85 protein-coding genes and 1 riboswitch (2 of these 86 running past the window's edge) are annotated in these 115,343 nt (G+C 38.0%); of the genes, 53 read left to right on the top strand and 32 right to left on the bottom strand.

The window, feature by feature from the left end; all coding sequences use genetic code 11:
- From DK866_RS02055 to DK866_RS02040, 4 genes are all read right to left on the bottom strand, one after another.
- Window positions 1-758, bottom strand: partial view of a tagatose bisphosphate family class II aldolase gene (locus tag DK866_RS02055; protein WP_109407522.1) — the 5' portion only. Its footprint begins 97 nt before the window's first position; 758 of the gene's 855 nt are visible here — the first part of the coding sequence; its start codon is at window positions 756-758; its stop codon lies beyond the left edge, outside the window.
- 114 nt (window positions 759-872) lie between these two features.
- Window positions 873-2,348 (bottom strand): DUF2264 domain-containing protein, encoded by a 1,476-nt coding sequence (locus tag DK866_RS02050; protein ID WP_109407521.1) that lies wholly within the window; start codon window positions 2,346-2,348, stop codon window positions 873-875.
- 54 nt (window positions 2,349-2,402) lie between these two features.
- On the bottom strand, window positions 2,403-4,013 hold the full coding sequence (locus DK866_RS02045) for a sulfatase family protein (RefSeq protein WP_109407520.1): 1,611 nt from the start codon (window positions 4,011-4,013) through the stop codon (window positions 2,403-2,405).
- Window positions 4,014-4,051: 38 nt separating this feature from the next.
- Window positions 4,052-5,287 carry an anaerobic sulfatase maturase gene (locus DK866_RS02040; protein ID WP_109407519.1) on the bottom strand — a complete coding sequence of 412 codons (1,236 nt, stop codon included), beginning with the start codon at window positions 5,285-5,287 and terminating at the stop codon, window positions 4,052-4,054.
- A 535-nt stretch (window positions 5,288-5,822) separates the two neighbouring features.
- Between DK866_RS02040 and agaR the strand changes: the two genes are divergently transcribed.
- The 11 genes from agaR to DK866_RS01985 all read left to right on the top strand — a co-directional run bounded on the left by agaR (window position 5,823) and on the right by DK866_RS01985 (window position 15,841).
- Window positions 5,823-6,602: a transcriptional repressor AgaR gene (gene agaR, locus DK866_RS02035; protein WP_036912386.1), complete on the top strand. Its 780-nt coding sequence runs from the start codon at window positions 5,823-5,825 to the stop codon at window positions 6,600-6,602.
- A 53-nt stretch (window positions 6,603-6,655) separates the two neighbouring features.
- Window positions 6,656-7,936, top strand: coding sequence for a tagatose-bisphosphate aldolase subunit KbaZ (gene kbaZ / locus DK866_RS02030; RefSeq protein WP_109407518.1), 1,281 nt, complete (start codon window positions 6,656-6,658; stop codon window positions 7,934-7,936).
- Window positions 7,937-7,948: 12 nt separating this feature from the next.
- The gene (locus DK866_RS02025; protein ID WP_109407517.1) at window positions 7,949-9,139 is read left to right on the top strand and encodes an SIS domain-containing protein; all 1,191 of its coding nucleotides are present in this window, start codon (window positions 7,949-7,951) and stop codon (window positions 9,137-9,139) included.
- A 24-nt stretch (window positions 9,140-9,163) separates the two neighbouring features.
- On the top strand, window positions 9,164-9,658 hold the full coding sequence (gene agaV / locus DK866_RS02020; RefSeq protein WP_072069319.1) for a PTS N-acetylgalactosamine transporter subunit IIB: 495 nt from the start codon (window positions 9,164-9,166) through the stop codon (window positions 9,656-9,658).
- A gap of 48 nt (window positions 9,659-9,706) precedes the next feature.
- A complete protein-coding gene (agaW, locus tag DK866_RS02015; protein ID WP_069367637.1) occupies window positions 9,707-10,474 on the top strand; it encodes a PTS N-acetylgalactosamine transporter subunit IIC in 768 nt (255 codons plus the stop codon).
- Window positions 10,464-11,354 carry a PTS system mannose/fructose/sorbose family transporter subunit IID gene (locus tag DK866_RS02010; RefSeq protein WP_072069318.1) on the top strand — a complete coding sequence of 297 codons (891 nt, stop codon included), beginning with the start codon at window positions 10,464-10,466 and terminating at the stop codon, window positions 11,352-11,354. The genes agaW and DK866_RS02010 overlap by 11 nt, the downstream gene beginning before the upstream one ends.
- A gap of 99 nt (window positions 11,355-11,453) precedes the next feature.
- Complete coding sequence (gene agaF, locus DK866_RS02005) at window positions 11,454-11,888, top strand: PTS galactosamine/N-acetylgalactosamine transporter subunit IIA (protein ID WP_109407516.1); 435 nt, start codon at window positions 11,454-11,456, stop codon at window positions 11,886-11,888.
- Window positions 11,885-13,054: an N-acetylglucosamine-6-phosphate deacetylase gene (gene nagA, locus DK866_RS02000; RefSeq protein WP_109407515.1), complete on the top strand. Its 1,170-nt coding sequence runs from the start codon at window positions 11,885-11,887 to the stop codon at window positions 13,052-13,054. The genes agaF and nagA overlap by 4 nt, the downstream gene beginning before the upstream one ends.
- Before the next feature lie 42 nt (window positions 13,055-13,096).
- Window positions 13,097-13,927: a 5-dehydro-4-deoxy-D-glucuronate isomerase gene (gene kduI, locus DK866_RS01995; protein ID WP_109407514.1), complete on the top strand. Its 831-nt coding sequence runs from the start codon at window positions 13,097-13,099 to the stop codon at window positions 13,925-13,927.
- A 79-nt stretch (window positions 13,928-14,006) separates the two neighbouring features.
- The gene (gene kduD, locus DK866_RS01990; RefSeq protein WP_109407513.1) at window positions 14,007-14,762 is read left to right on the top strand and encodes a 2-dehydro-3-deoxy-D-gluconate 5-dehydrogenase KduD; all 756 of its coding nucleotides are present in this window, start codon (window positions 14,007-14,009) and stop codon (window positions 14,760-14,762) included.
- Window positions 14,763-14,779: 17 nt separating this feature from the next.
- Complete coding sequence (locus DK866_RS01985; protein WP_109407512.1) at window positions 14,780-15,841, top strand: glycoside hydrolase family 88/105 protein; 1,062 nt, start codon at window positions 14,780-14,782, stop codon at window positions 15,839-15,841.
- 1,706 nt (window positions 15,842-17,547) lie between these two features.
- On the opposite strand, the gene DK866_RS01980 is transcribed toward DK866_RS01985, so the two are convergent.
- From DK866_RS01980 to DK866_RS01945, 8 genes are all read right to left on the bottom strand, one after another.
- A complete protein-coding gene (locus DK866_RS01980) occupies window positions 17,548-20,598 on the bottom strand; it encodes a chondroitinase family polysaccharide lyase (RefSeq protein ID WP_109407511.1) in 3,051 nt (1,016 codons plus the stop codon).
- Between the two features lie 54 nt (window positions 20,599-20,652).
- Window positions 20,653-23,718 (bottom strand): chondroitinase family polysaccharide lyase, encoded by a 3,066-nt coding sequence (locus tag DK866_RS01975; protein ID WP_109407510.1) that lies wholly within the window; start codon window positions 23,716-23,718, stop codon window positions 20,653-20,655.
- 12 nt (window positions 23,719-23,730) lie between these two features.
- Window positions 23,731-25,896, bottom strand: coding sequence for an autotransporter outer membrane beta-barrel domain-containing protein (locus DK866_RS01970; RefSeq protein ID WP_109407509.1), 2,166 nt, complete (start codon window positions 25,894-25,896; stop codon window positions 23,731-23,733).
- Between the two features lie 36 nt (window positions 25,897-25,932).
- Window positions 25,933-26,817, bottom strand: a complete 885-nt coding sequence (locus tag DK866_RS01965; protein WP_109407508.1) for an OmpG porin family protein — start codon at window positions 26,815-26,817, stop codon at window positions 25,933-25,935.
- Between the two features lie 145 nt (window positions 26,818-26,962).
- Window positions 26,963-28,522 (bottom strand): sulfatase-like hydrolase/transferase, encoded by a 1,560-nt coding sequence (locus DK866_RS01960; RefSeq protein WP_109407507.1) that lies wholly within the window; start codon window positions 28,520-28,522, stop codon window positions 26,963-26,965.
- Between the two features lie 326 nt (window positions 28,523-28,848).
- Window positions 28,849-29,340 (bottom strand): N-acetyltransferase, encoded by a 492-nt coding sequence (locus DK866_RS01955; protein WP_109407506.1) that lies wholly within the window; start codon window positions 29,338-29,340, stop codon window positions 28,849-28,851.
- Between the two features lie 238 nt (window positions 29,341-29,578).
- The gene (locus tag DK866_RS01950; protein WP_109407505.1) at window positions 29,579-30,328 is read right to left on the bottom strand and encodes a hemagglutinin; all 750 of its coding nucleotides are present in this window, start codon (window positions 30,326-30,328) and stop codon (window positions 29,579-29,581) included.
- Between the two features lie 208 nt (window positions 30,329-30,536).
- The gene (locus DK866_RS01945; protein ID WP_109407504.1) at window positions 30,537-31,364 is read right to left on the bottom strand and encodes a MurR/RpiR family transcriptional regulator; all 828 of its coding nucleotides are present in this window, start codon (window positions 31,362-31,364) and stop codon (window positions 30,537-30,539) included.
- A 494-nt stretch (window positions 31,365-31,858) separates the two neighbouring features.
- Here DK866_RS01945 and DK866_RS01940 point away from each other — a divergent pair, with 494 nt between their 5' ends.
- The 6 genes from DK866_RS01940 (at window position 31,859) to tehB (ending at window position 36,997) form a co-directional block, all read left to right on the top strand.
- Entirely contained in the window at window positions 31,859-32,059 is a 201-nt protein-coding gene (locus DK866_RS01940) for a hypothetical protein (RefSeq protein ID WP_109407503.1), read from the top strand.
- A gap of 320 nt (window positions 32,060-32,379) precedes the next feature.
- Window positions 32,380-32,934 carry a cytochrome b gene (locus DK866_RS01935; RefSeq protein WP_109407502.1) on the top strand — a complete coding sequence of 185 codons (555 nt, stop codon included), beginning with the start codon at window positions 32,380-32,382 and terminating at the stop codon, window positions 32,932-32,934.
- Between the two features lie 33 nt (window positions 32,935-32,967).
- Window positions 32,968-33,546, top strand: a complete 579-nt coding sequence (locus DK866_RS01930) for a YceI family protein (RefSeq protein ID WP_109407501.1) — start codon at window positions 32,968-32,970, stop codon at window positions 33,544-33,546.
- Window positions 33,547-33,783: 237 nt separating this feature from the next.
- Window positions 33,784-34,869 carry a linear amide C-N hydrolase gene (locus tag DK866_RS01925; protein WP_109407500.1) on the top strand — a complete coding sequence of 362 codons (1,086 nt, stop codon included), beginning with the start codon at window positions 33,784-33,786 and terminating at the stop codon, window positions 34,867-34,869.
- 79 nt (window positions 34,870-34,948) lie between these two features.
- Window positions 34,949-36,064: an NAD-binding protein gene (locus DK866_RS01920; protein ID WP_244179637.1), complete on the top strand. Its 1,116-nt coding sequence runs from the start codon at window positions 34,949-34,951 to the stop codon at window positions 36,062-36,064.
- 78 nt (window positions 36,065-36,142) lie between these two features.
- The gene (tehB, locus tag DK866_RS01915; protein ID WP_109407498.1) at window positions 36,143-36,997 is read left to right on the top strand and encodes an SAM-dependent methyltransferase TehB; all 855 of its coding nucleotides are present in this window, start codon (window positions 36,143-36,145) and stop codon (window positions 36,995-36,997) included.
- Between the two features lie 69 nt (window positions 36,998-37,066).
- Here the strand turns inward: tehB and clcA are convergent, their stop codons facing one another.
- The gene (gene clcA, locus DK866_RS01910; RefSeq protein ID WP_109407497.1) at window positions 37,067-38,488 is read right to left on the bottom strand and encodes a H(+)/Cl(-) exchange transporter ClcA; all 1,422 of its coding nucleotides are present in this window, start codon (window positions 38,486-38,488) and stop codon (window positions 37,067-37,069) included.
- Window positions 38,489-38,684: 196 nt separating this feature from the next.
- Here clcA and DK866_RS01905 point away from each other — a divergent pair, with 196 nt between their 5' ends.
- Entirely contained in the window at window positions 38,685-40,091 is a 1,407-nt protein-coding gene (locus tag DK866_RS01905; protein ID WP_109407496.1) for an alanine/glycine:cation symporter family protein, read from the top strand.
- Between the two features lie 186 nt (window positions 40,092-40,277).
- Here the strand turns inward: DK866_RS01905 and DK866_RS01900 are convergent, their stop codons facing one another.
- Window positions 40,278-41,759: an aldehyde dehydrogenase family protein gene (locus DK866_RS01900; RefSeq protein WP_109407495.1), complete on the bottom strand. Its 1,482-nt coding sequence runs from the start codon at window positions 41,757-41,759 to the stop codon at window positions 40,278-40,280.
- A 492-nt stretch (window positions 41,760-42,251) separates the two neighbouring features.
- Between DK866_RS01900 and hcp the strand changes: the two genes are divergently transcribed.
- From hcp to mgtE, 4 genes are all read left to right on the top strand, one after another.
- Window positions 42,252-43,904, top strand: coding sequence for a hydroxylamine reductase (hcp, locus tag DK866_RS01895; protein WP_072069297.1), 1,653 nt, complete (start codon window positions 42,252-42,254; stop codon window positions 43,902-43,904).
- A 57-nt stretch (window positions 43,905-43,961) separates the two neighbouring features.
- Window positions 43,962-44,966, top strand: a complete 1,005-nt coding sequence (gene hcr, locus DK866_RS01890) for an NADH oxidoreductase (RefSeq protein ID WP_109407494.1) — start codon at window positions 43,962-43,964, stop codon at window positions 44,964-44,966.
- A 271-nt stretch (window positions 44,967-45,237) separates the two neighbouring features.
- Window positions 45,238-45,573, top strand: a complete 336-nt coding sequence (locus DK866_RS01885) for a DUF6694 family lipoprotein (RefSeq protein ID WP_109407493.1) — start codon at window positions 45,238-45,240, stop codon at window positions 45,571-45,573.
- Window positions 45,574-45,789: 216 nt separating this feature from the next.
- A riboswitch (M-box (ykoK) riboswitch) is annotated at window positions 45,790-45,961 on the top strand.
- Between the two features lie 76 nt (window positions 45,962-46,037).
- Window positions 46,038-47,111 (top strand): magnesium transporter, encoded by a 1,074-nt coding sequence (gene mgtE / locus DK866_RS01880; protein ID WP_109407492.1) that lies wholly within the window; start codon window positions 46,038-46,040, stop codon window positions 47,109-47,111.
- Window positions 47,112-47,181: 70 nt separating this feature from the next.
- On the opposite strand, the gene DK866_RS01875 is transcribed toward mgtE, so the two are convergent.
- Complete coding sequence (locus tag DK866_RS01875) at window positions 47,182-47,697, bottom strand: SprT family zinc-dependent metalloprotease (RefSeq protein WP_162556966.1); 516 nt, start codon at window positions 47,695-47,697, stop codon at window positions 47,182-47,184.
- Between the two features lie 105 nt (window positions 47,698-47,802).
- Here DK866_RS01875 and DK866_RS01870 point away from each other — a divergent pair, with 105 nt between their 5' ends.
- From DK866_RS01870 to DK866_RS01860, 3 genes are read left to right on the top strand one after another with little or no spacing between them, the layout of a single operon-like run.
- Complete coding sequence (locus DK866_RS01870; protein ID WP_036912417.1) at window positions 47,803-48,126, top strand: ArsR/SmtB family transcription factor; 324 nt, start codon at window positions 47,803-47,805, stop codon at window positions 48,124-48,126.
- Between the two features lie 3 nt (window positions 48,127-48,129).
- On the top strand, window positions 48,130-48,564 hold the full coding sequence (locus DK866_RS01865) for a YeeE/YedE family protein (RefSeq protein ID WP_109407490.1): 435 nt from the start codon (window positions 48,130-48,132) through the stop codon (window positions 48,562-48,564).
- Between the two features lie 4 nt (window positions 48,565-48,568).
- Window positions 48,569-48,982 carry a DUF6691 family protein gene (locus tag DK866_RS01860; RefSeq protein ID WP_109407489.1) on the top strand — a complete coding sequence of 138 codons (414 nt, stop codon included), beginning with the start codon at window positions 48,569-48,571 and terminating at the stop codon, window positions 48,980-48,982.
- 81 nt (window positions 48,983-49,063) lie between these two features.
- Here DK866_RS01860 and bcsC read toward each other — a convergent pair whose 3' ends face one another.
- From bcsC to bcsR, 5 genes are read right to left on the bottom strand one after another with little or no spacing between them, the layout of a single operon-like run.
- The gene (gene bcsC / locus DK866_RS01855; RefSeq protein ID WP_109407488.1) at window positions 49,064-52,372 is read right to left on the bottom strand and encodes a cellulose synthase complex outer membrane protein BcsC; all 3,309 of its coding nucleotides are present in this window, start codon (window positions 52,370-52,372) and stop codon (window positions 49,064-49,066) included.
- Between the two features lie 4 nt (window positions 52,373-52,376).
- Entirely contained in the window at window positions 52,377-54,698 is a 2,322-nt protein-coding gene (gene bcsB / locus DK866_RS01850) for a cellulose biosynthesis cyclic di-GMP-binding regulatory protein BcsB (RefSeq protein WP_109407487.1), read from the bottom strand.
- Window positions 54,699-54,757: 59 nt separating this feature from the next.
- On the bottom strand, window positions 54,758-57,343 hold the full coding sequence (gene bcsA, locus DK866_RS01845) for a UDP-forming cellulose synthase catalytic subunit (protein ID WP_109407486.1): 2,586 nt from the start codon (window positions 57,341-57,343) through the stop codon (window positions 54,758-54,760).
- The gene (locus tag DK866_RS01840) at window positions 57,343-58,080 is read right to left on the bottom strand and encodes a cellulose synthase operon protein YhjQ/BcsQ (RefSeq protein ID WP_109407485.1); all 738 of its coding nucleotides are present in this window, start codon (window positions 58,078-58,080) and stop codon (window positions 57,343-57,345) included. The genes bcsA and DK866_RS01840 overlap by 1 nt, the downstream gene beginning before the upstream one ends.
- Before the next feature lie 8 nt (window positions 58,081-58,088).
- The gene (bcsR, locus tag DK866_RS01835; protein WP_109407484.1) at window positions 58,089-58,280 is read right to left on the bottom strand and encodes a cellulose biosynthesis protein BcsR; all 192 of its coding nucleotides are present in this window, start codon (window positions 58,278-58,280) and stop codon (window positions 58,089-58,091) included.
- 861 nt (window positions 58,281-59,141) lie between these two features.
- Between bcsR and bcsG the strand changes: the two genes are divergently transcribed.
- Window positions 59,142-60,896: a cellulose biosynthesis protein BcsG gene (bcsG, locus tag DK866_RS01830; RefSeq protein ID WP_109407483.1), complete on the top strand. Its 1,755-nt coding sequence runs from the start codon at window positions 59,142-59,144 to the stop codon at window positions 60,894-60,896.
- Between the two features lie 181 nt (window positions 60,897-61,077).
- On the opposite strand, the gene metK is transcribed toward bcsG, so the two are convergent.
- Window positions 61,078-62,232 carry a methionine adenosyltransferase gene (metK, locus tag DK866_RS01825; protein WP_109407482.1) on the bottom strand — a complete coding sequence of 385 codons (1,155 nt, stop codon included), beginning with the start codon at window positions 62,230-62,232 and terminating at the stop codon, window positions 61,078-61,080.
- Between the two features lie 690 nt (window positions 62,233-62,922).
- Here metK and speA point away from each other — a divergent pair.
- The 3 genes from speA (at window position 62,923) to DK866_RS01810 (ending at window position 66,973) form a co-directional block, all read left to right on the top strand.
- A complete protein-coding gene (gene speA / locus DK866_RS01820; RefSeq protein ID WP_109407481.1) occupies window positions 62,923-64,830 on the top strand; it encodes a biosynthetic arginine decarboxylase in 1,908 nt (635 codons plus the stop codon).
- A gap of 103 nt (window positions 64,831-64,933) precedes the next feature.
- Window positions 64,934-65,854, top strand: a complete 921-nt coding sequence (gene speB, locus DK866_RS01815) for an agmatinase (RefSeq protein ID WP_109407480.1) — start codon at window positions 64,934-64,936, stop codon at window positions 65,852-65,854.
- Window positions 65,855-66,193: 339 nt separating this feature from the next.
- The gene (locus tag DK866_RS01810; RefSeq protein WP_109401529.1) at window positions 66,194-66,973 is read left to right on the top strand and encodes an acetoin reductase; all 780 of its coding nucleotides are present in this window, start codon (window positions 66,194-66,196) and stop codon (window positions 66,971-66,973) included.
- A gap of 88 nt (window positions 66,974-67,061) precedes the next feature.
- Here DK866_RS01810 and mutH read toward each other — a convergent pair whose 3' ends face one another.
- The 6 genes from mutH to leuA all read right to left on the bottom strand — a co-directional run bounded on the left by mutH (window position 67,062) and on the right by leuA (window position 74,999).
- Complete coding sequence (mutH, locus tag DK866_RS01805; protein ID WP_109407479.1) at window positions 67,062-67,739, bottom strand: DNA mismatch repair endonuclease MutH; 678 nt, start codon at window positions 67,737-67,739, stop codon at window positions 67,062-67,064.
- A gap of 633 nt (window positions 67,740-68,372) precedes the next feature.
- On the bottom strand, window positions 68,373-70,043 hold the full coding sequence (gene sgrR, locus DK866_RS01800) for an HTH-type transcriptional regulator SgrR (protein WP_109407478.1): 1,671 nt from the start codon (window positions 70,041-70,043) through the stop codon (window positions 68,373-68,375).
- Between the two features lie 277 nt (window positions 70,044-70,320).
- A complete protein-coding gene (gene leuD / locus DK866_RS01795; RefSeq protein ID WP_109407477.1) occupies window positions 70,321-70,926 on the bottom strand; it encodes a 3-isopropylmalate dehydratase small subunit in 606 nt (201 codons plus the stop codon).
- Between the two features lie 8 nt (window positions 70,927-70,934).
- Window positions 70,935-72,344 carry a 3-isopropylmalate dehydratase large subunit gene (leuC, locus tag DK866_RS01790; RefSeq protein WP_109407476.1) on the bottom strand — a complete coding sequence of 470 codons (1,410 nt, stop codon included), beginning with the start codon at window positions 72,342-72,344 and terminating at the stop codon, window positions 70,935-70,937.
- 1 nt (window position 72,345) lies between these two features.
- Window positions 72,346-73,437, bottom strand: a complete 1,092-nt coding sequence (gene leuB / locus DK866_RS01785) for a 3-isopropylmalate dehydrogenase (RefSeq protein ID WP_109407475.1) — start codon at window positions 73,435-73,437, stop codon at window positions 72,346-72,348.
- A gap of 2 nt (window positions 73,438-73,439) precedes the next feature.
- A complete protein-coding gene (gene leuA, locus DK866_RS01780; RefSeq protein ID WP_109407474.1) occupies window positions 73,440-74,999 on the bottom strand; it encodes a 2-isopropylmalate synthase in 1,560 nt (519 codons plus the stop codon).
- 869 nt (window positions 75,000-75,868) lie between these two features.
- Between leuA and leuO the strand changes: the two genes are divergently transcribed.
- The 19 genes from leuO (at window position 75,869) to lpxC (ending at window position 98,310) form a co-directional block, all read left to right on the top strand.
- Window positions 75,869-76,813, top strand: coding sequence for a transcriptional regulator LeuO (gene leuO, locus DK866_RS01770; RefSeq protein ID WP_109407473.1), 945 nt, complete (start codon window positions 75,869-75,871; stop codon window positions 76,811-76,813).
- Between the two features lie 519 nt (window positions 76,814-77,332).
- The gene (locus DK866_RS01765; RefSeq protein WP_109407472.1) at window positions 77,333-79,138 is read left to right on the top strand and encodes an AMP-dependent synthetase/ligase; all 1,806 of its coding nucleotides are present in this window, start codon (window positions 77,333-77,335) and stop codon (window positions 79,136-79,138) included.
- 222 nt (window positions 79,139-79,360) lie between these two features.
- A complete protein-coding gene (cra, locus tag DK866_RS01760; RefSeq protein ID WP_072069275.1) occupies window positions 79,361-80,368 on the top strand; it encodes a catabolite repressor/activator in 1,008 nt (335 codons plus the stop codon).
- A gap of 684 nt (window positions 80,369-81,052) precedes the next feature.
- On the top strand, window positions 81,053-81,511 hold the full coding sequence (gene mraZ / locus DK866_RS01755; protein ID WP_072069274.1) for a division/cell wall cluster transcriptional repressor MraZ: 459 nt from the start codon (window positions 81,053-81,055) through the stop codon (window positions 81,509-81,511).
- A 3-nt stretch (window positions 81,512-81,514) separates the two neighbouring features.
- Window positions 81,515-82,462 carry a 16S rRNA (cytosine(1402)-N(4))-methyltransferase RsmH gene (gene rsmH, locus DK866_RS01750; protein ID WP_109407471.1) on the top strand — a complete coding sequence of 316 codons (948 nt, stop codon included), beginning with the start codon at window positions 81,515-81,517 and terminating at the stop codon, window positions 82,460-82,462.
- Window positions 82,463-82,780 (top strand): cell division protein FtsL, encoded by a 318-nt coding sequence (gene ftsL / locus DK866_RS01745; protein ID WP_082151795.1) that lies wholly within the window; start codon window positions 82,463-82,465, stop codon window positions 82,778-82,780.
- An 11-nt stretch (window positions 82,781-82,791) separates the two neighbouring features.
- Entirely contained in the window at window positions 82,792-84,588 is a 1,797-nt protein-coding gene (gene ftsI / locus DK866_RS01740) for a peptidoglycan glycosyltransferase FtsI (RefSeq protein WP_109407470.1), read from the top strand.
- Window positions 84,575-86,062, top strand: coding sequence for a UDP-N-acetylmuramoyl-L-alanyl-D-glutamate--2,6-diaminopimelate ligase (gene murE / locus DK866_RS01735; protein WP_109407469.1), 1,488 nt, complete (start codon window positions 84,575-84,577; stop codon window positions 86,060-86,062). The genes ftsI and murE overlap by 14 nt, the downstream gene beginning before the upstream one ends.
- Entirely contained in the window at window positions 86,059-87,441 is a 1,383-nt protein-coding gene (gene murF, locus DK866_RS01730) for a UDP-N-acetylmuramoyl-tripeptide--D-alanyl-D-alanine ligase (RefSeq protein WP_109407468.1), read from the top strand. The genes murE and murF overlap by 4 nt, the downstream gene beginning before the upstream one ends.
- Window positions 87,435-88,517: a phospho-N-acetylmuramoyl-pentapeptide-transferase gene (mraY, locus tag DK866_RS01725; protein WP_023581493.1), complete on the top strand. Its 1,083-nt coding sequence runs from the start codon at window positions 87,435-87,437 to the stop codon at window positions 88,515-88,517. Before murF ends, mraY begins: the two co-directional genes overlap by 7 nt.
- A gap of 1 nt (window position 88,518) precedes the next feature.
- On the top strand, window positions 88,519-89,829 hold the full coding sequence (murD, locus tag DK866_RS01720; protein WP_109407467.1) for a UDP-N-acetylmuramoyl-L-alanine--D-glutamate ligase: 1,311 nt from the start codon (window positions 88,519-88,521) through the stop codon (window positions 89,827-89,829).
- Window positions 89,829-91,022: a cell division protein FtsW gene (gene ftsW / locus DK866_RS01715; RefSeq protein WP_109407466.1), complete on the top strand. Its 1,194-nt coding sequence runs from the start codon at window positions 89,829-89,831 to the stop codon at window positions 91,020-91,022. Before murD ends, ftsW begins: the two co-directional genes overlap by 1 nt.
- Window positions 91,019-92,101: an undecaprenyldiphospho-muramoylpentapeptide beta-N-acetylglucosaminyltransferase gene (murG, locus tag DK866_RS01710; RefSeq protein WP_109407465.1), complete on the top strand. Its 1,083-nt coding sequence runs from the start codon at window positions 91,019-91,021 to the stop codon at window positions 92,099-92,101. Before ftsW ends, murG begins: the two co-directional genes overlap by 4 nt.
- 41 nt (window positions 92,102-92,142) lie before the next feature.
- A complete protein-coding gene (murC, locus tag DK866_RS01705) occupies window positions 92,143-93,606 on the top strand; it encodes a UDP-N-acetylmuramate--L-alanine ligase (RefSeq protein WP_072069267.1) in 1,464 nt (487 codons plus the stop codon).
- A gap of 5 nt (window positions 93,607-93,611) precedes the next feature.
- Window positions 93,612-93,968: a hypothetical protein gene (locus DK866_RS01700; protein ID WP_109407464.1), complete on the top strand. Its 357-nt coding sequence runs from the start codon at window positions 93,612-93,614 to the stop codon at window positions 93,966-93,968.
- Between the two features lies 1 nt (window position 93,969).
- On the top strand, window positions 93,970-94,755 hold the full coding sequence (ftsQ, locus tag DK866_RS01695; RefSeq protein WP_036934971.1) for a cell division protein FtsQ: 786 nt from the start codon (window positions 93,970-93,972) through the stop codon (window positions 94,753-94,755).
- Window positions 94,756-94,800: 45 nt separating this feature from the next.
- Entirely contained in the window at window positions 94,801-96,057 is a 1,257-nt protein-coding gene (gene ftsA / locus DK866_RS01690) for a cell division protein FtsA (protein ID WP_006533748.1), read from the top strand.
- 70 nt (window positions 96,058-96,127) lie between these two features.
- On the top strand, window positions 96,128-97,294 hold the full coding sequence (gene ftsZ, locus DK866_RS01685) for a cell division protein FtsZ (RefSeq protein WP_072069264.1): 1,167 nt from the start codon (window positions 96,128-96,130) through the stop codon (window positions 97,292-97,294).
- Window positions 97,295-97,392: 98 nt separating this feature from the next.
- Window positions 97,393-98,310 carry a UDP-3-O-acyl-N-acetylglucosamine deacetylase gene (gene lpxC, locus DK866_RS01680; protein WP_109407555.1) on the top strand — a complete coding sequence of 306 codons (918 nt, stop codon included), beginning with the start codon at window positions 97,393-97,395 and terminating at the stop codon, window positions 98,308-98,310.
- A gap of 34 nt (window positions 98,311-98,344) precedes the next feature.
- Here the strand turns inward: lpxC and DK866_RS01675 are convergent, their stop codons facing one another.
- Window positions 98,345-98,860, bottom strand: coding sequence for a DUF721 domain-containing protein (locus tag DK866_RS01675; RefSeq protein ID WP_109407463.1), 516 nt, complete (start codon window positions 98,858-98,860; stop codon window positions 98,345-98,347).
- Between the two features lie 45 nt (window positions 98,861-98,905).
- Between DK866_RS01675 and secM the strand changes: the two genes are divergently transcribed.
- The gene (secM, locus tag DK866_RS01670) at window positions 98,906-99,433 is read left to right on the top strand and encodes a secA translation cis-regulator SecM (RefSeq protein WP_109407462.1); all 528 of its coding nucleotides are present in this window, start codon (window positions 98,906-98,908) and stop codon (window positions 99,431-99,433) included.
- Between the two features lie 99 nt (window positions 99,434-99,532).
- The gene (gene secA / locus DK866_RS01665; RefSeq protein WP_109407461.1) at window positions 99,533-102,241 is read left to right on the top strand and encodes a preprotein translocase subunit SecA; all 2,709 of its coding nucleotides are present in this window, start codon (window positions 99,533-99,535) and stop codon (window positions 102,239-102,241) included.
- Window positions 102,242-102,334: 93 nt separating this feature from the next.
- On the opposite strand, the gene cueR is transcribed toward secA, so the two are convergent.
- The 4 genes from cueR to DK866_RS01645 all read right to left on the bottom strand — a co-directional run bounded on the left by cueR (window position 102,335) and on the right by DK866_RS01645 (window position 112,126).
- Window positions 102,335-102,784 carry a Cu(I)-responsive transcriptional regulator gene (gene cueR, locus DK866_RS01660; protein WP_109407460.1) on the bottom strand — a complete coding sequence of 150 codons (450 nt, stop codon included), beginning with the start codon at window positions 102,782-102,784 and terminating at the stop codon, window positions 102,335-102,337.
- 108 nt (window positions 102,785-102,892) lie between these two features.
- Window positions 102,893-105,382, bottom strand: coding sequence for a heavy metal translocating P-type ATPase (locus DK866_RS01655; RefSeq protein WP_109407459.1), 2,490 nt, complete (start codon window positions 105,380-105,382; stop codon window positions 102,893-102,895).
- A gap of 291 nt (window positions 105,383-105,673) precedes the next feature.
- A complete protein-coding gene (gene hpmA / locus DK866_RS01650) occupies window positions 105,674-110,407 on the bottom strand; it encodes a calcium-independent hemolysin HpmA (protein ID WP_109407458.1) in 4,734 nt (1,577 codons plus the stop codon).
- Window positions 110,408-110,440: 33 nt separating this feature from the next.
- Window positions 110,441-112,126, bottom strand: coding sequence for a ShlB/FhaC/HecB family hemolysin secretion/activation protein (locus DK866_RS01645; protein ID WP_109407457.1), 1,686 nt, complete (start codon window positions 112,124-112,126; stop codon window positions 110,441-110,443).
- Between the two features lie 827 nt (window positions 112,127-112,953).
- Here DK866_RS01645 and tnaC point away from each other — a divergent pair.
- The 3 genes from tnaC to DK866_RS01630 all read left to right on the top strand — a co-directional run.
- Entirely contained in the window at window positions 112,954-113,058 is a 105-nt protein-coding gene (gene tnaC / locus DK866_RS20300) for a tryptophanase leader peptide (protein ID WP_071788547.1), read from the top strand.
- A 114-nt stretch (window positions 113,059-113,172) separates the two neighbouring features.
- On the top strand, window positions 113,173-114,576 hold the full coding sequence (locus DK866_RS01635; protein WP_109407456.1) for a tryptophanase: 1,404 nt from the start codon (window positions 113,173-113,175) through the stop codon (window positions 114,574-114,576).
- Window positions 114,577-114,648: 72 nt separating this feature from the next.
- A protein-coding gene (locus DK866_RS01630; RefSeq protein ID WP_109407455.1) for an aromatic amino acid transporter crosses the window boundary here: on the top strand, window positions 114,649-115,343 show its 5' portion. The gene runs 556 nt beyond the window's last position; 695 of the gene's 1,251 nt are visible here — the first part of the coding sequence; it begins with the start codon at window positions 114,649-114,651; the stop codon falls past the right edge of the window.

Here is a 115,343-nt window from a genome sequence, read left to right as displayed (position 1 = left end):
GCATCAGGATTATCTAAAAAGTACTGCTTAATCGCGTTGGAGAAAGCAATTTTTAGTTCGGTTGCAACATTGACCTTGCAAATACCTAAATCAATACAATGGCGCACATCCGCATCAGGAATACCCGATGCACCATGAAGAACTAACGGAATATCAGTTTTTTGGCGAATAATGTCTAAACGTTCAAAATCAAGATGAGGCTCATGTTTATACATGCCATGTGCTGTACCGATTGCAACGGCTAATGAATCAATGCCAGTTGCTTTAATAAATTGTACTGCTGAATCAGGATCGGTGAATAGGGCATCTTTAGCATCAACGATAAGATCATCTTCCTGTCCACCAAGACGACCTAATTCAGCCTCTACAGTGCAATCCCAATGATGGCAGAAATTAACAACTTCTTTGACGATACGAATGTTTTCTTCAAACTGAAAATGAGAGGCATCGATCATGGCTGATCGCACACCTGAAGTGACTTTATGGCAAATATCAGGAATATCTTCATGGTGATCTAAATGTAGTGCAACAGGAATTCGGTATTGCTCTGCGGCTTGTTGACAAATAGAGATCAAATAATCACTACCTGCATAAGCAAACGTACTTGGTGTACCAGCTAGAATGACGGGAGATGCCATTTCAGCAGCCGTCTCCATCACAACTTGGATAGTTTCCAAGTTGTGAATATTAAAAGCAGGCACAGCATAATTTTCACGCTGTGCTTTATTGAGCATATTACGAGTAGAAACCAGATACATGTTTGCCTCTCATCTTTCGTTTAATTACGAATTATAATAAACGAAAGAAATAGAAAGGTAAAAGATCTAAATCACATTTTTATTCCCTTCGCACTGAAAGCAAATGAAAGGTAGTTAGAAAAAATGTGCCATTTTTGAACTATAACTGGTGATCCCTTTGCGTAATAAGTTATTTTTAGGTCGTCTTGACTGTCCTATTACGGTTTCAGTGACTTTTTGTGCTAAGGTCTGTTTTTCTAAACGGCGAGTTAGTGGGGTTTGCTGAGTTGTATAATCTTCACAAAAAATGACAGTTACCTCTTGTGTTGCTTTCACTCCAGTTACTAAAGCTTGGATAGATGGAATTTCGAAACGAAAGTTATCTTTTTCGATAGGTAAAGGAAGTGAAGGCGTTTGCCATAAATTGATACGATCAGCACAATAGAGCGCGATAATCACAGCACGTAATGACCAAAAACTACTGGCTGGCCCACTGTAGTTATCGACCAAACGAGGATCGTGAGTAAATAAGCCTTGAGTTGGTGCGCCATTTTTTAATGCACCTTGAGAAATAAAATAACGTAAGCTACTTTCAAAGGCGCGTTTTGCCTCACCTACTTTGACTGAAGGGCAATGCAAATCGACGCCTGCTAATAATGGCGCAGAAACCGCAAGGCGATAGCAGGCACTTCGACCAAAGAAAGGAATACCTTTGGGAGTCATAAAATAAAGGTAGTGCTGATTAAAGGTGTTAAGTGATTGAGTAATAAATGTCGAATCAAATTGAGGGTCGATTTGCGCTAACCAATACAGTGAATAGTAAAAACCCCACGCATTGTAGTAATCATAATTACCTTTTGCGCCATCACGAAACCATCCATCACCAACATAAAACTCTTTTAATCGTTCATAACGCCAATGGGCAATCGTGTCTTTTCCTGTGAGTGCTTTAATCACAAATTGGACGGTAAGAGGGAAGAAATGCCAATTATTATCAACAATCTCACAGTGATTAACTTGTTCGAACCAAGCAATAATTTGTTGTTGTATTGCAGGTGTTAATGTATCCCAAACCCATTCACGGCTTATCCAAAGTGTGAGCGCTAAATCAGATGCTTCACAAATTCGTTGATCGTAATTTTCAAGTTTCCCCCAATATCCTTTATGAAGTGGATCAGTACCATGAATAAAACTTTGTTTGATCATTAATGGTAAATTAAATGCTTGCTGATTTAATCCCATCAACGTACTTTTTTTGCTGCTAACTATCCATGCAGCCAATAAAGGAAGAACTCGACTTACTCCTTCAAGGGCATCTGTCCTGGCAGTTTGTTGTCCTGGACTTCCAGGATAATAAGCATGGGAGTAACCCCAGACTTGATAATGGTGAAAAGCCTGAGTGACATACTGTGTCAACATTTCGCATAAAGAGAATAGTGATTGGTTTTCATCATTAAAAAAATGAGTGATTGTTTTATCATAGCGACGATAAGCCGATTTTCTGACTAATCGTCGAATGATATTTTCCTTAAATAAGCGTTGGTAGATTTCTACGCTTGGGTGCTCATAAGGGAGTTTTGGACGTGCTGAAGATGCAATTTTAATAGCCATTTTCGTATCTCAGAAAAAAGACGCATCCTTGCGAAACAAAACGGAGGTTGAATATTAAGGTTTTGCAGAATCCACTAATATTTGATAGTGATCTTGCCCCCAAAGAACGGGCTTTGGCTTATCTTTGATCCACTGGTAATACGCATTTTTTAGCTCTGTAACTTTTTGTGGATTTTGTTTGGCAAGATCAATTGATTCGGACGGATCGTTTTTATCGTTAAAAAGTTGAGGCTGATTTTTTCCATCATCATAAAAATAGAGTGCCCATTCACCGTCGCGTACAGCCCAAGCACCTTTAGAGAGTTTTTCTAAATTAGGATTTGTAGGCGGTGTTTTACGTTGATAGGTTATCCATTGGTGATATCCATGCCAAAATTCTTGGTTTTCTTCGCTGTAATGTTTAGTGCCAGGACCGGCCCAATAAAGATAATTGTGAGGGGATTTTGTTGTTTCACCTTTGAGTAAAGGCATGATGTTTTTCCCTTCAACATTTAGATTGTCAGGAATAGTAATACCTGCTGTTTGTAGCGCAGTCGGTAAAATATCAAGTGCGGAGATCATCTCATCACTTTTTGTACCAGCAGGAATAGTGCCGGGTCGATAGGCAATGAAAGGTACTCTGACCCCACCATTAAACATTTCTCCTTTAAAGCCTCTATCCATTGCATTCATTGGCATTGGTGATTCATTAACTGCACCATTGTCGGATAAGAAAAAGATAAGTGTATTTTCTAATTCACCATTTGCTTTTAATTTTGCAAGAATTTGACCAATACCTTCATCGGCTGCATTTAATGCTGCAAAGTATTTATCTGCTTCAACATTACCAGTATCAAATTTCTCCATATATTTCGCAGGTGAGGCTTGCTCTAACGGAATATGAGGAACGCTATAGGAGAGATTAATAAAGAATGGTTTATCTTTATGTTCATCAATAAATTTTAAGGTCTCATCCGTTAATAAATGTGTGGTATAGCCCGGAGCAGGAACATTGACGCCATTACGCCAAAATGCAGGCGAATTCCATAAAGCCACACCCGATGCGTAATAGCTGAAGTCATAATCAAAACCTCGTTCATGAGGTGCGTAACCCACTTCTGGTGTTGAGATCATGTTGTCGTGATAATCGCGAGTTTGTTTACTTTCATTAATTTTCGGTTTGCGGATCACTTTTGCATTGTGCCATTTTCCAATGCTGGCTGTGGCATAGCCATTTTCTTGGAAAAGTGAAGGCAATAGTTTGATATCTTTGGGAATACCTAAAATGGCATCATCATTACTGTAAGTACCAAAGCTTGCAGGAGAACGCCCCGTAAAAATACCTGCTCGAGAAGGGCCACAAACAGGATGGGCAACAAATGCATTGGTCATTTTGGCACCATTTGTAGCCATTTGACTGACATTTGGCATTGCAATGCGTGCAGCCTCAACCATCTTATTGATATCGCCTTCATAACGTGGCGGTGTCGGTCTTTGTGCTAATTCATCAACATTTAAGGTATCCAGTACAAAATCAAGCTGTCCTGTTCCTAAATCATCCATCACTATCAGTAAAATATTCGGCTTTTCAGGTGTACCACCTGCATTGGTAGTGATTGGGATGCTTAAACATGATGTGGCAATCAGCCCAGCGAGTAAGCTTTTTTTAACAGAAGGTAAGATCACGGATTGTCTCCAGAATACACAAGATAAAATAAAAAGAGTTACTTTAAGTAGTTTTTTTTCATCGCAGGAAGTGCATCACTAGCAAGGCCTCCGCGCGAAATAGCTTGTTGCATTAATTGCATGCCTATCGCGGTATGGTGAAATATTTTTTTATAAGAGCGACATAGGTAGTTATGGCGATGTTTTTCACCTTCAATAGCAATAATGCGATGTTTAGGGCAACCGCCGTAACATAAGCTTTGCACTTCACACTGTTTGCAAAGGCTAGTTTGTTTATCATATTTATTTTGGCCAAAGCGCTGTTGCTGTTTTGATGTGGCTAAATGAGCAAGACTATTTTGATGAATATTGCCCAAATTATTGGCGGGATAGACATAGTGATCGCAAGAGTAAACATCACCATTGGCTTCAATGATCAATGCCTGACCACAGGTTTTAGATTGAATACAGGTTGATGCGGGATATCCCATCCATGTGCCTAATAAACTATCAAATAAGCGGATATATATTTTCCCGATATCGCCTTGCCGTACCCATTCATCAAATACTTCAGCCATAAATTGCCCATAGCCTTCAGCCGGAACAGAAAATGGTGCTAATTGTGCATTAGGGCCCGGCGCATAATGTCCTCCGTGAGTATGAGGAAAGCGTCTATCGACTTCGACAATGGGAATAAATTGAAAGAAAGTGGAACCTAATTCTTTTAAGGCTTGATAAGTTTCTTTTCCTTTATTCCAGTTTTGGTCATTAACGACAGTGAGTGTGTTAAATTCGACGCCATATTCATTGAGTAACTTAATTGCACGTTTTACTCGTTCAAAAGTAGGGCTTCCATTGACTGAAATACGATATTTATCGTGAACAGCTTCAATACCATCAATTGAAACGCCTAATAGAAAGTGATTATCAGCAAAGAATTGTGCCCATTGGCGATTAATAGCAATTGCATTGGTTTGTACACTATTTGTAATTGTCTTGCCGTTAGCAAATTGCTTTTGGTATTTGACAACTTGCTCAAAGAAAGCCAATCCTGCAAGCGTTGGCTCTCCACCTTGCCAAGAGAAATCAACCTGATCTCCACCGTGTGACTGAATATAGTCTTTAATATAACGACGAAGTACACCATCTGGCATCACGGTATGGCCTGTCTCTTTTTTTTCATCTTGAAAAATATTTTCTTTTTCCAGATAAAAGCAGTATTCACACTTAATATTACAGTGGTAGCTTGTAGGTTTTGCCATCATATGAAAATAAGCAGGTTGATTTAATGCCATTAGTCATTTCCTGAGTTTCTTTTTTATCCTGTTACATTACGTAAAATTTATCAAAACAAAAGAGATTAAAATCACAAATACGAAACAACGAAAGTAAATGAAAGATTTTTTCGAAAGATAAATACTGTTTTTTTCGATAAAAATACTTTCGATTCGATACTATTTCATATTCTATTGACTATTTGAGCTATTTAGTTTGATTTGTTTTTCGAAAATAAATGAATGCATTGAAGTTTTAATCTTTATTTTGTGAGATAAGGCGAAATTAAATCTATATTATTGTGTTTTACCTAGCTGTATGTGGTGTAATCATAAGTATAGTGTTGCGTTATATCATTTTATTTATTGGAAACTGATGGCCTGAAGGCTATCATTGAAATGACACGAAAATAATCGTAAGCATTCGATAATGAATCGAAACTTTGTGAAAGAGATCAAAAGTTTTGTTTTTTTGCATTGTCGGTTAAAATTGGCGTAGTAAACTACATTCGAAACCAATCGAAAGAAAGTCTTTTGGTTTCGTAAGGAGACGAAAGTGAAAGCGGCAGTTGAGAGGCGTATGGAAATCCTCGATATGGTAAACCAGCAAGGTAAAGCCAGAGTCGAAGATCTCGCTGAATTATTTAAAGTCTCAAGTGTCACTATCCGCAGCGATCTAAGTTTTCTTGAAAAAAATGGTTATATCGTTCGCTCTCATGGTGCAGCAATTCCTAACACAGGATTTATTGCCGAATTGAGTATCCACGAAAAACGTGGACAAAATGCGGGCATAAAAACATTAATCGGGAAAGCAGCCGCAACGCTGATAAAGGATGGAGACACCGTCATTCTTGACTCGGGGACAACTACTCGCGAAATCGCGACACATTTAAAGTCGCGCGAAAATGTAGTGGTCATGACTAACGGTCTGGATGTCGCAATGGAGTTAGCAAATACCTCAGGTGTGGAAGTATTAATGACCGGTGGTGTATTGCGAAAAAGTGCGTTGTCTTTTTCAGGCTCACAAGCTGAAAATAGCCTTAGAAATTACCGTTTTGATAAGGTTTTTCTAGGTGTTGACGGATTCGATTTACGTGTTGGTATTACTACACACAATGAACAGGAAGCTAGTCTTAACCGTTTAATGTGTGATATCTCAGAAACGATTATTGCGGTTGCCGATTCTACGAAATTCAGTAAACGCAGCTGTCATATGATCAGAGAGTTTGGTGATATTGATATATTAGTGACCGATTCTGGTATCCCTGAAGAATATATTCAGGAACTGAAAGATCACAAAATCGAAGTGATTATCGTCGACGATAAGGCATCGTAATTTGCTAACTCCATTAGCAACACCGCCGGTGTTGATTATGGAGTTAGTATTTAATGCATCCTTTAGAAAAGATTGTTCAGCAACACAAATCAGGCAAACAGAATGGTATTTATTCTGTTTGTTCTGCCCATCCTTTAGTAATAGAAGCAGCTCTATTACAAGCGCTGGATAATGATTCCTTTTTGCTAATTGAAGCCACCTCTAATCAGGTTGATCAGTTTGGTGGTTATACGGGAATGACTCCCGCTGACTTTTACCAATATGTTATTGAACAGGCTAAAGATGTCGGCTTTCCTATCGAGAAGCTTATTCTTGGTGGCGACCATTTAGGGCCTAATCGTTGGCAACATCTAAACGCTGAAGAAGCGATGGCGAATGCAGATGTGTTGATTGCACATTATGTTGCAGCTGGTTTCAAAAAAATTCACCTTGATTGCAGTATGTCTTGTGCTGACGATCCCGTTCCTTTAACCGATGAAATTGTGGCATTGCGTGCAGCACGCCTTGCTGTTATTGCAGAAAATACAGCAAAAGAGACTTTTGGCTCTAGTGATATTGTTTATGTTGTTGGCACAGAAGTGCCTGTCCCTGGCGGTGCCGCTGAAGAGCTTGATACGGTTGAAGTGACTTCACCTGATGCTGCGCGTAAAACCTTAGAATGTCATCGTCAAGCTTTTCAACATGCTGGTGTCGGTGATTGTTGGGAACGTGTTATTGGTTTGGTGGTTCAACCGGGAGTCGAGTTTGATCATACAGGTATCATCGACTACCAACCAGAAGAAGCACAAGCATTAAGCCAAGTCGTAAATGATTATTCTCACCTTGTTTTCGAAGCTCACTCAACGGACTATCAAACCAAAGAGGCTTATAAACAATTAGTTCACGATCATTTTGCAATTTTAAAAGTTGGGCCTGCACTAACGTTTGCTATGCGTGAAGGTTTATACGCACTTTGTGCCATTGAAGAGACTTTATTTCCGCAAGAACAGTGCTCTAAATTGCGTGAAAAGATGGAACAACTGATGTGCCGTGAGCCTGGATTTTGGCAAAAATATTATCACGGTGATGAGCGTCAACAAGCCTTTGCTCGAGTGTATAGTTTTAGTGATCGTATTCGCTATTACTGGCCTGATGCTGAAATTAATGCCGCTATAGATACGCTAATGGATAACTTATCCGTTAAACCAATTCCACTGCCGTTACTGAGTCAATATCTGCCTTATCAATTTACCCAATTTAGAGAGGGCATGATTGACGGCTCCCCTGAATCTTTTGTTATTGCGAAAATTCGTGATGTGTTATCGGTGTATGCCGATGCCTGCTATGTCCATTAATTGAGGGAAACCATGGAATATTTAAGCTATCAGACCGCTAAATTAGAGCAACTGAATGCATTTTGGACTGCGAAAGAAATTGAGCAACAACCAGAATGTTGGAAGAAAACATGGCAATTAGTAAAAGAGAAACGTGCTGATATTGAAGCCTTTTTAGATAAAGCGCTCGCAGCGCCTCATGCGCGAATTATTTTAACAGGTGCTGGTACGTCTGCATTTGCTGGAAAAGCATTAGCCCCTATTTTAAGTGGCCATACAAAACGTCGAGTAGATGCGATTGCAACAACCGATTTAGTGGCTGATCCACAAGAATATTTAGCAGAAGACATCCCAACGTTATTAATTTCTTTTGCGCGTTCAGGGAATAGCCCTGAAAGTGTGGCAGCGTTAGATGTTGCGACTGAGTGTCTATCTCAGTGTCATCACTTAGTACTGACATGTAATGCAAATGGCAAGCTTTATCAGTATTGCCAAAATAACAGTAGAGCATTGGCATTGTTGATGCCTGAAGAATCCAATGACCGTTCTTTAGCAATGACTTCTAGCTTTTCATCCATGATGATGGCTGCAGTGACTATCTTTTTAGGAGATAACGTCTTTAGTGATTCTATTGCACCTTTTTTTAGTCACTATAAAGCACAGTTTAATAAAGCGAATCAAATTATTCGGGATAAATACGCGGGTAAGTTTAAACGGGTTATTTATCTAGGAAGTGGTGGATTGCAAGGTTTAGCGCAAGAAGCTGCGTTGAAAATGTTAGAGCTTACAGCGGGTAAAGTGGTTGCGAGCTTTGATACTCCATTAGGTTTTCGACATGGGCCTAAGTCTATCGTAAATAAAGAAACTTTAGTGGTGATGTTTTTCTCTAATGATCCTTATACACGTCAATATGAGACTGACTTATTACGAGAGGTTATTCACGATAATGCATCAGGCAAGGTGATCGCGATCACCGCACGAAATGATAAAGCTTTTTCGCCTGAGAGTTTTGTTTATATTCCTGCGTTAGAGAACTGTTCTGATGTGGCGCTATTGTTCCCTTACTTGATGTTGGCGCAATCATTCGCATTTCACAGTTCCATTGCACTAGGGAATACGCCTGATAACCCGTCTCCAACAGGAGAAATCAATCGTGTTGTACAAGGCGTCACTATTTATCCGTTCTCATACAAAAAAGACGACACACAGTCTGCTTTAAATTAATAAAATATAATAAGAGAGCTAATCATGAACACACCGAATATTGTCTGGACCCGCATTGATGAACGTTTACTCCATGGTCAAATCCGCATTACATGGGGAAAACATACAGAAGCAAACCTGATTTTAGTGGCTAATGATGACGCAGCAGAAGGCCCAAACGCCGCATTCATGCAAGCTGGAATGAAAGCATCAGCAGGTGGTGAATATGCTGTTCGCTTCTTCTCTATTCAAAAAACCATTGATGTTATTAGCAAAGCATCACCTCGTCAGAAAATTTTTGTGTTGTGTAATAACCCGAAAGATGTTGCCCGTTTAGTGGAAGGTGGCGTGCCCATTACTCACTGCAATGTTGGCAATATGCATTTTCATGAAGGGAAACGCCAAATTGCAAAAACAGTATCCGTTGATGAAACCGATATTGATGCATTTAAACGCCTTGTTGCAAATGGGGTAACTTGCACAATTCAAAACACTCCCGATCAGACACCTGTTGATGTATTAACACTCGCATCTGCTTGATAAATTTCTGAATAAAAAAACCTGCATTAGCAGGTTTGAGGATTATTTATGATTTTTGAAGCTTCTTTAGTGGCTTTATGGGCCTTCTTTTGCGGTATAGATAAGTATGACGTTGCATTAAATATCCATCGTCCATTAATTACAGGGCCTGTTGTCGGGCTGATTATGGGCGATATGCAGGTTGGATTGATTGCAGGGGCAACATTAGAACTTGCTTGGTTAGGACTTGTTCCTAACGCTGGTGCTCAGCCACCAGATGTAACATTAGGCACTATTGCTGCGGTTGCTTTTGCAGTAATGACAAATCAATCACCTGAAGTTGCTATGGGTATTGGTATGCCAATTGCGGTGTTAATGCAAATGTTGGTGATTGGCTTCTTTGCAATGACTGCGTTCACTATGGGAAAAGCCGATAGATACGCAGAAAGAGCCGATGCTGGTGGTGTGTCACGGCTACTGATTATCACGATTATAGTACGTTCATTACTCTACGCATTAGTTGCCTTCGTAACGGTCTATTTCGGTGAACATGCGGCCCAGTGGATTGATGATAATACCCCGAAAGTGTTGCTTGAAGGTCTAGGTATTGGCGCGAAGATGGTTCCGGCTATTGGTTTCGCAATGTTGTTGAAAATCATGTGGTCAAAAGAAGTTGCTGGTGTGTTCTTCATTGGTTTCGTGATGACAACCTATTTAAAACTCCCAATTATGGCGGTCGCTATTTTAGGCGCATCAGCCGCTGCACTCTACTTCTTCTTTAGCGGTAATAACAAAAATACAAGTCAGCAAAATGAGGATTTCGAAGATGGTATCTGATAACAGCACTGCATTGAAAACACAAGATAAACCAGAAACGGGTTCTTTGATTGATGGCATTGATGAGTACCAAGATACTACGGTCAGAAAAGTTATCACTAAAGGTGATCTTTGGAAGTGTGCGTTCCGAGGGTTATTTATGGAAGGTAACTTTAACTTTGAACGTATGCAAGGCGGTGGATTTGCCTTCTCAATTATTCCGGCACTAAAGAAGATCCACGGGAATAATAAACGCGATTATGCAACATCACTGAAAAACCATCTGCAATTTTTTAATGCCAGTCCTAAGCTGTTTACCTTTTTATTAGGTACAGCTGTTGCAATGGAAGAAAACAAAGAAAAACCATCAACTGTTAACGTGATGAAAGTAGCAGGAATGGGGCCAACAGGGGGCATTGGTGACGCTATCGATCATATGACCTTAATGCCACTTACATTAGCATTGGGCGCATCTATTGCAATGGAAGGCTCGATTGCGGGACCTTTTGTTTTCTTCTTTTTATATCAAATTGTGCACTTTTTAGTGTATTTCGGGCTGATGTTTATGGGTTATCGCGCGGGAACTGCTGCGATGGTCAATATGAGTGATGCCACTGAAAAACTGGCTAAAGCCGCCAATATTATGGGGATCTTTGTCATTGGGGCGCTCTCCGCGACCTTTATCAAGGTGCAAACCACCGCCTCGTTAGAGCTGGGAGGAAAGGTGGTCGAATTGCAAAGCGCGCTCTTTGACAAAATCATGCCGAATTTACTGCCTCTGTGCTTAGTTTTCCTGATGTACAAAATGGTAAAAAGCACCGGCTTTTGGGGAAAACCTCCGGTATTGATTTTCTCAACTCTTGCATTTGGTGTTGTCGGCCACGTATTAGGATTCTTATAACAGAGAGCCTTTACCACCGTCGTTATCGTCAATCGAAATACATTATTAACTTGCTATAAACGGGCAGGAGAGTCTTCTGCTGCCCGCAAGGAGTCACTCATGATAGGTCTTATTGTTTCAGGACATCTTAATTTTGCTTCAGGTATGGCATCAGCCGTAAAAGCGATTGCTGGCGAGCAAGAAGATATCGCATTTATCGATTTTGTTGAGTCAATTTCTCCTGATGAACTTGAAGAAAAAATGCGTGAAGCGATTAACTCAATGTCATGTCAGCAATATCTATTCTTAACAGATTTACCCGGTGGAACCCCTTGTAATAGGGCAATGGCCATTATGATGCAGAACCCTGCTGTTGAAGTGTTAGCGGGTGTGAATCTACCAATGATTGTTAATGCGGCCTTTGAACGAGAAGGATGTTCAACGTCAGAGTTAGTGCAAACGTTACGCGAAATAGGTCAAGACAGTATTCAAGATATTCGTGAGCAATTGGCTCAAATAGACAGCAATGATACTGATGAAGAAGACGGCTTATGAGTCAGCGATACGCCATTTTGGCAGATAGAACGTTTACGCCTGAAGGAATTCGTTATCTCTGTTATGTCTGTGTTAGGGGCGATGTCATTGAATCGATCACCTCGCAAGCACCAACAGATTGCCCCATTATTCGCCTAAAAGGGAAATCATTATTACCCGGTTTTGTGGATATCCATATTCATGGTCGTGAAGGTGCAGATGTCATGGATGCGACTGAACAAGGGTTGCAAACCATTGCTGATGCTTTAGTGAAAACAGGCGTTGTAGCGTGGGTTGGTACAACAGTTACTGCGCCTATAGATGATATTCGCCTCGCATTATCACAAGTACGTGAGTTTTTATCAAAGCCACAAACGTCCGGTGCGTTGTTGCTTGGGAGTTTTTTAGAAGGGCCTTATTTTACCGAACGCCATCGAGGCTCTCACCCAGTGAAATATCTAAAAGCACCAACAATATCAGAGTTAGAAACACTGCTTGAAAGTGCAGGTGACACATTATTGCGTGTCGCTGTTGCGCCAGAAGCACAAGGTTCAATAGAAGCGATTGATTGGTTGGTCAATCGAGGTATTAAACCATGTGTGGCGCATACAGCGGCAACTTACGAGCAAACTTCAGATGCTTTTTTACATGGAGCTGATTGTGGTGTGCATTTGTATAACGGTATGACGGGACTTCATCACCGTGAGCCAGGATGTTGTGGTGCCGTGTTATATCACGATGTATTAGCAGAATTGATTGCCGATGGCATTCACGTTCATCCCGTGATGATGCAATTAGCGTATCGCATGAAAGGTTACCAACAACTCGCGTTAATTACAGATTGCATGCGTGCAGGTGGGTTGCCTGATGGTGATTATACGTTGGGTGCTCAAACAGTGAATGTTACTCAAGGCCAGGCCAAAACAGCAGATGGCTCTTTGGCTGGGAGTACCTGTAGCTTAGATAGTGCATTGCGAAATATGGTGCAACTTGCGCACATACCTGAGTGGGAAGCTGTACAAATGGCGACTGCGATCCCAGCTGAGTATCTCGGTATCGGCGACAAATTGGGTTATATCAAAGTAGGGCAACAAGCCAGCTTTGCTGTGGTGGATGAGTGTTTTCATCTCACCGATACATTCATCAGAGGAAATCATATTTACTCTGTATCCGGGGAAAATGTATAGCTTTTCAGTTATGCACCCATCAGTAAAAATGAGGTATTTATAATGGAAATTCGTCAGCCAATTCATAGTGAACATGCTAAAAGGCTTGATACAGAAGGACTTCGCAAGGAGTTCCTGATAGAGAACCTATTCTGTGAAGGGGAAATGAATCTCACTTATAGCCATATAGATCGTATTATTGTTGGCGGTATTGTTCCTACAACACAGCCTTTAGCATTAATGGCGGGTAAAGCCTTAGGCGTTGATTTCTTTTTAGAAAGACGTGAGTTAGGTGCCATTAATATTGGTGGCGCTGGTAAAGTGGTTGTTGATGGAGAAGTGTTTGATATTGGTCCTCGTGAAGCCATTTATATTGGAATGGGGGCTAAAAGTGTTGAGTTTATGAGTGATAATATGGAAACTCCAGCTCGTTTTTATATGAACTGTGCGCCAGCTCATCATACTTATCCAACACGCAAAATAACGCAGCAACAAGCATCACCAGAAAAAATTGGTAATGCAGAAAATTGTAATGTTCGTACTATTTATAAATTCTTACACCCTTCAGTTCTGCCAACGTGCCAATTATCCATGGGGATGACGGTTCTTGAACCAGGTAGTTTATGGAATACCATGCCTTGCCATACTCATGAGCGTCGCATGGAAGTGTATCTCTATTTTGATATGAAAGATGATAACGTGGTGTTCCATTATATGGGAGAACCAACGGAAACTCGTCATTTGGTTGTTCGCAATGAACAAGCCGTCATCAGCCCTAGCTGGTCAATTCACTCAGGTGTAGGCTCTGCATCTTATACCTTTATTTGGGGAATGGTTGGTGAAAATCAAGTCTTCCACGATATGGATCATGTGGCAATGAAAGATCTGAAATAACCACAAATAGTTACATTTTCTTCTTACCCTACTTATAAAAAAGGTGTGGCAATAAAGCCACACCTGAGAGGTTACTGCTATGAATTTATTCGATTTAAATGGCAAGATTGCTATTGTCACTGGTTGTAATACAGGTTTAGGCCAAGGTATGGCTATTGGTTTAGCCAAAGCGGGCGCAGATATTGTGGGGGTGGGCATTCAAGATGCGCCTGAAACTCGTCAGCAAGTGGAAGCATTAGGTCGTCGTTTTCATTACATTACACAAAATTTAATGAAACAAGATGGGTTACAAGCGCTGGTGGATGAAGCTGTTTCTGTTATGGGACGTATTGATATTTTGGTGAATAATGCAGGGATTATTCGTCGAGAAGACCTTTTAGAATTTAGTGAAAAAGATTGGGATGATGTGATTGATATTAATCAGAAAACATTGTTTTTTTTATCTCAAAAAGTAGCTCGCCAATTTGTAAAACAAGGTGACGGTGGAAAGATAATTAATATTGCTTCTATGCTCTCTTATCAAGGAGGTATTCGAGTACCTTCCTACACAGCAAGTAAATCTGCAGTCATGGGATTAACCCGTGCATTGGCAACGGAATTATCTCAATACAATATTAATGTCAATGCAATTGCTCCTGGTTATATGGCAACAGATAACACTGCAGCCCTACGTGCTGATGATGCACGTAATGCGGCTATTTTAGAGAGAATTCCGTTAGGGCGCTGGGGTGTTCCCGAAGATGTTGCAGGTCCTGCTATTTTCTTAGCGTCTAAAGCCAGTGATTATGTTAATGGATACACCATTGCGGTTGATGGTGGTTGGTTAGCTCGTTAATTTCATGGAGAAATAGGATGGAACACGCTAATACAGATACTTTGCAAAGAGAGCTTGTATTAAAAAACATGAAGCGAGTGTATCGTTATCAATCGGCTAATCAAGTTCGCAGTGTTCGTCGCCGTAGTGGTAAAACCCGTTTTATTAAAGATACCGACTGGGAACGTGGTGTTTTATGGAGTTGTGTAAGTGCAGCATGGCAGGCAACACAAGATGAAGAGTATCTCAATGGTGTGTTGAATTACACTTTACATACTGGGTTTAGAACAGGCCCCAACGCACGTTTTGCAGATGATCATGTTTGTGCACAAGCTTATCTGGCTATTAGCCCGCTTTTTGAACAACCTGAAGTAATTGAACCAACAATCAAAGCATTTGATATTATGCTTAATGAGCCAAAGCCTGGCCGTGAAGATTGGTGGTGGTGCGATGCACTCTTTATGGCGCCCCCAGGATTTGCTGCATTAGCTGAAATTACCAATGAGCGACGTTATTTAGATTATATGCACACAGCTTATTGGGATGCGATTGACCATTTACGTGATCCTGAAACAGGGCTTATCTTCCGTGATCATCGCTATATTCCTGATGGTCAAGGTAATGAATTACGCGAAGCTAACGGTGAAAAAGTATTTTGGAGCCGTGGTATCGGTTGGGTCTTAGCTTCGATACCGCGTATTTTAAAATATATGCCTGATGATTATCATGATCGTGAGCGTTATATTGCACTGTTTAAAGAATTAACGACATCCATCCTAGATTATCAACATGAAGATGGTTTTTGGCGAACAAGTTTACTCGATCCTGATAATTTTCCTGCACCAGAAAGTTCAGCAACAGCGCTATTTTGTTATGGATTAGCATGGGGAATTAATCAGGAAGTATTAGAGAAAGATGTGTATTTTCCTGCATTAAATAGAGCATGGTCAGCATTACAAACCTGTATTCATGACAATGGCATGATAGGTTGGGTTCAACTTCCGGCATTTAACCCTCGTGAAGTGAAGTTTGAACATAATATGGATTATGGTGCTGGTGCTTATTTATTGGCAGGAAGTGAAGTTTTAAATCTTTTGTAAAATTGCTAGCGCTTTGATATTGACGCTTTGTTGTTTTTCTTGCGCTTCACATGCCTTCCGCGCAATATTTTCCTATCTAGGATGCCGACCAAAAAATAAGGTCGGCTTTTTTATTTTTAATATAATAAGAGGTAACGCTGATCTGTTACCTCTTATTATAAATTTGGGTGCTGAGATAAACACACAATAATTGACGAAGGAAACTGTGGGGGATCGCTCCCCCACAAGATTAATATAAAGTGAAATCTATATTAACCTGAATAATTAAATATCCATTGTTTGGTATGCGTAAATAAGATATTTACGCTCTAATAATACATGACTTGGTAATATCATTGTCACGATCACTAGTCCGATTAAAGAATATTTTTTCATTTCCTCTTGCACTCCGTTAAAAATGGAGGCAAAATCAAATTGTGTATGTTTGAGTCCGCCTCGGTTAATATAAATATATTTTCCGGGGCTTTTCTCTTTCTGGTGCTTGCGATATGCTTGAACCAGATTGATCCAAGCACCCGCACAGAGAATAACAAATTATTTAAATGAGACAACACATTTATTATTAATAATAAAGTTATCGATTTCTTCTGGCTGTTTTAAATAGATAATTAATTCGCTAACTGGTGTGGTTAATAGAGTAAGAGGTAACAATAATCTGTTACCTCTTATTCTAAATTTGGGTGCTGAGATAAACACACAATAATTGAAGACGGAAACTGTGGGGGAATGCTCCCCCACAAGATTAATATAAAGTGAAAGCTATATTAACCTGAATAATTAAATATCCATTGTTTGGTATGAGTAAATAAGATATTTACGCTCTAATAATACATGACTTGGTAATATCATTGTCACGATCACTAGTCCGATTAAAGAATATTTTTTCATTTCCTCTTGCACTCCGATAAAAATGGAGGCAGAATCAAATTGTTGGTGTTTGAGTCCGCCTCGGTGAATATATAAATATATTTTCCGGGGCTTTTCTCTTTCTGGTGCTTGCGATATGCTTGAACCAGATTGATCCAAGCACCCGCGCAGAGAATAACAAATTATTTAAATGAGACAACACATTTATTATTAATAATAAATTTATCGATTTGTTTTTGCTATTTTAAATAATTAATTGATTCGTTAACTGGTGTGGTTAATAGAGTAAGAGGTAACAATAATCTGTTACCTCTTATTCTAAAATTGGGTGCTGAGATAAACACACAATAATTGAAGACGGAAACTGTGGGGGAATGCTCCCCCACAAGATTAATATAAAGTAAAAGCTATATTAACCTGAATAATTAAATATCCATTATTTGGTATGAGTAAATAAGATATTTACGCTCTAATAATACGTGAGTTGGTAATATCATCGTCACGATCACTAGTCCGATTAAAGAATATTTTTTCATTTCCTCTTGCACTCCGATAAAAATGGAGGCAGAATCAAATTGTCTGTTTTTGAGTCCGCCTCGGTTAATATGAATATATTATCCGGGGCTTTTCTCTTTCTGGTGCTTGCGATATGCTTGAACCAGATTGATCCAAGCACCCGCGCAGAGAATAATAAATTATTTAAATGAGACAACACATTTATTATTAATAATAAAGTTATCGATTTCTTCTGGTTATTTTAAATAACTAATTAATTCGTTAATATCTTTTAATAATAAAAGAGTCTCGATGTTTCATATCGAGACTCTTTAGTTTAAATTTTATGAATTATACTTAACTAGATTAATAACAATAGGTGATGCCTGTATTGTTGTTGTCGAAATAAGAGTGTTGTTATTGTGATGCTTAATAATAACACCGGCTTGAGGTGTTGCTAATTTCCATATTCCTTTTACGGTAATAGTGCTGTTTATTGGTTGAGATTCTGCTGTAAGCCAATCTCGAGAATAAACACTGACCTCAATTTGATCACCTTTATCATCAATTTGATCTTTTTCTATACCTTGATATAAATTTAAATCAGGGTTAACAATACTTAATGTTAATTGCTGATTTTGTGTTTTAGCCATGACCATAACCGGTGCATCACTGGATAATAATGTTGCATTCGCTGAATCTAACTGGGTGGCTTCAAAAAAAGCATATCCCTCCTCTTGGGTTAATTTATCTTTTACCGCATGAAGTTGATTATTATGTTGTAATACTGTGTATTCGGGGGATTTATTATCTTGAGATTCAATCGCTATCGCATACTCATAAGTTGCATTACTAGGCGCGTTACCATGAGAAATAACGGCTGTTGCAAATAATTGTTCTGTTGGTTCTGAATTTCTGTCATCAAGCGAATGTTGTTTTTGATAACTAAATTTTACAGTTTGTCCTTTTGTGAGCTTATATAAGTTTCCAGCAGGATCAATTAAAGTATCTGCATTATTTAAGGTTAATTGAGTATCTAATTGATTCACCTTTTTACCATTAATTATCACTGACTGTAATTTAGGAACGGCAAACTGGAATAGCGTTGTTTCGGTTGTATGTTGTTTATCGTTATTTTCAATACCAGAGCCTAAAGCGATAACTCTATTATCAAATAAGAAATAGGATTTATTAGCTCTTAAGCTTTGTTGTTGATATTTACTGTGACCATGTAATTTCATGGCAAACATACTGTTATTATTAAGTGTATTTGCACCAGAGTAACTTTCTGTTGAAAGCAACATTTCTTCAATACCGGCAGCAGGTAATTGACTAAGTTTTGCTTCAAGTTCGTTATAGGGAAGATGAATAGTTGTTGTACCTGGATATCTATTCCAATCCCATCCAGCATGACTAAACCCTGATTGAGTTAAATCAGCTGGAATAATTTCTAATTGTCCATATTGTAAATAACGACCATAACGGTTGTTATTTTCATAGCTTTCATTACCAACAAGATAACGGCTAAAACCACGCGCTATGGCGAGCCAGCTTTGTTGCGGTGATTGAGTCGATGCTCTTCGTTGTATTGCCATTGATGCATAATTCATTGCCCATGCACCAACCGGTTCACTTTCAGCTTTAATATCTTCAAAATGCGTTTTGTTGTCTAATTTTGCATAAGCGGCGGATAATGTGGTATCTAACTTTTGTTTACCATCTGGTGTTCCTGCTAATGCCATCCATTTAAATGGAGCGATCCCTATTTTATGCAATCCTGTTGGGTGACGACCACTTAATACCACAGGAATTTGTGCCTCTTTGGTGTAGATCCGCATTTTTAACAAAACATCTTTTAAACGTTCATGTGCTGAAGTAGTTAAGCGAAAAGGTGAATCACTTAACGCATAAATACTGGGCGCTAAACCACCAAATGCGTCTTTCGCATAAGCAGGGTAATGTTGTGAATGATGAAAAATAGAACCGTCAGATTTGAAACCGCCAGCAACACCTTTTGAGCTTAGTATCGTTTTACTTAACCAATTTTGCAGTTGTGCTAAGGCTTGTTGACGTTGCTGATAATCAGGTAGCATCAATAAACTTTTTATCATCCATTGCAATTGAGTATTGAGAATATCGACATTTGCATCAACGATTTCATTATCTTTTTCAAAAATTCGTCCTGTAGCGTTGTACCACATCATGGCCTGTTGAGTGGGCGCTAGAAGGTTATTTTTTGCGAGAATATGACGGCCAATAAACCATGCGTCAAAAAGTTCTCTGGTTTGATAACCAACATGAGTAATAATTTGATAACCACTACCACGTGTAAAACCTTGTTCGAGAACGTAACGAGTGCCTAATAAATAACGATCTTCTAATTTTTGCCTATCAGTCGTTGATAATGAATTACTACGCAAATAAATAGCAGTTTGAAGAAGCGTTTTACCTACATCTCTTAGCATATTGGTATCAAGTAATGCTTTTTTAGTCTCCTCACTAAATACACCTTCGACTTTCATAAAATTCTGTCGGTTAGGGTGATCAAGTGCTCTTCCTGTTATTGATCCATCAGTGTGTTGCGTTAATCCTAATTTTTCCCAAAGTGCTAAATTTTTATTGAGCATGTCAGAGGTGATTTTTTTATCACTATCAATTCCCTGATAATGCTCAAAACGCTGATAAATCGAAGTCATTTCTATTTGATCATCGCGAAATTCAGTATCGAAGTTTAAAGTAGGGTAATGAGCTTGAAACATTTGATCGTACATCAATAACGCACTCCAGTTTTTACTAACCATCGTGTTTACTGCGTTATTTACATAAGGTGTTTGATAGTCAGGAACTGCCCAACGATTGTCTAACGGTACGCTCATCATTATTTGATCAAAAAAGAGTGTTCCGGCTTGGTTTGGGGCGGTGATCACCAATTGTTCAAATTGACCTGTTGCAGAGCCTTGCATATCACGAAAAGGAACAGCAATACCTCGCCATCCCGTAAAATTAAGTTCAGCATTAAAACTTAGTGCAATTTTATTATTTTGTTTAAATGCGAACGTTAATGGGAAAGATTGAGGTTTTTCATTATAAATCCACATCATAAAAGTGAGTGGAGTTGCTGTATTTTTATCATCTTGGTAATTAACAATATTATTTAGCGTTAATGTTGCTTGTGGTTGATATTGCCATTTTAGTGATTTTTCACCGTCTTTAGCATGCTGTGTGCTTAGCGATAATTGATTATTATTTGAAGTAATAAGAGTATTAGGTAGTTCATTTTCAAAAAGATAAATATCGCCGAAAGTTTCATGAGATAGAGAGGGTAATGCTTGTGCGGGTAATGATAAACAGAGGCTTAATGTAACCGCGTGGGCTAAAGGGTTTTTTATTAGCATAATCAGATTTCCTGCAAATAAAAAAGGAACGCAAGAGCGTTCCTTTTAATTAAATCAAGGGAGTGGTGAGAGTTTGATTTCTTGTGGAATACCAAAGTAGCTGGTAAAAGTCAGTTCAGTGTTATCACCTGAAACACTATATTTTACTTTGCTATTTTTATCAGCAGATTGCCATTTACCATTAATCGTGACATTGATGATGACAGGAGTTGCTGCTTTTTGGCGAGTCATATTTAAATCAGGTGTAACAGCACTGACAATAAGAGTATCTTTTTGTCGATGAGTCATCACAATCGCGGGTTTATCAACTTTTTTGATCCATTTATCTTCAATTGAAGCAGACTGATAAAAGGCATATCCCGTTACATTACTGAGTTTATCGAGAATAATATGAACGTCTTTATCCTTACTAAGAACCTGATATAACCCATTATTTTCACGAAATTTTTGTGCTATTTCTCCCATTCTTTCAGGAGTAGCATCTAAAAAGACCATATACTCATAGTTGGAATCTTTAGGTTGAACACTGTGATCAATCAATGCCGAGCTAAAGTTTCCTTCTGTTGGTTGGCGATTTTTATTTTCAGCCGAAGTCTGGTGTTGACGGCTAATATTTACTTTTTCAGCTTGCGTAATTAAATAGCCATTACCGTTGCTATCAATTAACCAATCACCTTGTTTAAGTGTTGCTTGATAAGGAAAGGTCTCAACTTTTTGTCCATTAACCCAAATGGTATTTAATGTTGGTGTTATAGCATGTTGAAATAAAGTCGTTTCAACATTTTTATTTTTATCACTACTATTTATATTGCTACCAATAAAAATTAAGTGATTATCAACGGCTAATACACTCTTTTTCGCAGTGAAATTAGGATCAAAACGTTCAAGGTTGGTAGGATAAATAAGATCGAATGCCATCATCCCATATTTACCATCAAGGGCAGATGTTCCGCTAAATCCACGCTCGCCACGTTGCATTAATGTATGAGGTTTAGGGCTATCTAACTCTTTAAGAGAAAGATGAATAGTGGTTGCTCCTGGCATCCTATTCCAATCCCAACCTTCTTGCTGATAGCCCTGTGAAAGCTGCGAACCATTACTCACTATTTGAGCGACACCATGACTTTGATAACGACCATAACGGTTATCTTTATTATAAATTTCAGATGACCAAACATTGGTATTATAAGCTTTCAGTGTCACCATTTTATCTTGCCAACGATGAATACCAAAAGCCCCGCCATTAAAGGCATAGAAACCTTGAGGCAACGCTGCTGGTGCAATAGTTTCTCCAAAAATAGCCTTCGATTCATTTTGTGTTTTATCACTTATTGCAAGATAAATAGACGCGAGAGTTTTATCTGGAGACGGTTTTGCAGACATGGCAAGCCAGTAGTAACCTTGAGCGACTGATTTTAACGAAGGTGAGTTAAAAGGGTGCCTTCCAGCAAGAGGTAATCCAACTTCTGGATTACTGTAGATCCACGCTGAAATCATCGCTTTTTTTAGGTTATTCCAACCACTTTCACCTACTGAAAATGGGGTACCACGTAGTAAATAAATAAGTTGAGAGGCATTTTTAAAAGCTGGGAAAGAGTAGCCTGGATAGTTGCCTTCATGTCGCCACGCAGTACCGTCAGGGCGTAAACCATCTTTACCACCCGGCGGTACTTGAGTTAATGCGCCAGTGATGTAATGGCTGAAGGTATTAACTAAGTTGATACGTTTTTGATCATCAGGCTCTAGTAGTAATAAGGCTAAGTGTTGACGAGATAGGGTATTGAAATAGTCTAAGTCGGAGCTATCTGCACCCACTTTCATATCAAAACTACTTTTAAACTCTCGTGAATACCACAACAATGAATCATAAACTTGAGTTTGTAAGTTTGCCTCTTTTAGTGCATCAGACATTAGTAATGTGGAAATATACCACCAACGAGAACTATACCCCCAGTGATGGGTTGTGACTAATGCACTTCCTTTAACAAAGCCTTGATCTAATAAGTGTTTTGTCATTAATAAGTACATCTGCTTTAGTTGAGCTTTTTGTGAGGGATCTTTTTCCAGCACATAAGCCCGACTAATATTAAACATCAATGTTGTGTAATTACCTAAAATGACATAATTATCAAATAGTTGTTTATCTTGAGGGTTGAGATTTTCAGGTTGGTAAATAATAGTTTGTTTGTCTGTGATCAGGTGTCGCCCTTGTATTGTGCCATTCTCTAAAGCGTGAATATTAAGAGCATCAAAATCACTTTTTAACTTACCAATATTTTCTTCTAGTGCGAGATTTGTCTCTTTTTCGCCACCAACAAACTCATTTATCAAACGTTGGCGAATAAGATCAATTGCAGCTAGATTTTCAGGTGTCACCGGTAACTGAGGTTGTACGTTATGAAATTGGATCTCAGGCTCTGATAAGCGTGTTTTAACTTGATAATCAGACCATTGATAGCGAGCATCATCGATAGAAAACATAATGCGATCGATATAGATTTCACCCTGATTTACATTAGAAGGGGCTTTAAATCGAATGCTATCGACATTAGCACCTAAAGAGCGACCAATGCTGTCTTGCGTACCATCAGAAGAGGTATTCATTGCATTTAAGGTCATCTCTCGATTTTCAAGATCGTTATTTAAAGAGATCCCAACAGCACGCCAGCCAGTGAAATTTAATTTTACTTTAAAACCCGCTTGCGCTTCGCTCGTTGAATTCAGCTTCTCTCCAAAATCGATAGTAAGATAGCCATCAATGGGTTTTTCATTATAAAGCCAAAATGATAAAACAGGTGTTGATGCTCGTCCCCATGCTTTAGACGCTTCTTTATCTGTTGGGACAATAAGTTTTTTATGCAAAGTAAAACTACTGCCACCTTTCCATTTCCACAAAAGGGATTGGTTTCCCATAATGCTACGTTTATCAGATAACGTCAGTGTTGAGTTTTTATCTGATGAAAAGTCCTCTAATGGGTTACTTTGCGCAAAGTGATAGATTTCTGACTGCATCAGATTTTTAGGATCAAATGCAGGATTGCTGGTAGCTGCAAGCGCGTTATAAGGGGCTGATAATAACCCCAATGTCATTGCAAGTGCAGTAAAACGAAATATCGGCATTATTTTTTCTCCTTAGAAACGCTGGCTAAAAGTGAAACCAATGCGTCCTTCATTAAATTTGTCATAACGCTGATAGCCCATCGTTGTGCCTAAATTTAATGATTGAGTGATATCGAGATTGGCACCTAATTCCGCACTAATAATGTCACCACCAACAGTATTTCCTTTAATATCAAAGGTATCTCCTCCAGTATTAAAATAAGTCAGACTGTGGCGTTGATTAATATTATTGTCACCTGCGATATCTTTGAAATAACGAAGATTAAGGGATGGGGTTAATTTTCCATAAGCAGTTTGATAGCTATTCCATAAAGCAACAGAGCCGCCTAATTGATTAACAGCATATCGTTGGCCATAAGTACGCATAGATAAGACAGAGCCTGTTTCTTCCCAAGAATCAATATTGAGCCATTGATATTGGTAAGTCAGCATCGGTTTAATATGGATGAAATCAAAATCAAAATGAGTTCCTGCATTAATCTGATAACCTAATTGCACACCAGAATAATCACCTTTTGCTTTGGTATTTCCTTCCCATCCAGTATTACCACCAATATCTCGTTCGCTATCGACAGTGTAATAACCAATATTTAAATTACCGTTTAGGAATAATGTGTCACTATACCAACCGGTGTAAGGCATAAATTCAAAATGGTTAATTTCTTTACTTGCGTTACGTTGTTTGGCGTCAGCCTTTGCGTAGTTATAAGCAAAAGAAACACCAATAAGAGCATCTTGATTAATTTCATAATCAGTACCGATTTGAATACCAGTACGATAAGTGTTGTAACCGTTAATTCCACCTTGATTGCTTTGTGTGCCATAACCATACAGTAAATTGGCCCAACTATTCCAGCCAGCTTCTCTTTCTTCAATTGGCAATTGGTTATCATAGCGTAAATAGCGATGTGCGATATTATTGCGCATATCTTCAACCATGATTAATCCCGCTTGAATATCACTGCCATCAGCAATAGGGGCTAAATCATTTGATAATGCAGCAATATTATTATCGTCATTTCCAGCTGCAACTAATAAACTCAAAGCCTCATCTGAAATTTGACTACGGGTATTATTAAATTCATTTAAAACAGTTGGAATAATAAAACTAGCTGCTGTTAATCCATTTTCATTGACGCCACCACGTTCAGCAGCACTAATAAAGTTATTACCACCTTCATAGCTAATGCCATAACGTGCAACTAATTGATTACCGCTAACACCACCACTAATATTAGGCGGTGTAGTTTCTAACCATGAATCTGTTTTTTCTAATAACGGAGATACATCTGGTGCAATGGCATTGGCGTCAGTAACCGTAATTCCAGCTTCATCTTTAATCGCTGAATTGGAAGAAATCAAAAAAATATCTTTATTTATAATGTTATCGACACTGGTGCCTCTAAAATCTAATTTGGCTTGGCTGCCTTTTTTAAAAGTGACATCACCGTCAACATGAAGAATGGTTTCATCAGTATTGGTATTATCATCAAGACGGAAAATTAACTGGCTATTTTCCTTATTCATGAAATTACCTTCCCAATGAATCGTTTTATCTTTTCCTTGGATAGTTAAATTGCCATGGTTTTCAATTAATGGAACACCTGTGATTTGATATCCATCAAATAAGGCGTTTTGAGCCCCACCTTGATATGCAAAGTTTATTTTAGTATCTGCGTGACCATTTCCTAATATATCGCCGTGGATCTCACCATTTACATCACTTCTAAAACCTGTTTTTAGTGTTCTAAAATCAATGGCTGCGGTTTTTCCACGAATAATGGCACCGTCTCTTACATAAACGCCAGTACCTCGTTTAGGAAAATCGCCTTCAACCAAGATGGCTGTGCCATTTTCACTAGTCACATTAGCGCCATTTAGATTGATATTACTGCTAAAAGAAGCACCTTGATTTATCTTAAGGCCACTTGCGCCATCACCAGTAACAGTAATGTTTTTTGTGATTGCTTGAGCTTTATATTCTGTTGATGAGCCATTAAATACAACACCATCACCTTGAGAAACCGTGACATCTTTATTTATTTGAGCCGTATTACCGTCATTAACATTAACCGTTTCACAGATATTTAAAGTAGGATCACATTCTGTCGCCCATGCTGAACCATAAATAGCTGATAAAATAGCAGCGCTCAAAAATAACAATTTTTTATTTTTCACAATATAACTCCATGAACAATTATATGATTTTAATTATTAGAATGTTGCTCGGAATGAAACTTTGAAATAATCCTGAGTCGATTTACTACCATCATTTTTATTTTCAACTCGTTCATTATAATATTCCGTCATGACACGCCATTGAGGTGATATTTGATAAGCCATTTGTAGGGTATAACGTGTCATATCTTTTTCGATATAAACGCCTTTATTTGTTCTATCTTCTATTTTTCCAAAAATAGATTTACGCATTGATGGAGAAACTATTAATCCTATTGGTGTTGTCCAGTTCACATACATACGTAATTGTTGATTATGGTTTGTTTCTTTTGTGTCGTATTCTTCATGTCGTATTGCTTGCTTACCACCATCAAAATAAGCAACAGTAGTATTAATATTAGGGGTAACAAAATAACGTAGACCAGGTTCAATTTCCCAGCCTAAATAATCCGTATTTGTGACACCATTGCTACGTTTGTCTTCTTTCTTTTGTAAGCCAAATAAAACACTACCTGTTAAAACCCAATCTTTATTAATTGGAAATTGGTAATTGGTTTTTGATTCATAAAAATCAATAGTTAAACGACTGCCGTTATCATAATTAGTGAGATCTTGGCGGATTTTTAAACCTGGTTGTATCCAACCATTGTTTAATTTAAAACGATAACTACCTTGTAAATCATAACGTTGGTAGCGGTTTTTATTATCATGTTCACGTTGGCGAAAGCCAACATCGAAATACCAGTTAGATTTTTCTGGATTAATATTAAAATCAACACGATAACCAGCATAGTTATTGGGTGTGTCGTAATCTGCTGTTTCCCAAGAAAACATGGCGTTGACATTAGCTGCCTGAGAATGAAAAGAAGTTAAACCTAAGCCAAGAAGAGGTAAGAAAAGAGCAATACGAAATTTGTTCATGGTATATATCCAATTCTTTATTCGCTTTTATTAATGTCAATTTTTAGGTGTAGGACGTCTTTCCTTTTATTCTATTAAAAGGATTTTTATATAAGCGAATTGGGTTTATATATAGCGCCATAAAATAATGGCGCAGATATTTTTATTATTTTTCTTTACATGTTGATATTGTTTTATTTAATTTATTGGTTGTTGCCGTAATAAATTCAGAGGCGCGCCAAGAATCTCCTGTTTTTTCCAACCAAGGGGTTAATTCTTCTTTAATTAATTTCTCAATTAAAGGCATATTGTCTTTGGCAATATTTTTCATTTGATAGGGATCATTTACATTGTCATATAAGGTATATTTCAATGGATGACCATCTTGTCTATCGATAACCAGTGTATGAGTTTTGGTTCTGACACCTCGTTTACCAAATGAAGGTTCTCCATAAGGAATAAAAAGATAAAGCTGCGAGTTTGCTGTGTCGCCTTTGCCTGTGACCACTCGGTCTGAAAGATCACTGCCTTCGACAGAATCAGGTATCCATTCGGATAAGCCAAGTAGCCCTAAGATAGTTGGGTAAATATCAGGCGCTGACATTAGTGCGTCATCAGATCCTGGTTTGATTTTACCCGGTAAACGAAACATCATAGGAACACGCATGGATTCTTCATAAGGGTTATTTTTTGTTGCCTGCCCATTTGACCCTAAGCAACTACCATGATCAGAGAAGAAAACAACAAGAGTATTATCTGCAAGGCCTTGTTTTTCTAATTCATCGACGATACGACCAAATTGCTCATCAACACCGTTGACCATTGCCATATATTCTTTGAAATATTGAGGTCCATAGCCTTCTTGGTATTCACTTTCCCATTGTACGTTCGGGCGAGTGTTGAGCTCTTTAGACGTTTTACCTTGATAAGCATCGAGATATTTCTTCGGTACTTGGTCATAAGGCGAATGCGGTGGATTCATTGAAACCACTAATGCAAATGGTTTTGAATTATCCCTAAATTGATTGTTTTCATTTTTGAGGAACTTGATTGCCATGTCAGCTTCATGTTCAGGCCCCCATTGATCAATGTAAATTGGTTTATCACGAGGGGTATCGTTTGCCCAATACATTGGTTTTAAATGTAAATCGTAGGTGCCATAAGAATACCAAAAATCAAAACCATGGCGTCTATCTGGTGCTGCCCATTCATTCCAATAACGACCTTCCATTGGATTGTTGTAACTTTCAATAAATGGTTCGTAAGGTGCGTCAAGGTGCCATTTGCCAATATAGCCAGTGCTGTAATCGAGTGATTTTAAAACGTCAGACCAGCATTTTGCGTAAGGAGATAAATCAATACCTACTTTGCCACCATAATCATGTGCATTTCCTGTAATGCCATTGCGAACAGGGTATTGCCCAGTCATAAACATGCCGCGGAAAGGAGAGCAAAGAGGGTAATTTGAAGCCATTTGTGTCATTACTTTGGCTTGCTTCGCAAATTTATTCAGATTTGGTGTAATTGAGGGATCTTCTCCCATAAACTGTAATGCGTGTGCCCGCATTTCATCAGGAAAAACAATTAATAGATTAGGGGCGTTTTCCGGACGAGATCGCGTGTTAGAGGCTGTGCTTCCTGAATTAGCAATAACAGGGGTAGAAACAGTCATTGCTGCTCCGCTGGCTGCAAGCCCTTTTATAAAAGTTCTGCGGGAAACAGTCATTGCTTCCTCCTATTTTACGTTTACTTTCGAATTGGTGTCTTTTATCTTATTTATACTTTTACATAAGATCAAAAAGTAAGTTAACGAAAGATCAAGAATTGAAAGGGAGATCACAGAATGGTGTCAAATTGTAAGCAATTTGACAGCTAAAATAGGAGTTGGAATATTGTTAAGAATAGATTAACTTTTTATAAAACAATATAATTAATTGATTTTAAATGATATCTGTTGTTTTGTGATGATGGTTGCAAAAATACCTTAAAGTTTCATTTTTTAGCTAGAAAGTTGGATAACAGAAAGTGTAAGTCTTTTTCTTTCGTTTGTTTTCATTGTCCCTTTATGACCCACCAAGATGTTCCTTTAAACTCAATGCTTTTAACTATCTCCATGCCTAACTTTTGGTGAGCTTTTAGAGATCGAATATTATCACCATTAACAAATGCAATAGGATGTCCACCATATAAAGCGCAAATATGTTGGTAAAGATCGCTTAATAGTGATTTTCCTCGATGTGATTTATCAATACAGACTGGACCATAAAACCAATTATTTTGTGTTATCTCTGGAAAGCGTCGATTAATTTCTTGAGCAATAGGCGGAATTGAGCATGATGTGACAGGGAAGCTGAAAACAACCGCAACGATATTTTCTTGATTAAGTGCAACAATAGTATTTGTACTACTTTGATACATTGCCTCAACTTTGTTTTGGGGATATTCACCATATAATCCGCCTTGTTGAGATTCTGAATTTGACTGTAATAATGTTGCCACTGAACTGATATCTTTAGATGTCATTTTTCGAAATATATAATCCATTTTTTATTCCTTTTTATGCTAAATTATAATCTTAGTATATAAAAAATATTTTATAATACAAAAATATATTAATAATTCTAAAGATAAATTTATTAATTTAAGTACGGTTATTTAATTTTGACTATCTAAAAAAATCTCTTTTTGAAAGAAATGTAATAAAAAGCAGTAATAGAATATATTTATTACTGCTTAATTAATAACATGATTTTTATTTTTTATTTATAGAAAATAGGCGTAATTAGAAACCATAGGCTAAACCACCGCCGATAATGATTTCTTGTTCACTATTTATTGACGAATTTAATCTAAATGCAATGTCGTTATTAGGTTTATATTGTATGCCTCCGGCAAAAGCCGTACCAGTTCGATAATTACTAATACCAATTCCCCCACTTAAGGTGTGATGGCTAAGATAAGGAATATTCGTCATTGCAACAGATGAGGCAATACCTGCAAATACTTTCTTTTCTAATGCGATGATTTTTTTATCTAAATTTGCAACCGAGTCTGTGATTTCAGCTTGTCTTTTCCTGTAATATTGATCAAACGTATTAACATGAGTTTTGAGATCATTAATATCTGTACTCATACTTCTTTTTAGCTGATTGATGGCGTTATTTGTTGTTATTCTATTTTTATCTACCATTTTTTTAGTCTGGATAAGATTGACGGCATCTGTATTATTTTTACCATCACTAATATTAACTAATCGAGATGTATGGTTCTTTTCAGTGTTACCAAATGAAACCGTATTTTCTTCTGTGGCTAATGCATTATGACCAATAGCAACAGAGTGTGTATTTTTAGCTTGGCTATTGACACCTATGGCAATTGAACCATTACCTGAAGCATTACTATTATCACCTAATGAAACACCAGGGATGTTAACGATAATAGGTATTTCTTCTTTTCCTTTTGTTGAGTCTACATTTGAATAAGAAAATGAAGGAAATAATATAAAGAATAAAAACAACTTTTTAAATAACATTTAATTTAACCCTTTGAAAGGAATTTTTGGCGTAAATCAATGCTAAATGATTGTTTTTTTCATCACAAATAAAACATTCTGGAATTACTCTTAAAAATAGTTTTAAATAAAATTATATGTTTTTTAATGTATTATTAATTATTTTTAAAATATTTTATTTAATAAAAAACTGCATTTTTATTAAAATGCAGTTTTGGATAAATGTTAACTAATGTTTTTTCCTAAAGGCAAAAGCAACAGAAATCGCTTGTAGCAAACACATTGTTGATGTTTGAGAGCGAAAGGTTTTTATTTGAGCTTCTTTTACCGTTAAACAAACGTCACTCAAACTCGCCAATGGGCTAATGGGACTGTCTGTAACAATAATTTGTTTAGCTTCTTTATATGTTGCCATCTCACACATTTTTTGCATTTCATCTGAGTATGGATGGAAATGAATGCCAAAAAGCACATCCCGATGTGTAATATTTCTCAATTGCTCTTTGTACATTCCTCCTAAGCTGTTTACAAAGACAGTTTCACAAGGAATGTGCGAGAGCGCATGAAAAAAATAACTCGCAGCACTGAATGAGTGATGAAATCCACAAATATAAATTGTTTCAGCATATTCGAGTAATTGTAATGTTTTATTTAACATTTCTCTGTGAGTCTGATTTGCCAATTGTTGCAATGAATGGCTATTTGCTTGTGCAAATTCTTGCAAAATATAGGCAGGCTCATTCAGATTAGGTGGTTCCTCTTTATATTTCTGTTTATAAGTTAAATTTTCATTTTCATTTACCATTTCATTCATCAAGTGATGTTGAAATAATTGTTTCATTTCATTAAAACCATTGAAATGAAACGCATTGGCAAAACGAATTAATGTCGATGGAGGAACATTTGCTTTATCTGCAAGGATTGCAATTGTATCAAATGCCACACTGTTTTTATTATCAAGTAGATAATGTGCAACCTGCTGTAGCCTTTTACTTAATCCATTATAGCGGGAGCGAACTTGTTCCTGTAGTTCATTCAGATTTGTTGCAGTAGACATAGTGCCCTCAATAAAAATACTGCTGTAATTGTAGTGTTTTTTGAGTCGAAATTGAATGTTTTTAGCTAATAGCAATTAAAATGAAATATAGAGTTAATTCAAAGTAAATGAATAAACTAAAGGTAATTATTTGATGTTTAAAACTCTATTTTATTTATTTTTTATTAGTTTTATTATCACTTATCGAAATTAATTTTCTTTATTTGAAATTAAATGAAATTATTATTTCATTTTGTTAAGGTTGGGATAATAACAATATCGTTTCTATTTATTCGATTTTGTTTTATTTAACCTATTTCATTTTATATTATTGTTAATTTAACTTAGAATAATATTTTTTATTATTGATGTTGTTGTAAATTGAAGGTTGAAGTATTTTAATATCTTTGTGCGCAATGATTGATATTTATAATACAACACTTGTTTTATTTGTTAATGATAGTAATTTATCACTATCTTAATTTAAATATACTTATGTTGGTTGAAATTTTTATATGCAAAACGATCATTCGTGGATTAATTTATTAATGCACTATTTTCATGATCACTACTCAGAAATGATGCCTGTTATTTTTTTTGTATGTATTGTAGGTATTATTTTTGGTGTTGTACGTGAAATGCGTTGGTTATCTGTTTTTTTTACTGTACCTTTAATTATCATTGTATTTTGTTTAATTAGTTCTAATTTAGGATAAGTAAATATATAATTGTTATGAAGGCTGAACAATAGTTGTATAAATCTTATTTTTAGGCATTGTTTTTCTCTTATATTTTCTTCTGTTATTGAGTGTTATAAATCAGCAATGTGTTTATTCTATTTTGCCCATAAGCGATGATTTCAACAATACTATTGATTAGATAATCAACTAAGTGACTAATAAGAGCTTGTTACTTATTGATTATTATTGATAAAGATAAGCAAATTATTTGTTGAATTATGGACTAACATTTTATTCCCAATACACTAAACTAGATAACATTATTTTAATGAATTAGAAACTATTGGGTTTTTATTATGCAATGGCGAAATAACACTTCTCGCTACGGGCACTTGTCACTCCTTTTGCATTGGGGGTCAGCACTTACTGTTTACGGTATGTTTGCTTTAGGATTATGGATGGTGACGCTAGGTTATTATGATAGTTGGTATCATTCGGCACCTGAAATACATAAAAGTATCGGTATTCTTTTATTTATTATTCTGATAGTACGTGTGATATGGCGTTGGATATCGCCACCACCAAAAGCATTAGCAAGCTACAGTAAATTTACTCGTATTAGTGCCCATATCGCACACATGCTCTTATATTTAATTTTATTTTCCATTCTCATTAGCGGTTATTTAATTTCCACTGCTGATGGTCAAGCGATATCTGTATTTGAATGGTTCTCTGTGCCCGCTATTTTTACAGGGGAAGCCGAACAAGCAGATTTAGCAGGTGATATTCATCTTTATTTAGCATGGTCAGTTGTTTTGTTATCACTATTACATATGGCTGGTGCCTTAAAACATCATTTTATTGATAAAGATGTAACGTTAAAACGCATGCTAGGAATGCGAACTAAATAATTAAATTTATAAAACAAAATTATGGAGATAGCCATGTTTAAGAAAGCTTTATTGGGTTTAACCGCAGGTGCGTTGTTATTTAATGCGAGCACTGCTTTAGCAGCTGATTATGCTATTGATAAACAAGGTCAGCACGCATTTGTACAGTTTCGTATCCAACATTTAGGCTATAGCTGGTTATATGGCACATTTAAAGATTTTGATGGTACTTTTAGTTATGACAAAGAAGATCCATCAAAAGATAAAGTTGATGTTGTGATCAAAACTGGAAGCTTAGACACAAATCATGCTGAACGTGATAAACATTTACGCAGTGCTGATTTCTTTAATGTGAGCAAATATCCTGAAGCACGATTTGTATCAACCAACGTTACCCGTGAAGGTGAAAACTATGTAGTGGTTGGTGATTTAACATTAAATGGTGTGACTAAGCCAGTATCATTAAATGCAAAATTAATTGGCGAAGGGACTGATCCTTGGAAAGGTTACCGTGCTGGTTTTGAAGCAACAGGTAAAGTAAACCTAAAAGAGTTTAATATTAAATCAGATTTAGGGCCAAAATCACAAGAAGCTGAACTAATTATCTCAGTTGAAGGTGTAAAAAAAGCGTAATTAAATGCTTTCTGTAGGGCAATAAAGCCTCTTATCACCTAGATAATTTATAAACCGATACCTTAGCGTATCGGTTTTTTTATGCGCAATTAAGGTGAGTTGTTTTATACTTAGGCAATAGTTCTTATTTTTTCATACAGTTAATAAAAGTCTATTTATTAGCTAATCTATTTTATGTAAGGATAAAAAAAGAAAAATTTTCGCCATCTCATCCATTCATTTAACGGGAAAGAGTCAATAATGAAAAAATTACGTCATACTTTTTTGGGTACTCTGCTTATTTCTGCTTTTTTTACAGCAGGAGTGTCAGAGGTTGATGCGTGTACTCGGCTTGTCTATTTAGGTGATAATAATCAAGTTATTACAGCTCGTTCCATGGATTGGAAATACGATATTGGAACCAATTTATGGATATTTCCACAAGGTATGCAACGTTCAGGAGAGGCGGGTGATAATTCAATTAAATGGACATCTAAATATGGAAGTGTTGTTGCATCCGGTTATGATATTTCAACAACAGATGGTATGAATGAAAAGGGATTGGTTGCTAATTTATTATGGTTGGCAGAATCAGATTACCCAGCTTATACCAAAGAAAAACCAGCTATTTCGATTTCAGCATGGGCTCAGTATGTGCTAGATAATTTTGCTACCGTAGAAGAAGCCGTGACAGCATTAGAAAGTGAACCTTTTATTGTTTTAACGGATAAAGTGCCAGGACAGGATAGAATGGCAACGTTACATCTTTCTCTTTCGGATGCTACAGGTGATAGTGCCATTATTGAATATATCAACGGCAAACAAGTAATTCATCACAGCAAAGAGTATCAAGTGATGACGAACTCGCCTATTTTTTCAGAGCAGTTAGCATTAAATAGTTATTGGCAACAAATTGGCGGAACCGTGATGTTACCAGGAACAAATCGTGCATCTGATCGTTTTGCCAGAGCTTCTTTTTATGTGAATGCTATTCCTAAGGCTCAATCGAGTAAAAAATCGCTTGCTAGTGTTTTTGGTGTGATCAGAAATGTTTCTGTTCCTTATGGATTAAGTACCGTTGAATCGCCTGAAATCTCATCTACACGCTGGAGAACGGTGGCTGATCATAAGAATCAATTATATTTTTTTGAATCAGCATTATCACCAAATACCTTTTGGGTTAATTTAAAGGAAATTGATTTTTCAAAGGAAAGCGGGAAAGTCATGGTGCTATCATTAGGTGAAGAGCAATCAATCATTTATTCAGCTAATGCAACAAGCCATTTTAAACCAGCAGAGCCTTTTAAATTTCAAGGATTAGATAATATTCCTTTAAATAACTAGTCGAGTATTCACGATACCTAATATGAAATTATCCGTAATACTAAATGTGATAGAGACATCTAAAGTGACAAGAAAGATGATGTCTTTATTACTTATCTTAAATGGTATATTTATCATTTATTCAATTTTGTTGTCCCGTGGTATTTATCTGGATTGGGAAATACACGGTTTTTCTGCATGGCTTAAATCATTGGGTGTATTAAAGCTTCTTGATATACCTAAAGTGATGTTAGCTTGTGCGTTGATCTTGCTTTCAATATTTATGTATTTAGGTGCAAGGATCGCATGGTGTGTCTCTATTATTTTATTAGCTACCATTGTTTTTCTTGATGTTGCGGTTTACCAGCAAATTGGTTTTCAGGCTTACTTTTCTTTTGCTTTGGTGGTTGGATTATTAATCAGTTGGCGAGCCTTTCCACATCATAGTTTAACTAGTGCTGGCTTTGTGGCTTTTATCTGTATCCTTTCTTTGCTGTTATTCTCAATGTTAGGAAGCCTTTATATTGGGAATGAGTTCAGGCCTCATATTACAACATTGATGGATGCATTTTATTTTTCTATTGTCTGTATGACGACATTGGGATTTGGCGATATTGTGCCAATTAGTACAAATGCACGTATTTTTACACTAACTGTTGTGATCTTGGGAATAACCGTTTTTACCACATCCATTGTTTATGTCATGGGATTTCTTGCTCGAGGGACTCGTGAGATTGTTAAGAAAAGGATCGCTAAAATGCATAATCATTTTATTATTATTGGATCTTCGGCACTGGCATCACAATTAGAAAAGGGATTAAGAGAGCAGGGAAAACCAGTTATTGCGATTTGTACTGATAAAAGTAAAGCTGTTTATGATGCACAAGCAAATATTATTGAAGGTGATCCGACTAACCTTAAAACACTTGAATCCGCTAATATTTCGAAAGCCAGCTGGGTAGCAACTTTATCTGAAAGTGACGCTGAAAATACCTTTATCCTACTCACTATCCAAGAATGTTCTAATGTCGATGCCAAGTTAATTACCATTATTAATCAGGATGAAAATAGAGATAAAATTAGTCGATTACGTCCTGATATGTTGTTTTCTTTAGCGTCGTTAGGTAAAGAAATTATGATGAAGGTATTATGTGGTGAATCTATTTCTTCATCAGATGTGACAGATCTGCTTTTAAACAAATATTTAAAATCATAATTTTGTTCAAACTATCTTTACGAACGATAATGATTACCATAAGATGTATTTAAAATGCATCTTAATTGAGGTTGGATTATGGAACTTGTTAGTTATAAAACAATGCCAGAGTGGACACGAACATCAATTCCTTTGGCGTTATTAGAACGCCACAATACAAAGGAAGGCACTTATGCTCAAATGCGAGTCCTGCAAGGTAATATGACATTTGTTGTATTTAATGATGATGGTTCACAAATTTCGGTGGATTGTGATACGGAAAATCAACCCCCATTAATCCAGCCTCAACAATGGCATAAGATTGATAAAGCGAGCGATGATGTACGTTGTCAGCTTTCATTTTTATGTGCGCCAGAAGATAAACTTTTTAAAGAAAATGACTTATCATTACCACATTCTGAAGTTCGTTACATGGCAACATTGACTCAACCTTGCAAGGTTTTGGATTTAGGTGCAGGGCGTGGGCGCAATAGCTTCTATTTAGCGTCTCAAGGGTATGATGTCACCGCATTAGATATTAATGTTTCTCATATTGATGCAATTGAATCCGTTAAAGCTAAAACGGGTTTGGCAGTAAAAAGCGGTTTATACGATATAAATGAAGCTTCACTGACTGAAAAATATGACATCATTATTTCAACCGTTGTATTGATGTTCTGTCAACGTGAACGCATCGAAAGCATTATTAAAAATATGCAAGAATGTACCAATAATAATGGTATTAATGTGATTGTTTGTCCGGTTGAAACAGCAAATAGTGATCCTGCTGAAATTCCTTTTAAAACCTTTTTACGCCAAGGTGAATTAGCTGATTACTATAAAGACTGGGAAATTATTAAATATAATGAAAACCCTGGGCATTTACATAAAACAGATGCCAATGGTAATCGTATTGCTTTGAATTTTGCGACGTTAATTGCCCGTAAAAAATAATTCAGGCCATATCATTTATTTTGAAATACCCCATTTTATGGGGTATTTTTTTATCTGTTAGAGCCTGTTTTATTGTTGTGGTGATTTATCACTTTTAACGTCATCAGCTTGGTCTGTTTGTTCTTTTGTTTCAGACTTTTGTAAGATGCGCTCTAATAAAACAGTATAAATAGGACGACCACCTAATAGCTGAGCCAACATTGTCGCTCCTAAACAGGTGATTATCATTGGAAGGATAAGCTGATAATTATCTGTCATTTCTAAGACTAAAACTATTCCTGTCAGTGGTGCTCTTACGGTTGCGGCAAATAAAGCGCCCATACCGGCAATGGCAAAAGTACCGATTTGAATTTGATAATCAGGGAAAAGTAATGTTGCCATTAATCCGAATGCACTACCAAACAGAGTACCTAATGCGAGAGTGGGAGCAAATATGCCACCAGGAGCACCTGAGGCAAAACTGATAATAGATGTGATAGTTCGTAAAATAAAGAAAAGTAACAGTGCAATAAGAGAATATTGTCCGGTACTGAGTGCTGGAATAATGCTAAATCCACCCCCCGTAATTTCAGGAATAATTAGTGCCAATAGGCCACAAAGCCCACCAATAATACCGCCGGTTAAAACAAAACGTGAAGTTTTATCTTGGTAAAAATGTTGGAATTGAGTTTGAACATAAAAAAGCAATTTACTGAAAATGACACCAATAACGCCGAATAACATACCTAAGACTAAATATAACCAAAGCGTATTAAGTGGGGCTGATGAAAATTTACCGATATGAATAACACCGCCTTCACCATTAAATAGGCGAAAGACAATGCATGACATAATTACTCCAATAAAAACCGCTTTAATTGAAATCAGGCTGTATTTAAATTGAGGGCGCATCTCTTCAATAATAAACAAAATACCCGCAAGAGGTGCATTGAAAGCTGCGGTTAATCCGGCAGCGGCGCCGGTTGCTAATAATGTGTGACGTGATTCTTTATCTTTTAAGCGAGAAATATCATTTACTAATTGACCAATATTGGCACCCAATTGAACCGTTGGGCCTTCACGACCTAATACCATGCCTGAGCCCAATGTTCCAATACTGGCAATAAATTTTACTGGTAATACTCGCCACCAACGAACAGGGCGAATATCTATCATTGCACCTTCAATTTCAGGGATACCAGATCCCCTTGATTCAGGTGAGAATTTTTTCACTAAATAGTAACCAAGCATGGCTAAAATAGAGGAAAAGAGCAATGTAATAATCGCTAGAACATAAGGGTTGGTGAAGGTTTTGACGAGTTCTTCTTGCCTGAAGTTTATTACCCAGCTCACGCTTTTTTCAAATAAAACACCCACAAATCCAGCAAGCGAACCGACTATGGCAGACAGTAGCAGGACTTTCAGTGGCGCAAGATTGGTTTCTTGTGCTTTTCTGAATAAATTAAAACGTCGTTCATTTTGGCTATTTTGGATAGATTTACGGTTATGCATAACTTTGATTTATGTATTGTAACAATGAACATAATGATAGCGTAATTTTGTATTGAAGTGATATTTCTCACATAACGTAATCAATTTTAGAGTTAGTCGTTTTTTTTTCTAGCATATTTTCACTTTTTCATCTTTAGTGTAATTGATAACAAAAAATACATATTTATATAACATTTTGGACGAGAAAGGGTAATTTATGGATTTCATCACGAATATATTAAGCGCTATAAATGGCGTGGTGTGGGGAGTACCGATGCTTGTCGGTATTCTTGGTATTGGTCTTTTTATGCAGTTTCGGCTCGGTTTCTTACCTATTCGAAAATTAGGTACAGGATTTAAGCTTCTATTTGAAAAAAATGATAAAAGAGGCGAAGGACAAATATCGCCCTTTAATGCACTAATGACGGCCCTTTCAGCAACTATCGGAACAGGTAATATCGCTGGTGTTGCAACGGCAGTTGTATTAGGTGGCCCAGGTGCTTTGTTTTGGATGTGGATGACGGCATTAGTGGGGATGGCAACAAAGTATTCTGAGGCTGTACTAGCGGTACGTTTTCGTGAAGTTGATAAATACGGGAACTATGTTGGTGGCCCAATGTATTACATCAAAAATGGTTTGGGTAAAAATTGGGTTTGGTTAGGTACTGTTTTTGCTATTTTTGGTAGTTTTGCTGGTTTCGGTATTGGTAACACGGTGCAAGCTAACTCAGTCGCAGATGTATTACAAAGTAATTTTGGCATTTCAACTACCATTACAGCCATTGTGTTAGTTGTCTTAGTTGGCGCGGTACTCATTGGTGGGATTAAACGTATTGCCGATGTTGCGGGTAAATTAGTTCCTATTATGACTGTCGGTTATTTTGGTGCTGGTATTGTTGTTTTAGCGCTAAACGTGACAGCTATTCCTGATGCTATTGTCCTTATTGTTAAATCAGCATTTACCCCAGTTGCTGCTCAAGGTGGGTTTGCTGGTGCTGCCGTTTGGGCCGCGATCCGTTTTGGTGTAGCTCGTGGTGTTTTCTCTAACGAAGCGGGATTGGGTAGTGCGCCTATAGCACACGCAACAGCAAAAACACAAAATCCTGTTCGCCAAGGTTTGATTGCGATGTTGGGGACATTTATTGATACCATTATCGTTTGTTCTGTTACAGGATTAACCATCGTTATTACAGGACAATGGCTAACAGGACAAAGTGGAGCGACATTAACTGCAGCATCATTCTCTATCGCTATTCCGGGTGGTAACTATATTGTGGCCATTGCTTTAGCTATTTTTGCATTTACGACTATTTTAGGTTGGAGTTTTTACGGTGAGAAATGTGTGCAATATCTTTTTGGGCCTAAAGCTATTATGCCATTTCGTATTGCATGGTTGATTGCATTACCGGTAGGAGCGACACAATCATTAGAGTTTGTATGGTTATTAGCCGATACACTTAATGCAATGATGGCTATTCCTAACTTAATTGCATTAGCCTTATTGAGCCCAGTAGTTTATCGCTTAACAAAAGATCATATAAAAGATGTTAATGCTGACAATATCGGGTTAGATTTAGATAAAGAAACTCATTCAGTGAACAAAAAAGAAGCCGAAGCAGAGTAACTCGTTCTTACTTATTGGCTAAAAAAACACAACAAAAAACCGTATGCATTTAGAGTTTGGCATACGGTTTTTTATGGTGGTAACTTAAAGTGTGAGAAATTACAGATAATAAAAAGCCTTCTGGGGAGAAGGCGAAGAGATGAGTATAGATATTATATTTATAAGAATTTAGAAAAGAGAGAAATCTTATTCTTTCATACTGATGAAGATGTTTTTCACTTGGCTATAAGCATCTAACATCATTTTATGTGTTTCACGTCCTAAACCTGATTTCTTGTAACCCCCAAATGGTGCGTGAGCTGGGAGTTCATGATAAGTGTTAACCCACATACGACCTGTTCTTACTGCTTTTGCAACACGCAAGGCACGGTTAATATCTTGAGTCCAAACACCACCACCGAGTCCATATTCTGAATCATTTGCCATTTCGATCACTTCATCTTCATTATCGAATGGAATAACACATAATACCGGCCCAAAAATTTCTTCTCGTGCAACGCGCATTTGGTTAGTTGCGTTGATGATGATAGTAGGGCGAACAAAGAATCCATCATCGTAACCTTCACCCGTAATACGTTCACCACCAGTTAAAACAGTAGCACCTTCTTTTTTTGCGAGCTCAACGTAGCCTAAGATAGTATCCATTTGATCTTGGCTAACTTGTGTACCCATTTGTGTATTAGGATCGAGTGGATCACCGACACGAATACTCTCAAACTCAGTTTTTAATGCTTTCAAAAAGTCATCATGAATATCTTTGTGCAAGAACAGACGTGAACCTGATTCACAAGCTTGTCCTTGGTTCATCAATATTGCCAATGCTGAATATTTGACCGCTTTTTTCATATTTGCATCAGGGAAAACAATATTGGCTGATTTTCCGCCTAACTCCAGTGTTGCTGGAACCATTTTTTTCGCGGCAGCTTCTGCTACGGTATAACCCACATTGGTAGAACCTGTAAACGCCAGTTTATCAATATCTTGGTGTTCTAAAATAGCTTGTCCTACAACAGATCCACGTCCCGTAACAATATTAATTACACCAGCTGGTAATATTTCATTTAAAATACGACCTAGCTCTAATAATGAAAGGGAAGTCAGTGTTGCTGGGTTAATTACGACAGTATCACCCGCGGCAATTGCTGGCGCCAATTTCCATGCTGCCATTAATAATGGGAAGTTCCATGGAATAATTTGTCCAACTACGCCAATGGGTTCACGAATAACAAGGCTAATGGTATTTTCGTCTAGGACGGCACTTTCATCGGTATGAGAGCGTATCACGCCTGCAAAATATCGAAAATGGTCAATAGAGGCAGGTAAATCTATGTTTTTCGACTCATTGAGTGGCTTACCATTATCTAATGATTCAATCCAAGCAAAGCGTTCTTGTTCTTGCTCTAAGCGATCTGCGATTTTTAATAAGAGTGCTTGGCGCTCTGCTGGAGATGTTTTACTCCATGTTTTGAATGCCTTACGTGCGGCAGTGACTGCACGATCAACGTCTTCGGCACTTCCTGATTGGTATTCACTTAATAATTCACCAGTTGCAGGGCTATAGGTTTTAGTTGTTTTTTGCGATGTGCTAGTTACCCATTCTCCTCCAATTAGCATTTTGTAGCTTTCTAGAGGACGAAATTCTGATGGAACATTATTTAATTTAATCATTTTTAATCTCCAATGTAGGGGTGAGCATCATTTAAACTTATAGTTTCATTTCGTAATACTCGTGCTAATAACATATATCAAATGAAATAATTTGATTAGCTATTGATGCAATAGGTGATATTAACTATAAAAAATAGTAATGAATATTACTGATTTAACAAAAATGAATTAACTTAATCGTTTCATCTCTCAGTCTTTATATGATTAAACAAAAAATACCCATCAGTTATTCTTCAATATTCTTTCTTATTTGCTCATCAAAGGTGTAATGCGATTAAGCAATCTGTTTAAAAAACAGGCTTTAGACTTATGTGAAATCAATAGATAAAAAAAGAGATATTAAAAGATCCACTAGAAATTGCGTTAGATCAAACAACATTTAAATTGTTCAATATTGCACTTTCTCTCTGATAAAAATGGCGTATTCTTATGTTGCATATGAAATGCAACTTATAAAAATAAAGCGTTATCTTATATTAGAAGGAATACGATATGTATTGTGTGCAATGTGAACAAACAATGAAAACGCCTGTAGGTAATGGTTGTGCCTATGCGCAAGGTATGTGTGGTAAAACAGCAGAAACTTCAGATCTTCAAGATTTACTGGTTGCTGTATTAGAAGGGCTTTCTGCCTGGGCATTAGCGGCACGTAGTGTTGATATTATTGATCATGATGTAGACAGCTTTGCGCCTCGCGCTTTTTTCTCTACGTTAACTAACGTCAATTTTGATTCTGATCGTATTGTTGGCTATGCGAAAGAAGCTATCTATTTCCGTGAAAGTCTGAAATCTCGTACCTTAGCAAAAAATGCAGCGATTCAAGTCACTAATCCAAGAGCTGAAATTCAATTAGCTGGAAATGATTTAGACAGTTTACAAAAACAAGCCCAGCTTTTTGCTTTAAATGGTGATAAAGCACAGATTGGTGATGATCTTCATGGTTTACGTATGCTGTGTTTGTATGGCTTAAAAGGCGCGGCTGCTTATATGGAACATGCGCATGTTTTAGGCCAATACGATAATGAAATTTATGCTGAGTATCACCGTTATATGGCATGGTTAGGAACTGATCCTGCTGATATGAATGAATTGTTAGAAAATGCGATGGGCATTGGTCAAATGAACTTCCGCATTATGGCAATTTTGGATAAAGGTGAAACACAAGCTTACGGTAACCCAACGCCAGTTACGGTTAATGTGCGTCCTGTTGCGGGTAAAGCAATATTAATTTCAGGCCATGACCTGAAAGATTTACAAATGCTACTTGAACAAACTGAAGGTAAAGGCATCAACATTTATACCCATGGTGAAATGTTACCTGCACATGGTTACCCTGAACTTAAAAAATACAAACACTTAGTGGGTAACTATGGTAGTGGTTGGCAGAATCAGCAAATTGAATTTGCGAAATTCCCAGGCCCTGTACTAATGACATCAAACTGTATTATTGATCCTAATGTAGGTAATTACGGTGATCGTATTTGGACTCGTAGTATTGTTGGCTGGCCGGGTGTAAAACACATCACAGGTGATGATTTCTCTGAAATGATTGAACAAGCCCAATCATTAGAAGGTTTCCCATATAGCGAAATTGAGCATTTAATTACAGTTGGTTTTGGTCGTGAAACACTATTAAATGCGGCTGATACAGTAATTGATTTAGTTTCACAGAAAAAATTACGTCACGTTTTCTTAGTTGGTGGTTGTGATGGTAGCCGTGGTGAGCGTAGTTATTACACTGATTTAGCAAGAGAAATCCCACAAGATTGTTTAATTATGACATTGGCGTGTGGTAAATATCGCTTTAATAAATTAGATTTTGGTACTTTAGAAGGGTTACCACGCTTACTTGATGTGGGTCAGTGTAACGATGCTTACTCTGCGATTATGCTAGCAGTTAATCTAGCTGAAAAATTAGGTTGTGGTGTCAATGATTTACCATTGTCCTTAATTTTGTCTTGGTTTGAGCAAAAAGCGATTGTTATTTTATTAACTCTGCTTTCATTAGGCGTAAAAAATATTTATACCGGCCCTACAGCACCTGCGTTCTTAACAGACAATCTGCTGGCGGTCTTAAATGAGAAGTTCGGTATGCGCTCTATTACTACACCAGAACAAGATCTTAAAGAGATCCTTTCAGCTTAATCGTTTAATTCATCATCATTGCCGAAGCCTACGGGCTTCGGTAAGGAATAAATATCCATGACGATGCCAAGTTCCCTTTGTCCTAATCGTATGCAGGTTCACTCAATTGTTCAGGAAACCCCTGAAGTGTGGACACTAAATTTAATTAATCACGACTTTTATTCATACAAACCAGGCCAATTTGCATTGGTTAGTATCAATAATAGTGATGAAACAATGCGTGCTTATACCATTTCATCTTCTCCAGGATTAAGCCCTTTTGTCACTTTAACTGTCCGCCGTTTAGAAAATGGTATCGGGTCAGGTTGGTTAACATCGCAAGTAAAACCTGGTGATTATCTTTGGTTATCTGATGCCCAAGGTGAGTTTACTTGTGCAGGAAAAGAAAATGCTCGCTATTTAATGTTAGCTGCTGGGTGTGGTGTTACCCCTGTGATGTCGATGACACGCTGGTTGCTAAATACTCAACCTAAAGCGGATATCACTGTTATTTTTAATATTCGTGAGCAAAGCCAGTTTATCTTTGAGAAAGAGTGGATCGAATTAGCCAATGCGTATCCCTATAATCTCAATTTTATTATGATGCCTAAATTACCTGACAATAAAGGGATATTTAGTGGTCGTATTTCTCAAGAAAAACTAGCTGCGTTAGTACCTGATATTGCGAGTCGCACTGTTATGTGTTGTGGCCCAAATAGTTACATGGAAGATACAGGACGTTTTGCAAGAAATCTTGGCGTACCTGCTGAGAATATCTTTATGGAACGTTTTGGTGATGAACCCGTTTGCGTTGATGAAAATGAACAACTAACCATGACTATTCGTCATCCATTATCGCAAATTAAAGTTCCTGTTGGTGTCACTTTGTTAACGGCAATGGAAGAGAATAAAGTACCCGTTTTTGCTGCTTGTCGTGCAGGTGTTTGTGGCAGTTGTAAAACGAGAATTGTTAGTGGTGATTATGATGTTTCCAGCACCAGTACATTAACGCCTGAAGAGATTGCGCAAGGTTACGTGTTAGCGTGTAGTTGCCGTTTAAAGGGTGATGTTGAGCTAGCATAATCGCTTTTTATTAAACTCTTTCCTTCTATTCTTCTATTTTTTTGCCCTGTTAATTTATTAACGGGGTTTTTTATGTCTATTCTTCCCATTAAATGTGGCATTAATCTGGAAAATACCCCCCTTTATTTTAATTTAAACTCCCTTTTTATTTATTCAGAATAATAAGAATATTGAAATGGGAGAGTTAATAAAAATATATTTTAATCAGTGTGGAGTTTCCTTATAAACATTCTGCTATTATTTAAACCATTGATTGGGTAAGGGGGGATATATGAAAAAATTGTTAGTTATTTGTTTATTTAGTGTCATGTTATCTGGCTGTGAAAAACCTCAACAAACCCTTGATGGCTCTAATGTAGAGTCATTACGTATGTCAATTGTTGAAATGCGTAATTCTCTCCCCCTCGATGAGCAAGCGCGTTTTGACGAAGCAATAGAATTAGCGATCCTTAATGATATTAATTTTAATGATTTAGTGATTGCAGGGCGTCATAAGAATGGCGATATGATCACCCGCAAAATGTGCCAATCATTAGATGGTAAAACAGTAAAAGAGATATTTTCACAGGCAGAAGAAATAAAAGTGCAAAAATTAGCATTTAAATAATCAATTAATAAACAGATTATCTCTGATTATGCGATTTTCACTTTCGTAGAAGAGGTTTATTTCTTTTTTATATATTAGTTCCAAATGGAATTATATTATTTAATTGTATGATGAATATTCTTGGCGTCATTTTCAATAGAACTTAAACAAAATCGTTATCGTGCTTTCCATTATAGTGTGAGTGGTTATAATGCGCGCCGCATTCGCAAGAAAATGGCAGTATCTCGTTAGGCGAGGCTCCTATACAAACACAGGTTACTGATCTGACGACGTCGAGAGACGCCCAAGATTAGGACAGGATATATCGACCGAAGGTATATCCCCATGTAACTTCCAGTATTCATCGGATACGTTGTATAGTGCTAAAACCGAGACGTGTAGATAGCTTTTGCATTCTCGCTTCTGGTTTCGCCCCTATGGAGAACTGATTTGCTAAACACAAACAGTAATAGGGAACCACAAAAATGACTTTCAATACTCAAAACAAAATGGATGCTGTCTTAGTTGCAGATGCATCCTTAAACACACCACAAAATAATTCAACACAAGATCAATACAATCGTTTAAAAGATGATACAACGGTTAGCGCATATATGAGCCAGTCTTATATTGCGGTTTCTGTTGCCGATTCAGTTGAGAATGTAAAAACCCAACTGGTTAATGATTTAAAAGACGAATTAATTCCAACCTATCTCTATGTTGTTGATAAAGATAATTATCTTAATGGAATTCTACCTGTTAAATCATTATTAACCGCGGCAAATGATCTGTTTGTGTCTGATGTTATGCGTCAAACTTTTTTCTCTGTATCACCTGAACAGAATCGACATGATGTGTATCAATTGATTAGCCATAGCGGTTTAGACAGTGTACCTGTGATGCATTTTGGAAAATTAGTGGGTGTGTTACGTCCCCAAGATATTGCGGAATTGATTGAAGATGAAAATACCCTTGATGCACAGATGCAAGGGGCAACGTCACCATTAGAGCAGCCTTATTTAGAAACCAGTCCAGTGACATTATGGCGTAAACGTGTTGTATGGTTATTGATGCTGTTTGTGGCAGAAGCGTATACCAGTACGGTATTACATGCTTTTGAAGATAGACTAGAAGCCGCTATTTCATTGGCATTCTTTATTCCATTACTGATTGGTACTGGGGGAAATAGCGGAACACAAATTACCTCAACGCTTGTTCGTGCGATGGCGTTAGGTGAAGTTAGCTTACGCAATGTGTGGTCTGTTTTAAGAAAAGAGATAACAACATCTATCATGGTTGCGTTAACCATGGGGATCGCGGGTTTTGTACGAGCTTGGTTCTTAGGCGTTGGAATGGAAGTGATGATTGTTGTTGGATTAACACTTGTTTCCATTACCGTTTGGAGTGCAATTGTTTCGTCTGTTATTCCAATGGTATTAAAGCGTTTAGGGATTGATCCAGCCGTTGTGTCAGCACCGTTTATCGCAACGTTAATTGATGGTACAGGTCTTATTATTTACTTTGAAATTGCATCTCATGTGATGAGCGAGTTTGCCTAAGACAATCCTACATATTCATTTTCAAGATAAAGCCGATGTGATTTAACTAACACATCGGCTTTATTTTTATCTACACGAGTTCGTGTTCTATAAATTGTAAAATTGACTGACAATGACGGCAACGATATTGAGTTTCACCACGTAATACCTTGTTATGACGTCGAATTGTAAGCTGATGTTCTTCTTCACATTGGCAAGCATAACGAAAGGTTTTGGCTTTAACGGTACTAACATCAAAATGATGGGTACGTTTAGCCGAAACGCCTAATACTGTTTCCATCATCCATTTCCACTCTTTTCCATGAGGCGCTACGCGGCCGAAATGGCGATTAACTAATAAGTGCGCCAGTTCATGAGGAATAACTTCCTCAATAAAATTCTGTTTATTTTCAATCAATAATGTAGGATTAATACGGATTTCCCAATTTGCATAATAGGCACTGCCTGCAATAGTTCCTCTCTGATTATAATGTAGAGTAGGTTCTGGGTAATTTGTATTAAGATAAAGATTAGCCTGCTGCAATTTTTCACGCAGTGTTCGCATAACGCTTTGCACTAAGGCGATGGGGACTCTTACCGTTTTCATGTTACAGAGCATATAGCGCCTTATACAAACACGCAATAAAAAGAAAACTTGCACAATATATAAATTAACATATTATTAAAAAGTATATTGATTATGGAGTTTACCATGACACAACGAGTTCAACCTGATTTATTAGATGCAATGAAATTGGCGGCTAATGAAGCGTCTAGCATGCTTAAGACGCTAGGGAATGGCGATCGCCTCTTATTATTGTGTCAATTAAGTCAGGGCGAAAAAAGTGTGAGTGAATTAGAAGAAAGTTTAGGTATACGTCAACCAACACTTTCTCAACAACTGACTGTTTTACGCAATGAAGGATTAGTGAATACTCGTCGTGATGGGAAACGTATCTTCTATTCTATTGCTGATGAAAAAGTATTAGTGCTTCTTAATACGCTTTATCAGCTTTATTGCCCTATAGCAGGTTAAGTTATGAATATAGATTGGGTTCACTTTACGCCTTTAAGTGCGGCAATAGGTGGACTAATGATAGGTGCGGCTGCCACTATTTTATTGTTATTTAATGGTCGCATCGCAGGAATAAGTGGAATTTTAGGTGGTATTTTATCAACAAAGCAGCAGGGCAATGGTTGGCGTTGGGCATTCTTAATTGGCATGTTAATCGCACCGACACTGTTTTATTTTTTTGATAAACCTTTAGCGCCAGTAATTGAAACATCGCCTTGGATGTTGATCATTGCAGGTGTGCTGGTGGGAGCAGGTACACGTTTAGGTAATGGTTGCACTAGCGGTCATGGTATTTGTGGATTAGCTCGATTATCGCGTCGTTCTATAGTTGCTGTGATAGTGTTTATGGTGACGGCTTTTATCACTGTTTATATTCAGCGTCATGTAATAGGAGGCTAATAAAATGACAAAGTTCGTTGCTTTTCTTTGTGGCCTTCTATTTAGTGCAGGGTTGATCGTGGGTGGGATGAGTAACCCGCAAAAAATCTTAGGATTTTTGGATATTACAGGAAACTGGGAGCCTTCTTTATTGATAATCATGGGTGTGGGTCTTGTTGTCAGTATTATTGGCTACCAATTAACACGCCGTAGACAACAAAGCATATTAGCCTGCCCTTTAAATATTCCAACCAATAAGGTTATTGATAAACCTCTCGTGTTAGGAAGTGTGTTATTTGGGATTGGCTGGGGATTAGCTGGGATTTGCCCAGGCCCAGGTTTGGTATTAGCGGGTGCGGGATTTTATCAAGGTATTTTATTTGTTCTTGCCATGATTGCTGGTTGGTTGTTAGTCGGTTTTTTGCGTAAAGCACCGTAATGGTAATGTAATCTATCTATATTTGTGGAAACATTAAACGGGAAGCTCTAGGCTTCCCGTTTGTGTCTGACGAGTTGAACATTATTTAAAGTCAGCGTAAGGGATCAGCGGATTCGGTGGTAAATCTAAATCTCCGTTCCAGCCATCAAAAGAATAACGTAAATACATTAATGCATGGCTAGGGGTATAGTTTTTAGCTTGTTGAATATCGATAGCTGCACCGATAAACCAATGCGGTGTAATGCGATGTTCAACTAATGCTCTTGCGGTATAACCAACGCCAGTACCTGAGTCACCTTCATCAACCGCATTGCGCTCTTGATAATAAAGTTTCATCATTTCTTCTCGATCTTCGGGGCTAAGTTCATTCATATAGCGATTAAACTTATCGACGGAGACGAGATTTTGTAAAGGGTAGCGTTTTCTGTCATCAGTTTGGGAGTAGGACCAAGAAACAGAACCAGATAATTCCCAAGACCAGTTTTCAGTGCGTTCACGATAATTAATCGGTATTCCCAAAGAAACATATTTTTGAGGGCTATAATAACCACCTTGGCCTAAGGTATAGCCACTTAAATCTTTATCGTAATGCCAAAGCATCGAACTTAATCCTACGGAAACCCGACGATTATTTTCATTGATAACTTTGTAATAGTAGCCCCCCATTCCTCGGATACTACTATTATCTTCAACGTTTTTACCAGTGAGTTTATCAACAGAAACCTCCCCCCAATAACCGTCTTTTCCACCAAGATCATAACTTCCACTCAAACGGATACCGGTTCTTCTTACACCCCCCCATGTTTGGTTTGTCCAAATATCTCTTTGTCCACCAAAAGCAAGTAAAGAGCTATTAACCGGGCGACGATGAATATCAAGTGTCCAACCAACATTAAAAAGATCATGACTATAGGCAATTTTACCAACCCAGTCTGTCACTTCAAAACCTAATGGTGTTGTACCCAGATCCCACTGCCATTGTTCATTTTCCCAACCAATTGCAGGGCTGACACCAAAGGCTTTTTGCTCTAGAGGAAAACAGCCTGTACGGTAACAAGTTCCAAATTTAGAGTCATAAGGTGATGTGCCAAGTTTACCACTGTTGAGATTGACTAAATCTGCCCGCCAAAAAAAACGGCCATCATAAACAGGATGATCAAGTTGTAACATCGTAGTGTGAGCACGTAATTTTGAATAGCCTTCACTTCCACTAGAGCCCCAATAATCATGTTCCAGTGTAAAACGCCATTCTTGCTGGCGATAGAGTGATTCTGCATCGGCACGTAAGCTTCGAGATAACCAATTATCTTTTTCGTCATTACGAATTAATGTGGTGTATTCAATATTATCGTTGGGCAATCTATCTGTTATTCCGTCTTTGATCATGGCTTGTTGATAATAATAGTGGGCTTGCTGACGGTGTTGTCCATCACGCTGAAAACGTGCAATATCGCGTAACACTAATGCATCAGCACTATCCGGCTCTTTTTCGATTTGTTGCGTTAAATACGCAAAGTAATGTTGTGCTTTTTCTGTATTACCCACCTCTTTTTCTGCATTAGCAACGCGCCTAAGAGAATTGCTATTAAATTGGTTGGGTGAAAGGGTTTCAATTTTAGCAAGATAATATTTTGCCTGTGCTTTCTTCCCTTGCTCTAAGGCAATATCTGTCGCGCCTAATAATGCAGTTTCATTGTTGGGCTCTAAATTGAGTGCGGTATGATAATAACTTAAGGCTTGTTCAAGGTTATTTCGTTCTTCAGCCCAATTGGCTAATAGTAAATAAGTCTGTATTTTTTGCTCAGGTGGAATATGAGCAAAAAGATAATCAACGGCTTGTTGTTCTTGTCCTTTTGCACGTAGAGACTCAGCATGTGCAAATATTTCACCAGAACGTAATCGGCTATCTAACGCTTTCATACTTTCACTACGTTGAGATAAAGGGATCATTTTTAGTGTATCAAGAGCCTGTGTTTCTCGGCCTGTTTTGTTCAGGTATAGCGCATAAGCATAAAGGCGAGATGCGTCATTAGGGAGACGACGATTTAATTGATTAAAATATTCTTCGGCAACATTGGTTTGTTGTGTCATTAATAAATCATCAGCAAGACGATAAATATTCCAAACATCATTAGGATAATCTTTAGCGATCGCCTTACGTTTTTCAATGGCACTTAGATATTGCTCTTTATGCTCATCATCGGCAGCTAAATCTTGTCTGATACCTGAAATGATATAACTATAATCTTCCGCTAAATTTTTATATTGTCTTGGCGTTAAATGGGAAATAAATTGTTGTGCCTTTTCATGGGACTGTTGGCGATAAAGCTTCGCTAAGCTATGTAAAGTGGCAGGATGATTGGGTTGATATTTTAATGCCTGTAAATAATGTTTTTCCGCTATCTCCAATTGGCGTTGTGCGACAGCGATATCACCTAAGCCAAGATAAGGTTCACTTTCATAAGGGCTTAATTTATTAAGTTGATTGAAATAGCGTTCAGCTGTTTCATAATCTTGTTTTAATAGGGCATCATCTGCTTTTGAAAGCAAATACCAATATTGATTAGACTGCAACATTGTTCGCCATTGACCACTATTATCATGATTTGGCGCTAATTTTAACGCCTGAGAAAGATAATAAATTGCTGCACCACGTTGATTAGCACGAGAATAGCGTATCCCCAAGGCACCTACAATATCAGCATTATCAGGCTGCTGGCGTACTTTTTGCTTCAATGTAACGAGAGGCAATGACGAAACATCAGATTTAGGCTTTATGCTTGCCATACTACTTGTTGTTGCCATCGTTGTTTGTTGCTGATAAATACTCGCTATTTTTGCATTTTGAGAGTATTGACGATAAACCTGATTGAGTCGCTCTATTTTATCCTCGTGTGAGGATTGCATTAGCACTTGGATATACTCTAGTGCTAAGGTTTCATCAGGTGGCATTCCCCGATAGATTTCATCGTATAAAGTTAAGGCATCATCATAACGCCCAGCGGTGCGATAAAGCTGGGCTCTTTGTAGTTTTTGCCGATTTTCATCTGTTGTTAATGATAACGTTTTTATTGCACGCTGATATTGCTCTGATTGTGGAAATTGAGTGCCTAATTGAGTAAATAACAGTTGTGTTTTTGCACTGTCTTTCTGTTTTACAGCAAACTGAATTTGCATTAATAGGATATTAGGATCATTGGGTTTAATTAAAGATAAACGATGTAGCGATTGAGCCACTAAAGCTTCATTTCCTGTGGATGTCCCTAATCTCACTTGCTCTTGCAAAAAGGCTTCAGTTGTTTCTTCACTGGCTTGTGTGACAGGCAAGAAGCCTGTCAGCACAAAGAGAGCAATAATAGATTGTCGATGCGAGTGACCAAAATGCCACATAGCCTTAGTCCTTAGCCGCTAAACGACGTTGGCTTCTTATTTTCATTGCTCGCCAAATAAGAAGAGAGACAAGAATAATACCGATGATTGCCGCTAAACCAAGCCAGATTGGGTGAGAAGCAAAGACATACCAAACTTCCTCCCACCAAGGTAAGTAACCTACGTAATATGTATCACCAACACGTAAGCTATTAACGCCAGATTCTCTGACTAATACCACGGAGCCATGCATTGCATCACGTTTACCGCTATCACTGATAGCTTCATTTAATAGCTTGTAACCTTGGGTACTGTCAGCTAACAGCGCGACTACGCTACGTTGTGAAAAGAACGGTGATTGGAATCCGATAATGGCGCCCATTGATCCCTTAGAGGTCAATGAGATCCGACTATCAGGACGTTTATCTGTCGGTTGATAGCTTGTATGACTAAATATACTGATCTCACGAGAAGGCAATGTAATTTCACTACGTGCCTTATCAATCAATACGTTCATCTGTTTGTCATTATTTAATGCGGGTGGAATAGTCCCAATGAGGAGTAGGTCGGCATCCCTTTTTTGCAGCTCATCTAATGAATCAGTTAGTGAAACATTAAGCGCTGGGTAGCCTGTTTGAGCACCAATATTCCCTGTAGAGATCAAAAGAGTCGATAACTGCGTCGGTGACGGTTGCTGATTGACAAAAATTAGTGTTTCAGAAAGGTCGGCATAACGGCTAAACGGGAAGCCTGCGTGGCTGTAAACACGTAAATCAGGTAAGGCAATATAATGTCGATAATCACCTGTAAAATTAAAACTGGATAAATCATCAATAGCAACAGCGTTTGGAACTGGTTGATAAGTAATACACTGGTCAGCTGAACCTCCCGGTATTGGATTAGTGTAATCAAATGCAAATGTAATTTGGTTACGTTCACCTAATTTTACTGCAGGGATATTCAATAAATTTTTATGCTCAATCCAACCTTGAATAAGCGGTAAATAAGCAATGACAAGATTGTCTTTTTTATCTTTTTCGAGAGGATAGGACTTAATAAAATGGTCATTTACTGAAATAGACATACGAGAATTATCTTGAAATGCAGGTGCGGTATAGCGATAACGCAATTGCATTTGTAATCCCGTATTATTAAACATAAAGAGATCAGGTGGTAAGGTCATATTTAACGTAATCGGATTAGGTTTTAATCCCCGTGATTGCAGTTGACCTTCATAATCTTGTAACGTATTAAAATAAATAGGTTTATTTAATTGTACCCATTTTGGTGCATCATAAGGCTCGCGAGGGATAAGCTTTTCTACTTCATTGATAGTGACAACATTTCCTCTAAAAATAACTTGCCCACGAGCGATGCCATTTACAGCAGTGATCAAATCATTATCATCACGTCCCATAATAAGAAGTAATTTGATATAAGGATTTGTTGGATGTGTCAGCATCTCGATAGTGGGAGCATTAACATCAGCATGCTGTTTTAAAAATTCAGGTTTTTGTTTATTGGTCGCAAAAACAATACTGTGTTGATTTGGTAATGCATCGTAATACACAGGATAATTTTGCTGACGCCAATCGACTTGAGTACCAAACCAAGAGGTGAGTATTGCAGCCGCTTTTTGTTGAGTGAGGTTAGGTGATTGGCTGAAAACCATCGGTAGAGTTATTGAACCGAAATCACGACTATCAAAGAATGGCTCAGGAAAATGCGCTAATTCATTACTTAAACGGAGTGACTGAAAGGTCAGATTTAATTGACTACTTTTACTGACGTCAAGCCAAAGCGTAGTATTGGCTTGGTTTTCACAAATTTCACGATAGTGACCAATAAAAGAGAGTTTTATATGGTTAAAATCTTGAATGAAAAGTGGATCAATCGGTAGGGTAATCTGATTTTTCTTACCTAAATCTTCTGGTTTTAGAGTAATAACCCCCATCATTTCATCGTTTAAATAGACATTAAGATGAGACTCGACAGGAAGTAACGACGGCGAAGGAGTGAATTCTAAATCTAGGGTCGCCTTTGAAACATATTCATCACTCCGTACACCGAATTCTAAATAGCCATCTGGGCTGACTCCGGTTAAATGAATAGCGCCATAGCTAGGGGCTGTATTTGCAAATTTTAGTATTTTTTGACGTACAGAAGGTGTTATATCACCAGATGACAATGGTGTATTTGCTGGCTCTGCTTGAGAAATAACTTCAGATGTTGCTTCAGTTATTGTGACCGGTGGCACTGAAGTATTCGTTTGCACTTCTTGCGTTTCATCTCCATGAACTGAAGAAGTCAGCATAAATAAGGCAAGTATGAGAAAACGTTTTTTCATTATTGTTACCCAATGATCTTATTGTTTATTAATAAATTCCCAAAAAACGGAGTTTTCCTTTAAGACTGATGCAATATTTTTGAAACATTAACGTGTTGAGGGAGTAAAGATGAAAGCCACAGCAAAAAGAGGCCAAGTAGACGGAAAGTGGCATAAATAAAGTAAGGTGCTCGTTTTAACAAGGTGTTATAGCCTTGCATGCTGATGAAAATAATATTTTTTAGACTATTTAAAGGTTTATCTACAGGAAGATCGTGTTGCCAATCAGCCCAAGTATCAGCTCTATCAAAGGTACAAGCTGTAAAATCAATGGCTTTTTGCGTGGTCATTTCAAGTAGTTGCAACCCAATAATTTGTCCATCTATACGTGAAATATTGGCTTTAAAAGCATGCTCTCGCTGATTTTGGCTCAACAGTAGCGTGATATTTTCATTTTGAGGTAAAGAGAGAGTGACATTATCAGGCAATAAAATAGCGCAGCTATTATCAGAGAAATCATAGAGATAGCATCTGTAGAGAGCTCCGTTGTTTAACAACAACATAGCCGGAACCTTGACTCTAACGCGAGGGAAACGGCGTTGTTGTTTGGTTTCAACAGAAACGGCAATTGCAACACCTAGTAAGACAAGGTTATAGCAAACCCATAATAAACACATGACAGCCGCCCAAACTTCGTCAGGATCGCCAGTTGCTATACGCCAAAAAGCAAATAAAATGCCCAATAAATTGAGATTGAAAAAGATTAAGTAAGGGCGGTTAATATTCCAATCAACAAACCCTTCTTCCATCACTCCGCCTTTTTCAGTGACGTTGAATTTGCCTTTATATGGGGAAAATAGTGTGCTTAATACAGGTCTAGTGGTGTACCACGCTAAAATTGTTTCATAGACCTCACCCCAAAATGAGTGGCGATAAGCACCTTGTAATTTCGCACTTGCCAGAGATATGTGGATCAAATATGGCACAACGTATAAGGCGATAGCGATAGCAGGCGCATAAATGATATAGGCGTGAAAAATAAGAAATGTCAGGGGGGCTAATAAGAAAATCATACGAGGAATGCCTGAGAAAAAATGCAACATGGCATTTAAATAACAGAGGCGTTGAGGAATGCTCAGTCCTTTACCGAATAGAGGATTATCGAGGCGGAATATTTGTACCATACCTTTTGCCCATCGAATACGTTGCCCTATATGTGCTGATAATGATTCAGTTGCTAGCCCAGCAGCTTGTGGTATACGGATATAGGCAGATCGCCAACCATGGCGATGTAAACGTAATGAGGTATGCGCATCTTCGGTGACAGTTTCAACAGCAATACCGCCAATTTCATCTAGTGCTGTGCGGCGTATAACTGCGCAAGAGCCACAGAAAAATGCCGCATTCCAAGTATCATTTCCATCTTGAACTAAACCATAAAATAGTGTGCCTTCATTTGGTGTTTCACGGAAATTGCCTAAGTTACGTTCAAATGGATCGGGTGAGAAAAAATGGTGAGGTGTTTGTACTAACGCCATTTTTTTGTCTTTTAAAAACCAACCCATCGTAAATTGTAAAAATGAACGTGTTGGAATATGGTCACAGTCAAAGATAGCGACAAACTCACCTGTTGCGTGTGTTAATGCATGATTGATATTACCTGCTTTGGCAAAGTCATGTTTTTCACGTGCGATATAACGAATACCCACTTCTTGTGCAAATGCTTTAAATTCAGGGCGATTACCATCATCAAGTAGATAAATAGAGAGTTTATCTTTAGGCCAATCTAAATTTAAGCTGGCATAAATAGTGGGTTTAACCACTTGCAGATCTTCGTTATAGGTGGGGATAAAAATATCGACACTTTGCCATTTTGTAATATCTTCAGGCATAGAAACAGGGTTTCTATGCAGTGGCCAAATACATTGCATAAAGCTGAGAAATAGCACACACCATGCGTAAGTTTCAGCAAGTAACAGCAGTAAACCGCAAAAAAGACTAAAATTATCAACCCAATACAGCGTAGATTGATAACGCCACCAGATATATCGACATGCAATGGTGAGTGCCAACATAATCATGGCAATGGAGGCAAAGCGACCAGGGATCTCACGGATCGCTAAAGCTACTAACCAAAGAACAATGACAAAAACAAATTGGAAAGTGAGATCAAATGGTTGGGTAATACTCAGTAAAATAAAGAAAATAGCTAAAACAGCAATGGCAGAGTAAAGCAGATATTGCCAAATGGGGGTGTTTTTTTTCTTGTGTTGAATGATTTCAATTGCAATAGGTGAAACCTGAACAAAGAATTTTTTGTATAGATTTCGAATATGGGAAATAAACTGAGTTGGTTTCTTTACCAATAAATATCCAATGTAATGACATGTTAGCCAAATACTTTGTAATAAATAGCGTAAGGGATCGAAAATTTTAGGGCAACGAGGGTTAATATGAGGAAATAACTCACGCTGTTTTCTAGCTATTTTTCGCCAAAAAGGTGATTCCATCCGTAAAAAAATCCACATAATGCCGATAAATAGCTCGTTAACAATGGCTGCACTACGAGAGGCTCCGTTATGGCGATAGAATTTGTAGTAACGAATAAGAATGTGTTGTGGCACATTCTTTTCTGTTTTTTTCTTGGCATCGAAAGATGATGGCATTATGGCTGTCCTTCTTTCCTCTCTAATAACGGAATACACCATTGGGTTAGTTGTGTAATTTCTTCAACTAACATGCAATTGGCTCGATAATCATATAAAGGTAAACGTGAGGCACAGGCTTCTAATGACGCCTCATCTCGATGAAGAACCATAGGGCATAAGGGAAAAGAAGTAGTTTGCCAAAATTGATAAAAATCTTGGTGAACTTGGCTAGTTGCTCGAAATTGATTAATGAGTATGTACTCATTTTTACTAAATTCATGTTGATTTAGGCGGATATGGCAGTTGCTTTCAGCCATTGCAACGGTGAAAAAAATAGCTGCTTTTTCTATCCAAGGGGTAAATAACGTATCTTGTGTATGTTGCAAGTCCATTAAAATAATGGCGTCTGGATGCAGTTGAATAAAGGATGATAAAAAGTGATTGAAATGCTGTTTTGCTGAAAATGATAACTGTAAGAGTAAATTATCCTTCGTGTTAACCAAACCAAAGGGTAAAACTTGATAGTGTGATCGATAGCTAAAAAGACACTCCTCTATAGGGGTTTGTGCCAATAATGCCTGACTTAATGTAGTCATTTCTTGCTGTGCAGGGAAATAAAAAGACAAAATACTTTCAGTGCAATTATCAATAATAAGCACTTTTTTATTTTGTTGGTTAAATTGCCGAGCAAGAGCAATTGCAGTGGATGTTGTACCCACTCCGCCTCGTATCCCTTTTAATACAATAAGTGGCATAGTTAGCCTCATTTAGTCATGTAATGAAATGCATTGAGTAATGGCCATCGATAAATAAGCACACTATTTTCTTCTTCTTTATTAATATCCTGATAGTGATAGTTATTTAATGAAAATAATTTTTTTAATTTATCGATGTCCTTATTTAGATTATTTTTTTCTATTTTTATATTTGAGTTAATAAAAATTTCATTTTTCATTTTAATAACCTCTAGATAAAAACAAAATAAATATTTTCCAGGATTAAATTCCCGGCAAAAGAATGTTTAATTAATCTTGTTTACTAATTATTTAAAACTTCCATTTTAGAATATGCTTTAAAAATAATTATTTCAATTACGTAAAAACACATAAAATAGATATTTATTATCTTTTTTATGTAATGGGTGGTTATTGGTTTTTCTTTTTAATTTATATTTTATTATTTTTAATAATTGACTTTTTAAATAATGAATAAATGAGTTTAACTGCAAAATAAGGCAAAGAAAAAGAATTGTAAATTACCTGTTTATAACAATATATTGAATTATTCAATTATGATGATCATTATTGTATATTGATCTTAATCATTTTTAATCAAAAAGTTATCATTATATAATCATTTTTTGATTGTTTATGTTTTTATATTAAGTGAATTATTTATTTTTTGTGGTTAGTGTTTTTAGATTGTTATTGGTTGTTATTTATATGTTGTTTGTTTTGTTTTTGTTTGGAAATATAAAAATAAGATAACTCTGTGTTTTATTAATTACTGAAAATAATGCATCATTTTTAAAAATAGTGGCTATTATATAAATAGAAGCTTGAGTATTTTCTTTTAATGCCGACTTAAATAAGTTGGTTTTTATTATTATCTTTATTTTTATATAAGAGGCCAGTATCCGTCTGGTTAATTTCTTTTTTGTTTTTTATTTAGGGGTTTTTACTAAGTGGTTAAATAAATATTCTCTTATATCTTTATTTAGTAGTTAATTTAATATCAGAAGTAATAAAAAGACAGATATGAATCATCATATAACTGTCGAGTTGGATTTATTTATACTAATAAGTAGGAAATCAAAATGAACAAGTCTAATTCAACCCAATTCGATTTTTTACATTACTGGCATGGGTTGGGAGCATGGAATTTCTATTTTTTACTAAAGTTTGTTTTACTTTGGTATGGTTATTTAAATTTTGATGCTTTTAGTAATCTACTTTTCCTCGCATTTTTATTGTTTCCATTACCTAAAAACATTTGGCATAAAATGCGCAATTGGATTGCTATCCCTATCGGAGCCATTTTATTTTATCATGATACATGGTTGCCCAGCTTTTCAACGGTATTAGCGCAAGGTGGACAACTTAAACAGTTTTCGTTTGATTATCTTGTTGAATTATCTGTTAATTTTATCAACATTAAAATGATCGGTGTTGCCTTTATTTTGCTGGTGGCTTACCTGTTTATTGAGCAGTGGGTAAGAGTTTCTGTCTTTATCATTGCGGGGGTCCTTTGGTTAAATATTGGAGGGTTTACCCATTTTTCGCAAGGTATGGTGCCTGCTGTTTCAGCCAATAGCTTTACCCAAGAAAATAGTGTTAATAATGAGATAAGTAGTGAACGAGCCAGTGAAATTGAAGTGTTACCCGCAACTGTTGACTCTCCAGGTGTCACGCCTATGGCACCTGAAGTTATTACGAAACCTGTAGAACAAACAGTAATGGGAACACTTTATCCTCCCCAAAAACATCAGTTTAATAATAAAGTATTAGATGATTGGTTAACTCAATTTTATAGCTATGAGAAAAAACGTATAACGCCATTCCCAGAGCAGTTGTCTGCAGATGCTCAACCTTTTGATATCTTAATTATTAATATTTGTTCACTTTCAACAGCGGATGCGGCTGCTGTAGGGCTACAAGAGCATCCTATTTGGGGAAATTTTGATGTGCTATTTAGTCACTTTAATACCGTATCTTCTTATAGTGGCCCTGCATCACTAAGATTATTACGTGCTAGTTGTGGCCAAACTCACCATTCTGATTTATATGATCCGACCGATACACAATGCTTGTTAATGGACAATTTATCTTCGTTAGGATTTGCAAAGAAATTGGTGCTCGATCATAACGGGAAGTTTGGCAATTATCTTCAAGAAGTTCAGCAACTTGGTAATCTTAATATCGCCTTACAAGATCAAGAGAATCTTTCTCATCAAATAACGGCTTTTGACGGCACTAAAATTTATAACGACAAAGAGACGTTGATGCGTTGGTTGCAAGGACGTGAACAATCAAATGAGAGTCGTAGTGTGACGTTTGTGAATTTAGTGTCATTACATGATGGTAATCGTTTTGTAGGGGAAAATAACACCGCTGATTACGGTAAGCGAGCCAGCACTTTATTAGACAGTTTAGATAACTTTATGAATGAGTTAGATAAAAAAGGAAGAAAAGTGATGGTAGTCATTGTGCCGGAACATGGCGCCGCTTTACTAGGTGATAAAACACAGATGTCAGGTTTAAGAGACATTCCTAGTCAAAGTATTACCACAGTACCTGTCGGTATTCGTTTTACAGGGATCAAAGATAGAGCACAATTTTATCCACCTGTGATTGTTGAAGAGCCAAGTAGCTATTTGGCCTTGTCTGAATTTATCTCTCGTAATGTGAATGGTGATGTTTTTAATCAATCTTCTATTGATTGGAATGCATTAGCCAGCGGATTACCTCAAACAGCCAATGTTGCAGAAAACCAAGCTACCATTGTGGTTGATTATCAAGGTCAGTCTTATATCAAGTTAAATGGAGGTGAGTGGATTAATTATCCTAACTAACTTGTTATAGAAAATCATTTCATTATAAGTCTATGTTCTCGTTTTCTCCTTTTGAGATCCCCGTGTTGATTGCGGGGTTTTTTTTATAGATTTAGAAATAAAATGAACAGCAATAAAAAACCACATCTCAAAAGATGTGGTTTTATCAAATAGTTAATAGCGTGATGTTAATAGCAGAGGATTATTTTAAACCCGCAGCTTCACGTAAGATTTCTGCTTTATCTGTTGCTTCCCAAGGGAATTCAGGGCGACCAAAATGGCCATAAGCCGCTGTTTTTTGGTAGATTGGATGCAGTAAATCTAGCATTTGAATTAATCCATAAGGACGTAAGTCAAAGAATTCACGTACTAACAGAATAAGTTGTGCTGTTGGGACTTTTTCAGTACCAAATGTTTCTACCATAATTGATGTCGGCTCTGCCACACCGATTGCATAAGAAACTTGAATTTCACAACGGTCTGCTAAACCAGCAGCAACGATATTTTTAGCAACGTAACGTGCGGCATAAGCTGCTGAACGGTCTACTTTCGATGGATCTTTACCAGAGAAAGCACCGCCACCGTGACGGGCCATACCGCCGTAAGTATCGACAATGATTTTACGACCTGTTAAACCACAGTCACCCATTGGGCCACCGATAACAAAACGACCCGTTGGGTTGATGAAGTATTTAGTTTGCTCATTTAACCATTCTGCTGGCAGAACAGGTTTAATGATCTCTTCCATCACCGCTTCATGCAGGTCTTTTTGTGAAATATCTTCAGAATGCTGAGTTGATAATACAACCGCATCAATACCAACAACTTTATTGTTGTCGTATTGGAGGGTAACTTGGCTTTTCGCATCAGGGCGTAACCAAGGTAAAGTGCCACTTTTACGTACTTGTGCTTGACGCTGAACTAAGCGGTGAGCATAAGTAATTGGTGCTGGCATTAATACGTCAGTTTCATTTGTTGCATAACCAAACATTAAACCTTGGTCACCAGCACCTTGTTCTAAAGGATCAGCTCGGTCAACACCTTGGTTGATATCTGGTGATTGTTTGCCAATCGCACTGATAACTGCGCAGGAATTAGCATCAAAGCCCATATCGGAACTGGTATAACCGATTTCACGAACGGTATTACGTGTAATTTCTTCGATATCGACCCAAGCTTTGGTGGTAATTTCTCCGCCTACCATAACCATGCCTGTCTTAACGTAAGTTTCGCAGGCAACGCGTGCTTTTGGATCTTGTTCTAAAATTGCATCCAGAACAGCATCAGAAATCTGATCTGCAATTTTATCTGGATGACCTTCTGAGACTGATTCAGAAGTAAATAGGTGTGTAGTCATTATATCTCGTTACCTTAATACAAACGGTTTAAGGATGGATGTTTTAACATCTAGACGTCTATTTTATGACTCTTCTCTCTTTAATTCCAGCTTTTTTTAATCAAATATAGGGATAAAATAGAATCAAACAGTTAATCTTGTTTTTTATTGTGTGCTATTTTCTGATGATAAAAGATCGAAAATAAGAAAAAAAAGGTTTTTGTGCATTTTGCTTTTGCATTTTATGTTAACTACAGGTATAAACTCGCGGTTACTGTGAAATCTGAACACAGTGTAAACCGCAGAATTTCTAATTCTGTTTCTCTGTTAGGGAAATGGCTTATAGGTTTAAGCCATGTGTGGAGTGAATGGGTAATGATCCATTGTCTACAGGTTAGTCTTTTCAAAAACCAAAACAGCACTCGTCAATACTATACACGTAGTATATCTAGAGTGATTTCCTCTCTGAGCTCTTTCTCTTTAGAGCGAAGTTGTCTGTTACTTGCCAATAGGTGATTGTGTTAACTCGTTATAGGTTAACTCAAGAACTTTCTACTATTATGTCCTGCGAATAGCTGGATAATCATATAAAAATATATAGTGAGTCATTACTTCCAACTGTTATTTATCAGTCGTTTCAGATTTTCAATAAATTATTGACTACTATAGTGACAGGCAAGGTATAAACTCATACTCCCTAAGGAGAATGTCATGAATGATAACATCGCTCGTAAGATGCAGCAGACCTATAATATTGCATATTGGGGTGGCGGTTACTATTTAGCGAACAATCGGGGAAATATTAGCGTTTGCCCTAATCCTGATGTTCCTGATGCCACTTTTGATTTAACTGAATTGGTTAAACGGGTTCAAGAAGAGCAATCACATCTGCGCTTACCTGCACTTTTTTGTTTTCCTCAAATTCTACAGCATCGCTTACGTTCGATTAATGCGGCGTTTCATCGTGCGCGTGAATCTTATGGTTATAAAGGTGACTATTTTTTAGTTTACCCAATCAAAGTTAACCAACAACGCCGTGTTATTGAGTCATTAGTCAATGCAGGGGAGCCTTTAGGTTTAGAAGCTGGTTCTAAAGCTGAATTAATGGCCGTGCTTGCTCATGCCAATATGACAAGCTCTGTGATTGTGTGTAATGGTTATAAAGATCGTGAGTATATTCGCTTAGCACTCACAGGCGAAAAGCTTGGGCATAAAGTTTTCTTAGTGATTGAGAAAATGTCTGAGATAAAAATGGTACTTGAAGAAGCTGAACGTTTAGAGGTTATTCCTCGTTTAGGCGTTCGCGCTCGTCTTGCTTCTCAAGGATCAGGCAAATGGCAGGCAAGTGGTGGTGAAAAATCAAAATTTGGTTTAGCTGCGACACAAGTTCTGCAATTAATTGATATGTTACGCCAAGCTGATCGCTTAGAGAGTCTGCAATTACTGCATTTCCATTTAGGCTCTCAGATGGCGAATATCCGTGATATCGCAACCGGTGTTCGTGAGTCTGCTCGTTTCTATGTTGAGTTGCACAAATTAGGTGTGAATATTCAATATTTTGATGTGGGTGGCGGGCTAGGTGTAGACTATGAAGGCACTCGTTCACAATCTGATTGCTCGGTTAACTATGGCCTTAATGAATATGCAAATAATGTTATTTGGGCAATTGGTGATGCGTGTGATGAAAATGATTTACCGCATCCAACCGTAATTACCGAATCAGGCCGTGCGTTAACTGCACATCATACCGTATTGATTTCTAATGTCATTGGTGTTGAGCGTAATGAATTTACCGCGATTACGCCACCGGAGGAAGATGCAGCAAGACCAATCGCTAGCCTTTGGGAAACATGGGAAGAGATGCAAACCAAAGGGCATAGTCGTTCATTACGTGAATGGTTACATGATAGCCAATTAGACTTGCATGATGTGCATACTCAATATGTTCATGGCATGTTGAGCCTGACAGAGCGTGCATGGGCAGAAGAGTTATATTTAAATATCTGTCGTCGTATCCAATATGATTTAGATCCAAGTAATCGTGCTCATCGTCCGATTATCGATGAGTTACAAGAACGTATGTCAGATAAGTTCTATGTTAACTTCTCATTATTCCAATCTTTGCCTGATGCTTGGGGTATTGATCAATTATTTCCTGTATTACCGATCGAAGGGTTAGATAAACCACTGGATCGTCGTGCGGTACTACTCGATATTACGTGTGACTCAGATGGTATTATTGACCATTATGTTGATGGTGATGGCGTTGAAACAACGATGCCTATGCCAGCTTATGATCCTGAATACCCGCCTATGATTGGCTTCTTTATGGTTGGGGCTTATCAGGAAATTTTAGGCAATATGCATAATTTATTTGGTGATACAGCTGCTGTTGACGTTTATCTTGATGAAAAAGGTAATCTTACTTACGTCCAAAGCGAAGAGGGCGATACCGTTGCCGATATGCTTCAGTACGTTAAGTTAAATCCAACGGTGTTGTTAGATCGTTTCCGTACTCAAGTAAAAAATGCACAGTTAGATGAAGCGTTGCAAGAACAATTCCTGACTGAATTTGAAAGTGGTTTATACGGTTATACGTATCTGGAAGAAGAAGAGTAATTCTTAATTTTCCAATGCAGGAGTGATGTTATTAAACATCACTCTTTATCTATCATATTGATTTGTATGTTACTTATTTAAAATAAGTGACAGAGGTAATAGCATGAAAAATAGTACGTTAGGTAATGAGACTGATAATTCATTGATCTCTAATGCATTTGGTTTTTTACGTTTTCCACTGAATTTTCAGCCTTATAGTAGTGATGCGGATTGGGTTATTACGGGTGTACCTTTCGATATGGCAACATCGGGTCGTGCGGGAACTCGTCATGGACCAGGCGCTATCCGCCAAATCTCAACCAATTTAGCGTGGGAAGGAAACCGCTGGCCTTGGGATTTTGATATGCGTGAGCGCTTAAACGTTGTCGATTGTGGTGACTTAGTTTTTAATTTCGGTGATGCACAAGATATGAGCGATAAACTACAAGCTCATACAGAGAAGCTATTAGCCGCAGGTAAAAAATGTTTAACCTTTGGTGGTGACCACTTTGTCACATTACCTTTATTACGTGCTCATGCTAAACATTTTGGCAAAATGGCATTAGTCCATTTTGATGCGCATACCGATACTTATGGTAATGGCAGTAAATTTGATCACGGTACTATGTTCTTCCATGCACCTAATGAAGGATTAATCGATCCTAATCATTCTGTTCAAATTGGTATTCGTACCGAGCATGACAGTGATAACGGTTTTACCGTGTTAGATGCTGCACAAGTTAACGATCGTGGTGTGACTGATCTTGTCGATCAGATCAAAGAAATTGTTGGTGATTTACCTGTTTACCTGACTTTTGATATTGATTGTCTTGATCCTGCATTTGCACCTGGAACAGGAACACCAGTCGTCGGTGGCTTAACAACCGATAAAGCACTGAAGATCTTACGTGCATTACAACCGTTAAATATCGTCGGTATGGATTTAGTTGAAGTCTCTCCAGCTTATGATCAATCTGATATTACAGCACTTGCTGGAGCTACAATTGCACTTGATATGTTATATCTGCAAGCAACAAAAAAATAATTTCTGTTAACTCCAGAAAATAAAGACAAAGCGATATCTTGTAGGTATCGCTTTTTTATTTCTATTTTTCTTCTATCTATGAATAAGTTAAGCATTTTTTGCTAATAAATAAACTTACTTCTCAAATGTCTTTTCTGCTCTTTTTAGTGCTTATTTTATCATTTATTGAGCGCTTATTCTAAATGATAATTATTTACAGAATGTTTGATCGCTATTATTGAGTTTACTAGCGAATGATCGTTATTTTGTCACCCGCCTGTTTAATTGCTACTGTTAATCTATTAATAAAGTTCTTTTTTAGAAGAGCTTTTTCATCTGTAAATATTCAGGAGAAAGACAATGGCTTTGAATGGTAAAGTAATTTTAGTTACAGGCGCTGCTCAGGGAATTGGCCGTGGCATTGCATTGCGTTTAGCAAAAGAAGGTGCTGATATTGCTCTGGTTGACTTGAAAGCAGATAAGTTAGCGGATGTTGCAAAAGAAATTGAAGCTCTCGGACGTAAAACAACAATTTTTGCTGCAGATATTAGTCATCGTGATGAAGTTTTTGCTGCTGTTGAACATGCTGAAAAGGCATTAGGTGGCTTTGATGTGATGATCAATAACGCAGGTATTGCCCAAGTTAAGCCTCTGGCTGACGTAACACCTGAAGATATGGATAGGATCTTCAAAATTAACGTAAATGGCACCATGTGGGGGATCCAAGCAGCATCAGAGAAATTTAAAGCATTAGGTCATAAAGGTAAAATTATTAATGCTTCTTCTATTGCAGGACACGATGGCTTTGCAATGTTAGGTGTTTATTCCGCAACTAAGTTTGCTGTACGCGCGCTGACACAAGCCGCAGCAAAAGAGTATGCTAGTGCTGGTATTACTGTAAATGCTTACTGCCCAGGTATTGTAGGCACAGATATGTGGGTTGAAATTGATGAGCGATTTGCTGAGATAACTGGAGCACCAAAAGGCGAAACCTACAAGAAATATGTTGAAGGTATTGCATTGGGTCGTGCTCAGACCCCTGATGATGTTGCAGCCCTCGTTGCTTTCTTATCAAGTGATGATTCTGACTATATTACAGGCCAAGCAATTTTAACTGATGGCGGTATTGTTTATCGTTAATCAATAAAATAAAAAATTATTTATCAATACCCTGTGTGATTTAAAAGAATGACACAGGGTTATTTATTGCGAGCGATTTATAACGAAATCAAAGCTGAAAATAACGTGCCAGCAGCGGGGCGGTAAAATTCTTTTTCAAATAGAAGCCTCTGGGTAAGGTCATAATACGTTGCCCATCTTCACCAATAGCTTCTGTTAATGCTTTACTGTTCGCGGCTTTGGGACGGATTTGTAACACTTGTCCGTGACGTGCAGTAATACTTTCTACTTTACCCAGCACAATCATATCCATTAACTCTTCCCAATCATGGCGTAAGAGTTCTTCCTCCAGACTATTAGGGCTCCAAAGTAACGGAGAAGCGACACGACGTTGTGCTAATGGTATTTCCCTTTCACCTTCAACAGGAACCCATAAGACTCTAGAGAGCTTACGTTTTACATGGCAGTTTTCCCATGTAATACCACTATTACCTGTTAATGCAGCAACACAGACAAAGGTGGTTTCTAAAGGCATACCTAGTCTGTCAATCGGGATTGTTTTAAGTTCAATACCCAACTCACTGAAATCTTGTTCGGGTTTACTGCCTGCACTTGCACCTAAATAATACTCTAACAACATTCCTACCCAGCCTTTATCTCTTTTTAGGTTGGCAGGAATAGGCAATTGTGCAAAAGCCGCAAGTTCACCAAATGTATAACCTGCTAGGGCTTTTGCCCGTTCAAATAAAACTTGCTCATTTTCAGGTGCTACAGGTGGTGTAAACATAGTTATCATCTTCTTGTTTAAAAAATAGACAGAAAAAAAAGGTTGTTGATAATGTATTTCACTTTATTTTATTTAAATCATAATAGCATGATATATCATCATTTTTTTGAGTTAATCCTTCAATTGAAATTTATAATATCAAGTTGTGCACGGTTATCCTGAAATCATAAACAGGCTTTTACACTAGGTTATCCACAGCTTTATGGGATAACTCACAGAAAGTGAGATCACTGTTCTGATTTACAGCCTTGACTTTTGCAGATATTCCTCAAAATTATCCTATTTTGTCTAACTAATCGGCATAACCTGTGGATAAAACATCCCATGGTTGTTTTTTGTACGATTTAAGGCGGTGAGTCTTTTAATTGTTTTATCCAATCGCTGAAATAGGCATTCAAAACTATCTACTAATTTGAATTATAAGTGATATTTTAAAATTTATATCAACAGCCTTTTTTATGATATAAAAACTATACCCTGATTATCTCACTCTTTTTCACATAGATATCCACAGAAAAAGTGAATAAATCCCCTAAGCATTTATATGGGTGTTTATAACTTTCAAGTTTTCTGTGAATTAACTTAAATCGTCACAATCATGACGATGAAAAAGTTCGTTATCTCTTATTCTGGTTACTGTGGCTCAATATCGGGTGTGAACCATGCTGATTTGAAATCAAACCAACCAAAAGTATTCATTTTGACACCACGTATGGTTCTTTGGCCTTGCAACTCAAGTAAATGGTGGAATAAAGGATAAAGCCAAATATTGTGTGTTAACTGATGACACCACTCTTCTAGTGGTAGCTTTTTTTGATGCCACAAAGAGAGCTCGTGTGTAAATGAACGTCCTAAACAGTGATGAAAAAGAGGTAATTCATAAAGAGTAGCGAAAATAGAAAATTCTAAAGGTTTATAGAAATTTACCGTCGCTAACCAGATATCACTTTCTGCCTGGCCGTAATACCATTGTTCGTAATCAAGAACTTGAATAGTGAGCTCAATACCATACAGAGATAAAATATTTTTGATGAGTTCAGCGATAGTGCTGTATTCATGATGCTCTTTATAGAGTGTGACAGTCAGTTTGGTTAATGATGCAGGTTTGGGATGTTGACGTATTAATTTACTGTGATGCCAATGAAGTAGTAAACCATAAGCAGGAGACCAATGGCGTTGATAGAAAGGATCGCAATGTGTCAGCATATTAACTGGAGTTAATACACTGCTTAACCACTCTCTTATTTCTATTTGCTGGCATTGTGCTGAGCGACTATCGTAAAGTAAAAAATAACATCCTTCCTCTTTACGACTTTCCAGTGAATCTTTGTTTGTATCATCATCTGTTAAATGAATGGTTGAACAGACCATTTTTTTATTCAGTTCAGGTACAACCCATATATCAATTTCATCTAATAATGCTCGTAACCCAAAATAGCGACTAAAGGCTTTGATTTGCAGTTTATGCTGATCATTAGCCATGATTTGATAAGCACCTGTTCCTATTGGGTGCTGTGCAAAGTCTGGGAGTGATGCCCATTCTTGTGGCAAAATAACGGCTTGAGGGCTCCCTAATAACGTAGCAAATTGTTTATCCGCTTCGTTTAAGAAAATATCAAGCACATAAGGTTGAGGTGAGGAAATACGTTCTATATGTGCATAAAGTGGATTGCAGTGCTTCATACGCATTAAAGAAGTGCTGATATCTTCAAAAGTAAGCTCGCGACCATGATGAAAGTAGATAGAAGGGCGTAAATAAAATCGCCAATGTTGCTCTGTGATCATTTGCCAATGGTGAGCTAATTCTGCTTCAATTTCCCCATTTTCCTCTTTTAAGTGAACCAGAGAATTAAATATTTGACTCATTAAATGTAATTCAGATCGTCTTAAAGGCGTCCCTGGCAATAAATTTCTAAAAGGGCGATAGTAAATAATCCGAAGCAACTGTTGACCAGGATGAAAACTTTTTTCAATTTGAGAGAGCACCATTTGGCGCACTGAGTCTTTGTCACCCATTAGTGCAACAAGCTTTTCAATATCGTTCTCTTCTATTAATCGCTCAGCACGATTTTGTTGAATTTCCTGCGCATTAGATTGAAAACTCAATGTGGACTTTTTGCCTCTACCTACTTCTGCTTGCCAATTTATCCAGCCTATTTCTTGCATTTTATTTAACAAAGAACGGACATGACGGCGCGTACAATGTAGCGTTTGTGCTAATTCTTGTAAGGTAGTTTCAGATGTTTTTCCCTGAAAGGCTTGCCATAGGCGAATAAATTGTAACTCTAAGCGGGGTGTAGTCATAAAAGAGGAAATCCCTTAATAAAGTGATCAATTTTAATTTCCTTATATTAGACCGATAATGTTTGTGTTTAAAGTTAGCTCTCATGTTAGTTATCACAAATTATGAATACTGACAGACTCCCCCATTTGAGCATTCGGTGATTGCCGGCCAGTGATAATTGATCACTGGCTTTTTTATTGGCTATTTATTGAGATAAAAAAAACCGTAAACGAATTTACGGCAAGAATGACAAAGTAAACATCACAGAAAGTAGAAGAAGGTAAGAAATTGTCTTTATTAGCGCATAAAGGTAGGTTGTTTTGCCTCGTAAGCGCTAATGTCATCTTGGTGTTGTAGCGTTAATCCAATACTGTCTAATCCTTCAATCATGCAATGACGGCGAAATGAATCTATTTCAAAAGAGAAACATAATTCACCAGCTCTGACTTCTTGTGCCACCAAATCGACAGTAATAGGGGTACCTGTGTGTTGTTTCACCCAATCAAATAATTGTGAAACTTCATTGTCACTTAACTTGATTGGCAACAGTTGGTTATTAAATGAATTGCCGTAAAAAATATCAGCAAAACTAGGGGCGATAACGGCGTGAAAACCATAATCTGTTAATGCCCAAGGTGCATGTTCACGAGATGATCCACACCCAAAGTTTTCTCGTGCTAATAAAATAGAAGCGCCTTGGTAAATAGGCTGATTCAAAATAAAAGCTGGATTAGGCTGAGTACCTTCATCATCTAAGAATCGCCAATCATGAAACAGATGCTTACCAAAGCCAGTACGAGTGACTTTTTGTAAAAATTGCTTAGGAATAATGGCATCGGTATCAACGTTTGCTGCATCTAAAGGAACCGCAATACCCGTATGTTGAGTAAATTTATTCATCATGTTCTCCTTTAGGATGCCACTGCAAATGTACGAATATCTGCAAAATGGCCATTAATCGCCGCAGCTGCTGCCATTGCAGGACTGACTAAATGTGTTCGGCCTCCACGGCCTTGACGTCCTTCAAAGTTACGGTTGCTGGTGGATGCACAACGTTCGCCCGGATTTAATCGATCGTTATTCATAGCTAAACACATCGAACAACCCGGTAAACGCCATTCAAAACCTGCTTCAATAAAGATTTTATCTAAACCTTCGGCTTCAGCTTGTGCTTTAACCGGCCCAGATCCCGGAACAACAATAGCTTGAACATGGGATGCAACTTTATGGCCTTTTGCGATTTCAGCTGCAGCTCGTAAATCTTCAATGCGTGAGTTTGTACAAGAGCCAATAAAGACTTTATCAATAGCGATATCTGTTAAATTAACGCCTTCACTTAATCCCATATATGCCAAGGCTTTTTCAGCAGAAGCGCGTTCAACAGGATCATTAAAGCTATCTAATAACGGTACGATTTGATCAATAGCAATAACTTGCCCTGGGTTGGTACCCCATGTAACTTGTGGTGCAATGTCGGCAGCATTAATCGTGACAGTGGCATCGAAAGTTGCATCATCATCAGACTTTAAGGTTCTCCAATAAGCAACAGCCTCATCCCATGATTGGCCTTTAGGGGCAAATTGACGACCTTTTAAATAAGCAAAAGTGGTATCATCAGGCGCCACTAAACCTGCTTTAGCACCCATTTCAATTGCCATATTGCATAAAGTCATTCGACCTTCCATGCTTAAGGCTTCAATAGCTTCACCTGCAAATTCGACGATATAACCAGTACCACCTGCACTACCTAATTTGCCAATAATCGCTAATACGATATCTTTTGCGGTGATCCCAATGGCAGTCTTGCCTTGAACTTCAATTTTTAATGTTTTAGCTCGTGATTGTTTTAACGTCTGAGTTGCTAAAACGTGTTCAACTTCAGATGTGCCGATCCCAAAAGCTAATGAGCCAAAAGCACCATGAGTTGCTGTATGTGAATCACCACAAACAATTGTCATTCCGGGCAAGGTTAAGCCTTGTTCTGGCCCCATTACGTGAACAATCCCTTGATATGGATGGTTTAAGTCATACAGCGTAACGCCAAATTCTTGGCAGTTTTTCATCAACTCTTGCATTTGAATTCTCGCCATATCACCACAAGCATTAATATCTTTAGTCTGTGTTGATACGTTGTGATCCATCGTTGCAAAGGTTTTATTGGGTTGACGAACAGGACGACCTTTTGTTCTTAATCCATCAAAGGCTTGAGGTGATGTCACTTCGTGCACTAAATGGCGATCGATATATAAAATCGGTGTTTCATCACTCACTTCTCTGACAACATGTGCATCATAGATTTTTTGATATAATGTTTTACCCATGTTATGCCCCTTCACGAATATATTGAGTGATACGATCACCCATTTCTGTCGTTGTAATTGCGTTGCCATCTCCCGCTAAGTCTGCGGTACGATAGCCTTCTGCTAATACTTGAGTGATAGCATCTTCAATGGCTTGGGCCGCTTTGTCTTCATTAAAGCTGTAACGCAGTAATAATGCAGCCGACAAAATTTGTGCAATCGGGTTAGCGATATTTTTACCTGCAATATCTGGTGCTGAACCACCGGCTGGCTCATATAAGCCAAAGCGTTCTTCATTAACGCTTGCGGATGGTAACATTCCCATTGAACCTGTGATCATGGCGCATTCATCAGATAAAATATCGCCAAAAATATTGGAGCACAGTAATACATCAAACTGAGATGGATCTTTAATTAACTGCATTGTGGCGTTATCGATATACATATGCTGAATTTCAACATCTGGGTATTCTTTGGCAATACCGGTTACGACTTCACGCCATAAAATAGAACTTTGTAAAACGTTCGCTTTATCAATAGACGTTACTTTATGGCGACGTTTACGCGCTGATTCAAATGCAAAACGGGCAATACGCTCGATTTCGTAACGATGATAAACTTCAGTATCAAAAGCGCGTTCTTGAGCACCTTCACCTTCACGGCCTTTAGGTTGACCAAAATAGATACCGCCTGTTAATTCACGTACACACAAAATATCAAAGCCACGCTGTGCAATATCAGCACGTAATGGACAATAAGCTTCTAAACCTTCATATAGGCGAGCAGGGCGTAAATTACAGAACAATTTAAAATGTTTACGTAAAGGCAGTAACGCACCACGTTCAGGTTGTTCATTAGCAGGTAAATGCTCCCACTTAGGGCCACCGACAGAACCAAATAAAATAGCATCGGCTTGCTCGCAACCTGCTAAGGTATTTGCTGGTAATGGTGTGCCATGATTATCGATGGCAATACCACCGATATCATATTCTTTTGTAGTGATATTGAGTGAGAAACGCTCACTTATGGCATCCATCACTTTGTGTGCTTGCGCCATAACTTCAGGACCAATACCATCTCCGGGTAATACTGCAATATGATAATTTTTTGACATAATTAAACCGCTTCTTGTGTTGTATGTTGTTTGCGTTTTTCTATTTCGACTTGCTCTGAGCGCCAAATACTATTGATAACGTGGATCATGGCATTGGCGGATGAACCAACTATGTCTGTTTCTAACCCCATTCCATGAAATTTACGGCCTTGATACTCAACGACAATATCAACTTGTCCTAAAGCATCTCTACCTTCACCTTTGGCTGTTAATTGGTAAGTTACTAACTTTAATGGGTAACCCGTTGCACGGGATATTGCTTGATATACTGCATCTACGGGGCCATTACCGGTTGCTGCTTCAGTAATTTCTTTATCACCATGTGTAATGCTGACACTGGCGGTGGCAACAGTTGATGAACCAGATTGAGTATTAAAATAGTTCATAACAAATTCATCTGGTTCTTGTTGTTGCTGACCAATAAATGCTAATGCCTCTAAGTCATAATCAAAGACTTGGCCTTTTTTATCTGCTAAACGTAAGAAGGCTGCATATAAATTATCTAAGTTATAATCTTTTTCTCGATACCCCATTTCTTCCATACGATGTTTGACTGCAGCTCGGCCAGAACGAGAAGTTAAGTTTAATTGCACTTCTTTTAATCCAATTGATTCAGGCGTCATGATTTCGTAGGTTTCACGGTTTTTCAGTACGCCATCTTGGTGAATACCTGATGAATGGGCGAATGCATTGGAGCCGACAACCGATTTATTAGCATGAATAGGTGTATTACATAATTGGCTTACCAATTGGCTGGTACGATAAATTTCTTTGTGATTAATGCGTGTTTGAACATTCATCATTTGTTCACGGACTTTTATTGCCATGATGACTTCTTCTAATGCACAGTTACCTGCGCGTTCACCTAACCCATTAATAGTGCCTTCAACTTGCCTTGCACCTGCTTGTACTGCAGTAATCGAATTAGCAACAGCCATGCCTAAATCATCATGACAATGGACAGAGATAACTGCTTTATCAATATTAGGTACTCGCTCAAATAAGTTGGTGATAATGCCACCGAATTGATAAGGTGTTGTATAACCTACAGTATCAGGAATATTAATTGTGGTTGCCCCAGCATTAATGGCGCTTTCTACAATCCGACATAAATTATCAATATGAGTACGACCAGCATCTTCGCAAGAAAACTCCACATCATCGGTATAACGGCGAGCACGTTTTATGGAATTCACACCCATTTCAATAATATCTTCAAAAGATTTTTTTAATTTATGTTCAGCATGTAATGCTGACGTTGCCAAAAAGACGTGAATGCGAAAAGCATCTGCGACTTTTAAAGATTCTGCTGCAACATCAATATCGTTATCAACACAACGTGCTAATGCACAAATACGGCTATTTTTGATTTCACGTGCAATAGTTTGCACTGATTCAAAATCACCTGGAGAAGAAACAGGAAAGCCCGCTTCAATGATATCCACACCTAAACGCTCTAAGGCATAAGCAATTTGTAACTTTTCTTTTACGCTTAAGCTTGCTTGCAATGCCTGTTCGCCATCTCTCAATGTGGTATCAAAAATAATCACGTTGTTGCTCATAATCTGTTCCTTTCTCTTTTTATTTGCTGTTTGCGCTCTCCCAGGTATAAAAAAACCCGCGACTAGCGCGGGTTTTCTCTTTAAGGGTAGGTGTATTTCATTTTTTACCCATAAGCCGACCGCGCATAAAAGTTGCGAGTAGTAGTAGGCTTGATAGTAAAATTGCGTTTAACATGAAACACCCTTAGATAAGTTCTCAATAATCTTTATTTATTGATACCTAATACCAATAAAGATGTCAAGCGTTGGAATTTATAAAATCATTTAGCCATATTATTTGTAAATTTTTCACAGTGATTCTGACTAATATCTAAATTTTTACTAATGATTATGACTATCAGCAAATCATTGATTGGGTTAATGTTCCGTACATTGTTTAAAAAAGAGTGAAATGAAAAATTAAACAATTGTTTGCTTTTTTTTTAATCAGCTAAATGAGAAGGAAAAAGAGTATCAATGAGATTGTAAAGATTAATAAATGTAAGCAAGGTTTTGAATGTAAGCATAAAAATCATTGTATTATTAGAGTTGATGGCTCTTGGATACTTATTTTAGGAATGAAAATACATCATTTTATTATGATTTTTATCATACTTTGTTTTATTATTTGCAAGGCAGAAGGTAAAACAGGTTGTAATATATATTGATATAATCATTTTCTATACATGTAATTTTAATATCAACTTTTCATCTTTATATGAAAAATGTTTTTTTATTGATATGAAACTTATGTGTTTAGTTATATGCATGGACGATGAATAATAAATTTTAATAAATAGTTAAAGTAATAGTTAAGACATATCTATTATTAATAATGCCTTTGTTAATAATAATTAATTAACCATTATAATAACATAGTGGAGTAAGAAATGACGGATTACACATCAGCAACAGTTACCAGTAAAGAATCAGCAGATATGCATTTACGTAATGTTGATCTTAATTTATTAACGGTATTTGATGCTGTTATGCAAATGCAAAATGTCACTCGAGCCGCACAGGTTCTTGGCATGTCACAACCCGCAGTTAGTAATGCAGTATCTCGACTTAAAGTAATGTTTAATGATGAATTATTTGTTCGTTATGGTCGTGGTATTCAGCCTACATTAAGAGCAAAACAGCTTTTTGGTCCTGTTAGACAAGCATTGCAATTAGTACATAATGAACTTCCAGGGGCTGGGTTTGAACCAGAACAAAGTGAACGTATATTTAATTTATCTATTTGTAGCCCGCTAGATATTAAATTAGCACCAAAAATAGTTGAACAAATTAAAAATAAAACACCTAACATTAATGTTAATATTAAATCTTACTTAAATAGTAATATAGAACACCAATTAAAATATCAAGAAGTCGAATTCTTTATTAATTATAAACAATTTGATAGAGCAGAGTTTCATTCACAGCCATTGTTTAATGATGAACTTGTTTTAGTTGTTTCTAATAAGCATCCTCGTATTAAAGAAAGTGTGACACAAGAGATGTTATTAAATGAACAACATTCAATTGTTTCTTTAGATGATGTTGGTTCATTTAGTGCTCCTTATTATAATGATACTCATTTAGAAAATCTTATCACTTATCAGGGAACTGATTTAAATAGCGTATTAAATATTGTCTCTAGAACTTATTTAGTTGCTATAGCACCAAAGTGGTTAGTGGAATGCAATGCTGAGCAATTAGACATCAAAGCCATTTCGTTACCTTGGGAAAAGACACTGCGTCCATGTTATTTAATTTGGCATGAATCAACCGAGCGTGACAAAGGTCACTTATGGATGAAAAATTTACTTAGTGAAGTTTGTCAGAACTAGAGTGTTTTCGCTCATAATTAGTTTTTATTTCTAATTATGCAGAAATAGTGGCAGATAACATTAGTTGTTAGACTAATGACCAACATGAGTTTTATGCAGTTAGATAAAATAAATTGGATTGCTGTCACTATTTTTGCCCTTTATTTATAATAATGACTATTATTCGCATTTTACTCATTCAACAGTGATTTTCTACACCAATACTCTTTTCTATATATTGTCACTGATTACGTAATAACAGTTACTTGTTGTTATTCATCTATTTTTCTTTTTATCTTCCATCAAAAAATAAAATTATAATGTCGAACTCCCTCACTGAGGTGAGATAGCGCCTTTTGACAAAACTTTTCATAACTCACAATTTTACAAATTTATGTAAAATTGAATTCCTTTATTTTGGCGGATCACTTAGACTTTTATCCGAGTCAGCGAACAAGTGTAAGCTGAAATTATAAGTGGCGTATTTTGTCCATTTCAGTTTGATAACACGGTCGCTTTTCCATAAATAGCAGGAAAATTATGATAACTAATAATAATCTTCAAGATTATCATATAATTAGAAGATTGCAGATGCGGTTTTTGCACAGCGGGAATAATATTGCTTATCGTCAGTGGGATGCTAAGCGCAATATCGAAATGTCATGGAAAGAGGTTGAAAAGAAAACACGCGCGCTCTCAAATGCATTATTAGAAATGGGTGTGAGTGTTCAAGAAAATATAGGGATCTTTTCTCAAAATACCATTGATTGGTCTTTGGCTGATATTGCTTCTTTGCAATTACGTGCGGTAACTGTCCCTCTTTATGCAACCAGCAGTGTTGAACAAGCCGCTTACATTTTAAATGATGCAAATATCCGCATTCTTTTTGTTGGCGACCAAAAGCAATACGATATTGCTTCTGAATTATTAGCGTTATGTCCTCAACTTGAACATATTATTGTATTTAACTCTGATGTCGTATTAAACACAAATCTAGCTTCATGTTATCTCGATAGTTTAATTAATAACACTCAATATCAGTATGATGATGTGTTAGCACAACGCATTAGTGAGTGTAATTTAGATGATCTGTTTACCTTGATTTATACATCAGGAACAACAGGGGAACCTAAAGGTGTAATGCTTGATTACACGAGTTTAGCATCTCAACTTTACCTGCATGACGAACGTCTTTCATTATCAGACAAAGACGTTTCATTATGTTTCTTACCGCTTTCTCACGTTTTCGAACGTGCTTGGAGCTTCTATGTCATGCACACGGGAGCTGTCAATGTGTATTTAACGGATACTCATGCTGTTAGAGAAGCAATGAGTGAGGTTAAGCCTACCGTTATGTGTGCAGTTCCGCGCTTCTATGAAAAAGTATATAGCGCCATTCAAGACAAAGTGTCTCAGGCTTCACTATTACGTCGATTTATTTTTAAATGGGCAATCAAGCAGGGTGAAAAACAGCGCGAAGCACAACTTAATCAGCGTAATCTCAGTTTCATTTCTCGTTTATGTTATCGCTTTGCTGATAAGAAGGTTTTAAAACCATTACGCCAAATTTTAGGTGGACGGGTCCGCTTTTTACCCGCAGCTGGTGCGCGTTTAGATGATGCTGTTATTCGTTTCTTTTTAGCAACAGGCATTAATATTAAATACGGTTATGGTATGACAGAAACCTGTGCCACCGTTTCATGCTGGGAAGAAAATAAGTATAAATTAGGCTCTATTGGTACACCACTACCAGGTGTTGAAGTTCGTATTGGGGCTGAAAATGAAATTCAAGTCCGTGGTAGTATTGTCATGAAAGGGTACTTCAATAAACCAGAAGATACCGCGGCTGCTTTTACAGAAGACGGTTGGTTACGTACTGGTGATGCCGGCGCGCTTGATAGTGATGGTGCACTATTTATTACTGAACGTTTAAAAGACTTAATGAAAACGTCGAATGGTAAATATATTGCACCACAAATGATTGAAGGTACTTTAGGGCAAGACCGTTTTATTGAGCATATTGCGGTGATTGCTGATACGCGTAAATTTGTTTCTGCGCTGATTGTGCCTTGTTTTGATGCTCTTGAAGAACATGCCCGAGCATTAAATCTAAAATACCATGATCGCATCGAATTATTACGTCATACAAAAATTAAAGAGCTGTTTGATGAGCGTTTACGTGAAATGCAAAAAAACTTTTCTAGTTTTCATCAGGTTAAGCGCTTTACGTTGCTTGCTGAAGGTTTTTCAATGGAATCAGGTGAGCTAACACCGACATTAAAACTTCGCCGTAAAATTATTTCAGAACGTTATCGAAATGAAATTGAATTGATGTATCAAGATTAAATTTAAGCGAGAAAAAGCACCTTTAAGGTGCTTTTTTCTTGTGAAATTACTGATTGATAGATAATGATGATTGAAATAATTGATAAAAGACATAAACGGAAACGTTGACGCATACGGTTTTATCAGTAAATTGTGTTAAAATGCAAAATCAGATCAGCATAATGACTGAAGTTCATAGCAATATGTAATAAATAACACATTTAATAATTAAAAGAGGCTAATGTGAAACTGGATGAAATCGCCCGCTTGGCTGGTGTTTCACGAACAACAGCAAGTTATGTCATTAATGGTAAGGCGAAACAGTACCGTGTAAGTGACAAGACTGTTGAAAAAGTGATGGCGGTGGTCAGAGAGCATAATTACCACCCGAACGCTGTTGCCGCGGGATTACGTGCTGGTCGTACGCGTTCTATTGGTTTGGTTATTCCTGATTTGGAAAACACCAGTTATACCAGGATCGCAAATTACCTTGAACGACAAGCACGCCAACGCGGTTATCAGTTGCTAATTGCATGTTCAGAAGACCAACCTGACAACGAAATTCGTTGTGTTGAGCATTTATTACAACGTCAAGTTGATGCCATTATTGTTTCAACGGCATTGCCACCAGAACACCCTTTTTATCAGCGTTGGGCTAATCGTTCATTACCGATTATCGCGCTAGATAGGGCATTAGAAAGTGAGCATTTTATCAGCGTTGTTGGTGATGACTTAGAAGATGCCAAAATGTTGGCAACTGAACTGAAAGCTTTTCCTTCGCAATCTGTACTTTACTTAGGGGCCCTTCCTGAACTCTCTGTGAGTTTTTTACGTGAACAAGGTTTCCGTAGTGTTTGGAAAGATGATCCTCGAGAAGTAACCTACCTTTATGCTAATAGCTATGAGCGAGAAGCCGCAGCAGCAGCTTTCTCAGAATGGCTAAACAATAATCCAATGCCAGATGCATTATTCACAACTTCGTTCGCTTTATTGCAAGGGGTTATGGATGTGACGTTACAACGAAGTGGCCGTTTACCAACACAATTGGTTATTGCGACTTTCGGTGATCATGAGTTATTGGATTTCCTTGAATGCCCTGTTTTATCTGTTGCTCAACGACATCGTGATATTGCAGAACGTGTATTAGAACTTGTTCTTGCCAGTCTGGAAGAAGAACAAAAACCGCAAGCGGGAATTACACGTATTCGTCGTGATTTATGTCGCCGAGGCAGTTTAGGACGCGCACGTTAATTTGATATTGCTTTATCATAATTACCTGCATTTATACTCATCCCTGTTTTATTAAATTAAAACGGGGATGCTTTATTTGATTTAAGAATGTCGAATAGCTTAGAGAATATTAAATTTGAGATTAATCTTAAGCCTTTTTTTACTATTTCTCTCATTTTTCTAAGTTAATAGATTAAATTTTGACATACCCATAAGTGATATTGCTTAACTTTAATAAATAACAGATTTTACTTTAGAGAAAGTGAGAAGAAAATAAATAACTATCTGCCTGATATTGAATTATTTTTTTAAGCCTTTCTATTTTTATTTATATAAAAGCATCCTCAAATGATTATGTTGGCTAAAGGTAAATGAACTGCAATAAATTAGTTTTTTATCATTAAAATTATTATTTACTCATTATGATTTCTTTATCTGGTTTTCTTCCTTGCTATCGTTATAAATAATTACTTTTCGTGATTAAAAATATAAAATGAAAAATAATCGCTATTAATCATAGTGTTAATCTTCCTTATTTCTTTTTTGTCGATAATTTCAACATTTCGGTGTACTCATCAAATTACTGTAAATATAAATAAAGCTTCCTACATCTGGCTTGACAACGTTTTCATACCATCCGTAAACTCTATTTGTGGGGATTTGTGGGATAATGTGGTGTAAATTACAAAGCTGAGGGTAATGAGGATGTTTCGTGGAGCAACACTCGTTAATCTTGACAGCAAAGGGCGAATAACAGTTCCTTCCCGTTATCGAACAACGCTGAGTGAGATTTCTGAAGGTCAAATGGTTTGTACCATTGATCTCAATCAGCCGTGTTTATTGCTTTATACACTTCCTGAATGGGAAAAGATTGAGTTAAAATTGGCGGCTTTGTCTTCCATGAACCCGGCCGAACGTCGAGTTCAACGTCTGTTATTAGGACATGCCAGCGAATGCCAAATGGATAGTGCAGGACGTCTTTTGTTAGCTAGCACGCTAAGACAGCATGCGGGGCTAACCAAAGAGGTCATGTTAGTCGGTCAATTCAATAAATTTGAATTGTGGGATGAACAGGTCTGGTATAGCCAGATTGAAAAAGACATTGTTGCCGAGCAAACCTCACAGGAACCGTTATCGACACGACTATTGGATTTATCACTTTAAATAATGACAACAAATAATTTTAGCCATACCAGTGTACTACTGGATGAAGCAGTGAATGGCCTGAACATTAAGTCTTCAGGTATCTATATCGACGGAACATTTGGTCGCGGAGGCCACTCCCGTTTAATTTTATCACAATTAGGTGAGCAAGGTCGCTTGATAGCGATAGACAGAGATCCACAAGCTATTGCAGTTGCCAATGAAATAGACGATGCACGATTTTCTATTGTTCATGGGCCATTTTCAAATATTGAACAGTATGTCAAAGAGTTAGGTTTAGCTGGGAAGATTGATGGTGTTTTGCTGGATTTAGGCGTTTCTTCTCCTCAGCTTGATGATCCTGAACGTGGTTTTTCTTTTATGCGAGACGGGCCACTTGATATGCGTATGGACCCCACTTCAGGGCAATCTGCTGCGCAATGGCTAATGACAGCTGCAGAAGATGATATTACTTGGGTACTGAAAACATTTGGTGAAGAACGTTTCGCTAAGCGCATTGCTCGCGCCATTGTTGCTCGTAATAAAACAGAAGAGCCGTTGACACGAACTAAGCAGTTAGCTGATTTAATTAGTGAAGCAAGCCCTGTAAAAGAGCGCCATAAGCATCCAGCAACACGAAGCTTTCAAGCAATTCGAATCTATATCAACAGCGAATTAGATGAAATTGAAAAAGCATTAAAAGGTGCAGTCTCAGTTTTAGCACCAGAAGGGCGTTTATCTGTGATTAGCTTCCATTCATTAGAAGACCGATTAGTAAAACGCTTTATTCGTGATGAAAGCAAAGGGCCAGTTGTCCCAGCGGGTATTCCACTCACAGAAGCGCAGATAAAAGAGTTAGGAAGTGCTCGCTTATCCAGTATTCACAAGATGAAACCGACAGGTATAGAGGTGGAAGAGAACCCACGGGCACGAAGCTCTGTATTACGTGTAGCACAACGTATTGAGGAATAAATGTCTACAGAACGACACACACTACCAGGGGTTATAGGGCAGGATTTACTGCGTCATGGCAAGTTACCTGTATGTTTACTGATAGCCGTGATTATTTCTGCGGTGTATGTCGTGACGACAGCGCACAAGACACGTTTATTGACAGCAGAAAAAGAGCGTTTAGTGCTGGAAAAAAATGTATTGGATATCGAATGGCGCAACCTCATTCTTGAAGAAAATGCACTGGCCGATCATAGCCGAGTAGAGCGTTTTTCAAGTGATAGTTTGGGGATGGTTCATGTTGATCCAACAAAAGAGAACATCGTGGTTACTAAATAATTAAGGCAAGTATGAAATTTTCACGTTCGGCAAAAGCGAAAGCAAAGACAAAGTCAAATGCCAAACTACGCAAGCCTGAAGAAAAAACAGGATTTGTGAGTTGGCGTTTTGCGTTGCTTTGTACAGGCATTGGTATCGCTTTAGCCGCGCTATTAATCCGTGTTGCCTATTTACAAATTATTAATCCAGATCCCCTAATTCGTGAAGGGGATATGCGTTCTTTACGTGTACAAAAAGTCCCAACAGCAAGAGGGATGATCAGCGATAGAATGGGAAGACCTCTTGCTGTCAGTGTGCCTGTGTATGCTATTTGGGCAGATCCTAAAGTTGTATTGGATGCCAATCCAGATATGACAGACTCTCGTTGGTTAGCGCTTGCTGACGCACTAAAAATCTCCGTCAGTCAAATCGAACAGAAAATTGTTGCCGCACCTTCCGCACGTTTTATCTATCTCGCTCGCCAAGTTAATCCCGAAATTAGTGATTACATTAGTAAATTGAAAATTACTGGGATTAACATGCGCCAAGAATCTAAACGTTATTATCCATCGGGTGAAGTAACTGCTCATATTATTGGTGTAACGAATATTGATGGTGATGGTATTGAAGGTGTTGAAAAAAGTTTTAATCAATGGCTAACAGGTGCTCCTGGTGAACGTGTCGTTCGTAAGGATGGTTTCAATCGAGTCATTGAAAATATCGCTCAAACAGATAGTCAAGCTGCGCATAACTTGATGTTAAGTATTGATGAACGCCTACAATCCGTGGTTTATCGTGAATTAACCAATGCTGTTATCAAGAATAAAGCAGAATCTGGAACTGCTGTTTTAGTAGACGTCAATACAGGCGAAGTGTTAGCAATGGCGAATAGCCCATCTTATAACCCGAATAATTTAGCGGGAACGCCTAAAGATGCGATGCGTAATCGTGCTATCACCGATATTTTTGAACCAGGTTCTACAGTAAAACCGATGGTTGTGATGAGTGCTTTGCACAATCATATTATTAAAGAAAATAGTGTTATTAATACAATTCCTTATCGTCTTAACGGACATCAAATAAAAGATGTGGCGTTATATCATGAGTTATCGATAACAGGAATATTACAGAAATCGAGTAACGTTGGTGTTTCACGACTAGCGTTAGCGATGCCTGCATCTGAACTTGTGGATGTTTATTCACGTTTTGGATTCGGGAAGCCAACTAACTTGGGGCTAGTTGGTGAAAGTAGTGGCATATTTCCAATAAAAAAACAACGGTGGTCCGATCTTGAAAGGGCCACCTTCTCATTCGGATATGGGCTAATGGTAACACCGTTACAATTAGCGCGTGTCTATGCAACGATTGGTAGTTTTGGTATTTACCGTCCACTCTCAATTACAAAAGTTGATCCTCCTGTACCTGGAACTCGTGTATTTCCTGAGCCAGTAATGAAAACGGTCGTGCATATGATGGAAAGTGTTGCATTGCCCGGTGGCGGTGGTGTAAGTGCGGCTATTAAAGGGTATCGCATTGCGATTAAAACAGGTACGGCGAAAAAAGTAGGACCAGATGGAAAATATATCAATCAATATATCTCTTATGCGGCGGGTGTTGCGCCTGCGAGTCGTCCACGTTTTGCGTTGGTTGTGATAATCGACGAACCTAAAGCGGGTAAATATTACGGGGGCGCAGTATCTGCACCGGTGTTTGGCACAATCATGGGCGCGGTTTTACGAACAATGAACGTAGAACCAGATGCATTGATGCCAGACGATAAAAATGAATTTGTAATTAAAAAAGAAGAGGATACAAGTGGCCGATCCTAACTTAAGTGACCTATTAGGGGCACTAGGGATACAAGCACCGTCATTGATGCTCAAAGACATGACACTCGACAGCCGAAAAGCGGCAAGCGGTGATCTTTTTATCGCCATTAAGGGTCATGAAACTGATGGTAGACGCTATATTCCTCAAGCAATTGCTCAAGGTGTTTCTGCAGTATTAGCGGAAGCACAAGATGTTGCAACGCATGGTGAAATTCGTGAAAGTCACGGCATACCTGTTATTTATATTGATAATCTCAATGCAGAACTATCAAAATTAGCTGGATATTTTTATCATCAACCAGCTGAAAAACTGAAATTAATTGGTGTTACTGGAACTAACGGAAAAACAACAACAACACAATTGTTAGCGCAGTGGGCACAAGGATTAGGCGAAACTAGTGCTGTGATGGGAACAGTAGGTAACGGGCTATTAGGTCACGTTGTTCCAGCCATGAACACCACAGGCTCTGCGGTTGATATTCAATTAGAGTTACAACAACTATTAAATCAAGGCGCGACATTAACAGCGATGGAAGTCTCTTCTCATGGCTTAGTGCAAGGTCGCGTTAGTGCTTTACCTTTTGTGGCCAGTGTGTTTACTAATTTAAGTCGTGATCATCTTGATTATCATGGTGATATGGCAAATTACGAAGAGGCCAAATGGTTATTGTTCTCTACACATCATAGTGGTGAGAAAATCATTAATGCGGATGATACTGTTGGTCAAAAATGGTTATCACGTTTGCCTGACGCTGTTGCAGTGACAATGGATAATAAATTGCCTGTAAATTGGCAAGGTCGCTTCGTTAAAACAACAAACATTAATTACCACGATGAAGGTGCAACTATTCGCTTTAGCTCAAGTTGGGGTGAAGGGGAAATTGAAAGCCCATTAATGGGGGCATTTAATGTTAGTAATCTATTATGTGCTTTAGCGACATTGTTAGCACTGGAATATCCATTAGATGCTGTGATTAAGGCATCATCTGCACTTACTCCTGTTTGTGGTCGAATGGAAGTGTTTAGTGCGGATAATCGTCCTACCGTTATTGTCGATTATGCTCATACTCCTGATGCACTAGAAAAAGCACTCCAAGCCACTCGTTTACACTGCACTGGTAAATTGTGGTGTGTGTTTGGTTGTGGTGGTGATAGAGATAAAGGTAAGCGCCCACTAATGGGTGCAGTTGCAGAAGAATTAGCAGATAAAGTTGTTATCACTGATGACAATCCACGTAGTGAAGAGCCAAAAGCCATTATTCAAGATATTCTTTCTGGTTTAATGGAACCCGGCCGTGCAATTGCTATTGAAGGCAGAGCAGAAGCAGTGACTAACGTGATTATGCAAGCCGATGCTAATGATATGATTTTAGTCGCAGGCAAAGGGCATGAAGATTACCAGTTAGTCGGTTCACGTCGCCTTGATTATTCGGATAGATTAACCGTTGCACGGCTATTGGGGGTGTTAGCATGATCCCTTTATCACTAGAAATCATTGCACAAGTTACAGATGGTCAGTTGAGCCATATTGCTCAAAGCCAAGCCAATCAGTTAACGATTAAATCAATTTCAACAGATAGCCGCAATATTGATGAATATTGCCTCTTTATTGCATTAGCAGGTGAGCGTTTTGATGCGCATGACTTTATCGCTGATGTCAAAGAAAAGGGCGCCGTTGCTGTATTGGTTAATCGTGAAATTGATATTGATTGTCCGCAAATCATTGTGAAAGATACTCGTTTGGCAATGGGGGCGATTGCTACTCATATCCGTTCATTGAGCAATGCTAAAATTGTGGCATTGACAGGCTCTTCAGGAAAAACATCTGTCAAAGAAATGACGGCTTCGATTTTGCGTCATTGTGGTGAAACTTTATATACCCACGGTAATTTAAATAATGATATTGGTGTGCCACTAACACTGTTTCGTTTAACACCAGAGCATCGTTTTGCCGTTATCGAGCTAGGTGCAAATCATATTGGTGAAATTGCCTATACCGTGGATATGGTTAAGCCTGATAGCGCTTTGGTAAATAATCTCTTTTCTGCTCATATTGAAGGTTTCGGCTCACTTGAAGGCATTGCCCAAGCAAAAGGTGAAATCTTTACACATCTAAAAGAGCAAGGTACTGCCATTATTAATCTTGATAGTAATGACTTACCTCTATGGGAACGCCACTTTAATGCGCGTCAAACGCAATGGTCTTTCTCTTTATCAGCTCAAAGTAATGCTGATTTTTATCCGACGGATATCGCTATTAAGCAATTCACCACTAACTTCACCTTACATACACCAGAAGGTTGTGTTGAAGTCACTCTTCCATTGCCGGGACGTCATAATATTGCCAATGCTTTAGCTGCTAGTGCGTTGGCACTTTCAGCAGGCGCAACGCTTGATGCGGTTCGCCTTGGGTTATCAACATTAAAAGCGGTACCCGGGCGATTGTACCCTGTGGAGTTAACCACCGGGAAAATGGTGTTAGATGATACTTATAATGCGAATGATGGTTCGATGATTGCGGGCTTACAAGTGCTCTCGCAATTGCCTGGATATAAGATTTTTGTTGCGGGAGATATGGCTGAGTTAGGTAAAGACTCAGAGAAATGTCACCGTGATGTGGGACGTTTTGCACACAATGCAGGGATTGATAGTGTATTTACCGTAGGGGATCACAGCCACTTTATTAGTGATGAAAACCAAGGTGGTCAGCATTTTACATTTAAAGCCGACTTACTTGCTCAATTAATTCCATTATTACAGCAGCATGATGTTGTTTCAGTTTTAGTAAAAGGTTCACGAAGCTCCGCAATGGAAGATATCGTGAACGCATTAAAGGAGTGCTTTGAATGTTAGTTTGGCTAGCCGAATATTTGGTTAAATACCATACATTTTTTAATGTGTTTTCTTATCTGACATTCAGGGCGATTGTTGGTTTATTGACGGCATTAATTATTGCTTTGTGGATGGGGCCTCACCTCATTGCTTGGTTACAAAAAATGCAAATTGGACAAGTGGTTCGTAGTGAAGGGCCAGAGTCTCACTTTAGTAAACGTGGCACACCAACAATGGGCGGGATTATGATCCTGTTCTCTATCTCCATTTCCACACTACTATGGGCAAGACTAGACAACCCTTATGTTTGGTGTGTGTTATTGGTTTTAATTGGTTATGGCGTTATCGGCTTTGTTGATGATTATCGCAAAGTCGTTCGTAAAGATACCAAAGGCTTGATTGCACGTTGGAAATATTTCTGGCAATCCGTGTTGGCGTTAGTCGTTGCATTTAGTATGTATGCTATTGGTAAAGATACTCCTGCAACACAGCTAGTCGTTCCATTCTTTAAAGATGTTATGCCTCAATTGGGCATGCTTTATATTTTACTGGCTTATTTCGTCATTGTGGGAACAAGTAACGCCGTTAACTTAACGGATGGTTTAGATGGTTTAGCCATTATGCCAACCGTTTTTGTTGCCGCTGGTTTTGCATTAGTCGCATGGGCGACAGGTAACGTTAATTTTGCAAGTTACTTGAAGATCCCCTATTTAATGCATGCGGGCGAATTAGTGATTGTATGTACCGCTATCGTCGGTGCGGGTTTAGGTTTTCTTTGGTTTAACACTTACCCAGCGCAAGTCTTTATGGGAGATGTTGGTTCTCTCGCATTGGGTGGTGCGTTAGGTACGATTGCTGTGTTATTACGCCAAGAATTCTTATTAGTGATTATGGGGGGGGTGTTTGTTGTTGAAACACTCTCCGTTATTTTACAAGTCGGTTCATTTAAATTACGTGGTCAGCGTATTTTCCGTATGGCTCCAATTCATCACCACTATGAATTAAAAGGCTGGCCTGAACCTCGTGTTATTGTCCGCTTCTGGATTATTTCACTGATGTTAGTGCTTATTGGTCTGGCGACGTTAAAGGTACGTTAAGATGGCAAATTATCAGGGAAAAAAAGTCGTTGTTGTTGGGCTTGGAATAACAGGTCTTTCCTGCGTTGACTTTTTTATCCGTCAAGGTGTTACACCTAAAGTGATTGATACGCGCCAAAAACCAGGAGGCTTAGATAAGCTTCCTGTTGACGTTGAATATCATACAGGCAGCTTTCACCAAGCATGGCTTAACGATGCTGATTTAATTGTCTCAAGTCCTGGTATTGCCCTTTCGACTCCTGAGCTTGTTGAAGCTGCAAGTCATGGTGTCGAAATCGTGGGGGATATTGAACTGTTTTGTCGCGAAGCAAAAGCACCTATTGTGGCTATTACAGGCTCTAATGGTAAAAGCACAGTTACAATGCTTGTGGGTGAAATGGCAAAAGCGGATGGTATTCGAGTTGGTGTTGGGGGGAATATTGGTGTTCCTGCACTGACCTTGCTAACTGAGCCTCATGATCTTTATGTATTAGAGCTATCAAGTTTCCAACTAGAAACCACGTATAGCTTAAAAGCAGCTGCGGCGACAGTCTTAAATATTAGCGAAGATCATATGAATCGCTATCCATTAGGATTGGAACAGTACCGTGAAGCGAAATTACGCATCTATGATAATGCTAATACCTGCGTTTATAACCAAGATGACACACTCACATTACCTTTAATGGGTAAAGATGGCCGTTGTGTCAGTTTTGGAGTGGGACAAGGTGATTATCAGCTTGATAACACAAATCGCGTCTTAAAAGTAAATGGTGAAAAAGTTCTTTCAACGTCCGAAATGTATCTTTCAGGACAGCATAACTATACCAATGCATTAGCGGCACTAGCACTTGCAGATGCAGTGGGGATTTCTCGTCAAGCAGCAACTGAGGTACTGAAAACGTATCACGGTCTTGCTCATCGTTTTCAATTAGTTTATTCACATCAAAATGTACGCTGGATAAATGATTCGAAAGCGACCAATGTGGGAAGTACAGAAGCGGCATTACGAGGACTCGATGTCGAAGGTACATTGCACCTTTTATTAGGTGGTGATGGAAAATCAGCCGATTTTACAGCTTTATTGCCTTATATCAGTGGTGACAATATTCGCCTCTATTGCTTTGGACAAGACGGGCAAGCTCTAGCTAGTTTACGACCAGATGTCTCTTTATTAACAGTGACAATGGAAGAGGCAATGCGTGCATTAGCCCCTACTGTTAAACCAGGGGATATGGTGTTGCTTTCACCAGCTTGCGCAAGTTTAGATCAGTTTAAATGTTTTGAGCAACGTGGTGATGAATTTGCGCGCTTGGCAAGGGAGCTTGGCTGATGAGCATATTCGCAATGCGAAGACTAAAACAGTGGTTAGTGGGCAGTTATCAAACTGAGAATACGGCGTTTGTGCCGTATGATCGCACTTTGCTCTGGTTTACTTTCGGATTAGCGGTTATCGGTTTTGTCATGGTGACATCAGCTTCAATGCCTGTTGGTCAACGACTTGCAGAAGATCCTTTTCTATTTGCAAAGCGTGATGGAATTTACCTTATCGTGGCGTTTTGTATTGCGTTAGTCACTATGCGTATTCCTATGGCAATTTGGCAACGTTATAGCAGTCTAATGTTGTTTGGTTCAATACTACTTTTATTAGTGGTATTGGGTGTCGGAAGTTCGGTTAATGGTGCTTCACGTTGGATTGCTGTGGGGCCATTAAACTTTCAACCAGCTGAATTATCAAAATTGGCTTTATTTTGTTACTTATCTAGCTACTTAGTTCGAAAAGTTGAAGAGGTCAGAAACAACTTTTGGGGTTTCTGTAAGCCGATGGGCGTTATGTTAGTGCTGGCTGTTTTACTGTTATTGCAACCAGACTTAGGTACTGTGGTTGTGTTGTTTGTTACCACATTAGCACTTTTATTTTTAGCGGGTGCTAAGATCTGGCAATTCTTAGCGATTATCGGTTCAGGTATTGCCGCTGTGGTTATGCTTATCATTGTTGAACCTTATCGTGTTCGCCGGATCACTTCTTTCTTAGAGCCTTGGGAAGATCCATTTGGTAGTGGTTACCAATTAACGCAATCTTTGATGGCATTTGGCCGAGGCGATTTGCTTGGACAAGGTTTAGGAAACTCAGTACAAAAACTGGAATATTTGCCAGAAGCACATACCGACTTTATTTTCTCCATTTTAGCAGAAGAACTTGGTTATATCGGTGTGGTTTTAGTGCTTTTAATGGTATTCTTCATCGCTTTTCGCGCGATGCAAATAGGGCGACGTGCATTGATACTCGATCAACGCTTTTCAGGCTTTTTAGCGTGTTCAATTGGGATCTGGTTTACATTCCAATCCTTGGTCAATGTAGGCGCAGCAGCAGGCATGTTGCCAACGAAGGGATTGACTCTTCCTCTTATTAGTTACGGTGGTTCAAGTTTGATTATTATGTCAACAGCCATCGTGATGTTGTTACGAATAGATTATGAAACACGTCTAGCACAAGCTCAGGCGTTTGTAAGGAGCCCGAAATGAGCGAGCGTAGACGCCGTTTAATGGTAATGGCTGGTGGTACGGGTGGACACGTATTCCCCGGGCTAGCTGTTGCTCATTATCTACAATCCCAAGATTGGGAAATCCGATGGTTAGGAACGGCGGATAGAATGGAAGCTGATTTAGTACCTAAACACGGCATTGATATTGAATTTATTCGTATTTCTGGCTTACGTGGTAAAGGTATTAAAGCATTAATAGCAGCGCCAATTCGTATAATTAAAGCCATTTTTCAGGCGCGCGCCATTATGAAACGTTATCAACCCGATGCTGTGCTTGGTATGGGCGGTTATGTTTCTGGTCCAGGTGGTGTTGCGGCTTGGATGTGTGGTATCCCCGTTATTTTGCATGAACAAAATGGGATTGCTGGATTAACCAATCGTTGGCTATCCAAGATTGCAAAACGTGTATTACAGGCTTTTCCGGGCGCATTTCCTAAAGCGCCAGTTGTTGGGAATCCTGTACGTGAAGATGTATTAGCGCTTGAAGCGCCATCGGTACGATTAAAAGAGAGAACTGGTCCGATTCGGGTGTTGATTATTGGTGGTAGCCAAGGCGCTCGAATTTTAAATCATACCTTGCCGGTGGTCGCTGGTTTGCTTGGTGAACATGTTACAATCTGGCATCAAGCAGGAAAAGGTGGCGAAAGTGATACAAAAACACGCTATCAGAATGAATTAGCGAAAAATTCAGTTAAATCTGAGTACAAAGTTACTGAATTTATTGATGATATAGCGCAAGCTTACCAATGGGCTGATGTTGTCGTATGTCGTTCCGGCGCATTAACAGTCAGTGAAATTGCCGCTGCGGGATTACCCGCTATTTTTGTTCCCTTCCAGCACAAAGATAGACAGCAATATTGGAATGCCCTGCCATTAGAAAAAGCGGGGGCAGCGCGAATTATCGAGCAAAATGATTTAACTCCAGAAGTCATTGCACAAACCCTAAAGCAGTGGGATAGAGAAACATTGTTAGCGATGGCAGAAAAAGCAAAAAGTGTTGCGATTACGGATGCCACAGCGCGTGTAGCGAATGTGATAATCGAAGTGGCAAAGAAATAAACGTAACTTGTAACCATTAACTTAGAGTGAAGAAGTAAATAGTGAATACACAACAACTGGCAAAATTAAGATCGTTTGTGCCTGAAATGAGAAAAGTTAAGCATATTCACTTTATTGGCATCGGTGGTGCCGGTATGGGTGGGATTGCCGAAGTGCTAGCGAATGAAGGCTATGAAATCAGTGGTTCTGATTTAGCGCCAAATGCCGTTACACAACAGCTCGTTGCTTTGGGCGCAACTGTTTATTTTAATCACCGCCCTGAAAATATTCGTGGCGCTAGTGTTGTTGTGGTCTCGACTGCAATCAGTGCTGAGAATCCTGAAATTATTGCCGCGAGAGAGGCACGTATTCCAGTTATTCGTCGTGCTGAGATGTTGGCTGAATTAATGCGTTATCGTCATGGTGTGGCGATTGCAGGAACTCATGGTAAAACCACCACGACAGCAATGATTTCAAATATTTATGCACAAGCAGGATTAGATCCTACTTTTGTAAATGGCGGATTAGTTAAATCAGCGGGTACGCATGCTCGTTTAGGATGTAGCCGTTATTTAATCGCCGAAGCTGATGAAAGTGATGCATCGTTTTTACATTTACAACCTATGGTGGCTGTGGTTACGAATATCGAAGCAGACCATATGGATACATATCACGGTAATTTTGACAATTTAAAAGAGACGTTTATTACCTTTTTGCACAATTTACCGTTCTATGGTCGTGCAGTGATGTGTCTTGATGATGATGTTATCCGTTCTATTATCCCTAAAGTGGGTCGTTATATTACGACTTATGGGTTTAGTGAAGATGCAGATGTCCGTATTACACATTATGAACAAAAAGGTGCTCAAGGTTTCTTCACTATTTCTCGTGAAGATATGCCTGATTTACAAGTTGTATTAAATGCACCTGGTCGTCATAACGCATTAAATGCAACTGCGGCTGTGGCGGTTGCTACTGAAGAAGGTATTGCTGACGAACATATTTTAGCTGCATTACTTAACTTCCAAGGTACAGGACGCCGTTTCGACTTCTTAGGTAATTACGGTCTTGAACATGTTAACGGTCAAGAAGGTGAGGTGATGTTAGTTGATGATTATGGTCATCACCCAACAGAAGTTGACGCAACGATTAAAGCAGCGAGAGCCGGTTGGCCAGATAAACGTCTTGTAATGATTTTCCAACCGCATCGTTATACACGTACACGTGATTTGTATGAGGACTTTGCTACTGTTCTCAACCAAGTTGATATTTTATTATTAACAGACGTTTATTCTGCCGGAGAAACTCCGATTGCAGGCGCAGACAGTCGCTCACTTTGTCGAACAATTCGTCAGCGTGGCAAGCTAGATCCTATCTGGGTATCTGATGTCGATAATATTTCATCAATATTAGCGGGTGTATTAACAGATAATGATCTTGTTTTAGTTCAAGGTGCTGGAAATATTGGTAAAATAGCGCGTCGCTTAGCAGATACAAAATTACAGCCATCTTTAAGCGAGGATTAAGACGGATGTTTGAGCAAGTGAACATCATTTATGGTGAAATGGGTAATCAACTCGCTGTAATGATGGGGTGTTATGAGAAAAATAGCACTGTATTGGCGAAAAAAATGAACAAGAATTCGCTTGCTCAAAACCGTATTGAGGAAAAATTTCAGTTAAAAAGCAAGAAAAACGCAGAAAAATTCGCAATTTCTTCTTTTAAAGTAAATAATTCTCAACAGATTGAACAATTTAGTGATTTAATTATCAAACCTAAAGGTGTTCATAAAGTATATATATGTAGGAAAAGTATTAATCGAAGGAACATCGGACAAAAGGATGGGCGATTCTCTGGTTTAAACGTTGCTCAGGAGTTAGTGGGTTAATATGTCACAAGCAGCGCTAAATATAAAAGAACACAAAGAGAAACAGCATTCTGACAGACCGAGTAATGGTACTTATTTATCAGGATTAATCTTTTTCTTATGTGTGATTGCCACTATCGTTTGGGGTGGAATACAAGTAGTTAACTGGATGAAAGATGCAAATCGTCTTCCTATCTCAAAACTTGTATTAACCGGTGAGAGGCATTACACAACGAATGATGATGTGCGCCAGGCGATTTTATCTTTAGGACAGCCAGGCACATTTATGACACAGGATGTGAATATCATTCAGCAACAAATTGAACGTATGCCATGGATTAGGCAAGTCACTGTGCGTAAACAGTGGCCTGATGAGCTTAAAATCCATCTGGTAGAGTATGTTCCCTTTACCCGCTGGAATGATACTTACTTTCTTGATAAAGAAGGGCGCGTTTTCAGTCTGCCAACACAATTGGAAACCAAAGGTAATTACCCTTTGTTATATGGCCCTCAAGGAAGTGAAAAAATGGTGTTATCAGGTTATGTAGCAATGAGAGATCAACTTCTTGCAAGTAACCTGAATTTAAAAGCAGCGTCAATGTCTGCACGTCAAGGATGGCAATTAGTTTTAGACAATGATGTCCGATTGGAGTTAGGTCGTAAGGATAACGAAAAACGGATCGCTCGCTTTATTGAGTTGTATCCGATACTGCAACAACAAACAGATAAACGAGTTGATTATGTTGATCTGCGTTATGACAGTGGTGGTGCAGTCGGATGGGCTCCTTTATTACTTGAGAATGAATAAACAAGACGTGGCAGATGACACGATGAAGGCGAAGGCAGAACAATAATGATCAAAGCGACGGACAGAAAATTAGTAGTTGGTCTTGAGATTGGTACGGCCAAAGTAGCCACCCTTGTCGGTGAGATCCTGCCTGATGGTGTTGTGAATATTATTGGGGTGGGAAGTTGTCCATCTCGAGGCATGGATAAAGGTGGCGTTAACGATCTTGAATCCGTCGTAAAATGTGTGCAACGGGCGGTAGATCAGGCTGAATTGATGGCTGACTGTCAAATATCTTCAGTATATTTGGCGTTATCAGGCAAGCATATCAGCTGCCAAAATGAGATTGGTATGGTGCCAATTTCAGAAGAAGAAGTGACTCAAGATGACGTTGATAGCGTGGTTCACACTGCGAAATCCGTCAAAGTAAAAGATGAACATCGTGTTTTACACGTTATACCGCAAGAGTATGCCATTGATTATCAAGAAGGGATCAAAAACCCTGTTGGATTGTCGGGTGTACGAATGCAAGCTAAAGTTCATCTAATTACCTGCCATAACGATATGGCAAAGAATATTGTAAAAGCAGTTGAACGCTGTGGGTTAAAAGTGGATCAACTGATTTTTGCGGGACTAGCTTCAAGTTTCGCTGTATTGACAGAAGATGAACGTGAACTTGGTGTGTGTGTTGTTGATATTGGTGGCGGTACGATGGATATCGCCATTTATACTGGTGGAGCATTAAGACACACTCGCGTTATTCCTTATGCTGGCAATGTAGTAACAAGTGATATCGCTTATGCGTTTGGTACACCCCCAAATGACGCTGAAGCTATCAAAGTTCGCCATGGTTGTGCATTAGGCTCTTTAGTTGGTAAAGATGAAAATGTCGAAGTTCCTAGTGTCGGAGGCAGGCCACCAAGAAGTCTGCAACGACAAACTCTTGCTGAGGTGATTGAGCCTCGTTATACCGAATTGCTCAATCTTGTTAATGAAGAGATTTTAAAAGTTCAAGAACAATTACGTCAGCAAGGGATTAAGCATCATTTAGCCGCAGGTATTGTGCTAACAGGTGGTGCTGCACAGATTGATGGACTTGTTGAATGTGCTCAACGTGTTTTTCACACGCAAGTACGGATCGGTAAACCGTTAAATATTACCGGGCTAACAGATTATGCGCAGGACCCCTACTACTCAACAGCGGTTGGGCTCTTGCATTACGGTAAAGAATCCCACTTTGGTGAGGAAACAGAAACCGAAAAACGCTCTGCTGTCAGTGGTTTGTTTAAGAAACTCACCGGCTGGCTGAAAAGAGAGTTTTAATAATCAGACAAATTTAAAAAGAGGTCGTTTGAGCAAGCGACCCTGAGAAGGCACAAAACGGAGAGAAATTATGTTTGAACCTATGGAATTAACCAACGATGCGGTGATCAAAGTCATCGGCGTTGGTGGCGGCGGCGGTAATGCGGTTGAGCACATGGTTCGTGAACGTATTGAAGGCGTAGATTTCTTTGCAGTCAATACGGATGCTCAAGCGCTACGTAAAACAGCGGTCGGACAAACTATCCAAATTGGTAATGCCATTACGAAAGGCTTAGGTGCAGGTGCAAACCCTGAAGTGGGTCGTAATGCCGCAGAAGAAGACCGTGAAGCGTTGCGTGCAGCGCTTGAAGGTGCCGATATGGTCTTTATCGCAGCAGGTATGGGCGGTGGTACTGGTACAGGTGCCGCACCAGTTGTTGCTGAAGTTGCTAAAGAATTAGGTATTTTGACCGTTGCTGTAGTAACTAAGCCTTTTAATTTTGAAGGCAAAAAACGTATGGCATTTGCGGAACAAGGTATTACTGAGTTGTCAAAACATGTTGACTCATTAATCACTATTCCTAATGACAAATTATTAAAAGTATTGGGTCGTGGAATTTCATTATTAGATGCGTTTGGCGCGGCTAATGATGTCTTAAAAGGCGCAGTTCAAGGTATCGCTGAGCTAATCACCCGCCCTGGTTTAATGAACGTTGACTTTGCTGACGTAAGAACCGTGATGTCTGAAATGGGTTATGCCATGATGGGCTCTGGTGCTGCTAAAGGTGAAGATCGCGCTGAGGAAGCCGCAGAAATGGCGATTTCAAGTCCATTATTGGAAGATATCGACCTGTCTGGTGCACGTGGTGTGTTAGTCAACATTACCGCTGGCTTTGACTTACGTCTTGATGAATTTGAAACAGTGGGTAACACCATTCGTGCATTTGCATCAGACAACGCGACTGTGGTTATCGGTACATCCCTTGACCCAGAAATGAATGATGAACTGCGTGTAACTGTCGTTGCAACAGGTATCGGCATGGACAAACGTCCAGAAATTACGCTGGTAACGAATAAGCAAAATCAGCAAAGCGCAATGGAGAACCGTTATCAGCAAATGCAAAATAGCATGTCTTCTTTTACCGCTGTAGAAGAAAGCAAGCCAGCAGCAAAAGCAGTTAACGAACAATCTACTCAGGCGAATAAAGAGCCCGATTATTTAGATATCCCTGCGTTCCTGAGAAAACAGGCTGATTAATCGCCAAAAAGATTGGCATCTCCGCTTTTTGTGCTAAACTGTCCTGCCAATTATAAGTATAATGATTGGTAGGACGGATAACATTGCGAGATAAAATGATGATCAAACAACGGACATTAAAACGAATTGTACAAGCAACTGGTGTGGGACTTCACACGGGTAAAAAAGTTATGCTTACAATGCGTCCGGCGCCAGCCAATACTGGGGTCATCTACCGTCGTACTGATTTAAATCCACCGGTGGATTTTCCAGCAGACGCAAAATCAGTTCGTGACACTATGCTATGTACTTGCTTAGTTAACGAAGACGATGTGCGTATATCAACCGTTGAGCATTTAAACGCAGCACTGGCTGGTTTAGGCATTGATAATATCGTAATTGAAGTGAATGCACCTGAAATTCCAATTATGGATGGAAGTGCAGCACCTTTTGTTTTCTTGTTACTTGATGCGGGTATTGAAGAACTTCGTACTGCGAAGAAATTCATTCGTATCAAAGAAACAGTACGTGTAGAAGATGGTGATAAATGGGCAGAAATGCGTCCATACAATGGGTTCAAATTAGATTTTACTATCGATTTTAATCACCCAGCCATTGATGCAAGTACACAGCGTTATAAATTAGATTTTTCTGCTGAATCCTTCATGAGCCAAATTAGTCGTGCTCGTACTTTTGGATTTATGCGTGATATTGAATACCTGCAATCTAAAGGATTGTGTTTAGGCGGAAGCTTCGATTGTGCGATTGTAGTTGATGACTATCGTGTTCTCAACGATGATGGTTTACGTTTTGAAGATGAATTTGTTCGTCACAAAATGTTAGATGCAATCGGTGATTTATTTATGTGTGGCTATAACATTATCGGTGAATTTACCGCGTTTAAATCTGGTCACGCATTAAACAATAAATTACTCCAAGCTGTATTAGCAAAAGAATCTGCATGGGAATTCGTCACATTTGAAGACGAAGCACAAATGCCAGTGGCATTTAAAGCTCCCTCAATGGTTTTTGCTTAATTCCAGCAATGGAAAGCACGTTAATTATCTCTAATTAACGTTCATCTTTGGTTGCACTTGTACTCTCTCCGGCAAGTGCAGCCAACCGTTCTAATTTCTCTCTTAACTTCTTCGGACTTTTCTGCGCCAAATACTTTAATGATTGAGCACTTTCTAAACTCAAGTGACGTCTCTTTGTAGGCTCTTGTTCTTTTAATGATGATATTAAAGATCTTTTTTCCGGTTTTATTCCTAAAGTCGGATTAATTTTGATGTCTATTGAGGATAAGGATGGTAAAATTTCTTGTCTTAATGCAGAAAGTAATGATGGAGTTTCATAGCGTAATCGCGTTAACCAACTTGCGTTTGCTACTTCAATAATTAAAATAGCATTGCGATAATTTGCGACACGGCATTTATCTCGTAAAGGAACAGGTAAAAGAGCCATGACGGCGCGATTTAATTTTAGTAAAATCGTTGCACGCTGTTGTATGAGTTGTAATGTATTCTTATTGGAACCTTCAAGTTCTATGAAGATTTTTTCCAATGATTGTGGGTAACTATCCCGCATAGATTTTGACTCCACAAAATAAAAATTAATGAGCAACAAAGATTAATGAGCATTATAAGTTTTTGGCGACAGTTTGGCAGGCGATATTTTTGGTCGCATCTGCTTTTAGGGATGGTAGCAGCAGGTATTGGAATACCTTCGCTGTTGTCTGCTCATGCCGAAAATCCACAGCCAACAGATACACCTTCTTCACAGAATCGTCAAAGTCAGGCACTCATTGCGTTTGATAACTTATTCTTACGTCAAAGTGTACAGAATCCTGCCTCATCCTTCACCTTTAATTACTGGCAACAGCATGCAGTAAAAAATGTTATTAAACAGCTTTCTTTTGCGTTCACCATTAATTCTCCTGAATTGATGGTTAAAGCCAAAGATGAGCCGTCTCCTGTTACTAATGTTGCAGAGGTCATGCTTGATACTCTGTATGCGTTACTAACAAACACATCATCAACTGCATTAACTCATTTACCGCTTTCTGGCTATGCTTTAGTACAGAACACCACTTCTTATCATACCGGATTGTGGCTTGCACAAATCCGTGGGATCCGCGCTGGGCCTTACCTAACCGCTTAATTGAGTCACTTAATCTAATAAGATTATGATTATCTCTGTTAATACATAAAACAGAGGCTTTTTTCGGCGTTTTCACGCCATAAATGAGAATAAAGATTTATGTTAGGTAAAATTGTAACCAAAATTTTTGGTAGCCGTAATGATCGTTCTATCCGCCGTATGCGCAAAGTAGTTGTTGAAATTAATAAACTAGAGCCAGAATTTGAAAAACTGACTGATGATGAATTAAAAGCAAAAACAGATGAGTTTCGTGAGCGCTTAAAAAAGGGTGAAAAAGAAGAAGATATTTTACCAGAAGCGTTTGCAACTGTTCGTGAAGCAAGTAAACGTGTCTTTGGTATGCGTCATTTCGATGTGCAGCTAATCGGTGGTATGGTGCTAAATGAACGTTGTATTGCTGAGATGCGTACAGGTGAAGGTAAAACATTAACTGCAACATTACCGGCATATTTAAATGCGTTATCAGGTAAAGGGGTTCACGTTGTTACCGTCAATGACTACTTGGCACAACGTGACGCCGAAAATAACCGTCCTTTATTTGAATTTTTAGGATTAAGCGTTGGTATCAACCTACCGAATATGGCACCACCAGTAAAACGTGAAGCCTATAACGCTGATATCACCTATGGTACTAACAACGAATTCGGTTTCGATTATCTGCGCGATAATATGGCATTTAGCCCACAAGAGCGTGTTCAACGTAAATTACACTATGCATTAGTGGATGAGGTTGACTCAATCCTAATCGATGAAGCGCGTACACCTCTGATTATTTCAGGCCCAGCAGAAGATAGCTCTGAGCTTTATATCCAAATGAACAAAGTGATCCCTCATTTGGTTTCTCAAGAAAAAGAAGATTCAGACACTTTCCAAGGCGAAGGTGATTACTCTGTTGATGAAAAAACACGTCAAGTAAATATCACAGAACGTGGTCTGGTTAAGATTGAAGGATTATTAGCAGATGCGGGCATGATGAAAGAAGGCGAGTCTTTATACTCACCAGCAAATATTATGTTAATGCACCATGTGACAGCTGCATTGCGTGCTCACGCTCTATTTACTAAAGATGTTGACTACATTGTTAAAGATGGCGAAGTTATCATTGTTGACGAACATACTGGTCGTACAATGCAAGGTCGTCGTTGGTCAGATGGTCTACACCAAGCAGTTGAAGCAAAAGAAGGTGTGAAGATCCAAAATGAGAACCAAACATTAGCGTCAATCACATTCCAGAACTATTTCCGTTTATACGAAAAATTAGCAGGGATGACCGGTACTGCGGATACTGAAGCGTTTGAATTTAACTCTATCTATCGTTTAGAAACGATTGTTATCCCAACGAACCGCCCAATGGTGCGTAAAGATCTACCTGATTTAGTTTATATGAATGAACAAGGTAAATTTGCTGCCATTATCGAAGATATTCGTGAGCGTACCAAAAATGGCCAACCTGTACTTGTTGGTACTATTTCAATTGAAAAGTCAGAAGAAATCTCTAATGCGTTAACGAAGGCGAATGTTCACCATAACGTGCTGAATGCGAAATTCCACGCAATGGAAGCGGACATCATTGCTAACGCAGGTTTACCTTCAGCGGTAACTATTGCAACTAACATGGCGGGTCGTGGTACCGATATCGTGTTAGGGGGTAGCTGGCAAACTGAAGTGGCTAAACTTGAAGAGCCAACTGAAGAGCAAATTGAAGAAATCAAAGCCAAATGGAAAGAGCGTCATGATGCAGTATTAGCATCAGGTGGTTTACATATCATTGGTACTGAGCGTCACGAATCTCGTCGTATTGATAACCAGTTGCGTGGTCGTGCGGGTCGTCAAGGGGATGAAGGTTCTTCTCGTTTCTATTTATCTATGGAAGACTCCTTAATGCGTATTTTTGCTTCAGACAAAGTGTCTGGCATGATGCGTAAATTAGGTATGAATGAAACCGAAGCGATTGAACACCCTTGGGTAACCAAAGCGATTGCAAACGCACAGCGTAAAGTAGAAAACCGCAACTTTGATATTCGTAAGCAACTGCTTGAATATGATGATGTAGCAAATGACCAACGTCGTGCAATCTATACTCAGCGTAACGAATTACTGGATGTGGCAGACGTAAGTGAAACTATCGACAGTATTCGCCAAGACGTATTCACTTCAATGATCGATAACTATATTCCACCTCAATCACTGGAAGAAATGTGGGATATCGAAGGCTTAACAGCATGTCTACAAAAAGACTTTGATTTAAATTTACCAATCAAAGAGTGGTTAGATAAAGAGCCTGAATTACACGAAGAAACATTACGTGAACGTATTTTAGAAAAATCTATCGAAGTCTATAAAGCGAAAGAAGAGATCGTTAGTGCTGAAATGATGCGTAACTTTGAAAAAGGCGTGATGTTACAAACGCTAGATTCATTGTGGAAAGAGCACTTGGCGGCAATGGATTACTTGCGTCAAGGTATCCACTTACGTGGTTATGCACAAAAAGATCCAAAACAAGAGTACAAACGTGAATCGTTCGCTATGTTTGCTAATATGTTGGAATCACTGAAATACGAAGTGATCAGCACACTAAGCAAAGTACAAGTTCGTTTACCGGAAGAAGTTGAAGAGTTAGAACGTCGCCGTCGTGAAGAAGCAGAACGTTTAGCTAAACAACAGCAATTAAGCCATGAAGTGACAAAAGAATCTCAAATGTCAGCAGTAGATGGTCAAGTTGCCGCTGGTAAAAAAGTGGGTCGTAACGAACCATGTCCTTGTGGATCAGGTAAGAAATTTAAGCATTGTCACGGTCAATTAGGTTAATTTATCCGTTGATAACAATGGTTATTTAACTTTCCGTTGAATAAGAAAATCCCGCTTAGTAATAAGCGGGATTTTTTATGGTTGATAAAAAAACTAAATTGAAGAGCGAAGGTGGGAAAGGTGGCTTGTGGTTGTTTTATTTTCAGAGCCTGACTTTGGCTCAACTAATCCTGCAATAATCGGGCAATCAGGACTGTTGTCACCTTGGCAATCTTTCGCTAAGTGTTCTAGCGTTTTTGTCATTCGCTGTAGTTCAGCAATTTTACGATTGAGCTCCTCAATATGGGAGAGTGCGATAGATTTCACATCTGCACTGGCACGTTCTCCGTTATTCCATAAAACTAACAATGTTGATATCTGTTCTGTTGAAAAACCAAGAGCTCGAGAATGACGAATAAAACGAAAGCAAGCTACGTCTGCATCTGTGTAATCGCGATAGCCTGAATCAGTACGAATAGCCTTTGGAATTAAGCCAATCTGCTCATAATAACGGATCATTTTGCTTGAAATACCGGACTTTTTTGCTGCTTGACCAATATTCATTATGTCCTCCTTATTGAATAATAAAGCATTCTCTATAAGTATAAGGTAGTCGCTTTATAGTATTGAGCCAGACTCTTGTTGAGTCTGGCTATAAAGAAAATCAATCTATTAATGTGTTTTCATGGGTGCTTGAAAACGTTTTAGTCGCAAGGCGTTACCCAATACAAATACACTTGAAAGTGCCATTGCGGCAGCTGCAATGATGGGTGAAAGTAACATGCCATTAATTGGATAAAGCATGCCTGCCGCGACAGGAATTAATAAGGCGTTATAGGCAAAAGCCCAAAATAAGTTTTGTTTGATATTACGAATAGTTGCTTGGCTTAAAGCTATTGCATCAACAACACCGCGCAGATCACCCGACATTAACACCACATCAGCAGCTTCAATGGCAACATCGGTTCCTGTACCAATCGCTAACCCAACATCAGCTTGTGCAAGTGCCGGAGCATCATTGATACCATCACCAACAAAAGCGACTTTGGCGCCTTTATGGCTAAATTGTTTTAAGGCTTCGACTTTTCCATCAGGAAGTACTTCAGCTGCAATTTCATCAATACCTAACTGTTTAGCAATCGCTTTTGCTGTGGCTTCGTTATCACCAGTGATCATGGCAACTCTCAAGCCTAAATCATGTAACGCTTTGATTGCTTCAGGGGTTGTTTCTTTAATCGGATCTGCAACTGCAATAATGGCAGCAAGACGTCCATCAATAGTGGCATAAAGAGGGCTTTTGCCTTGCTCACCGAGTTTCTGTGCTGAAGAGATAAAGTGACTGACATCTAATCCAAGTTGCTTCATAAAGCGATCAGCTCCAACAGATACGGCTCTTCCTCCCACTGTTGCACTTACACCAAAACCCGGAATTGCTTCAAAATTTTCAACCGTTGCGAGCGTTAATTCTGCCTCTTTAGCTGCATTAACAATAGCTTCTGCAATAGGGTGTTCTGAATAAGTTTCAATAGCTGCAACAAGGCTTAAGACTTCGTTATATTCAAAACTTTCCGCTGGAATTAAATCCGTTAATTCAGGACGACCTTTTGTTAATGTGCCTGTTTTATCAAGTGCTACAACATTGACATCACGTAAGGCTTGTAAGGCTTCACCTTTACGGAAAAGAATACCCAATTCTGCGGCGCGACCTGTACCTACCATAATGGATGTTGGCGTTGCTAATCCCATTGCGCATGGGCAGGCAATAATTAACACGGCAACGGCATTAATAAGGGCAAAGGTCAATGCAGGCTCAGGGCCAAAAGCTAACCAAATAAAGAAGGTGATCGTTGCGCCTAACATAACCGCGGGTACAAACCACATAGTGACTTTATCGACAAGTGCTTGAATAGGAAGTTTAGATCCTTGAGCTTCTTCCACTAAGCGAATGATTTGAGCTAATACGGTATTGGAACCAACTTTGGTAACTTTAAAGCTAAAAGCACCTGTTTTATTGATGGTTCCACCTACAACGTCAGAACCAATCTCTTTTGATACAGGGACAGGCTCGCCAGTTATCATGCTCTCATCAACGTAAGAGTGACCGTCAATAATCTCTCCATCAACAGGTATTTTTTCACCGGGGCGAACAAAAACGATGTCTTCCATCACAACTTGATCCAGAGGAATTTCCACTGCCTCACCATGACGAGAAACTCGCGCTGTTTTGGCTTGTAAACCAACCAACCGTTTAATTGCTTGAGATGTATTTCCTTTTGCTTTGGCTTCAAGCGTTCTTCCTAACAAGATCAAGGTGACAATCACAACAGCAGCTTCAAAATAGATATTGGCTGTGCCCGCAGGTAAGACTTGAGGAATAAAGGTTGATACCACTGAATAGCCGTAAGCAGCGGCTGTACCAACAGACACTAATGAGTTCATATCAGGAGCACCACGTAATAACGCAGGTATTCCTTTTTGGAAAAAGCGTAAACCGGGGCCAAACATCACAATAGTGGCGAGGATAAATTGAATATACCAGTTTAGTTGTTGCCCCAGAGTTTGAGTAATCCAACCATGTACACCGGGAATAAAGTGCGATCCCATTTCAATAATAAAAACGGGTAATGTGAAGATAGTGGCGATAAGTAATGCGTGACGTAATGAACGTTCCTCTTTTGCACGGCGCTCTTCACCTACATCGCGTGTATTTGCTGGATCATCAGATAAACGACGAGGTTTATAGCCTGCATGTACAATGGCGACCTCTAAATCAGTGATCGATACGATGCCTGATAAATGGCGCACACGAGCGCGTTCAGTTGCAAGGTTTACCGTGGCTTCTAATACACCAGGAACTTGGGTTAGTGCTTTTTCTACACGGCCAACGCAAGATGCACAGGTCATTTCTTCAATTGCCAGCTCGGTTATCTCTTCGGGTACTTTATAACCTGAGCTTTCAATGGCGCTCACGGCAACTATGGGGTCGGGTGTATTTGTAAATGTAATATCTGCACGTTCAGTGGCTAGATTGACAACGGCATCTTGTATTTGTGGTACGGCCTTTAAGGCTCGTTCGACACGACCAACACATGATGCACATGTCATACCTTCAACAGGTAAACTCAGCCGATTAGCAGAGGACAACGTAGTCTTAGTGTTCATCAAAAATCCCCTCTTAAATATGGTATGAGATAAAGCTTAGGCTTTACCATTAGGGGAAGGTCAAGGAGTCGATGGCGATTTAATTTCTACGATAAAATGTGTCTTTCTATTTTTAATTCAATTCATTATCTTCTGTTTTTCATTTTCTACATTTAATTTAAATCTTAAAGAAGCGTAAATTTATTGGATGATCAGTGAAATCTAAGCAGATAAATAAAAAACCCGCTTATTGTGATAACAAGCGGGTTTGGCTTACAAAAGAATAGGCATTACTCTTTTATGGGGTATCTATTATTTTTCAGAAATAGACGATTTTGTGTTTACAGTTTCATTAACTTTAACAGGTGATTTTAATGATAAATCACCACCTGCCAGTTGTTTCACTAAATCAACAGCAGATGATTTCAGATCAAGATCTGCACCGGCTTCATATTGATGACCTTCAATATTATTTAATTGAACGTTGCTACCACCTAAATCAACCTGACCTTGCTCACTTTTAATTTCAGCACCTGTAAGCTTAGTTGTACCACTTACATTTAATGAAATATCATTTTTGCTGGTTAAGGTCGAGGTTTGGGCTACAGCATCATTATCAATATGAGAGACATTGATATCGGCATTGGCGGTATGACCTTCCGCTCCAGTAACGATATTTTTGATACCGTTACCTATTGTACCAACACCTTTATCAATTTTTGCTTTTGTCTCACCACTGATACCTGTTTTATCTGCAATAGCGGAAGAAAGAGAATTGTATTTATCAGAAATAACATCTGTTGCAGATTTAATTCCTGAATCAATAGTCTCTTTGATCGTATTTTCTAACAATGATCCGCCTGCTTTGGCTGTTTTATCAACTTGGCTAGATTTAGGATCATTGTTGTGGTTGTAACCGACATTTACATCAACATTAACATGACGATCACTGTCTTTCTGGCTAGTTACTGTAAAGTCACCACCCACATTACCCGTTACATTATCCGCAGAAACATTTGCACCAGAAAGAGCGAGGTTTTTATCGCTATTTACAGTTAATGTGCCTGTTTCTACAGAGGCATTTTGGTGAGTAGATTTTTGCTGATCTTCAACGTTTACTAAAACTTTGCCACCAATATTATGGATAGAGGTTGCTGGGTTTTCTTCAGTCACTTCTTTTGGCATAGTATTGGTTTGTTTGCCATTTAAAGAAATATCAGTACCCCAATTGTTTTTGTAATCAGTTGATTGTGCTGATGTGAGTGTAGTATCTCCAGATTGAGACGTTAATTGCGTATCTTTGCTATTAACTTTAGTACCTTGAAGGTTAACTGAACTACCATTAACGGTTAAATTACCTTGGTTAGCGATTGTGCCACCTTCACGCGAGACTGTTTTTTCATCTTGCTTACCAATAGCAAATTCAGCGCCACCTAATCCATTGACAGAAGAGGATTTCTCTCCCGTTTTTTGGCCAAATCCTGCTTGTAATCCACCTGATAAGTTTTTACCTGTTTCAGTACGTTGAGATTCAGTTGCTTGGAAATCAACTTTGTTGGTGGCGGTCAGAGCAACATCATTTTCGCTGGTTAAATGAGTGCCTTGTAAAGTCAGATTATGGCCTGAGTTTAACTCAATACCTTGAGAGCCATTTACTGAACCCTCTTTTGCTGTTGTCTGATCTTTTTGATGATTTGCACCACCTGCGTTAAAGCCGCCACCATAATCTTTACTGTCTGGTGTTGTACCTACTTTCAGGTTTGCACTGCCATTTACGTTATGTTGACTTTCAGTGTGGGTATCTGTTGCTTGTGCAAGCGTTAAATCACCGCCAGCATTAATGACAGTTTTACCCTCTTGAGCATCAAACTTAGCGCCTTCATAATGTGCATCTTCGCGTACATTAATATTGATATTGCCTGCTGAGTTAAATTGGCTACCTTCAGCTTTTATTGTCGTTAAACTAGTGTCAGTGGTTTTACCTTCACCTTTAATTGCTACGGTAATGTCAGAGCCAGTTTTGGTGCTGACACCTACTTGACCACCTCCTGTTGTTTCATGGAAGGAGCCTTGGTGTTTATTTTGTGCTGCTTCACTAGTATGAGTGTTAGCAGTTAGTGCAACATCACCTTGGGTTGATTGATAATGAGTTCCTTGGTCATGTAAGGTGTTATTGCTGTCAGTATTAATTTTACCAGCAGTAATCGATGTTGAAACCGCTTGGGTATCGTTTTGTGATTTCTGACTTCCGCCACCTTTCACTCCAACTTCAACGCCCACATTAGGTGCTTCTAAGCTACTTAAGTTAGCAAGATTGCTAATGGCATCTCTAAAGGTAACTTTTTTATCAATACCTTTGTTGCTGTCTGGATTAGTAGCATCAACACCATCTTCAACGGCTTTCTTAATTGGTTTAGTGACGCCACTATAATCAAGATTAACACCCACATCGATACCTACATTTAAAGTATCTGTTTTAGATGTTGCACTATCATTGGCAGCAAGGTGATTAATATTTTCACCTGATTCTTTATAAGCGCCATCAACTTTGTGTGATGCACCTTGGTGGGTTACATCATTGTTTGCAGTGATAGTTAAATCACCTGCAACTTGAGTTTCACTACCTTTATTTTTGGTGATTTTGGTTGTTGTATGCTGTTTGTCATATTGAAAATCAGCTTTGTTACCGATTTTATCAACGCCACCAGTATAGCTAAAGCCACCTGAAATGGTTCTATCTGTACTGTCAGTCTCTTTTTTGTTTTCTGTTGAAACAAAGGCAACATTGTCACCAGAAACAGTGGCATTACCTGCTGTTGTTTTTAAGTCAGAACCAGCAAAAGTGACATCTTTATCCGCTTGAACTTTAACACTGCCACCACTGAGAGTGGAGCCAACTTGTTCTGTCTCTGTGCTATTGTTTTTATTGGATGTATGAGTGATATGAAAACCAGCGCTATATTGTTTGTCTTCAACTTCTTTAGCGTGACCAGTGATTTCTAATGATGTTTTTTCATCATTGATTTTTGTAGTTTGTTGTGCCGATTTAACGTTGATATCACCTAAAGATTCAATACCTAACTCATCAGCACTTTTAATTAGGCTACCGATGACATTGACATCTTTCCCACTGACAACAGTTAATTGCGCATCAGAAATTAATTCACTACCAGTTGAAAGTTGTTGATTAGTTTCATTTTTGTGGGAGTTTTTAGTAATATTAAAAGCTGTACCTGTGCGTTCATCCGTTTTAGTGATGGTTTCGCTAATTGCATTATCAATTACGACATCACCTTGGATTGTCTTAACAAAAGCACCTTGATTGCCTTTGATTTGGCTCCCAGTGATTTTGACACTATTATCTGCCGCAAGTAACAGTTGTCCATCTGCCGTTAATTGTGTTGAATGGCTGACTTCTTGTTTGTTGTTATTGTTCTTATTATTACCACCGCCGATCCCGCCCCAAACAACATGATTGTCGGTCACGGTTTTATCATTGTTGGTATTTTGAACATTAAGATTGATATTCTCTTTGGCGTTAACCACAACATTCTCATTAGAATGTAATTTTGTACCTTGAGCTGTTACTGAGCCTTCAGCATTTAAGCCTAGTGTTTTACCTGCAGTCAATTCACTGGCTTTTAACGTTTCTGTTTGATGGCTATTGCTCCAACTACCTGTCTCTAGACGAGAAGTGTGGTTACGTTTATAGCCATTTTCACTGCGATTTTCTTTTTCAATTAATCCATTGATATTAATATCTTTATTGGCATTAATTGCCAGAGTATTACCTGCATTAACTTTTGCACCTTCAAGTGTGACATCACCTTGAGTTGCTGTTAGTGTGGCATTGTTTTTGGCATCAATATGGCTACCAACTTGTTGCACGAGTTCTTTTTCTTTAGTGACATCATACTGCCAAGAATAGAACCAGCGATTGTCGGTATCAGTCTCTTTTTGTTGTAGCTGTTTTCCATCAACAGTTAAATGAGCGCCTTGTAATAAAATATCATCACCCATTAAATCAGAGGCTTTGATTTGGTTTTTATTATCAGCAATTAATGTGATGTTTTTACCTTTTAACTCTGTTTTTGTTAGAGTTTGGCTTGAACCACTATTATTAACTGCGATACCACCACGGTAATTTTGGTAATTTTCACTGCCATCTTTGTCGAAACTATCGTAACGAACTTGACTATCTGTTTGAATATTATCAGCTTTTACACTTAACTCATTATCAGAAACGAATTTACCTGTTAACTTAACACCACTTCCTTCTGCGGTATTAATAATACGAATACGACCAGATTGCATGCTTCCGAAGAAATAGCTATCTAGTGCAGAAGTTGGTTTTTGTGATGTAAGAATATCAAAACGTTGAGAGAAGGTGTTTTGTCCTGTTAACGCTGAAATTTCAGCAGCAGTTATTTTTCCTTTGCTATCAATACGTGGTGCTATTAAATCTAAAAGACCCGGAGCATATAAACCGTTTTTACCAATAGAAAGTAAATTGGTGTTGTTAAGTGTGCTATATCCTTTTAACTCACCGTTTTCAAACAGTGGATTACCCACGACTAAAGAAGATCGGCTTGTATTGATAAAACCACAGCCATCACAAGTGATGCCATTCGGGTTAGACAAAACATATTCCGCAGCAATACCAAAGACTTCTTGTTGACCTAATAAGAATGATGGGTTACGGCTAACAACTTCATTTAAAATTAAAGACGCGGCTTGCCCATTTAAATTACTGTTGGCATTTAATTGCCCTGCAAGTTGTGATTGCCCGGCTTCTAAGGCGTTGTTAAATACTGCGCCAGGTTTGCCTACATTAAAATCTTGATATTGGTTGTGAGAAATACCTTCACTATTTGGTGTAACGATATTAATGACTTGAGTGCCACCATTGACAGATGAAACATTCGGTCCTTGATTGCCCGAATCAGGAACAATACCGCCAGCATATGCATTTAATGATACGAAAATAATCGCTAAAGATGCAGCAAGCCTACCCGAAGGAGAGAGCTTGAAATTTTTTGAGTTCATAGAGTTTTCTCCGTTTATTGCTATGAGTGTGAATCAAAATAAATATGAAAATCTAACTAACACTTGAGTAGGGTCTTTGGTTTTATTGGAATTCGTTTGGTTGTAAAGCAAATGCCCCTTAGCAACTTCAATATCAAATTGTGCTTTTTGATATTGAAGATTTAAGCCTGAACTGAGTCCATAACCACTACGCCATCCTTCATAGTTGCCATGTTGTTGAACACGACCTGCATCTAGGCCAATTCTAGGGGTGATTGAAAAGGTATTTATTCGATAAGGATAAGAAAGGGTATTACGTAAATACCCTCCGTTATCACCAGAAAGCGTGCTTTGATCAAAACCGCGGATCGCATTTTTATCGGTTAAACTGAGCCATTCAACTCCCGGTAAGGTGTCAGGACTATATTGACCAATGAAAGCGCTATTGAATAAAAATGTAGAATCCGATAATGAAAAGCGATGTTGCCAATTGGCAAAAAGTTTAACTTTTGTAAAGCGATAGTCATTACCACCACCATTAGCAACATGAGGTGAGCCGTCTGCACCAAACCAATCAATAGCTTTTTCTGCGCTTAAATTAACACTGACAACGCCGTTGGGAATAATGTGTAAATGGTTGATGCCTAGCTCTACGGTTGTGAGTGCTGGACTATTTAGATCTAAGCGGATTTGGCTGAAATAGTTGCGTATCCGTTTATGTGTTATCTGCATGTTTAAGGTATCTATCTGTTTTTGACTACGATAAAAAGCGTAATCTCCCCTTAAACCCACTTGTGTGGTATTCCCGGACAAACGTATCGTACGTGTTTGTAATGCTTGATGAAATTCGTACTCTGAATAGCTACCAAAAGTACTTAATGTCAATGCACCATAAGGTAAAGAATAGAGTAGAGTATAAGCATGATTAAAACGTGTATTTGGATTGTCTGTGGTGATGCTAGCATTTAAGCTGATAAAATCGGATAGCCCCAAGGGACTGTCTAAGCTTGCATTCGTTCGAACTAACCAGCGTCCTGAGTTTTTTTGCCCATAATTATCACTTGAAATATTCAAGTGCCAAGGTGCTTGGCGTTGATTGGTGAGCTGAATAATGGAGCCACCTAATTGTGTACCCGGCAATATATCCAGTTTGACCTTATTGGATTGTAAACGGTTAGCTTGATCAAGTCCCTGATCAAGCTTTGACAGTTTTAGCGGTTTTCCTTCAATATGAGGAAAAAGTAAAGTTGTGTTAACACCTCGGTCACCACCCTGTATTTTTTCAATAAAGCCTTCAATAACATATAATCCAAGCTGTTGTTCTTCATTAGGGCGTAAAAATTGGACCCTGGCTGTGATATAACCATGTTGAAGGTAGTGTTGAGTTAACTCTTTGACTAATCGGTTAACGTCTGCACTTTTTATACATTGCTCTGGTATTGGTGTTAATGAATCAAGATCTTTTTCATTAAGTAAAGTAATTCCTTGAACATAAACACCATTAATAGGTAAACAATGTTCTGATTCAGTAATAAGTGTGGGGGTAGGTGAAACCTCTAATGCATTTTCTTGAAGTTGTTGATAGCGATTTTGTTCAATAAGTTGATTTATTTCACGTTGGCTATCTTGTAATGCGCGCCGCGATTCTCCCATCGAGCCTAAATAACCGGCGTCATTTGCTGTTAATCCACTGGTTGAAAATCCACTTAATAGTGTTAATAAAATAACTTTTTTTCTCATTTTACCTCAATATAAAGGTATTAATTCAAATATAAATAATATGGCTTAAATATAGTAAGATAATAATTAATGTTTTTATATTATCTTTAATTTAAAAATAATAAATACTAGTCACTCTCAATATGAAAATAAATTAAAAATCAATGAAATAAAGATAAATTTTCAACTCTTTTAATATAAAATATCGCCATAACTAAAATGATTAATATTGATAATAGTGTTAATTAAACAAATGATTCAATGGAATGCTATCTATAACATTGATTTTCATAGTTATAATCTATCATGTTATTTTTCTCTCTGTTTAAGTTAACATCAATTTTTCTGTGTTAATTAATAAAATTTCATTTTTTATTAAGAGTGTGTAAATAATGAGAGGAAGTTCTAGTAAATGAAGAAATTTAAAGTAATCCCTTTTCATTTGTTATTTGTAAGTTTATTAATGTTGTATTATGAAATAAAGATTTCATGAATTATTATTTCATTTTAATGAATAAAATAGGATTTATAAAAGTAAAGATATCATGTTTTTATTGTTAAATAATTAATCATAATTAAAAGTAAGGTTATTGGGGTTTTATTTCAATATTATGAAAATGTAATATAAATACAGGTATTACCACTTAATGATATCAATAAAAATTTAAACTATAAAAAATAGTTTATTAAAAATTGAAGTAAGTGATAGTGATCACGTTAATATATTATTTATCATAAATAGTGTGATAACTGTCCAAAATATACTATTGTTATATTACTAATCGTGTTTAACTGTTATATAAATTAGCATGTAAATTGTACTATTTCCTGACTATAAGGGTTAAAGTATGTTCTCATCATTTAATGTCTTGATAATATTAAGAGGTTTCTTCAGATTGAAGAAATGGTTTAATATTGATTCTGAACTCGCCTTCTTCTTTCCTGAAAAATAATCCTTTTTTATATCTATCCAAATAATTTAATACTCTTTTTCCGTTTAATTTAAATGGAAAGATTATTTTATTTATTCGTAATTTTATAATTTAATATATATTAAAGGTATTATCATGGCTAAAAGAATTGTAGAACCATTCCGCATTAAAATGGTAGAAAAAATCCGTGTTCCTTCAAGAGAAGAACGTGAGGCTGCATTAAAAGAAGCTGGTTATAACCCATTCCTATTACCAAGTCATGCCGTTTATATAGATTTATTAACAGACTCTGGTACTAACGCAATGAGTGATCATCAATGGGCAGCGATGATCACAGGTGATGAAGCTTATGCAGGTTCAAGAAACTATTATGATTTAAAAGATAAAGCCAAAGAACTATTTAATTACGATTATATTATTCCTGCTCACCAAGGCCGTGGTGCTGAAAATATTCTTTTCCCAGTATTATTAAAATATAAACAAAAAGATGGAAAAGCGAAAAATCCTGTTTTCATTTCTAACTTCCATTTTGACACAACAGCAGCACACGTTGAATTAAATGGCTGTAAAGCAATTAATATTGTTACTGAAAAAGCATTTGATTCAGAAACCTATGATGATTGGAAAGGCAATTTTGATATTGCTAAATTAAAAGAAAATATTGCTAAGCATGGTGCTGATAACGTTGTTGCCATTGTTTCAACCGTGACCTGTAATAGTGCTGGTGGTCAGCCTGTTTCAATGGATAATTTAAAAGAAGTTTATGAAATTGCCAAACAACACGGTATTTTTGTTGTGATGGATTCAGCTCGTTACTGTGAAAATGCGTATTTTATTAAACAGCGTGATCCAAAATATAAAAATGCCACAATTAAAGAAGTTATTTTAGACATGTATAAATATGCTGATGCATTAACCATGTCAGCGAAGAAAGATCCATTGTTAAATATCGGTGGTTTAGTCTCTATTCGTGATAATGAAGAAGTCTTTACATTAGCAAGACAGCGTTGCGTACCGATGGAAGGTTTTGTCACTTATGGTGGTTTAGCTGGTCGTGATATGGCTGCTATGGTACAAGGTTTAGAAGAGGGTACAGAGGAAGAATATCTGCACTATCGTATTGGTCAGGTACAATACTTGGGCGATCGCTTACGTGAAGCGGGTATTCCAATTCAATATCCTACAGGCGGACATGCTGTTTTCGTTGACTGTAAAAAATTAGTGCCGCATATCCCTGGTGATCAATTCCCTGCTCAGGCGGTAATTAATGCTCTTTATTTAGAATCTGGTGTCCGTGCTGTTGAAATTGGCTCGTTCTTATTGGGTCGTGATCCTGCAACAGGTGAACAAAAACATGCAGATATGGAATTTATGCGTTTAACCATTGCTCGTCGTGTTTATACTAACGACCATATGGATTATATTGCTGATGCGCTTATTGGCTTAAAAGAGAAGTTTAAAACGCTTAAAGGTCTTGAGTTCGAATATGAACCACCTGTATTAAGACACTTTACTGCTAGATTAAAACCTATCAAATAAATAATACTCCACAATAATAATGGCTCTCGTGCAATGCGAGAGCCCTATCCTTATTTCAGTAAGGACTAAAAAATGGAAAATAAGTCGGTAAATAAAGAACCCTCAATTATTGTAGGGGGATTTGTGTTGGGTGGCGCCATGATCGGTGCGGGAATGTTTAGCCTCCCAACAATAATGTCTGGCGCTTGGTTTATTAACTCACTCTTTATATTGTTTATTGTTTGTTTTTTTATGTTTCACTCAGGGATTTATATTCTTGAATGTATTTCAAAATATGGGGCAGGAACAAACTACTTTCATATATCAAAAGAGTTATTGCCAACATGGGCCTGTTATCTTGCTAATGCATCTTTAATATTTGTATTATATATATTAATTTATGCTTATATTTCTGCGGCGGGTTCGATTATTTATGAGGCGTCATTATTATATGGCATTAATCTAAACCTTAGAGCAATATTTTTTGTATTCACTATCGTGCTTGGAGCAACAATATGGTGGGGAGGCGCTTGTGCTAGTCGCTTAACTTCCATTTTCTTATTTATTAAAATTGTTCTATTTGTATTCGCTTTTTCTGGTTTATTCTTTAAAGCAAGTGGCGACTTATTATTTAGCGCAACTTTTGAAGGGAAAAACCAGTTATATCTTTATCCATTTATTTTTATCATTATTCCTTATGCGATAACTTCATTTGGATATCATGGAAATGTTTGTAGCCTTTATAAGCTTTATCATGAAAATGAAAGAAAGGTTGTTAAGAGTTGTGT

This window comes from Proteus genomosp. 4 str. ATCC 51469, from assembly GCF_003144375.1.
Lineage (GTDB): Bacteria > Pseudomonadota > Gammaproteobacteria > Enterobacterales > Enterobacteriaceae > Proteus.
Note: the sequence above shows the minus strand (reverse complement) of the source record. Positions and strands in the feature narration are given on the sequence as shown.

Coding starts and splice junctions, on each gene's coding strand:
- ftsW (WP_109407466.1), top strand. CDS start 89,829: ATGAGCATATTCGCAATGCGAAGACTAAAACAGTGGTTAGTGGGCAGT.
- mraY (WP_023581493.1), top strand. CDS start 87,435: ATGTTAGTTTGGCTAGCCGAATATTTGGTTAAATACCATACATTTTTT.
- DK866_RS01870 (WP_036912417.1), top strand. CDS start 47,803: ATGACACAACGAGTTCAACCTGATTTATTAGATGCAATGAAATTGGCG.
- DK866_RS01875 (WP_162556966.1), bottom strand. CDS start 47,697: ATGAAAACGGTAAGAGTCCCCATCGCCTTAGTGCAAAGCGTTATGCGA.
- tnaC (WP_071788547.1), top strand. CDS start 112,954: ATGTTCTCATCATTTAATGTCTTGATAATATTAAGAGGTTTCTTCAGA.
- murG (WP_109407465.1), top strand. CDS start 91,019: ATGAGCGAGCGTAGACGCCGTTTAATGGTAATGGCTGGTGGTACGGGT.
- DK866_RS02040 (WP_109407519.1), bottom strand. CDS start 5,287: ATGGCATTAAATCAACCTGCTTATTTTCATATGATGGCAAAACCTACA.
- agaV (WP_072069319.1), top strand. CDS start 9,164: ATGAACACACCGAATATTGTCTGGACCCGCATTGATGAACGTTTACTC.
- speA (WP_109407481.1), top strand. CDS start 62,923: ATGAATGATAACATCGCTCGTAAGATGCAGCAGACCTATAATATTGCA.
- ftsI (WP_109407470.1), top strand. CDS start 82,792: ATGAAATTTTCACGTTCGGCAAAAGCGAAAGCAAAGACAAAGTCAAAT.
- DK866_RS01955 (WP_109407506.1), bottom strand. CDS start 29,340: ATGGATTATATATTTCGAAAAATGACATCTAAAGATATCAGTTCAGTG.
- leuB (WP_109407475.1), bottom strand. CDS start 73,437: ATGTCAAAAAATTATCATATTGCAGTATTACCCGGAGATGGTATTGGT.
- ftsQ (WP_036934971.1), top strand. CDS start 93,970: ATGTCACAAGCAGCGCTAAATATAAAAGAACACAAAGAGAAACAGCAT.
- nagA (WP_109407515.1), top strand. CDS start 11,885: ATGAGTCAGCGATACGCCATTTTGGCAGATAGAACGTTTACGCCTGAA.
- DK866_RS01935 (WP_109407502.1), top strand. CDS start 32,380: ATGCAATGGCGAAATAACACTTCTCGCTACGGGCACTTGTCACTCCTT.
- ftsL (WP_082151795.1), top strand. CDS start 82,463: ATGTCTACAGAACGACACACACTACCAGGGGTTATAGGGCAGGATTTA.
- kduI (WP_109407514.1), top strand. CDS start 13,097: ATGGAAATTCGTCAGCCAATTCATAGTGAACATGCTAAAAGGCTTGAT.
- leuO (WP_109407473.1), top strand. CDS start 75,869: ATGACGGATTACACATCAGCAACAGTTACCAGTAAAGAATCAGCAGAT.
- mraZ (WP_072069274.1), top strand. CDS start 81,053: ATGTTTCGTGGAGCAACACTCGTTAATCTTGACAGCAAAGGGCGAATA.
- DK866_RS01950 (WP_109407505.1), bottom strand. CDS start 30,328: ATGTTATTTAAAAAGTTGTTTTTATTCTTTATATTATTTCCTTCATTT.
- leuA (WP_109407474.1), bottom strand. CDS start 74,999: ATGAGCAACAACGTGATTATTTTTGATACCACATTGAGAGATGGCGAA.
- DK866_RS01655 (WP_109407459.1), bottom strand. CDS start 105,382: ATGAACACTAAGACTACGTTGTCCTCTGCTAATCGGCTGAGTTTACCT.
- secM (WP_109407462.1), top strand. CDS start 98,906: ATGAGCATTATAAGTTTTTGGCGACAGTTTGGCAGGCGATATTTTTGG.
- DK866_RS01920 (WP_244179637.1), top strand. CDS start 34,949: ATGTCTTTATTACTTATCTTAAATGGTATATTTATCATTTATTCAATT.
- speB (WP_109407480.1), top strand. CDS start 64,934: ATGAAAAATAGTACGTTAGGTAATGAGACTGATAATTCATTGATCTCT.
- murF (WP_109407468.1), top strand. CDS start 86,059: ATGATCCCTTTATCACTAGAAATCATTGCACAAGTTACAGATGGTCAG.
- mgtE (WP_109407492.1), top strand. CDS start 46,038: ATGACTTTCAATACTCAAAACAAAATGGATGCTGTCTTAGTTGCAGAT.
- kduD (WP_109407513.1), top strand. CDS start 14,007: ATGAATTTATTCGATTTAAATGGCAAGATTGCTATTGTCACTGGTTGT.
- ftsA (WP_006533748.1), top strand. CDS start 94,801: ATGATCAAAGCGACGGACAGAAAATTAGTAGTTGGTCTTGAGATTGGT.
- agaW (WP_069367637.1), top strand. CDS start 9,707: ATGATTTTTGAAGCTTCTTTAGTGGCTTTATGGGCCTTCTTTTGCGGT.
- DK866_RS01940 (WP_109407503.1), top strand. CDS start 31,859: ATGCAAAACGATCATTCGTGGATTAATTTATTAATGCACTATTTTCAT.
- hcp (WP_072069297.1), top strand. CDS start 42,252: ATGTATTGTGTGCAATGTGAACAAACAATGAAAACGCCTGTAGGTAAT.
- DK866_RS01885 (WP_109407493.1), top strand. CDS start 45,238: ATGAAAAAATTGTTAGTTATTTGTTTATTTAGTGTCATGTTATCTGGC.
- DK866_RS01700 (WP_109407464.1), top strand. CDS start 93,612: ATGTTTGAGCAAGTGAACATCATTTATGGTGAAATGGGTAATCAACTC.
- DK866_RS02010 (WP_072069318.1), top strand. CDS start 10,464: ATGGTATCTGATAACAGCACTGCATTGAAAACACAAGATAAACCAGAA.
- hpmA (WP_109407458.1), bottom strand. CDS start 110,407: ATGAACTCAAAAAATTTCAAGCTCTCTCCTTCGGGTAGGCTTGCTGCA.
- DK866_RS01980 (WP_109407511.1), bottom strand. CDS start 20,598: ATGCTAATAAAAAACCCTTTAGCCCACGCGGTTACATTAAGCCTCTGT.
- clcA (WP_109407497.1), bottom strand. CDS start 38,488: ATGCATAACCGTAAATCTATCCAAAATAGCCAAAATGAACGACGTTTT.
- kbaZ (WP_109407518.1), top strand. CDS start 6,656: ATGCATCCTTTAGAAAAGATTGTTCAGCAACACAAATCAGGCAAACAG.
- DK866_RS01945 (WP_109407504.1), bottom strand. CDS start 31,364: ATGTCTACTGCAACAAATCTGAATGAACTACAGGAACAAGTTCGCTCC.
- DK866_RS01960 (WP_109407507.1), bottom strand. CDS start 28,522: ATGACTGTTTCCCGCAGAACTTTTATAAAAGGGCTTGCAGCCAGCGGA.
- DK866_RS02025 (WP_109407517.1), top strand. CDS start 7,949: ATGGAATATTTAAGCTATCAGACCGCTAAATTAGAGCAACTGAATGCA.
- bcsR (WP_109407484.1), bottom strand. CDS start 58,280: ATGAAAAATGAAATTTTTATTAACTCAAATATAAAAATAGAAAAAAAT.
- DK866_RS02050 (WP_109407521.1), bottom strand. CDS start 2,348: ATGGCTATTAAAATTGCATCTTCAGCACGTCCAAAACTCCCTTATGAG.
- secA (WP_109407461.1), top strand. CDS start 99,533: ATGTTAGGTAAAATTGTAACCAAAATTTTTGGTAGCCGTAATGATCGT.
- DK866_RS01985 (WP_109407512.1), top strand. CDS start 14,780: ATGGAACACGCTAATACAGATACTTTGCAAAGAGAGCTTGTATTAAAA.
- bcsB (WP_109407487.1), bottom strand. CDS start 54,698: ATGAAAAAACGTTTTCTCATACTTGCCTTATTTATGCTGACTTCTTCA.
- DK866_RS01645 (WP_109407457.1), bottom strand. CDS start 112,126: ATGAGAAAAAAAGTTATTTTATTAACACTATTAAGTGGATTTTCAACC.
- lpxC (WP_109407555.1), top strand. CDS start 97,393: ATGATCAAACAACGGACATTAAAACGAATTGTACAAGCAACTGGTGTG.
- bcsG (WP_109407483.1), top strand. CDS start 59,142: ATGAACAAGTCTAATTCAACCCAATTCGATTTTTTACATTACTGGCAT.
- bcsA (WP_109407486.1), bottom strand. CDS start 57,343: ATGCCATCATCTTTCGATGCCAAGAAAAAAACAGAAAAGAATGTGCCA.
- cueR (WP_109407460.1), bottom strand. CDS start 102,784: ATGAATATTGGTCAAGCAGCAAAAAAGTCCGGTATTTCAAGCAAAATG.
- DK866_RS01865 (WP_109407490.1), top strand. CDS start 48,130: ATGAATATAGATTGGGTTCACTTTACGCCTTTAAGTGCGGCAATAGGT.
- tehB (WP_109407498.1), top strand. CDS start 36,143: ATGGAACTTGTTAGTTATAAAACAATGCCAGAGTGGACACGAACATCA.
- bcsC (WP_109407488.1), bottom strand. CDS start 52,372: ATGTGGCATTTTGGTCACTCGCATCGACAATCTATTATTGCTCTCTTT.
- DK866_RS01675 (WP_109407463.1), bottom strand. CDS start 98,860: ATGCGGGATAGTTACCCACAATCATTGGAAAAAATCTTCATAGAACTT.
- metK (WP_109407482.1), bottom strand. CDS start 62,232: ATGACTACACACCTATTTACTTCTGAATCAGTCTCAGAAGGTCATCCA.
- DK866_RS01900 (WP_109407495.1), bottom strand. CDS start 41,759: ATGATTAAATTAAATAATGTTCCATCAGAATTTCGTCCTCTAGAAAGC.
- sgrR (WP_109407478.1), bottom strand. CDS start 70,043: ATGACTACACCCCGCTTAGAGTTACAATTTATTCGCCTATGGCAAGCC.
- hcr (WP_109407494.1), top strand. CDS start 43,962: ATGACGATGCCAAGTTCCCTTTGTCCTAATCGTATGCAGGTTCACTCA.
- DK866_RS01765 (WP_109407472.1), top strand. CDS start 77,333: ATGATAACTAATAATAATCTTCAAGATTATCATATAATTAGAAGATTG.
- murD (WP_109407467.1), top strand. CDS start 88,519: ATGGCAAATTATCAGGGAAAAAAAGTCGTTGTTGTTGGGCTTGGAATA.
- DK866_RS01635 (WP_109407456.1), top strand. CDS start 113,173: ATGGCTAAAAGAATTGTAGAACCATTCCGCATTAAAATGGTAGAAAAA.
- leuC (WP_109407476.1), bottom strand. CDS start 72,344: ATGGGTAAAACATTATATCAAAAAATCTATGATGCACATGTTGTCAGA.
- DK866_RS01860 (WP_109407489.1), top strand. CDS start 48,569: ATGACAAAGTTCGTTGCTTTTCTTTGTGGCCTTCTATTTAGTGCAGGG.
- mutH (WP_109407479.1), bottom strand. CDS start 67,739: ATGTTTACACCACCTGTAGCACCTGAAAATGAGCAAGTTTTATTTGAA.
- DK866_RS01840 (WP_109407485.1), bottom strand. CDS start 58,080: ATGCCACTTATTGTATTAAAAGGGATACGAGGCGGAGTGGGTACAACA.
- rsmH (WP_109407471.1), top strand. CDS start 81,515: ATGACAACAAATAATTTTAGCCATACCAGTGTACTACTGGATGAAGCA.
- DK866_RS01930 (WP_109407501.1), top strand. CDS start 32,968: ATGTTTAAGAAAGCTTTATTGGGTTTAACCGCAGGTGCGTTGTTATTT.
- DK866_RS01810 (WP_109401529.1), top strand. CDS start 66,194: ATGGCTTTGAATGGTAAAGTAATTTTAGTTACAGGCGCTGCTCAGGGA.
- DK866_RS01975 (WP_109407510.1), bottom strand. CDS start 23,718: ATGCCGATATTTCGTTTTACTGCACTTGCAATGACATTGGGGTTATTA.
- agaF (WP_109407516.1), top strand. CDS start 11,454: ATGATAGGTCTTATTGTTTCAGGACATCTTAATTTTGCTTCAGGTATG.
- DK866_RS01905 (WP_109407496.1), top strand. CDS start 38,685: ATGGATTTCATCACGAATATATTAAGCGCTATAAATGGCGTGGTGTGG.
- leuD (WP_109407477.1), bottom strand. CDS start 70,926: ATGATGAATAAATTTACTCAACATACGGGTATTGCGGTTCCTTTAGAT.
- DK866_RS01965 (WP_109407508.1), bottom strand. CDS start 26,817: ATGAACAAATTTCGTATTGCTCTTTTCTTACCTCTTCTTGGCTTAGGT.
- ftsZ (WP_072069264.1), top strand. CDS start 96,128: ATGTTTGAACCTATGGAATTAACCAACGATGCGGTGATCAAAGTCATC.